Origin of the sequence: Micromonospora sp. NPDC049151, from assembly GCF_040648395.1 — a bacterium.
In the GTDB taxonomy this organism is placed as follows: domain Bacteria; phylum Actinomycetota; class Actinomycetes; order Mycobacteriales; family Micromonosporaceae; genus Micromonospora.
This window is the reverse complement of the sequence record NZ_JBEZDP010000005.1, coordinates 1-114,113: the sequence shown is the minus strand read 5'-3', so window position 1 is coordinate 114,113 and position 114,113 is coordinate 1. Positions and strand designations below refer to the sequence as shown.

Annotated in this window: 108 protein-coding genes, 3 pseudogenes and 1 riboswitch (1 of these 112 running past the window's edge); of the genes and pseudogenes, 85 read left to right on the top strand and 26 right to left on the bottom strand. The window is 73.2% G+C overall.

Annotated elements, in window-relative coordinates; genetic code table 11:
* Both AB0B20_RS08365 and AB0B20_RS08360 read right to left on the bottom strand, forming a co-directional pair.
* Window positions 1–451, bottom strand: the 5' end (the start) of a protein-coding gene (locus AB0B20_RS08365; RefSeq protein WP_357469193.1) for a helix-turn-helix domain-containing protein. It extends 1,469 nt beyond the left edge of the window; 451 of the gene's 1,920 nt are visible here — the first part of the coding sequence; its start codon is at window positions 449–451; its stop codon lies off the left edge, out of view.
* 14 nt (window positions 452–465) lie between these two features.
* A complete protein-coding gene (locus tag AB0B20_RS08360; RefSeq protein ID WP_357469190.1) occupies window positions 466–1,248 on the bottom strand; it encodes a 3-hydroxybutyrate dehydrogenase in 783 nt (260 codons plus the stop codon).
* 184 nt (window positions 1,249–1,432) lie between these two features.
* On the opposite strand from AB0B20_RS08360, the gene ruvC reads away from it, so the two are divergent.
* From ruvC to AB0B20_RS08310, 10 genes and pseudogenes are all read left to right on the top strand, one after another.
* Window positions 1,433–1,960: a crossover junction endodeoxyribonuclease RuvC gene (gene ruvC, locus AB0B20_RS08355; RefSeq protein WP_357386543.1), complete on the top strand. Its 528-nt coding sequence runs from the start codon at window positions 1,433–1,435 to the stop codon at window positions 1,958–1,960.
* Complete coding sequence (ruvA, locus tag AB0B20_RS08350; protein ID WP_030271013.1) at window positions 1,957–2,559, top strand: Holliday junction branch migration protein RuvA; 603 nt, start codon at window positions 1,957–1,959, stop codon at window positions 2,557–2,559. The genes ruvC and ruvA overlap by 4 nt, the downstream gene beginning before the upstream one ends.
* 13 nt (window positions 2,560–2,572) lie before the next feature.
* Window positions 2,573–2,773: pseudogene (locus AB0B20_RS08345) on the top strand (Holliday junction branch migration DNA helicase RuvB); the annotation flags it as partial.
* Between the two features lie 462 nt (window positions 2,774–3,235).
* Window positions 3,236–3,589: pseudogene (locus AB0B20_RS08340) on the top strand (LAGLIDADG family homing endonuclease); the annotation flags it as partial.
* Window positions 3,590–3,640: 51 nt separating this feature from the next.
* Entirely contained in the window at window positions 3,641–4,645 is a 1,005-nt protein-coding gene (ruvB, locus tag AB0B20_RS08335) for a Holliday junction branch migration DNA helicase RuvB (RefSeq protein ID WP_357386596.1), read from the top strand.
* A gap of 139 nt (window positions 4,646–4,784) precedes the next feature.
* Entirely contained in the window at window positions 4,785–5,129 is a 345-nt protein-coding gene (gene yajC / locus AB0B20_RS08330; protein ID WP_357386541.1) for a preprotein translocase subunit YajC, read from the top strand.
* A gap of 224 nt (window positions 5,130–5,353) precedes the next feature.
* Window positions 5,354–7,267, top strand: a complete 1,914-nt coding sequence (gene secD / locus AB0B20_RS08325; protein ID WP_357386539.1) for a protein translocase subunit SecD — start codon at window positions 5,354–5,356, stop codon at window positions 7,265–7,267.
* 1 nt (window position 7,268) lies between these two features.
* Entirely contained in the window at window positions 7,269–8,456 is a 1,188-nt protein-coding gene (gene secF / locus AB0B20_RS08320) for a protein translocase subunit SecF (protein ID WP_357469186.1), read from the top strand.
* Window positions 8,457–8,553: 97 nt separating this feature from the next.
* Entirely contained in the window at window positions 8,554–9,120 is a 567-nt protein-coding gene (locus AB0B20_RS08315; RefSeq protein WP_357469183.1) for an adenine phosphoribosyltransferase, read from the top strand.
* 251 nt (window positions 9,121–9,371) lie between these two features.
* Entirely contained in the window at window positions 9,372–11,816 is a 2,445-nt protein-coding gene (locus AB0B20_RS08310; RefSeq protein ID WP_357386594.1) for a bifunctional (p)ppGpp synthetase/guanosine-3',5'-bis(diphosphate) 3'-pyrophosphohydrolase, read from the top strand.
* 75 nt (window positions 11,817–11,891) lie between these two features.
* Here AB0B20_RS08310 and AB0B20_RS08305 read toward each other — a convergent pair whose 3' ends face one another.
* Both AB0B20_RS08305 and AB0B20_RS08300 read right to left on the bottom strand, forming a co-directional pair.
* Window positions 11,892–12,737: a peptidylprolyl isomerase gene (locus AB0B20_RS08305; RefSeq protein WP_357386533.1), complete on the bottom strand. Its 846-nt coding sequence runs from the start codon at window positions 12,735–12,737 to the stop codon at window positions 11,892–11,894.
* A gap of 87 nt (window positions 12,738–12,824) precedes the next feature.
* Window positions 12,825–13,694, bottom strand: a complete 870-nt coding sequence (locus AB0B20_RS08300) for a peptidylprolyl isomerase (RefSeq protein WP_357469180.1) — start codon at window positions 13,692–13,694, stop codon at window positions 12,825–12,827.
* A gap of 235 nt (window positions 13,695–13,929) precedes the next feature.
* Here AB0B20_RS08300 and AB0B20_RS08295 point away from each other — a divergent pair, with 235 nt between their 5' ends.
* The 5 genes from AB0B20_RS08295 (at window position 13,930) to AB0B20_RS08275 (ending at window position 19,285) form a co-directional block, all read left to right on the top strand.
* Window positions 13,930–14,649 (top strand): MBL fold metallo-hydrolase, encoded by a 720-nt coding sequence (locus tag AB0B20_RS08295; RefSeq protein ID WP_357386529.1) that lies wholly within the window; start codon window positions 13,930–13,932, stop codon window positions 14,647–14,649.
* A gap of 40 nt (window positions 14,650–14,689) precedes the next feature.
* The gene (gene hisS / locus AB0B20_RS08290) at window positions 14,690–16,030 is read left to right on the top strand and encodes a histidine--tRNA ligase (protein WP_357386527.1); all 1,341 of its coding nucleotides are present in this window, start codon (window positions 14,690–14,692) and stop codon (window positions 16,028–16,030) included.
* Between the two features lie 51 nt (window positions 16,031–16,081).
* Window positions 16,082–17,014 (top strand): acyl-ACP desaturase, encoded by a 933-nt coding sequence (locus tag AB0B20_RS08285; protein ID WP_357469177.1) that lies wholly within the window; start codon window positions 16,082–16,084, stop codon window positions 17,012–17,014.
* 287 nt (window positions 17,015–17,301) lie between these two features.
* Window positions 17,302–17,628 carry a beta/gamma crystallin domain-containing protein gene (locus tag AB0B20_RS08280; RefSeq protein WP_357469174.1) on the top strand — a complete coding sequence of 109 codons (327 nt, stop codon included), beginning with the start codon at window positions 17,302–17,304 and terminating at the stop codon, window positions 17,626–17,628.
* 610 nt (window positions 17,629–18,238) lie between these two features.
* Window positions 18,239–19,285 (top strand): alpha-lytic protease prodomain-containing protein, encoded by a 1,047-nt coding sequence (locus AB0B20_RS08275; RefSeq protein ID WP_357386523.1) that lies wholly within the window; start codon window positions 18,239–18,241, stop codon window positions 19,283–19,285.
* A 58-nt stretch (window positions 19,286–19,343) separates the two neighbouring features.
* Here the strand turns inward: AB0B20_RS08275 and AB0B20_RS08270 are convergent, their stop codons facing one another.
* Entirely contained in the window at window positions 19,344–20,042 is a 699-nt protein-coding gene (locus AB0B20_RS08270; RefSeq protein ID WP_357386521.1) for a DUF998 domain-containing protein, read from the bottom strand.
* A 148-nt stretch (window positions 20,043–20,190) separates the two neighbouring features.
* Between AB0B20_RS08270 and aspS the strand changes: the two genes are divergently transcribed.
* From aspS to AB0B20_RS08255, 3 genes are all read left to right on the top strand, one after another.
* Window positions 20,191–22,014, top strand: a complete 1,824-nt coding sequence (gene aspS / locus AB0B20_RS08265; protein WP_357386592.1) for an aspartate--tRNA ligase — start codon at window positions 20,191–20,193, stop codon at window positions 22,012–22,014.
* A gap of 237 nt (window positions 22,015–22,251) precedes the next feature.
* Window positions 22,252–22,866 carry a helix-turn-helix domain-containing protein gene (locus AB0B20_RS08260; RefSeq protein WP_357386519.1) on the top strand — a complete coding sequence of 205 codons (615 nt, stop codon included), beginning with the start codon at window positions 22,252–22,254 and terminating at the stop codon, window positions 22,864–22,866.
* Window positions 22,863–24,221: an MFS transporter gene (locus AB0B20_RS08255; protein WP_357469171.1), complete on the top strand. Its 1,359-nt coding sequence runs from the start codon at window positions 22,863–22,865 to the stop codon at window positions 24,219–24,221. The genes AB0B20_RS08260 and AB0B20_RS08255 overlap by 4 nt, the downstream gene beginning before the upstream one ends.
* Before the next feature lie 103 nt (window positions 24,222–24,324).
* On the opposite strand, the gene AB0B20_RS08250 is transcribed toward AB0B20_RS08255, so the two are convergent.
* Window positions 24,325–24,528 carry a GNAT family N-acetyltransferase gene (locus tag AB0B20_RS08250; protein ID WP_357386515.1) on the bottom strand — a complete coding sequence of 68 codons (204 nt, stop codon included), beginning with the start codon at window positions 24,526–24,528 and terminating at the stop codon, window positions 24,325–24,327.
* Between the two features lie 132 nt (window positions 24,529–24,660).
* On the opposite strand from AB0B20_RS08250, the gene AB0B20_RS08245 reads away from it, so the two are divergent.
* The 11 genes from AB0B20_RS08245 to AB0B20_RS08195 all read left to right on the top strand — a co-directional run bounded on the left by AB0B20_RS08245 (window position 24,661) and on the right by AB0B20_RS08195 (window position 37,986).
* Window positions 24,661–24,873, top strand: coding sequence for a hypothetical protein (locus AB0B20_RS08245; RefSeq protein WP_018785054.1), 213 nt, complete (start codon window positions 24,661–24,663; stop codon window positions 24,871–24,873).
* A 74-nt stretch (window positions 24,874–24,947) separates the two neighbouring features.
* Window positions 24,948–26,438, top strand: coding sequence for a replication-associated recombination protein A (locus AB0B20_RS08240; protein WP_357386513.1), 1,491 nt, complete (start codon window positions 24,948–24,950; stop codon window positions 26,436–26,438).
* A gap of 2,765 nt (window positions 26,439–29,203) precedes the next feature.
* Window positions 29,204–29,821, top strand: coding sequence for a hypothetical protein (locus tag AB0B20_RS08235; RefSeq protein WP_357386590.1), 618 nt, complete (start codon window positions 29,204–29,206; stop codon window positions 29,819–29,821).
* A gap of 146 nt (window positions 29,822–29,967) precedes the next feature.
* Window positions 29,968–30,429, top strand: coding sequence for a DUF948 domain-containing protein (locus tag AB0B20_RS08230; protein ID WP_357386511.1), 462 nt, complete (start codon window positions 29,968–29,970; stop codon window positions 30,427–30,429).
* A gap of 32 nt (window positions 30,430–30,461) precedes the next feature.
* Window positions 30,462–30,767 carry a DUF6167 family protein gene (locus AB0B20_RS08225; RefSeq protein ID WP_354866963.1) on the top strand — a complete coding sequence of 102 codons (306 nt, stop codon included), beginning with the start codon at window positions 30,462–30,464 and terminating at the stop codon, window positions 30,765–30,767.
* Window positions 30,764–33,445: an alanine--tRNA ligase gene (gene alaS / locus AB0B20_RS08220; protein ID WP_357386508.1), complete on the top strand. Its 2,682-nt coding sequence runs from the start codon at window positions 30,764–30,766 to the stop codon at window positions 33,443–33,445. The genes AB0B20_RS08225 and alaS overlap by 4 nt, the downstream gene beginning before the upstream one ends.
* A gap of 127 nt (window positions 33,446–33,572) precedes the next feature.
* Window positions 33,573–34,034, top strand: a complete 462-nt coding sequence (gene ruvX / locus AB0B20_RS08215; protein WP_194802882.1) for a Holliday junction resolvase RuvX — start codon at window positions 33,573–33,575, stop codon at window positions 34,032–34,034.
* Window positions 34,031–35,236: an endolytic transglycosylase MltG gene (gene mltG, locus AB0B20_RS08210; protein ID WP_357386505.1), complete on the top strand. Its 1,206-nt coding sequence runs from the start codon at window positions 34,031–34,033 to the stop codon at window positions 35,234–35,236. Before ruvX ends, mltG begins: the two co-directional genes overlap by 4 nt.
* Before the next feature lie 34 nt (window positions 35,237–35,270).
* On the top strand, window positions 35,271–36,083 hold the full coding sequence (locus tag AB0B20_RS08205; protein ID WP_357386588.1) for a shikimate dehydrogenase: 813 nt from the start codon (window positions 35,271–35,273) through the stop codon (window positions 36,081–36,083).
* Between the two features lie 159 nt (window positions 36,084–36,242).
* Window positions 36,243–37,421, top strand: a complete 1,179-nt coding sequence (gene aroC / locus AB0B20_RS08200; RefSeq protein ID WP_357386503.1) for a chorismate synthase — start codon at window positions 36,243–36,245, stop codon at window positions 37,419–37,421.
* 55 nt (window positions 37,422–37,476) lie between these two features.
* On the top strand, window positions 37,477–37,986 hold the full coding sequence (locus AB0B20_RS08195) for a shikimate kinase (protein ID WP_091424298.1): 510 nt from the start codon (window positions 37,477–37,479) through the stop codon (window positions 37,984–37,986).
* Here AB0B20_RS08195 and AB0B20_RS08190 read toward each other — a convergent pair.
* Together AB0B20_RS08190 and AB0B20_RS08185 are read right to left on the bottom strand one after the other, a co-directional pair.
* Window positions 37,976–38,779, bottom strand: coding sequence for a cytochrome c oxidase assembly protein (locus AB0B20_RS08190; protein ID WP_357386501.1), 804 nt, complete (start codon window positions 38,777–38,779; stop codon window positions 37,976–37,978). The genes AB0B20_RS08195 and AB0B20_RS08190 overlap by 11 nt on opposite strands.
* Window positions 38,776–39,318 carry a DUF2243 domain-containing protein gene (locus AB0B20_RS08185; protein WP_357386499.1) on the bottom strand — a complete coding sequence of 181 codons (543 nt, stop codon included), beginning with the start codon at window positions 39,316–39,318 and terminating at the stop codon, window positions 38,776–38,778. The genes AB0B20_RS08190 and AB0B20_RS08185 overlap by 4 nt, the downstream gene beginning before the upstream one ends.
* 92 nt (window positions 39,319–39,410) lie before the next feature.
* Between AB0B20_RS08185 and aroB the strand changes: the two genes are divergently transcribed.
* The 4 genes from aroB (at window position 39,411) to nusB (ending at window position 42,002) form a co-directional block, all read left to right on the top strand.
* The gene (gene aroB / locus AB0B20_RS08180; protein ID WP_357386498.1) at window positions 39,411–40,487 is read left to right on the top strand and encodes a 3-dehydroquinate synthase; all 1,077 of its coding nucleotides are present in this window, start codon (window positions 39,411–39,413) and stop codon (window positions 40,485–40,487) included.
* Window positions 40,484–40,924 carry a type II 3-dehydroquinate dehydratase gene (gene aroQ / locus AB0B20_RS08175; protein ID WP_013285502.1) on the top strand — a complete coding sequence of 147 codons (441 nt, stop codon included), beginning with the start codon at window positions 40,484–40,486 and terminating at the stop codon, window positions 40,922–40,924. Before aroB ends, aroQ begins: the two co-directional genes overlap by 4 nt.
* Window positions 40,925–41,010: 86 nt before the next feature.
* On the top strand, window positions 41,011–41,568 hold the full coding sequence (efp, locus tag AB0B20_RS08170; RefSeq protein WP_357386495.1) for an elongation factor P: 558 nt from the start codon (window positions 41,011–41,013) through the stop codon (window positions 41,566–41,568).
* A 23-nt stretch (window positions 41,569–41,591) separates the two neighbouring features.
* Window positions 41,592–42,002 carry a transcription antitermination factor NusB gene (gene nusB / locus AB0B20_RS08165; protein ID WP_357386586.1) on the top strand — a complete coding sequence of 137 codons (411 nt, stop codon included), beginning with the start codon at window positions 41,592–41,594 and terminating at the stop codon, window positions 42,000–42,002.
* Between the two features lie 64 nt (window positions 42,003–42,066).
* Here the strand turns inward: nusB and AB0B20_RS08160 are convergent, their stop codons facing one another.
* Window positions 42,067–42,555 (bottom strand): helix-turn-helix domain-containing protein, encoded by a 489-nt coding sequence (locus tag AB0B20_RS08160; RefSeq protein WP_013285505.1) that lies wholly within the window; start codon window positions 42,553–42,555, stop codon window positions 42,067–42,069.
* 285 nt (window positions 42,556–42,840) lie between these two features.
* Between AB0B20_RS08160 and pyrR the strand changes: the two genes are divergently transcribed.
* The 20 genes and pseudogenes from pyrR (at window position 42,841) to AB0B20_RS08060 (ending at window position 67,255) form a co-directional block, all read left to right on the top strand.
* Entirely contained in the window at window positions 42,841–43,422 is a 582-nt protein-coding gene (gene pyrR, locus AB0B20_RS08155) for a bifunctional pyr operon transcriptional regulator/uracil phosphoribosyltransferase PyrR (RefSeq protein WP_357386493.1), read from the top strand.
* Between the two features lie 58 nt (window positions 43,423–43,480).
* Window positions 43,481–44,407 carry an aspartate carbamoyltransferase catalytic subunit gene (locus tag AB0B20_RS08150; RefSeq protein ID WP_091424316.1) on the top strand — a complete coding sequence of 309 codons (927 nt, stop codon included), beginning with the start codon at window positions 43,481–43,483 and terminating at the stop codon, window positions 44,405–44,407.
* Window positions 44,404–45,681, top strand: coding sequence for a dihydroorotase (locus AB0B20_RS08145; RefSeq protein WP_357386491.1), 1,278 nt, complete (start codon window positions 44,404–44,406; stop codon window positions 45,679–45,681). The genes AB0B20_RS08150 and AB0B20_RS08145 overlap by 4 nt, the downstream gene beginning before the upstream one ends.
* Window positions 45,678–46,850, top strand: a complete 1,173-nt coding sequence (gene carA, locus AB0B20_RS08140; protein WP_357469167.1) for a glutamine-hydrolyzing carbamoyl-phosphate synthase small subunit — start codon at window positions 45,678–45,680, stop codon at window positions 46,848–46,850. Before AB0B20_RS08145 ends, carA begins: the two co-directional genes overlap by 4 nt.
* Window positions 46,843–50,190, top strand: coding sequence for a carbamoyl-phosphate synthase large subunit (carB, locus tag AB0B20_RS08135; RefSeq protein ID WP_357386487.1), 3,348 nt, complete (start codon window positions 46,843–46,845; stop codon window positions 50,188–50,190). The genes carA and carB overlap by 8 nt, the downstream gene beginning before the upstream one ends.
* Window positions 50,191–50,293: 103 nt before the next feature.
* The gene (locus AB0B20_RS08130) at window positions 50,294–51,304 is read left to right on the top strand and encodes a quinone-dependent dihydroorotate dehydrogenase (RefSeq protein ID WP_357386485.1); all 1,011 of its coding nucleotides are present in this window, start codon (window positions 50,294–50,296) and stop codon (window positions 51,302–51,304) included.
* A gap of 144 nt (window positions 51,305–51,448) precedes the next feature.
* Window positions 51,449–52,723, top strand: a complete 1,275-nt coding sequence (locus AB0B20_RS08125; protein WP_357386483.1) for an adenosylmethionine--8-amino-7-oxononanoate transaminase — start codon at window positions 51,449–51,451, stop codon at window positions 52,721–52,723.
* Between the two features lie 87 nt (window positions 52,724–52,810).
* Window positions 52,811–53,650 (top strand): orotidine-5'-phosphate decarboxylase, encoded by an 840-nt coding sequence (gene pyrF / locus AB0B20_RS08120; RefSeq protein WP_357386481.1) that lies wholly within the window; start codon window positions 52,811–52,813, stop codon window positions 53,648–53,650.
* Between the two features lie 175 nt (window positions 53,651–53,825).
* A complete protein-coding gene (gene mihF, locus AB0B20_RS08115) occupies window positions 53,826–54,143 on the top strand; it encodes an integration host factor, actinobacterial type (RefSeq protein WP_013285515.1) in 318 nt (105 codons plus the stop codon).
* Between the two features lie 25 nt (window positions 54,144–54,168).
* Window positions 54,169–54,720, top strand: a complete 552-nt coding sequence (locus AB0B20_RS08110) for a guanylate kinase (RefSeq protein ID WP_357386479.1) — start codon at window positions 54,169–54,171, stop codon at window positions 54,718–54,720.
* 3 nt (window positions 54,721–54,723) lie between these two features.
* Complete coding sequence (rpoZ, locus tag AB0B20_RS08105) at window positions 54,724–54,990, top strand: DNA-directed RNA polymerase subunit omega (protein ID WP_013285517.1); 267 nt, start codon at window positions 54,724–54,726, stop codon at window positions 54,988–54,990.
* A 14-nt stretch (window positions 54,991–55,004) separates the two neighbouring features.
* Window positions 55,005–56,207 carry a bifunctional phosphopantothenoylcysteine decarboxylase/phosphopantothenate--cysteine ligase CoaBC gene (coaBC, locus tag AB0B20_RS08100; protein WP_357386477.1) on the top strand — a complete coding sequence of 401 codons (1,203 nt, stop codon included), beginning with the start codon at window positions 55,005–55,007 and terminating at the stop codon, window positions 56,205–56,207.
* Window positions 56,208–56,304: 97 nt separating this feature from the next.
* Complete coding sequence (metK, locus tag AB0B20_RS08095) at window positions 56,305–57,495, top strand: methionine adenosyltransferase (protein WP_357386475.1); 1,191 nt, start codon at window positions 56,305–56,307, stop codon at window positions 57,493–57,495.
* Between the two features lie 59 nt (window positions 57,496–57,554).
* Complete coding sequence (locus AB0B20_RS08090; RefSeq protein WP_357386473.1) at window positions 57,555–59,513, top strand: primosomal protein N'; 1,959 nt, start codon at window positions 57,555–57,557, stop codon at window positions 59,511–59,513.
* Window positions 59,514–59,738: 225 nt separating this feature from the next.
* A complete protein-coding gene (locus tag AB0B20_RS08085) occupies window positions 59,739–60,707 on the top strand; it encodes an AAA family ATPase (protein WP_357469164.1) in 969 nt (322 codons plus the stop codon).
* A 95-nt stretch (window positions 60,708–60,802) separates the two neighbouring features.
* A complete protein-coding gene (locus AB0B20_RS08080) occupies window positions 60,803–62,065 on the top strand; it encodes a cytochrome P450 (protein WP_357469161.1) in 1,263 nt (420 codons plus the stop codon).
* Between the two features lie 42 nt (window positions 62,066–62,107).
* On the top strand, window positions 62,108–62,668 hold the full coding sequence (def, locus tag AB0B20_RS08075; RefSeq protein WP_043324943.1) for a peptide deformylase: 561 nt from the start codon (window positions 62,108–62,110) through the stop codon (window positions 62,666–62,668).
* 5 nt (window positions 62,669–62,673) lie between these two features.
* Window positions 62,674–63,600, top strand: coding sequence for a methionyl-tRNA formyltransferase (gene fmt, locus AB0B20_RS08070; protein WP_357469158.1), 927 nt, complete (start codon window positions 62,674–62,676; stop codon window positions 63,598–63,600).
* Window positions 63,601–63,905: 305 nt separating this feature from the next.
* A pseudogene (locus AB0B20_RS08065) lies at window positions 63,906–65,279 on the top strand (transcription antitermination factor NusB); the annotation flags it as partial.
* 230 nt (window positions 65,280–65,509) lie between these two features.
* Window positions 65,510–67,255, top strand: a complete 1,746-nt coding sequence (locus AB0B20_RS08060; protein WP_357386463.1) for a M28 family peptidase — start codon at window positions 65,510–65,512, stop codon at window positions 67,253–67,255.
* A gap of 45 nt (window positions 67,256–67,300) precedes the next feature.
* Here AB0B20_RS08060 and AB0B20_RS08055 read toward each other — a convergent pair whose 3' ends face one another.
* Both AB0B20_RS08055 and AB0B20_RS08050 read right to left on the bottom strand, forming a co-directional pair.
* Window positions 67,301–68,191, bottom strand: a complete 891-nt coding sequence (locus tag AB0B20_RS08055; protein WP_357386461.1) for a septum formation family protein — start codon at window positions 68,189–68,191, stop codon at window positions 67,301–67,303.
* Between the two features lie 76 nt (window positions 68,192–68,267).
* The gene (locus AB0B20_RS08050; protein ID WP_357469154.1) at window positions 68,268–69,155 is read right to left on the bottom strand and encodes a septum formation family protein; all 888 of its coding nucleotides are present in this window, start codon (window positions 69,153–69,155) and stop codon (window positions 68,268–68,270) included.
* Between the two features lie 261 nt (window positions 69,156–69,416).
* On the opposite strand from AB0B20_RS08050, the gene rpe reads away from it, so the two are divergent.
* The 24 genes from rpe to argH all read left to right on the top strand — a co-directional run bounded on the left by rpe (window position 69,417) and on the right by argH (window position 92,315).
* On the top strand, window positions 69,417–70,097 hold the full coding sequence (gene rpe, locus AB0B20_RS08045) for a ribulose-phosphate 3-epimerase (protein ID WP_357386457.1): 681 nt from the start codon (window positions 69,417–69,419) through the stop codon (window positions 70,095–70,097).
* Window position 70,098: 1 nt separating this feature from the next.
* A complete protein-coding gene (locus AB0B20_RS08040; protein ID WP_357469151.1) occupies window positions 70,099–71,055 on the top strand; it encodes a response regulator in 957 nt (318 codons plus the stop codon).
* Between the two features lie 80 nt (window positions 71,056–71,135).
* A riboswitch (FMN riboswitch) is annotated at window positions 71,136–71,308 on the top strand.
* Between the two features lie 170 nt (window positions 71,309–71,478).
* Window positions 71,479–72,540, top strand: coding sequence for a bifunctional diaminohydroxyphosphoribosylaminopyrimidine deaminase/5-amino-6-(5-phosphoribosylamino)uracil reductase RibD (gene ribD, locus AB0B20_RS08035; RefSeq protein ID WP_357469147.1), 1,062 nt, complete (start codon window positions 71,479–71,481; stop codon window positions 72,538–72,540).
* A 1-nt stretch (window position 72,541) separates the two neighbouring features.
* Window positions 72,542–73,153 carry a riboflavin synthase gene (locus AB0B20_RS08030; RefSeq protein WP_073827704.1) on the top strand — a complete coding sequence of 204 codons (612 nt, stop codon included), beginning with the start codon at window positions 72,542–72,544 and terminating at the stop codon, window positions 73,151–73,153.
* On the top strand, window positions 73,153–73,848 hold the full coding sequence (pnuC, locus tag AB0B20_RS08025; protein WP_357469408.1) for a nicotinamide riboside transporter PnuC: 696 nt from the start codon (window positions 73,153–73,155) through the stop codon (window positions 73,846–73,848). The genes AB0B20_RS08030 and pnuC overlap by 1 nt, the downstream gene beginning before the upstream one ends.
* A complete protein-coding gene (locus AB0B20_RS08020) occupies window positions 73,845–75,110 on the top strand; it encodes a bifunctional 3,4-dihydroxy-2-butanone-4-phosphate synthase/GTP cyclohydrolase II (protein WP_357469142.1) in 1,266 nt (421 codons plus the stop codon). Before pnuC ends, AB0B20_RS08020 begins: the two co-directional genes overlap by 4 nt.
* 4 nt (window positions 75,111–75,114) lie before the next feature.
* The gene (gene ribH, locus AB0B20_RS08015) at window positions 75,115–75,612 is read left to right on the top strand and encodes a 6,7-dimethyl-8-ribityllumazine synthase (protein ID WP_091424378.1); all 498 of its coding nucleotides are present in this window, start codon (window positions 75,115–75,117) and stop codon (window positions 75,610–75,612) included.
* Window positions 75,613–75,638: 26 nt separating this feature from the next.
* Complete coding sequence (locus tag AB0B20_RS08010; RefSeq protein ID WP_198039659.1) at window positions 75,639–75,920, top strand: phosphoribosyl-ATP diphosphatase; 282 nt, start codon at window positions 75,639–75,641, stop codon at window positions 75,918–75,920.
* Between the two features lie 43 nt (window positions 75,921–75,963).
* Window positions 75,964–76,809 carry an ATP phosphoribosyltransferase gene (gene hisG, locus AB0B20_RS08005; protein WP_357386449.1) on the top strand — a complete coding sequence of 282 codons (846 nt, stop codon included), beginning with the start codon at window positions 75,964–75,966 and terminating at the stop codon, window positions 76,807–76,809.
* 61 nt (window positions 76,810–76,870) lie between these two features.
* Window positions 76,871–77,344, top strand: coding sequence for a PH domain-containing protein (locus AB0B20_RS08000; protein WP_357386447.1), 474 nt, complete (start codon window positions 76,871–76,873; stop codon window positions 77,342–77,344).
* A 325-nt stretch (window positions 77,345–77,669) separates the two neighbouring features.
* The gene (gene infC / locus AB0B20_RS07995) at window positions 77,670–78,317 is read left to right on the top strand and encodes a translation initiation factor IF-3 (protein WP_043324929.1); all 648 of its coding nucleotides are present in this window, start codon (window positions 77,670–77,672) and stop codon (window positions 78,315–78,317) included.
* Between the two features lie 19 nt (window positions 78,318–78,336).
* Window positions 78,337–78,531, top strand: coding sequence for a 50S ribosomal protein L35 (rpmI, locus tag AB0B20_RS07990; protein WP_007075851.1), 195 nt, complete (start codon window positions 78,337–78,339; stop codon window positions 78,529–78,531).
* 32 nt (window positions 78,532–78,563) lie between these two features.
* Entirely contained in the window at window positions 78,564–78,956 is a 393-nt protein-coding gene (rplT, locus tag AB0B20_RS07985; protein ID WP_043324928.1) for a 50S ribosomal protein L20, read from the top strand.
* Window positions 78,957–78,988: 32 nt separating this feature from the next.
* Window positions 78,989–79,873: an RNA methyltransferase gene (locus AB0B20_RS07980; RefSeq protein ID WP_357469137.1), complete on the top strand. Its 885-nt coding sequence runs from the start codon at window positions 78,989–78,991 to the stop codon at window positions 79,871–79,873.
* A gap of 167 nt (window positions 79,874–80,040) precedes the next feature.
* Window positions 80,041–81,102, top strand: a complete 1,062-nt coding sequence (gene pheS / locus AB0B20_RS07975) for a phenylalanine--tRNA ligase subunit alpha (RefSeq protein WP_357386442.1) — start codon at window positions 80,041–80,043, stop codon at window positions 81,100–81,102.
* 26 nt (window positions 81,103–81,128) lie between these two features.
* On the top strand, window positions 81,129–83,726 hold the full coding sequence (locus AB0B20_RS07970; RefSeq protein WP_357469134.1) for a phenylalanine--tRNA ligase subunit beta: 2,598 nt from the start codon (window positions 81,129–81,131) through the stop codon (window positions 83,724–83,726).
* Between the two features lie 172 nt (window positions 83,727–83,898).
* Window positions 83,899–84,900, top strand: a complete 1,002-nt coding sequence (argC, locus tag AB0B20_RS07965) for an N-acetyl-gamma-glutamyl-phosphate reductase (RefSeq protein WP_357469131.1) — start codon at window positions 83,899–83,901, stop codon at window positions 84,898–84,900.
* A complete protein-coding gene (gene argJ / locus AB0B20_RS07960) occupies window positions 84,897–86,069 on the top strand; it encodes a bifunctional glutamate N-acetyltransferase/amino-acid acetyltransferase ArgJ (protein ID WP_357469128.1) in 1,173 nt (390 codons plus the stop codon). Before argC ends, argJ begins: the two co-directional genes overlap by 4 nt.
* Window positions 86,066–86,953: an acetylglutamate kinase gene (gene argB, locus AB0B20_RS07955; RefSeq protein ID WP_357469125.1), complete on the top strand. Its 888-nt coding sequence runs from the start codon at window positions 86,066–86,068 to the stop codon at window positions 86,951–86,953. Before argJ ends, argB begins: the two co-directional genes overlap by 4 nt.
* Window positions 86,950–88,203, top strand: a complete 1,254-nt coding sequence (locus AB0B20_RS07950) for an acetylornithine transaminase (RefSeq protein ID WP_357469122.1) — start codon at window positions 86,950–86,952, stop codon at window positions 88,201–88,203. Before argB ends, AB0B20_RS07950 begins: the two co-directional genes overlap by 4 nt.
* Window positions 88,200–89,126, top strand: coding sequence for an ornithine carbamoyltransferase (gene argF / locus AB0B20_RS07945; protein ID WP_357469119.1), 927 nt, complete (start codon window positions 88,200–88,202; stop codon window positions 89,124–89,126). The genes AB0B20_RS07950 and argF overlap by 4 nt, the downstream gene beginning before the upstream one ends.
* Window positions 89,123–89,635 (top strand): arginine repressor, encoded by a 513-nt coding sequence (locus tag AB0B20_RS07940; protein WP_357386428.1) that lies wholly within the window; start codon window positions 89,123–89,125, stop codon window positions 89,633–89,635. Before argF ends, AB0B20_RS07940 begins: the two co-directional genes overlap by 4 nt.
* Window positions 89,632–90,837 (top strand): argininosuccinate synthase, encoded by a 1,206-nt coding sequence (locus AB0B20_RS07935; RefSeq protein WP_357386426.1) that lies wholly within the window; start codon window positions 89,632–89,634, stop codon window positions 90,835–90,837. The genes AB0B20_RS07940 and AB0B20_RS07935 overlap by 4 nt, the downstream gene beginning before the upstream one ends.
* A gap of 14 nt (window positions 90,838–90,851) precedes the next feature.
* Complete coding sequence (gene argH / locus AB0B20_RS07930) at window positions 90,852–92,315, top strand: argininosuccinate lyase (protein WP_030271078.1); 1,464 nt, start codon at window positions 90,852–90,854, stop codon at window positions 92,313–92,315.
* 323 nt (window positions 92,316–92,638) lie between these two features.
* Here argH and AB0B20_RS07925 read toward each other — a convergent pair whose 3' ends face one another.
* The 3 genes from AB0B20_RS07925 to AB0B20_RS07915 form a co-directional block, all read right to left on the bottom strand.
* Window positions 92,639–92,992 (bottom strand): MmcQ/YjbR family DNA-binding protein, encoded by a 354-nt coding sequence (locus tag AB0B20_RS07925; protein ID WP_357386424.1) that lies wholly within the window; start codon window positions 92,990–92,992, stop codon window positions 92,639–92,641.
* An 81-nt stretch (window positions 92,993–93,073) separates the two neighbouring features.
* On the bottom strand, window positions 93,074–93,508 hold the full coding sequence (locus AB0B20_RS07920) for a DNA-binding protein (protein WP_357386422.1): 435 nt from the start codon (window positions 93,506–93,508) through the stop codon (window positions 93,074–93,076).
* Window positions 93,509–93,654: 146 nt separating this feature from the next.
* Window positions 93,655–94,293, bottom strand: coding sequence for a DNA-3-methyladenine glycosylase (locus AB0B20_RS07915; RefSeq protein WP_357386420.1), 639 nt, complete (start codon window positions 94,291–94,293; stop codon window positions 93,655–93,657).
* 139 nt (window positions 94,294–94,432) lie between these two features.
* Here AB0B20_RS07915 and AB0B20_RS07910 point away from each other — a divergent pair, with 139 nt between their 5' ends.
* Window positions 94,433–95,524 (top strand): LLM class flavin-dependent oxidoreductase, encoded by a 1,092-nt coding sequence (locus tag AB0B20_RS07910; protein ID WP_357386418.1) that lies wholly within the window; start codon window positions 94,433–94,435, stop codon window positions 95,522–95,524.
* Window positions 95,521–96,150, top strand: coding sequence for a CE1759 family FMN reductase (locus tag AB0B20_RS07905; RefSeq protein ID WP_357386416.1), 630 nt, complete (start codon window positions 95,521–95,523; stop codon window positions 96,148–96,150). The genes AB0B20_RS07910 and AB0B20_RS07905 overlap by 4 nt, the downstream gene beginning before the upstream one ends.
* A gap of 72 nt (window positions 96,151–96,222) precedes the next feature.
* On the opposite strand, the gene AB0B20_RS07900 is transcribed toward AB0B20_RS07905, so the two are convergent.
* Complete coding sequence (locus AB0B20_RS07900; RefSeq protein WP_357386414.1) at window positions 96,223–97,107, bottom strand: universal stress protein; 885 nt, start codon at window positions 97,105–97,107, stop codon at window positions 96,223–96,225.
* A 70-nt stretch (window positions 97,108–97,177) separates the two neighbouring features.
* On the bottom strand, window positions 97,178–98,086 hold the full coding sequence (locus AB0B20_RS07895) for a universal stress protein (RefSeq protein ID WP_357386412.1): 909 nt from the start codon (window positions 98,084–98,086) through the stop codon (window positions 97,178–97,180).
* Between the two features lie 158 nt (window positions 98,087–98,244).
* Here AB0B20_RS07895 and AB0B20_RS07890 point away from each other — a divergent pair, with 158 nt between their 5' ends.
* Window positions 98,245–98,715 (top strand): cyclic nucleotide-binding domain-containing protein, encoded by a 471-nt coding sequence (locus tag AB0B20_RS07890; protein ID WP_357386410.1) that lies wholly within the window; start codon window positions 98,245–98,247, stop codon window positions 98,713–98,715.
* 108 nt (window positions 98,716–98,823) lie between these two features.
* On the opposite strand, the gene AB0B20_RS07885 is transcribed toward AB0B20_RS07890, so the two are convergent.
* Window positions 98,824–98,997: a hypothetical protein gene (locus AB0B20_RS07885; RefSeq protein ID WP_357469116.1), complete on the bottom strand. Its 174-nt coding sequence runs from the start codon at window positions 98,995–98,997 to the stop codon at window positions 98,824–98,826.
* Between AB0B20_RS07885 and AB0B20_RS07880 the strand changes: the two genes are divergently transcribed.
* A complete protein-coding gene (locus AB0B20_RS07880; RefSeq protein WP_357469113.1) occupies window positions 98,996–99,412 on the top strand; it encodes a hypothetical protein in 417 nt (138 codons plus the stop codon). The genes AB0B20_RS07885 and AB0B20_RS07880 overlap by 2 nt on opposite strands.
* A gap of 95 nt (window positions 99,413–99,507) precedes the next feature.
* Here the strand turns inward: AB0B20_RS07880 and pflA are convergent, their stop codons facing one another.
* The 5 genes from pflA to ppdK form a co-directional block, all read right to left on the bottom strand.
* On the bottom strand, window positions 99,508–100,284 hold the full coding sequence (gene pflA, locus AB0B20_RS07875) for a pyruvate formate-lyase-activating protein (RefSeq protein WP_357386582.1): 777 nt from the start codon (window positions 100,282–100,284) through the stop codon (window positions 99,508–99,510).
* 5 nt (window positions 100,285–100,289) lie between these two features.
* The gene (gene pflB / locus AB0B20_RS07870) at window positions 100,290–102,533 is read right to left on the bottom strand and encodes a formate C-acetyltransferase (RefSeq protein ID WP_357469110.1); all 2,244 of its coding nucleotides are present in this window, start codon (window positions 102,531–102,533) and stop codon (window positions 100,290–100,292) included.
* Window positions 102,534–102,598: 65 nt separating this feature from the next.
* Window positions 102,599–103,609: an alcohol dehydrogenase AdhP gene (adhP, locus tag AB0B20_RS07865; protein ID WP_357469105.1), complete on the bottom strand. Its 1,011-nt coding sequence runs from the start codon at window positions 103,607–103,609 to the stop codon at window positions 102,599–102,601.
* 161 nt (window positions 103,610–103,770) lie between these two features.
* Window positions 103,771–104,214, bottom strand: a complete 444-nt coding sequence (locus tag AB0B20_RS07860; protein WP_357386403.1) for a hypothetical protein — start codon at window positions 104,212–104,214, stop codon at window positions 103,771–103,773.
* A 12-nt stretch (window positions 104,215–104,226) separates the two neighbouring features.
* Window positions 104,227–106,887, bottom strand: a complete 2,661-nt coding sequence (gene ppdK, locus AB0B20_RS07855; protein WP_357469103.1) for a pyruvate, phosphate dikinase — start codon at window positions 106,885–106,887, stop codon at window positions 104,227–104,229.
* 133 nt (window positions 106,888–107,020) lie between these two features.
* Between ppdK and AB0B20_RS07850 the strand changes: the two genes are divergently transcribed.
* From AB0B20_RS07850 to AB0B20_RS07840, 3 genes are all read left to right on the top strand, one after another.
* Window positions 107,021–107,524, top strand: coding sequence for a GNAT family N-acetyltransferase (locus tag AB0B20_RS07850; RefSeq protein ID WP_357469100.1), 504 nt, complete (start codon window positions 107,021–107,023; stop codon window positions 107,522–107,524).
* 9 nt (window positions 107,525–107,533) lie between these two features.
* Entirely contained in the window at window positions 107,534–108,169 is a 636-nt protein-coding gene (locus AB0B20_RS07845) for a hypothetical protein (RefSeq protein ID WP_357469098.1), read from the top strand.
* Window positions 108,170–108,315: 146 nt separating this feature from the next.
* Window positions 108,316–109,671 (top strand): hemolysin family protein, encoded by a 1,356-nt coding sequence (locus tag AB0B20_RS07840; protein WP_357386395.1) that lies wholly within the window; start codon window positions 108,316–108,318, stop codon window positions 109,669–109,671.
* Window positions 109,672–109,715: 44 nt separating this feature from the next.
* On the opposite strand, the gene AB0B20_RS07835 is transcribed toward AB0B20_RS07840, so the two are convergent.
* The 4 genes from AB0B20_RS07835 to AB0B20_RS07820 all read right to left on the bottom strand — a co-directional run bounded on the left by AB0B20_RS07835 (window position 109,716) and on the right by AB0B20_RS07820 (window position 112,087).
* On the bottom strand, window positions 109,716–110,033 hold the full coding sequence (locus tag AB0B20_RS07835) for a PRC-barrel domain containing protein (RefSeq protein WP_357386394.1): 318 nt from the start codon (window positions 110,031–110,033) through the stop codon (window positions 109,716–109,718).
* On the bottom strand, window positions 110,020–110,400 hold the full coding sequence (locus AB0B20_RS07830) for a hypothetical protein (protein ID WP_357386392.1): 381 nt from the start codon (window positions 110,398–110,400) through the stop codon (window positions 110,020–110,022). Before AB0B20_RS07830 ends, AB0B20_RS07835 begins: the two co-directional genes overlap by 14 nt.
* Window positions 110,397–111,623, bottom strand: a complete 1,227-nt coding sequence (locus AB0B20_RS07825; protein ID WP_357469093.1) for a divalent metal cation transporter — start codon at window positions 111,621–111,623, stop codon at window positions 110,397–110,399. The genes AB0B20_RS07830 and AB0B20_RS07825 overlap by 4 nt, the downstream gene beginning before the upstream one ends.
* A gap of 80 nt (window positions 111,624–111,703) precedes the next feature.
* Window positions 111,704–112,087 (bottom strand): PaaI family thioesterase, encoded by a 384-nt coding sequence (locus AB0B20_RS07820; RefSeq protein ID WP_175438812.1) that lies wholly within the window; start codon window positions 112,085–112,087, stop codon window positions 111,704–111,706.
* Between the two features lie 107 nt (window positions 112,088–112,194).
* Here AB0B20_RS07820 and tyrS point away from each other — a divergent pair, with 107 nt between their 5' ends.
* Window positions 112,195–113,478 (top strand): tyrosine--tRNA ligase, encoded by a 1,284-nt coding sequence (gene tyrS / locus AB0B20_RS07815; RefSeq protein WP_357386579.1) that lies wholly within the window; start codon window positions 112,195–112,197, stop codon window positions 113,476–113,478.
* Window positions 113,479–114,113 lie beyond the last annotated feature (635 nt).

Here is a 114,113-nt window from a genome sequence, read left to right as displayed (position 1 = left end):
CGTACGGGGTGCCGGTCTGCGCGACCAGCCCGCCGAGCCCGTCGCCCAGCTCCAGCCGCAGCCGCTGGAACCGGGCCGAGATGGAGCCGTCGGTGACCCGCATGTACGTGTCGCCGCGCTCGTCGTCGTTCAGCGTCATGTACGCCACGTCGGTGCCGAGCAGGATCCGCGCCCGGTGCACGATCGCGCGCAGCACGTCGTCCAGATCCCGCAGGCCGGCCAGGTCGCTCGCGGTGTCGTACAGGCCGGACAGCTCGGTCTCCCGGCGGCGCCGGCGCGCCAGCAGCGCCCGTACCCGCAGCGCCACCACCTTCGCCTGCTCCAGCTCGGCCAGCCGTTCGGCGGGCAGGCCGGCGGCGCGCGCGGCCACCAGCGGGCCCTCGAACTCGACAGCGGCGGCCTCGCGCGCCAGCAACTCCAGGAACTCCACCGGCGACGACATGAGCGACATTGTGCGCGAGGCCACTAGTTCGCCGTCCAGCCCCCGTCGAGGGCGATCGAGGTGCCGGTGAGGAACGCCGCCGGCGGGGAGCACAGGTAGGCCACCAGTTCGGCCACCTCGGCCGGCTCGATCAGCCGCTTGATCGCCGCCCGGGCCAGCATGATCTTCTCGACCACCTCGTCCTCGCCGATGCCGTGGGTGGCCGCCTGGTCGGCGATCTGGCTCTCCACCAGCGCGGTGCGCACGTACGCCGGGTTGATGCAGTTGGCGGTGACGCCGTGCGCGGCGCCCTCCAGCGCGACCACCTTGGACAGGCCCTCCAGCGCGTGCTTGGCCGAGACGTACGCGGCCTTGAACGGCGAGGCGCGCAGCCCGTGCACCGAGGAGATGTTCACGATCCGGCCCCAGCCGTTCGCGTACATCCGGGGCAGCGCGCGGCGGATCAGCAGGAACGGCGCCTCGACCATCACCCGCTGGATGTACTCGAAGCGCTCGACCGGGAAGTCCTGCACCGGCGCGACGTGCTGCAGGCCGGCGTTGTTGACCACGATGTCGGCGTCGACGTCGAGCCGGTCCACCGCCGCCGGGTCGGCCAGGTCGATCCCGACCGCCCGGCCGCCCGCCTCGGCGGCCACCGCCTCGGCCGCCGCCACGTCGCGGTCCAGCACCACGACCGTCGCGCCGGCCGCGGCCAGGCGCAGGGCACAGGCCCGGCCGATGCCGCCGCCACCACCTGTGACCAGCGCGATGCGATCGGTCAGGTCGACGTGTACGACGTGGGGGGCCGCCACTGGTTCTGCCGTCATGGCGCATGAACGTACGAGCCGGGTGCCCCCCGGCACATGGGGCGGCGACACATACTCCACCGCCCGCCTGTGTGGTGCGCCGCGTCACCACCCGTGCCCGGCGTGTCCGGCCGACCCGCCGTCGGCGGCCACCAGTAGGGTGTGTCGAACACACGTACTGCTGGCGGCTCGGGGAGGAGGCGGCGTGCGCGTGCTGGGCGTCGACCCGGGGCTGACCCGGTGCGGGGTCGGCGTGGTCGAGGGCGTGCCGGGCCGCCCCTGCACGCTCGTGGCCTACTACGTGGTCTACACCGACCCGGCCGACGACCTCGCGCTGCGCCTGCTGCACCTGGACCGCTCGCTCACCGACCTGGTCGCCGAGCACCGGCCGGACGCGGTAGCCGTGGAGCGGGTGTTCAGCCAGCACAACGTCCGCACCGTGATGGGCACCGCGCAGGCCAGCGGCGTGGCCGTGCTCGCCGGGGCGCGGGCCGGGCTGCCGGTGACGACGTACACGCCGAGCGAGGTCAAGGCCGCGGTGACCGGCTCGGGGCAGGCGGACAAGAAGCAGATGACCGCCATGGTGACCCGGCTGTTGCGGCTGCCCGAGCCGCCGAAGCCGGCCGACGCCGCCGACGCGCTGGCGCTGGCCATCTGTCACGTGTGGCGCGGGGGCACCCGGTCCAAGCTGGCCGCCGCCGCGCAACAGGCTCGACGAGGAGGGACGCGATGATCGCGAGCGTACGCGGCACGGTGACCGCCACCGGCCCGGATCACGCGGTGGTGGAGGTGGGCGGCATCGGCCTGGCCGTGCAGTGCGCCCCGGGCACGCTCGCCGACCTGCGCGTGGGCCAGCCCGCCCGGCTGGCCACCAGTCTTGTGGTCCGGGAGGACTCGCTCACCCTCTACGGCTTCGCCGACGACGACGCCAAGCAGTTGTTCGAGCTGCTCCAGACCGCCAGCGGGGTCGGTCCCCGGCTGGCCCAGGCGGTGCTCGCCGTGCACACGCCGGACGCGGTCCGCAAGGCCATCGCCAACGCCGACACCGCGGCGCTGACCCGGGTGCCGGGCATCGGCAAGAAGGGCGCCGAGCGGCTGGTGCTGGAGCTGCGCGACCGGGTCGGTCCGGTGCCGGTGGGCGCCGACGGCGCGGCCGGGGTGACCGGGGGCGCCTGGCCGGAGCAGGTGCGCCAGGCGCTGGTCGGGCTCGGCTGGACGGCGGGCCAGGCCGAGCAGGCCGTGGCCGCGGTGGCGGAGACGGTCGACGGCGAGACCCCGCCGGTGCCGGTGCTGCTCAAGCAGGCCATCCGCCTTCTGGGCCGGACGCGGTGACGGGCCCGCGCGGATGAGCGACGACAACCTGGTCTCGGCGTACGTGGACGACGCCGAGCGGGACGCCGAGGCGAGCGTCCGCCCGAAGCGGCTCGACGAGTTCATCGCCCAGCACCGCGTCCGCGACCAGCTCGACCTGCTGTTGCAGGGCGCGATGCGGCGCGGCTCCCCGCCCGACCACATCCTCCTGTCGGGCCCGCCGGGTCTCGGGAAGCCGGTGTCCGTGGAGGCTCTGGTCCTGTTGGAGAACGGATCACGGCGCCGGCTCGGTGACATCGAGGTGGGTGACCGGGTCATCACCCGAACCGGGGCGGGCGCCACCGTGCTGGCGGTGCACGAGCAGGGTGAACTGGAGTCGGTCAGGATCCGGACCACGAGCGGGCGGGATGTCGTCGCGGCACCCGACCACCCCTTCTGGACCACCGAGGGCTGGACGAAGGCGGGAGATCTCACCGACCGCGACTTCGTCGCCAATGTCCTGTGCCCGGAACTGGTCGCGGACACCGTTCAGGATGTCGCCGAGTACAAGCTCGCCGGCTATCTCATCGGCGACGGATGCACGACGAATCAGGTCACCTTCACGGGGGGTGACGAGGACGTGCTGGCCGACTTCCGGTCTGTTTGTGACCGGATCGGGCACAGTCACGTGACCAGGCCCAACAGTGCCCGCAGTTCGATGATCCGTATCTCGGGTCTTCAGCCCTGGCTGGCCGAACATGGCCTGCTCGGCAAGAACGCCTGGCAGAAGCGAGTGCCCGACTTCGTCTTCGAAGGTGACGCCTGGCAGGTGTCGGCGTTTCTCGGCGCCTACTTCGCCTGCGACGGTACGGTGAGCCGCCGGGGACGTGACCGGTACGACGTGGTCGTCGAGTTCTACAGCGTCTCACGGGGGCTGCTGGAGGACGTACAACACCTGCTGCTGCGGCTCGGTGTTCAGTCACGGCTCAAGCTCAAGCGCGGGCGTTACCAGGGTCGGCCGCACGAGTCCTGGCGGTTGAGCGTCACCAGCCAGGACGATGTGGCGCGGTTCGCGCAGCGTGTGACGGTGATCGGTGAGCGAGGTCGGCGGCTCGCCGAGTGGATGCCGCGTCGAGATCGATTCGACGAACGGCTCGCCGCCGACCGGGTGGCCTCCGTCGAGGCGGTCGGCCTGCAGGAGTGCCGGTGCCTGACCGTCGACGGCGACCACACCTTCACGGTTAACGACTTCGTGGTGCACAACACAACGTTGGCCAACATCGTCGCCGCCGAGCTGGGCACCGGGATCCGGGTGACCAGCGGCCCGGCCATCGAGCGTTCCGGTGACCTGGCCGCGATCCTGACCGGCCTCGCCGAGGGCGACGTGCTGTTCATCGACGAGATCCACCGGATCGCCAAGCCGGCCGAGGAACTGCTCTACAGCGCCATGGAGGACTTCCGGGTCGACGTGGTGGTGGGCAAGGGTCCGGGTGCGACCGCCATTCCGCTGGACGTGGAGCCGTTCACGCTGGTCGGCGCCACCACCCGCTCCGGCCTGCTGACCGGCCCGATGCGCGACCGGTTCGGCTTCGTCGCGCACCTGGACTTCTACGCGCCGGCCGACCTGGAGACGCTGCTGCACCGGTCGGCCCGGATCCTCGGCGTGCCGATCCGGGCCGAGGGGGCGGCGGAGATCGCCGGCCGGTCCCGGGGCACCCCGCGCATCGCCAACCGGCTGCTGCGCCGGGTGCGGGACTACGCCGAGGTACGCGCCGACGGCGTGGTCACGCTGGAGACGGCGCGGGCCGCGCTGACCGTCTACGACGTGGACGCGCTCGGCCTGGACCGGCTGGACCGGGCAGTGCTGACCGCGCTCGTCGACTCGTTCCGGGGCGGCCCGGTGGGCCTGTCCACGCTCGCCGTGGCGGTGGGCGAGCAGCCGGACACGGTCGAGGAGGTCTGCGAGCCGTTCCTGGTCCGGGCCGGGCTGCTGGCCCGTACCCCGCGCGGGCGGGTGGCGACGGAGGCCGCCTGGCGCCATCTGGGCCGCACGCCCCCGAATGGTACATTTGGGATGGATGCCCCTCCGGGGCCCGATCTGTTCTCGGTGCAGACCGACCAGCCGTGATCCGTTCGTGATCTGTGCCGCATTCGGTCTTCTCAGGAGCAGGGACTAGACTTCGCCGCGTTTGTACAGGACGTGAGAATTCGCTTCCGCTGCGGCGCCCTCCGGCGCCGGGGCGGACGCCAACCGGAAGGTCTACACCGTGCTTTACGCAGCAGCGAGTGGCGGAGGAGCCGGCGGTCTGACGCCGATCCTCATGATCGCTCTGCTCTTCGTCGTCATGTACTTCATGATGATCCGTCCGCAGCAGAAGCGCCGCCGCGAGGCTGAGCAGATGCAGTCCGCCCTCGCCCCGGGCGACGAGGTGGTCACCATCGGCGGCCTGCACGGCACGGTCACCGCGGTCGAGGACGAGACGGTCCTGCTGGAGGTCGCGCCCGGCGTGCAGACCCGGTACGCCCGCCCCGCCGTCGCACGGGTGATCAAGCGCGCCGAGGCTCCGGCTGAGGAGACGATCACCGAGGACGCCGAGCCGGTCAAGGAGTGACCACCCGCCCCGGACGGGGCAGCGGATTCATCCGTACAAGTGGATAGTTGGGGTCGGCGCCCGGCGCCGGCATCCGGCCGGGCCGTGCGGCGCCCCCACGCCGCGCACCAGCCGGCGTGCCGTGCTCCGGTGCCGACCCGCCGGAGCAGTCGGGCGGACACCCCCGGCCCGACAGTTGTCGCCGCCGCGGAAGCGGCGCGACCGTACAGGGAGACAGGACAGCCGTGGCACCACCTCAGGGACAGATGCGGCCCGGACGGCAGCTCGCCGTACTCGGCTTCATCTTCGTCGTCCTCTATCTTTTGGTGTTCTTCTCGGGCGGCGCCAGCGGCGGCTGGAAGGACCGGCTGGAGCCCCGGCTCGGCCTGGACCTCGTCGGCGGCACCCGGCTGACGCTCGAGGCCACGAACACCGTGGACGGCAAGCCCCCGACCGCCGACAACCTCGAGGAGGCCCGGCAGATCATCGAGAGCCGGGTCAACGCCTACGGCGTGGCCGAGGCCGAGGTGGTGACCGAGGGCAACCGCAACATCGTCATCTCCCTGCCCGGCCAGAACCGCGACCTGACCGACGTCGGTGAGGCCGCCGAACTGCGCTTCCGCAAGGTGCTCAAGGCCACCGACGGCAGTGGCGCCGCAGCCGCGCCCGCGCCGGTGCCCAGCGCCACCCCGTCCGGGTCCGCCAGCCCGGCGCCGTCGGGCAGCGCGTCGCCGAAGGCGAGCGCGAGCCCCAAGGTGAGCGGGTCGCCGAGCGCCGGCGGCCAGGGCGGCATGGCCCCGGCCTCCCCGTCGGCGACGCCGAGCGCCGCCGCGCCGAGCGCGAGCCCGAGCGCCGCCAGCCCGAGCCCGAGCGCCAGCGCCGAGCCGGTGCCGCAGAGCATCGAGCAGCAGCGCAAGGCCGTCGAGCAGAAGGTCGGCGCGCCCGCCTGGGCCGCCGCCTCCGGCCTGCAGGCCCCGGCGGACCTGACCACCGACCCGTCGCTGGCCGACAAGCTCAAGCCGTTCGGCACGCTTTCCCCGCAGGAGGTCGCGGTCCTGCCGGTGGAGATGCAGTTCAACGTCCCGACCATCACCTGCGCCCAGCTCGACACGCGGCCCGCCGCCTCGATCAAGGACGAGAAGCAGAAGGCGGTCGCCTGCGAGTCCGGCGCGAAATACCTGCTGGACGTGGCGAAGGTGCTCGGCACCGATGTCAAGGACGCCTCCGCTCAGCTCGACCAGACCAGCTCCTGGGTGGTCAGCCTGAACTTCACCGGCAAGGGCCAGGAGAAGTGGACCGCGCTGACCCGCGAGGCGTTCAACAACGAGGGCCAGGCCTGCGACCAGACCGCGCTCGGCCAGGACGGCAAGTGCCGCGTCGCCGTGGTGCTGGACAACGAGATCGTCTCGTCCCCGGAGATCCAGGGCGTGCTGACCGGTGACTCGCAGATCACCGGCAGCTTCGACAGCAAGGCCGCCAACGCGCTGGCCAGCCAGCTGCGCTACGGCGCGCTGCCGGTCACCTTCGAGCCGCAGGAGCAGCAGAACGTCACCGCCACGCTCGGCGACAGCCACCTCAAGGCGGGTCTGCTGGCCGCCGGCATCGGCATGCTGCTGGTCATCATCTACTCGTTCTTCTACTACCGTCTGCTCGGCTCGGTCATCTTCCTGAGCCTGGTGCTCTCCGCGCTCCTGGTGTTCGGCGCGCTCGTGGTGCTCGGCCGGTCGATCGGCTTCACGCTCACGCTCGCCGGCATCGCCGGCATGATCGTGTCGCTGGGCGTCGCCGCGGACTCGTTCGTCATCTACTTCGAACGACTGAAAGACGAGATCCGGGAGGGCCGCAGTCCACGCAGCGCGGTGCCGCGCGCCTGGATCCGGGCCCGACGGACGATCATCTCGGCCAACGCCATCACGCTGATGTCGGCGGTGGTGCTCTACATCGTGTCGGTCGGCGCGGTGAAGGGCTTCGCCTTCGCGCTCGGCCTGGCGACCGTGCTGGACCTGGTCGTCGTGTTCCTCTTCCGCCACCCGATCATGACGATGTTCGCCCGTACCAAGGCGTTCCTGTCGCCGCGGGTCAGCGGTCTGGGCCGGGCGCTCCCGGCCCGGTCGGCCGAGCCGGGCACCGCCCGCAACCCGCGTGTGAAGGAGGCCTGAGATGGCTAAGAGCGGTCTTGCCGCCCGGCTCTACCGGGGCGAGGCGGATCTCAACATCGTCGGGCGCCGCAACGTGTGGTTCGGCGTGGCGGGCCTGCTCGTGCTCGTCGCCGTGCTCAGCTTCGCGATCAGCGGGTTCAAGCTCGGCATCGAGTTCGCCGGCGGCAACTCGTTCCAGGTGCCGGCCAGCGTCGGGACGCTGGACCGGGCCGAGCAGGTGGTCGACGAGGTGCTGGCCGACGAGGCGCCCGGCGTCGAGGTGGTGAGCGCGCAGAAGGTCGGCGGCACCAGCGGCGAGTTCTACGAGATGCGCACCGGGCAGCTCTCCGCCGAGCAGGCGAACGAGGCCAAGGCCGCGATCGCTCAGGAGTTCGGCATCCAGGCCGACCAGATCAGCGGCAGCCAGGTCTCCGAGGCATGGGGCAGCCAGGTCACCTCGCGTGCCTTCCTCGGTCTGCTGATCTTCATCGCGGTCGTGTCGATCTACCTGGTGCTGCGCTTCGAGTGGCGGATGGCGGTCGCCGCCATCATCTCGCTGCTGACCAACCTGGTCCTCACCGCCGGCATCTACTCGCTCGTCGGCTTCGAGGTCACCCCGTCGACGATCATCGGCTTCCTCACGATCCTGGGCTTCGCGCTCTACGACGTGGTGGTGGTCTTCGACAAGGTGCAGGAGAACACGCGCGGCATCACCGCGAACAACAACGTCACCTACGGCGAGGCGTCCAACCTGGCGCTCAACCAGAGCCTCATGCGGTCGCTGAACACCTCGGTGGTGGCGCTGCTGCCGGTCGGCGGTCTGCTCTTCATCGGCGCCGGCCTGCTCGGGGCGGGCACGCTGAAGGACCTCGGCCTGGTGCTGTTCGTCGGTATGGCGGTGGCGTTCCTGACCTCGATCCTGCTGGCCACGCCGCTGCTGGTGCTGCTGAAGAACATGGACCCCCGGATCAGCGCGCACAACAAGCGGGTGCAGGCCCGCCGGGCCGCGCTCGCCCGCGGCGAGATCACGCCGAAGGGCCGGCCGGCCGCCGCGCCGGTCGCCGACGCGCCGATCGACCCGGAGGCGGCCGCGCTGGCCGGCGCCGCGCCCAAGGTGGGCGCCCGCCCGACCGGCAAGCGCCCCAGCGGAGCCCGCGGCGGTCGTCCCGCCGGTGGTGGCGGCAACCGGCCCGGCGGCAAGCGCCGCTGACCGTAGGACCGGACGGAATTGGTTCGACGGCGTCCGCCATGCTGATGTCACGGCATGACGGACGCCGTCGTCGTTTCGAGAGGACATGGGACATACCGTGACGGAGACCCACACCGCAGGGATACGCGGAGACATCGGCCCGGAGGTCGCCCAGCTCGTCGCCAGTCGGCTGCTGGACGTGCCGGACTTCCCCAAGCCGGGTGTCGTGTTCAAGGACCTGATGCCGCTGTTCGCCGACGGTGAGGCGTTCCGGGCGGTGATCGACGGCATCATCGCCCACCACGGGCCGGACTCGTTCGACACCGTCGCCGGCATCGAGGCGCGCGGGTTCGTGCTGGCCGCGGCGGTCGCGTACGCCACCGGGGTCGGCGTGGTGCCGGTGCGCAAGGCCGGCAAGCTGCCCCGGGCCACCCATTCGGTCTCCTACGCGCTCGAGTACGGCGAGGCGACGCTGGAGGTGCACCAGGACGCCTTCACCGCTGGTCACCGGGTGCTGGTGCTCGACGACGTGCTCGCCACCGGCGGCACCGCCGAGGCGACGCTCGACCTGGTGGAACGCGCCGGCGGGACGGTCTCCGGGTTCACCGTGCTGCTGGAGCTGGGCTTCCTGGCCGGCCGTGAGCGGCTGGCACCGCGCCCGGTCCATGCCCTGTTGACCGTTTGACCAGGCCGGCCCGTCCGGGCGGTCGGCACCGACCGCCCGGGGGAGCGGTGGCGTACCCTGCGTGCGGGTAGCATTGCCCTTTGCCCACCCCGGCCGAGCTGTCCGGGGCGGCGAAGGCGCCGGGGCCCGGCCCCCGGCGACCGCGTGGAACAACACCGGCCCCCGGGCCGGTTGAACCAGACGTCGGCCGGACGGCCGGCGCATTCCGGCGAGCGGTGAGGAGGCCGGTGTCCCACGATGTCGTCCCTCCGGTGGAGGGCACGGTGCACCCGACAGGCGACGCGGACGGCTCGGTGACCGAGCGCAGCGGCAACCCGCCGGCGCGGGCGATCGGTGCCACCGGCGCGTCCGACGCGACCGCCGACGGCGGGGCGGTCGTGGTGCCGTTCCCGACCGAGGGCTCCACCGAATCCCCGGCCGGCGGCGGTTTCGCCCTCTCCAACGCGCCCACCGGCCGACGGGTACGCGCCCGGCTGGCCCGGTTCAACGCGCCCTGGCAGACCTCGCAGGTCAGCGAGGTGCTGGAGCCGCTGATCGCGACGCACCGGGAGAACCACCCCAAGGCCGACGCGCGGCTGCTCCAGCGCGCGTTCGACACGGCCGCGCGGTGGCACTCGGGGCAGTACCGCAAGTCCGGCGACCCCTACATCACGCACCCGCTCGCGGTGGCGACCATCCTGGCGAACCTGGGCATGGACACCACCACGCTGGTGGCGGCGCTGCTGCACGACACCATCGAGGACACGGAATACACGCTCGACCAGATGCGCGCCGACTTCGGTGGTGAGGTCGCGCTGCTCGTCGACGGCGTCACCAAGCTCGACAAGGTCAAGCTCGGCGACGCGGCCAAGGCCGAGACCATCCGCAAGATGGTCGTGGCGATGGCGAAGGACCCCCGCGTCCTGGTGATCAAGCTGGCCGACCGGCTGCACAACATGCGGACGCTCACCTTCCTGCCCCGCCCGAAGCAGGAGCAGAAGGCCAAGGAGACGCTGGAGATCCTGGCCCCGCTGGCGCACCGCCTCGGTATGAACACGATCAAGTGGGAGCTGGAGGATCTCGCCTTCGGCACGCTGTTCCCGAAGCGGTTCGAGGAGATCAACCGGCTGATCGGGGAGCATCAGCCGCAGCGCGAGGCGTTGCTGCGCCAGGTGACCCAGAAGGTGTCCACCGACCTGAAGGCCGCCAAGATCAAGGCGGAGACGACCGGCCGGCCGAAGCACCTCTACTCGATCTACCAGAAGATGATCGTGCGGGGACGCGACTTCAACGACATCTACGACCTGGTGGGTGTGCGGATCCTGGTCGACACGGTGCGGGACTGCTACGCGGCGCTGGGGGTCATCCACGCCAACTGGCAGCCGGTGCCGGGCCGGTTCAAGGACTACATCGCGATGCCCAAGTTCAACATGTACCAGTCGTTGCACACGACTGTCATCGGGCCCACCGGCAAGCCGGTGGAGATGCAGATCCGCACGTACGCGATGCATCGCACGGCCGAGTTCGGCATCGCCGCGCACTGGAAGTACAAGGAGCACAAGGGCACCCCGGTGGTGGGCCCGCCGGCGCACATCGACGAGATGACCTGGCTGCGGCAGCTGCTGGACTGGCAGCGCGAGGCGGCCGACCCGAGCGAGTTCCTGGACGCGCTGCGGTTCGACCTGTCCAGCCAGGAGGTGTACGTCTTCACCCCCAAGGGCGACGTCATCCCGCTGCCGACCGGGTCGACGCCTGTGGACTTCGCGTACGCGGTGCACACCGAGGTCGGGCACAAGTGCATCGGCGCGCGGGTCAACGGCAAGCTGGTGCCGCTGGAGTCGACGCTCTCAAACGGCGACGTGATCGAGATCTTCACGTCGAAGTCCGACACCGCCGGCCCGACGCAGGACTGGCTCGGCTTCGTCAAGAGCCCGCGCGCGCGTACGAAGATCCGCCAGTACTTCAACAAGGAGCGGCGCGAGGAGGCGATCGAGGCCGGCAAGGACGCGATCGTCAAGGCGATGCGCAAGCAGGGCATGCCGTTGCAGCGGATGCTCACGTCGGACGCGCTGATGGCGATCGCCCGGGACCTGCACCTGGCCGACGTGGCCTCGCTCTACGCCGCGGTCGGCGACAGCCAGGTCTCCGCGCAGTCGGTGGTGCAGAAGCTGATGGCCTCCTACGGCGGCGAGGAGGGCGCGGCGGAGGACATCGCCGAGACCGCCGTCGCCACCCGGCCGCCGCGCAGCCGGCAGAGCAGCGCCGACCCGGGCGTGGTGGTCCGCGGCGTCAGCGACGTCTGGATCAAGCTGGCCCGCTGCTGCACGCCGGTGCCGCCGGACTCGGTCTTCGGGTTCGTCACCCGCTCCGGCGGGGTGAGCGTGCACCGGGACGACTGCGCCAACGCCGAGGACCTGCGTGCCCAGCCGGAGCGGGTGGTCGAGGTGAGCTGGAAGCTCACGTCGGCCTCGACGTTCCTGGTCGCCATCCAGGTCGAGGCGCTGGACCGGCACAAGCTGCTCGCCGACGTGACCCGGGTGCTGTCCGAGGAGCGGGTGAACATCCTGTCGGCGACAGTCACCACCACCCGGGACCGGGTGGCGGTGAGCCGGTTCAGCTTCGAGATGGCCGACCCGAAGCACCTGGGGCACCTGCTGGCCGCCGTCCGCAAGGTCGACGGCGTGTTCGACGCGTACCGGGTCACCTCGGGGGCCTGAGCCACCCACGACGCACGCGAAAGCGCCCGCCGGCTGGATCCGCAGCCGGCGGGCGCTTCGTCGTCGTGGGTGCGGTCAGCCGCCCTGGATCGGGCTCATGGTCACCTTGGTCATGGTGATCTCCTTCTTCGGGTGGCCGCCGCCGGCCTGCTTGGCGAACGCGCCGTCGTCACCGGCCGCGGCGACCTGCTTCACCACGTCCATGCCGTCGGTGATGGTACCCAGCACCGTGTAGTTCGGGTCGAGCGGCGAGTCGCCGTACACGATGAAGAACTGGCTGCCGGTGCTGCCCGGCTGGTTGGACTTCGCCATCGCGATGACGCCCTCCGGGTACGGCGGGCGCTTGTCGGTGGGCAGGTTCTCCTCGGCCAGGTTGTACGACGGCCCGCCGATGCCGTCGGTGTCCCGCCAGCCCTTCCCGGTGGCGCTCGGGTCGCCGCACTGGAGCACCTTGATGCCCTCGGTAACCAGCCGGTGGCACTTGGTGTTGTTGTAGAAGCCCTTCTCCGTCAGATGCGTGAAGCTACCGGCGGTGCAGGGCACCTTGGCGCGGTCGATCTTGGCGGTGATCTGGCCCAGGTTGGTGTCGATGGTCAGCGTCTGGGTGCCCTTGCCCGCCTGCTGGGCCGGCGGCAGGCCGACGTCCTTGATCTGCGGCGGCCGGCCCTCCTTGGGCACCTCCGTGTACGCGCACTGCACGGAGCCCGCGCCGGTGGCGCCGCCCGCCTGCTGCTCGTCGTCGTCACCGCCGAGCGAGGTGGCCAGCCAGACCGTGCCGGCCACGACGAGCACAAGCACCGCGGCGGCTCCGACGATCGCCTGGGTCTGCCGGCGCTTACGGGCCCGGCCGGCCCGCTCCGCCATCTCCCGTTCGAGCTTGGCTCGCGCCGCCGCGCGCTGGCGGTCTCTGGTGGACGTCACGGTCACTCCTCACCTGCTGCGTATGGGTCGGCGCGCGCGCCGGATCATGTCTGACACCGCCGGCGGCCGCCGGATCGGCTTGTCGGGTCAGCCCGCGCTGGCGCTGGGCGACGGCGCGGGGCTGCCGGCCGGTGCCGCGCCGGGCTCGCCGACGGTCACGCTCTGGACCAGCACCTGCGTCTTCGGCTTGACCTTGGCGCCATTGCCATTGTCCATCGTCGGCAGGGCGCCGATCTTCTCCACCACGTCGAGGCCGCCGGTGACCTTGCCGACCACGGAGTAGGCCGGCTTGGCCGGGCTGGCGTCCTTGAAGAAGATCAGGAACTGGCTGCCGTTGCTGCCCGGCGGGTTGCCGATCATGGCGACCGTGCCCTTCGGGTACGCCGGGGGCTGCCCGGGCGCCGGGGAGGCCGACGGGTCGGGCTCCGGCGCGGTCGGGACGTTCTCGTCGTAGAACGAGTAGGTCGGGCCGCCGAGCCCGGTGCCCGTGGGGTCGCCGCAGCGCAGCGCGCCCTCGGCGGTGATCTCGTGGCAGGTGGTGTTGTCGAAGAACGACCGGCCGGCCAGGTAGCTCAGGCTCGCCGCGCCGCACGGCGCGTCGGTCTGGTCCAGCTCCACCGTGATCGGCCCACCCTGGTTGGTGGTGATCGTCATCGGGCGGGTGCCCGAGGTGGGCAGGCCAGTGGTGGGCGGCTGGCCGACGTCCTTGAGGTTGGTGTTGACGGCGCCGTCCTCGGCGGTCCAGAGGCAGACGTCCTCGGCGGCCTTCTTCTCCGGCTCGGAGTCGAACGCGCCGAGCGCCCAGGCGGAGCCGGCCACGATCAGCACGAGCACCACCGCGGCACCGACGCCGGCCCGGATCTGCCGGCGGCGCTTCGCGGCCGCCGCCCGCCGGGCGAGCTGCCGATCGAGTTTGGCGCGCGCCAGTTTGCGCTGCCGGTCCCTGCTGGAAGCCACGTGTGCTCCCCTTCCTCTGCCTGATCGCCGCCGGCGCCGGGCGCCGTCCGCCGTTCCGATCGGGGTGCGCCACGCCACACGCCCGCCAGAGTGTACGGGTAGCGACTGTGAATGTGGTGTACGAGGTCCCGCCGTCTCAGCCCGGCCGGGGCAGGCGGGGCCGGTGGCGGGCGAAACCCGCTCGCCGCTGCGACTAGGCTGCAGGGGACGACGACCGGACGGAAAGGGGAGCGACGTGCTCGTGGCCGGCTTTCCCGCAGACGCCTTCGGCACCAACTGCTATGTGGTGGCGACCGGGCCGGGGGAGCAGTGCGTGGTGGTCGACCCCGGCATCGGGGTGCTCGACCAGCTCGACGCCGTGCTCGCCGAGCACCGCCTGCACCCGGCCGCCGTGCTGCTCACCCACGGCCACCTGGACCACACGTTCTCCGTCGCCCCGGTCTGTGGCGCGCGGGGCATCCCCGCCTACGTCCACCCGGACGACCGGGAACTGCTGGCCGACCCGAGCAAGGCGCTGTCGATGGACCTGACCCAGTTGTTCGGCGGCCGGCTGCCGTACGCCGAGCCGGACGACGTGGCCGAGCTGACCGACGGCGCGACGCTGTCGCTCGCCGGGTTGGAGATCACCGTCGACCACGCTCCCGGCCATACCGGCGGGTCGGTGCTGTTCCGGTTGCCCGGCGCCGGCTCGCCCTGGGAGGCGGAGCAGATCTGCCTCTCCGGTGACGTGCTGTTCGCCGGCTCGATCGGCCGTACCGACCTGCCGGGCGGCAGCATGCCCCGGATGCTGTCCAGCCTGCGGGACAAGGTGCTCCCGCTGGCCGACGACACGGTCGTCCTGCCCGGCCACGGCCCCGCGACCACGATCGGCCGCGAGCGCGCGACAAACCCGTTCCTCGTCGAGGTGGCGGGCACCGGCGGCGCGCGCCCGGCCGCGCCCACCCGAGGCCTCTAGACCCTCGCCCGCGCCCGCGCGGGTTCTCAAGGAGTTCGTGATGAGCAAGCCCACGCCCATTTCCGGCTTCCCGGAGTGGACCACCGCCCAGCGGATGATTGAGCAGTTCGTTCTCGATCGCATCCGCGCCACGTTCGAGCTGTACGGCTTCGCGCCGCTGGAGACCCGCTCGGTCGAGCCGCTGGATCAGTTGCTGCGGAAGGGGGATACCGCAAAGGAGGTCTACCTGCTGCGCCGGTTGCAGGCCGACGCCGACGGCCCGGCCGGTGACGACGCGCTCGGCCTGCACTTCGACCTGACCGTGCCGTTCGCGCGGTACGTGCTGGAGAACGCCGGCAAGCTGCAGTTCCCGTTCCGCCGCTACCAGATCCAGAAGGTCTGGCGGGGCGAGCGCCCGCAGGAGGGCCGGTACCGCGAGTTTCTCCAGGCCGACATCGACATCGTCGACCGGGACACGCTGCCGGCGCACTACGAGGCCGAGATGCCGCTGGTCATCGGCGACGCGCTGCGGTCGCTGCCGATCCCGCCGGTGCGCATCCAGGTCAACAACCGCAAGATCTGCGAGGGGTTCTACCGGGGCATCGGGCTGACCGACACGGAGGCGGCGCTACGTGCCGTGGACAAGCTCGACAAGATCGGTCCGGCCGGGGTGACGGAGCTGCTGGCGAGCACCGCCGGGGCGAGCGAGGCACAGGCCAAGGCCGTGCTGTCGCTGGCCGAGATCTCCGCGCCGGACGCCTCCTTCGCCGACGCGGTGCGCGGCCTCGGGGTGAGCGACCCGCTGCTTGACGAGGGCGTCGCTGAGCTGACCGCGGTGGTGGAGACCGCGGCCGCGCACGCGCCCGGCCTCTGCGTGGCCGACCTGCGCATCGCGCGGGGCCTGGACTACTACACGGGTACGGTCTACGAGACGCAGATGATCGGCTACGAGCGGTTCGGCTCGATCTGCTCCGGCGGCCGGTACGACAACCTGGCCAGCTCGGGCAACGTCCGGTTCCCCGGGGTGGGCATCTCGATCGGGGTGACCCGGCTGCTGGGCCTGCTGTTCGGCGCCGAGGCGCTGTCGGTGTCCCGTTCGGTGCCGACCTGCGTGCTGGTGGCGGTCACCGCCGAGGAGGACCGGGCGGCCAGTGACGCGGTCGCGGCGGCGCTGCGCTCGCGCGGTGTGCCCACCGAGGTGTCCCCGTCGGCGGCCAAGTTCGGCAAGCAGATCCGGTACGCCGAGCGGCGCGGCATCCCGTACGTCTGGTTTCCCGGCGCGGACGGTGACGAGGTCAAGGACATCCGTTCCGGCGAGCAGGTGCCGGCCTCGGCGGGGGAGTGGACGCCGCCCCGGGCGGACCTGAAGCCGCTGGTCGGCCCGGCCGGCACTGGCGTCTGAAGACGTTTCGACCTACGGTGGCGTAAGTTACGCCACCGTAGGGAGAACGTCGTGACCGTGCTCAGCCAGACCGCTCTGCTCACCGAACTCGAGCCGGTGGTCGAGAAGAACCTCGACCGCCACCTGTCGCTGGCCAAGGAGTGGTTCCCGCACGAGTACGTGCCGTGGAGCGAGGGCCGCACCTTCGACGGCCCGCTGGGTGGCGAGGCGTGGTCGCCGGAGGACTCGACGCTGCCCGAGGTGGCGCGGACCGCGCTGATCGTCAACCTGCTCACCGAGGACAACCTGCCCTCGTACCACCACGAGATCGCCACGCTGTTCGGGCGCGACGGCGCGTGGGGCACCTGGGTGCACCGGTGGACCGCCGAGGAGGGCCGGCACGGCACCGCGATCCGCGACTACCTCACGGTGACCCGGGCGGTGGACCCGGTGGGGCTGGAGCGGGCCCGCATGGTGCACATGTCGGCGGGCTACCAGAACGCGCACGACCAGGAGATGCTGCACTCGCTGGCGTACGTGTCGTTCCAGGAGCTGGCGACGCGCATCTCGCACCGCAACACCGGCCGGGCCACCGGCGACCCGACGTGCGAGGCGCTGCTGGCCCGGGTGGCCGCGGACGAGAACCTGCACATGGTCTTCTACCGCAACCTGCTCGGTGCCGCGTTCGAGCTGGCCCCGTCGCAGGCCATGCGCGCGGTCGCCGACGTGCTGGCCGACTTCCAGATGCCGGGCGTGGGCATCGACGGCTTCGCCCGCAAGTCGGTGGCGATCGCGCTGGCCGGCATCTACGACCTGCGCCAGCACCGCGACGACGTGGTGATGCCGGTGCTGCGCCAGTGGAACCTGTTCGACGTGACCGGCCTGAACGCCGACGGCGAGGCCGCCCGCGACCAGATCGCCGAGCACCTCGACACCCTGGAGACCCAGGCGTCCCGCTTCGAGGAGAGGCGCGCGGCCAGGGCCACTCGCCTGCTTGCACGCTAACCCCACGCCGCGCCTCCCCGCCCGAAGCGAGCTACCGAGAATCCTCGGTACGGCATGGTGGAGGGCGCCGGACGAGGCGTCGCTCAACGGATCGAAGCCGCAGCTCGGCACGTATTTGCTGCAGCCGGTAAACGCAGTGCGTAAATCGGTTGACATCATGGAGAAGGCGATGGTTTCGATCAAAGGTAGTCATGCATCTACCTTCATGATAGCGTTCTTCTCAACGCGCGGAGTTGTCGAATGGCAACCTCGTGTGCCGGAATCTGCCGACGAGAAAGGTGCTACCTATGCGACGAGGGGTAAAGCGAGCGATCACCGCAGCGGCCGCCACGGGGCTCGCTCTGGCTGCTATTCCCGGCACGCCCGCCTTCGCCATCTCGAAGGTGTCATGCACCAGTTCTACCGTGGACATCATTACGGCTCTCAACTATCACCACTGCTACAGTGGTGCGGGTACGGCGTACACGACCATCAACGGTGTGGTTCGTATCAAGGCCGGGAACAACACGGCTTTCGTGACGCTCTCGAACGGAGACATGATTTACTACAACCCCGGTGAGTCCACGACTTTCCCGGCCCCCGGCAAGACTATTACGGCGGTCAGGATCGTCTAGTCGCGCCTGCGCTGACTCGCGCCCGGCGCGTTGTTTTTTCAGACGCCCAGACCGGAGCTTGTCGCGCATCCTCGAACAAGGCTGGTATGCCTGAAGCAAGCCCTGAACGCCCTAGTGGGCGTCCAGGGCTTGCTTCATTGTCTGGGGAATTGTTCCCTGTCGGATGCGCACCCTGGTCGTACTCCGCCCGATCTTCGGCGGCGTGCGCCGTTGAGGGCATACGGGCCTCCCGCGCTCGGCAATGACCAGGTGCTCGGCTGGGGTGGGCGCCGCCTGGCCGACCTGGAGGGCTCGCTTGCTGAGCGTGCGCACCGCGACTGTGGCGGCGAGGTCCGGTCGGCTCGGGCCGCGCCGAGGGCGCGAGATCGCCGAGCCGCGCGGTGCCGGGTCCCACCGCCGCGACCCTGAACCGGTTCTGACAGATGGTGTCGATGTTGTTGCTTCGGTGTTACATCGCGCGCGGGTGCGAATCCGGGCAAAGCCATGTCTTGCTTATGATCTTAAATGTGTGAATACTTTGGGCATCCGGGAGGTTTCCCCAGGTCACCCGGGTTGTCCTCGGGCGCGCCCCCATGACAGCGCCCGTTCACCCCCATTCGGAGGTTGTTACATGCGACCCACGAGGTCCACGCTCCGCCGCGCCGCCGCAGTCGCCGTCGCCGGCACCCTGGTCACCGGCTCGCTCCTCGGCGCACCCGCGCAGGCCGCCCCCACGGCCCTCTCGCCGGACGCCGCCGCCACCCTCGTCGAGAAGCTCGGTGCCCGCGCGGCCGGCACGTACGCCGACGCCAGCGGGAAGATGATCGTCACGGTGACCGACACCGCGACAGCCCGCCAGGTGCGTGACGCCGGCGCCATCCCGAAGATCGTGGCGCGCGGCGCGGACAAGCTCAACGCCGCCACCGGTGAGCTGGAGCGCTCCGCGAAGATCCCCGGCACCGCCTGGTGGACCGACCCGGCCACGAACCAGGTCGTCGTCTCCATCGACAGCACCGTCACCGGCGCCAAGCTGGAGCGGGTCAAGGCCGCCGCCGCCCGGCACAACGGTGCGATCCGCATCGAGGCCGAGGCCGGCGTGCTGAGCACCCGGATCTCCGGCGGCCAGGCGATCTACGCCGGCGGCGGGCGCTGCTCGCTCGGCTTCAACGTGCGTAGCGGCTCGACGTACTACTTCCTCACCGCCGGGCACTGCACCAACATCGGCTCGACCTGGTACTCGAACTCCAGCCGCACCACGGTGCTCGGCACCCGGACCGGCACCAGCTTCCCGGGCAACGACTACGGCATCGTGCGGCACAGCAACTCGGCCAACGCGGCCGGCAACGTCTCGCTCTACAACGGCAGCACCCAGGACATCACCTCGGCCGGCAACGCGTACGTCGGCCAGTCCGTCCGCCGTTCCGGCAGCACCACCGGCGTGCGCAGCGGCAGCGTCACCGCGCTGAACGCGACCGTCAACTACGCCGAGGGCAGCGTCTCCGGCCTAATCCGCACCACCGTCTGCGCCGAGCCGGGCGACAGTGGCGGCTCGCTGTTCGCCGGCACCACCGCCCTGGGCCTCACCTCCGGCGGCAGCGGCAACTGCTCCTCCGGTGGCACGACCTACTTCCAGCCGGTCACCGAGCCGCTCAGCGTCTACGGCGTGAGCGTCTTCTGATCCACGCACTCCCACGAACGGGCCGCCGGGCGACCGGCGGCCCGTTCCGCGTACCCGATCAGGCGCCCGCGCCCCGGCGGCCGGGACTGACCGGCGGCCCGCCCGGGCGCGGAGGCTCGGCCGGCCGGGCCGCCCAGTGCCGGTGCGCCAGCCGCGCGGACAGCACGGCGGCCAGCGGCCAGAGCGTCACCGCGAGCGCCGCCACCCGTTCGGCCAGCCCGGTCCGGGAGCCGCCCGTCACCTCGACCACCGACCAGCCGAACAGCGCCAGCAGCACCGCCGTCGCGGCCAGCGCCACCGGCCGGCGGAACGCCCACGGCGGCCGGCCCGCCGGGGAGGCGGCCACCTCGCGCGGCACCCGCAGGGGCAGGCGCAGCGCCGTTCCGGCCGGCCAGAGCGCCAGCGCGAGCACCGCCACCGTGGCCACCACGCCGTGCGCCGGGGAGCCGCCCACCTGCGGGCGGGGGAACGCGATGAGCGCGACGGTGGCCACCCCGCCGATCGCCAGCAGGAAACGGCTGGGCAGCCCGGCGGCGTGCAGCGCGGCGGCGGTGGCGCAGTAGCAGCAGCCGAGCAGCACCAACGCGCCGCCCATCAGCCACGGATCGGTAGCGCCCTCGCCGGCCAGCTCGCTGATCGTGTCGCGGACCGGGTCGTATCCCGCCGGCTGGCGGGCGCCGGCCACCGTCCAGCCCGCCACCAGCAGCGCGGGCGCGGCGGCCGCGGTGGCCACGGCCCAGCTCGGTACGGCACGCACCCGGCCACGGTAACCGCCGGCGACGCGCGCCACCGGGCTTTGTCGCCTCCCGGGAGGGGCCGGGCTCGACGGGTGCCCGGGAGCGGGCCCGCCCGCCCTGACAGAATGCGGGGAGCAGTGAGTGGACCAGATTGAGGAGACGCCAGCCGTGATCCGTACCCACAATGCCGGAAGCCTGCGCGCCGCGGACGCCGGCTCGACGGTGACCCTCGCCGGGTGGGTGGCCCGCCGGCGCGACCACGGCGGCGTCATCTTCGTCGACCTGCGCGACGCCTCCGGCGTCGTGCAGGTGGTCTTCCGCGAGGAGGACGCGCACGCGCTGCGCAACGAGTTCTGCGTCAAGGTCACCGGCGAGGTGACCCGCCGTCCGGAGGGCAACGAGAACCCGGACCTGCCCACCGGCGAGGTCGAGGTGACCGCGTCCGCGCTGGAGGTGCTCTCCGAGGCCGCGCCGCTGCCGCTGCCGGTGGACGACCAGATCGAGGCCGGTGACGACATCCGGCTCAAGTACCGCTACCTGGACCTGCGGCGGGGCGGCCCGGCCAAGGCCATGCGGCTGCGCTCGCGGGCCAACCAGATCGCCCGGGGCGTGCTGCACGAGCGCGACTTCCTGGAGATCGAGACGCCGACGCTGACCCGCTCCACCCCGGAGGGCGCCCGCGACTTCCTGGTGCCGGTGCGGCTCCAGCCGGGCAGCTGGTACGCGTTGCCGCAGTCGCCGCAGCTGTTCAAGCAGCTGCTGATGGTCGGCGGCATGGAGCGGTACTACCAGATCGCCCGCTGCTACCGCGACGAGGACTTCCGCGCCGACCGGCAGCCGGAGTTCACCCAGCTCGACATCGAGATGTCGTTCGTCACCGAGGACGACGTGATCGACCTCGGCGAGGCGATCGTCTCGGCGCTGTGGAAGGACCTCGCCGGCTACGAGATCTCGCGGCCGATCCCGCGCATCACCTGGCACGACGCCATGTCCCGGTACGGCTCGGACAAGCCGGACCTGCGCTACGGCGTGGAGCTGACCGAGCTGACCGACTACCTGCGCGGCACCGCGTTCCGGGTGTTCGCGGGCGCGATCGACGCGGGCGGCTACGTCGGCGCGGTGGTCATGCCCGGCGGCGCGGCGCAGACCCGCAAGGAACTGGACGGCTGGCAGGACTGGGCCAAGGCGCGCGGCGCGCGCGGCCTGGCGTACGTGGTGCTGGACGCCGAGACCGGCGAGCCGCGCGGCCCGGTGGCGAAGAACCTGTCCGAGGCGCACCTGGCCGGCCTGGCCGACGCGGTCGGCGCGAAGCCCGGCGACGCCATCTTCTTCGCCGCGAGCACCAACACCCGCGAGGCGCAGGAGCTGCTCGGCGCCGCCCGGATCGAGATCGCCAAGCGGGCGAACCTGGTCGACGAGAGCGCCTGGGCGTTCTGCTGGGTGGTCGACGCGCCCATGTTCGAGCCGACCTCCGACCAGGAGAACGGCGGAGCGGGTGGCTGGACCGCCGTGCACCACCCGTTCACCTCGCCGAACGCCGAGTGGGTGGACCGGTTCGAGTCCGCGCCGGACCGGGCGCTGGCGTACGCGTACGACATCGTCTGCAACGGCAACGAGATCGGCGGCGGCTCGATCCGTATCCACCGCGGCGACGTGCAGCAGCGGGTGTTCGACCTGCTCGGCATCACCGCCGACGAGGCGCAGGACAAGTTCGGCTTCCTGCTGGAGGCGTTCAAGTACGGCGCCCCGCCGCACGGCGGCATCGCGTTCGGCTGGGACCGGGTCTGCATGCTGCTGGCCGGCGCGGACTCGATCCGCGAGGTGATCGCGTTCCCGAAGACCCGGGGCGGCTTCGACCCGCTGACCGGCGCGCCCACCCCGATCACCGGGCAGCAGCGCGCCGAGGCCGGCATCGACGCCAAGCCGAAGGCGCCGGCCGGTCCGCACGCCGGCACCGCCGGCCCGGCCGCCCCGGTGGCCGACCCCACCTGATCGTCACCTGCCGGAGAGGCCCGCGTCATGATGACGCGGGCCTCTTCGATCTTCAGGGGGAGTGATGAGACTGCTCGTGGTGCGTGCCAGCGGCCGGTGAGGTGGTGCTCGACTCCACCCGCGCCACCGGGCTGCTGCGGACCCGCCTGCGGGGGATCTTCGAGCTGTACGTCTAGTTGCACGGATTCTTTGCAAGCATCTTGTGCATGGAAAGTGTGCACAGATATTGTGCATCTCATGGAGGAGAAGAAGGAGCGCACCGTACGCATCGACCACCGCCAGGTCCGTGCCCTGGCGCAGCCGCTGCGCATGCGGCTGGTCGGGGCGCTGCGCGTGGGCGGCCCGGCCACCGCCACCGCCCTCGCCGAGGCGCTCGGCACCAACAGCGGCGCGACCAGCTACCACCTGCGCCAACTCGCCGAGGTCGGACTCGTGGTGGAGGACCCGAGCCTCGGCACCGGCCGCCAGCGCTACTGGCGGGCCGCGCACGACGTCACGAACTGGGAATCAAGCGACTTCGACGACGACCCCGACGCGCGGGCGGCCATCGAGTGGATCGAGGCGGACTACGTCCGCTTCTTCGCCCAGCACGCCGAACGCTGGTTCGCCCAGCGGCACCGGTGGTCGCCGGCCTGGCGCGACGGCTTCGGTATGGGTGACTTCTTCATGCGGATTCCGGCCGACCGCCTCAAGGTGATCCAGGACGAGGTCTTCGCGGTCTTCGAGCGGCACCGCGACGCCACCGACCCCGACGACCCCGACGCCGAGACGGTGCAGTTCTACCTCGCCGCCCTGCCGATGGACGCGGCCTACCCACGGTCCACCCCGCCGCCCGCCGAGGAGAAGCCGTGACCACGCTGTCCGTACGCCAGATCCGGACCCGCTACCTCACGCTGTACGGCCTGCGCTGGCTGCCCAGCGGCCTGCTCATACCGGTGATGATCCTGCTGATGCAGGAGCGCGGGCTCACGCTGTCCCAGATCGGCCTCGTCGCCACCGCGCAGGGCCTCGTCGTGCTGGCGCTGGAGCTGCCCACCGGCGGCTTCGCCGACGCGCTCGGGCGCAAACCGGTGCTTGTCGTCGCCTGGGTGCTCGGCCTGGGCTCGCTGGCGCTGATGGCGGTGGCCGACTCGTTCTGGATGTTCTTCCTGGTCTGGGCATTGCAGGGCGTCTACCGGGCGCTCGACAGCGGCCCGATGGAATCCTGGTACGTCGACGCCACGCTCGCCGTCGACCCGAAGGCCGAGTACGAGCGCGGCCTCGGCTGGGCCGGCACCGTGATCGGTGTCGCCATCGGCGCGGGCGCCCTGCTCAGCGGCGGCCTGGTCGCGCTCGGCCCGGTCGGCCCGGTCAGTGCCCTCGCGCTGCCGGTGATCGTCGCCGCCGTCCTCCAGGCCGTCTCCGTCGTGGCGCTGCTGGCGCTGATGGCCGAGCGGCGGCCCGCGTCCGGCCCGGCCGCGCTGCGCGCCTCCGTGGTCGACGCGCCCCGGATGGTCGGGCAGGCAGTCGGGTTGCTGCGCCGCAACCGGGTGCTCGCGGCCCTGGTCGCCGTCGAACTGTTCTGGGGCTTCGGCATGGTCACCTTCGAGTCGCTGCTGCCGGTGCGCCTCGCCGAGGTGCTCGGCGACCCGGACCGCGCTGCGGCGCTGCTCGGCCCGGCCAGCACGGCGGCCTGGCTCGCCAACGCCGCCGGCGCCGCGCTCACCCCGTTCCTGCTGCGCCGTCTCGGCGCCGCCCCGGCCGCCGCGCTGATGCGGATCCTGCAGGGCGTGACGGTGGTCGGCATGGGCCTGCTGGCCGGCCCGGTCGGCATCCTCATCGCGTACCTGGCCTGCTACACCGTGCACGGCGCGTCGAACCCGCTGCACATGGGACTGCTGCACCGGCAGGTCGACGGGCCGTACCGGACGAGTGTGCTGTCGCTCAACTCGATGGCCGCCCAGCCGGCCGGCGCGCTCGGCGCGGTCACGCTCACCGCGCTGGCCGACGCCACGAGCGTCGGCGTCGCCATGGTCGTCGGCGGTGTGGTGCTGGCAGTAGCCGCGCCGCTCTACCTGCCGGCCTGGCGCGCCGGTCGCCGTACCCCGCCGGACACCACTGTGGAACCGGAGGTGACCGGCGGCGGCCCCGGCCACGCCGGCCTGGTCGCCGAGCCCGGCCCGTCCCACGACGCGACCGCCGCAGCGGCCCCCGCCGGCCGCGCCTGAGCCCGGCCCCCGCACCCGGCCCGGGCCCCCGTTGCGAGCCACTCACGCGGAAGCGGGCCCGGGCGGGCGCTGCGGGTCAGGCGAGCGCGACGGAGGTGCGGCGTTAGGCGGCGGTGAAGCCGAGCCGCCGGTACAGCCGGATCGCGCCCACGTTGTCCGGGTGGACGCCCAGCGCCACGACGTCGTACCTGCCGAACAGGGCACGCGTCATCCCGGCGGTCAGCGCCGCGCCCAGCCCTCGGCTGCGATCCGCGCCGCAGGCGAGCAGCGCGGCCCGCCCGGTCAGCACCTCGTCGACCGTGATCATTCCGTCAGCGTACGAGCATCAGGGCCGGTGCCGGAGGTCGAGCCACCGTCCGTTCCACGGTGGAGATTGACGAACAGACCGATTGGGTACATCCGTCGCCGACCTGCTGGGAACCCCCACCGGAGGAACGACATGCTCGCCATTCTCGCGGCCATCGTGTTCGGCTTCGCGCTGCTGCTCGACTTCATGAACACCGACCTCGGCGCGCCCGATCTGTTCAGCACCTCGACCCTCATGCTCATCGGCTTCCTGCTGCTCTCGCTCTACCTGGCCGGCGTCGGCTCCGGCCCGCGCGGCGGCGGTGGCGGCCGGTGGTACCGGGGCCGGCGGCCGGGTCGCGGCTGACCGGAAAAGACCACCCGGGTCGGGTCGGCGGCGCGATTCCGGCGTCGTCGGCCCGGCCCGGTACTGTTCTCGTGATGGAATCGGACGCCCTCTTCACCCTCGGCGAGCCGGCCGGCGCACCCGCGGGCGCGGGCGGCACCGACGGCTTCACCGACACCCGGGCGGATTCGCCCCTGCCTGTGCGGATGCGGCCGGCGGGCATCGACGAGCTGGTCGGGCAGGAACACCTGCTCGCGCCGGGGGCGCCGCTGCGTCAGCTGGTCGAGGGCGCGGCGCCGTTGTCGGTGATCCTCTGGGGGCCGCCGGGCAGCGGCAAGACCACCATCGCCCACCTCGTGGCCCGGGCCACCGACCGGCGGTTCGTGGCGATGTCCGCGCTGACCGCAGGCGTGAAGGACGTCCGTGCCGTGATCGACACCGCCCGTCGCCAACGCCGGTCCGGCGGCCCGCCCACGGTGCTGTTCATCGACGAGGTGCACCGGTTCAGCAAGACCCAGCAGGACTCGCTTCTCGCCGCCGTCGAGGACCGTACCGTCACGCTGCTCGCGGCGACCACGGAGAACCCGTACTTCTCGGTCATCTCGCCGTTGCTGTCACGCTGCGTGCTGCTCACCCTCCAGGCGCTCGACGACGACGACGTACGCGGGCTGCTGCGCCGTGCGGTGGCCGACGAGCGCGGGCTCGGCGGCGCGCTGGTGCTGGCCGAGGAGGCGGAGGACCACCTGGTCCGGCTCGCCGGGGGCGACGTGCGCAAGGCGCTCACCGCACTGGAGGCGGCGGCGGCCACCGCCACAGCGCTCGACACCGGCCGGATCGACCTGGCCGTGGCCGAACAGGCGGTCGACGTGGCGGCCGTGCGATACGACCGGGACGGCGACGCCCACTACGACGTGACGAGCGCGTTCATCAAGAGCATGCGCGGCTCGGACGTGGACGCGGCACTGCACTGGCTGGCCCGGATGCTGGTGGCCGGGGAGGACGCCCGGTTCATCGCCCGCCGGCTGGTGATCTTCGCGAGTGAGGACGTCGGCATGGCCGATCCCACCGCCCTGACGGTGGCCACCGCCGCCGCCCACGCGGTCGAGTACGTGGGCCTGCCGGAGGCACAGCTCAACCTGGCCCAGGCGGTCATCCACCTGGCCACCGCGCCGAAGTCCAACTCAGCCACCACAGCTATCGGCGCCGCCGTCACCGACGTACGCGCCGGTCGTGGTGGCCCGGTGCCGCGCGGCCTGCGCGACGCCCACTACTCCGGCGCGCGGGGCCTCGGTCACGGCGCCGGCTACCGCTACCCGCACGACGACCACCGGGGGGTGGTCACCCAGCAGTACGCTCCGGACGACCTCGTCGGAACCGACTACTACCAGCCCAGCGGGCACGGCGCGGAGCGGGCGGTGGCCACCCGGCTGCCGCTGCTGCGCCGGATCGTCCGCGGGCTGCCGGCTCCGGCGACCCGCGCGGAGGCCGGCGCCCCGGCCGCCGCGAACGGGGCCCGGGTGGGGGGCGGCGAGCAGTCCAGCGGGGCGAGTGAGGGCGGCAGCGACGCCGCCGAGGGGGGTCAGTAGTGATGGCGCGTGGTCCGGAGCGGCCGGCGGACGGCCCCGACGAGCGGCGCGACCCGCGGGGCAAGGGCCGCCGGTGGGGACGCGGCCGGGCCGAGTCCGAGCTGGACCCGACAGTCGTCGGCGAGGAGCTCGGCTGGATCGACGACCTGCGTACCGCCAAGCAGCAGGGCGGTGAACTCGGGCCGGACGGGGATCTCCCGGCGTCGCATCCCGGCACCGACCCGTCGCGTCCCGGCCCGGCCCGGCCGGCCGCCCCGAGCCCGGGCCCCGGCATGCCGCCGGCCGCCGGCCGCACGGCCCCGCGGCCCCCGGCTCCGGGCGCGCCGCAGCCCTCGACCGGTCAGCCGGTGCCGCCTCCGTCGGCAGCCCCGCCCGGTGCGCCGTCGGCCGCCGTGCCCTCGGGTCCCGGCCGGGCCGTACCGCCCCCGGCCACCGCACCCCATGGTCCCGGCCGGCCCGTACCGCCCCCGGCGGCGCCACCCCAGGCTCCGGGCCGGTCCGTACCGCCGTCGCCCGTCGCGCCACAGACCGCGGGTCGTTCCCGGCCGGGCGGTCCCGTCCCGGGCGACCGAACCGACCCGGCGATGCCCCCCGCGACCGGCCGTTCCGGCCCGGCTGCGCCCCCGGCCGCGGGCCGCCCCGGCGCCGCAGTGCCTCCGACCCCCGGACGGCCGGGCGTGGACCCGCCCGCGTTCCCGGGTCGGGCCGGCATGGACCCGTCACCGCCGGCCGGCCGGCCCGGCATGGACCCGCCCCCGGCCGGGGGCCCGTCGTCGGGGGTCCGCCCACCTGTGGTGGACGCGCCCTCCGGCGGTGGCCGGCCCGGTCCGGAGACGCCCGGCGACGGCCGGCCTGGTCCACGTCCCCCGGTCATGCGCCGCCCCGGCGGGCCTGCTCCGGCCGCGCCGCCGGTGCGACCCACCGGCCCCGAGACCGGCGCCCCGCGCCGGGCCGCCGACGGTCCCTGGCCCGGCGGCCCCGAAACCGCCGCCCCGCGCCGGCCCGCCGACGGTCCCTGGCCCGGCGTGCCCGAGGCGCCCCGGCCGCCCGATGCGCCGTACCGCCGCCGCGCGGACGGACCGACCGGCCAGCAGCCGCCGGTCGCCGGCACCCGCGTCCCACCCGGCCCGCCGCCGCCGTCCGGCCGGGTACCCGCCGACCTGGGCCGGCCGCCCGTCGACGGCGACACCCGCGTACCACCGACCCCTCGCGGTCGGCACGGCGCCGGGCCGGAGGGCCCGCATCCGGCCGGAGGCGACCCGGCGATGCCGCCGGCCCCGGTCGGACGACGAGCCCGGCCGGACGACACCGCCGGCATCCAGCCGGTCTCCGGTGGGGCCCGCCGGGCCCGCGCCGAGGACACCGGAGCCGTCCAGGCGGTCCCCGGTGGAGCGCGCCCGGCGCGGCCCGACGACGTGGCCCCCGGCACCCGGCCGGTCTCGGGGGCGGGCCGCCGGACCCGTTCCGACGATGTTCCACCAGGCACCCGGCCGGTCTCCGGCGCGGGCCGTCGCGCCGCGCCGGAAGGCGGCGTGCCCGGCGGGCCGGCCGGTCGCGCCGTTCCGGACGCCGCTCCCGTCTCTGGTGGCGGGCGACGCGCGCGGCGCGAGGAGCCCACGGCCGGTCACCACGTTCCCGCACCCGCGCCGGGTGCCGGCCGGCGGGCCGCCCAGGACCGAGCCCCGGTCGTGCCGCGCAGCGGAAACGCGCCGGACCTGCCGGGCGCGCCGGTGTCCGGCGGTCCGACGACCGGCCCGACCCCGCCGGCCGCCCGTCGTGGCACGCCCGGCGGCCGGAGCGCCGCACCCGAGGCACCAGGCGGCCGGAGCGCCGCACCCGAGGCACCAGGCGGCCGGAATGCCGCACCCGAGGCACCCACCGGCCGGAATGCCGCACCCGACGTGTCCCGTGGCCGGGATGCCGCACCCGACGTGTCCCGCAGCCGGGGCGCCGTGCCGGAGGCGCCCGGCGGCCGGGCCGGCGTCGCCGTCCCGCCGGTGCGTCCCGAGCCGGGCTCCCGGCGACCCGGGCAGTCCGGTCCCGGTGCGCCGGAGCATGCCGAACCGGCCGGCCCGGCGCGCCGCCCCGACCAGTCCGGTCCGGTCGTGCCGTCGGCCCGCCCCCAGCCGTCCGATCCGGGACCGGCCCGGCCCGCCCCGGCCCGAGGCGCGGCCCGCCCCGGTGTCCCGCCCGTTGCCGGTGGCGGTCCGGCCGGGCCGGGTCCGCGCGGCGACCGTGAGCGCACCGGCGGGATTCCGGTGGGCGGTGGACCTCCCGGTGGCGCTCCGGTCGCCCCCGGCCCGCGCGGCGACGGCGAGCGCACCGGCGGTATCCCGATCGGTGGCGGGCGACCCGGTGGTGCTCCGGCCGGTGGCGACGGGCGTGGGGTGGCCCGCCCCGACGACACCCTCCGGCCCGGTGCCGCGCCTCGTCCGCCGGTGGCCCCCGGCGCGCGGGGACCGTCGGGCGACGGCCCGGTGCCGCCCGGTGCGCCGGTGACCGCCCGCGCGGCGGCGGGTGTGGCCCGTCCGGTGGCGCCGGACGAGCGGACCGCCGCCCGGGCGACACCACCGGGAGCGGACCCGGACCGGCCCGGACCGGGCAACGCGGTGGCGGCCCGGGCGGCTGTGGCCGTACCCCCGGGGGAGCCGGCGGGACCACGGCCCGGCGCGGTCGGCGCACCGCGGCCCGGCGGTCCCGGCGCGGACGACAGCGGTGCGGAGGCCGGGGGCCTGCGCGGCGCCCGGTCCGAGCTGCGCCGGCAGATGCGCGAGCGCAGCCGGCTTCGGCTGGGCATCCTCGCCCTGGTCAGCCTCGTGCTACTGGGGGCGGTGCCGCTCTACTTCGGCATTCGCACGCTCAGCCACGATCCGGTCTTCGACACCCTCGACGAGCTCAAGGTGCCCGGCTGGGCGCAGAGCAACACGGTGGACAACGTCAGCGGCAGCCGCTGGTGCCTGCAGGACTGCCGCCTGCGGGAACGCTCCGTCGAATCGGAACAGGGGTGGAAGGAGACGGTGGCGGTCTACGAAAAGGCGCTGGCCGGCGACGGGTGGCGGCGCTGGAAGGTCGACCGTTGCCCGGACGAGAAGGTCCCGGGTAGCTACACCTGCTGGCGTCGGGACGAGCTCACGCTCGACCTGTGGGTACGCGACCGCACCTGCACGCCCCCGCCGGTCGACGGTGCGCCCGCGCCGTCCGCGCCGGCCGAGCCCGCAGCGGCGGACTGCACCGGCTCGTTGGTGTCGGTGAAGGTGCGTAACGCGATCGACGACGAGCGCACCGGGCCGACGCCGACCACCGACCCGTCACTCACCGGCGAGGATCCGTATCCGACCCTGACCGACGACCCGCTGGGCGAGGCGACCCCCTCACCGTCGTGAGCCGACTTTCATCACGGACGGTAGGGTCTGGGGCTGGCACGCCCGTCCGCGCCCGGTGACCGGGTCGGCGTGGCGCGAAGTGGGTAGGTACGGTCGCGCGTTCCGGGGCGTCGGGTTCCGGGACACTGCTTGAGGAGGACTTACGCGTGAGTGGTGGAGAGATCGCTGCGCTGATCGCGGCCGGCGCGTTCCTGATGCTGGTGCTCGTGCTGGCGGTGCCGATCCTGCGGCTGCGGCACACCGTGGACGCGACGACCCGCATGATCACCGACGTGAACGAGCGCACCACGCCGCTGCTCGGTGACGTGAACACCACGGTGAAGAACGTCAACGTGGCGCTGGAGCAGGTGCAGACCTCGCTGGACGGGGTGAACCTCCAGCTCGCCAAGGTGGACACCATGACCAGCCACGCGCAGAACGTCACCGCGAACGTGGCGAACCTGGCCACGGTGGTCTCCGCCGCCGCCGCGAACCCGCTGGTCAAGGTGGCCGCGTTCGGGTACGGCGTGCGCCGGGCCGCCTCCGCCCGCCGGCACGCCGAGACCGAGCGCGAGGTGCGCGACACGATCAAGCAGCAGCGTCGCGCCGCCAAGCGCGGCAACCGCTGACCCCGACCGGCGTACGCGGGAAGGATGAGAACATGAGGCGGTTGTTCTGGCTGGGCATCGGGCTGGCCGTGGGCGTCCTGGTGGTGCGTAAGGCCACCCGGACGGCGCAGGCGTACACCCCGGCCGGCATCGCCAGCGGGCTGTCCGAGTCCGCCGGCGGTCTGGTCGAGTCGGTCCGGGCGTTCATGGACGACGTCCGGGTCGGCATGGCCGAGCGTGAGCAGGAGATCCACGAGGCCTTCGCCCGCGGCGAGGTGTACGACGACCAGTTCGCCGAGCTGCGGGAGGACCCGCGCATCGGTGATCGAGAGATTTTCCCGGAGGACCACCAGCGATGAAGACGGCGGAGATCAAGCGGCGGTTCCTCGCCCACTTCGAGGCGAACGGGCACACCGTGGTGCCGTCCGCTCCGCTGCCCGCCATCAGCGACCCGAACCTGCTGTTCATCAACGCGGGCATGGTGCAGTTCGTGCCCTACTTCCTGGGCCAGCAGACCCCGCCGTACGCGCGGGCGACGAGCGTGCAGAAGTGCATCCGTACGCCGGACATCGACGAGGTCGGCAAGACCAGCCGGCACGGCACGTTCTTCCAGATGAACGGCAACTTCTCCTTCGGTGACTACTTCAAGTCCGGGGCGATCCCGCTCGCCTGGGACCTGGCCACCAAGCCGGTCGAGGCGGGCGGCTTCGGGCTGGACCCGGAGCGGATCTGGGCGACCGTCTACCTGGACGACGACGAGGCGTACGACATCTGGCGGGCCACCGGCGTGCCGGCCGAGCGGATCGTGCGCCGGGGCAAGGCCGACAACTTCTGGTCGATGGGCATCCCCGGCCCGTGCGGCCCGTGCTCCGAGCTGTACTACGACCGCGGCCCGGCCTACGGCCGCGAGGGCGGGCCGGAGGTCGACGAGGACCGCTACCTGGAGTTCTGGAACCTCGTCTTCATGCAGTTCGAGCGGGGTCCGGGCACCGGCAAGGAGGACTTCCCGATCCTCGGTGACCTGCCGGCGAAGAACATCGACACCGGCATGGGCCTGGAGCGGATGGCCTCGCTGCTGCAGGGCGTGGACAACCTCTACGAGATCGACGAGGTCCGGCCGATCCTGGACAGGGCCGCCGAGCTGACCGGCAAGCGCTACGGCGCGCACTCCGGCCAGGCGGCCAACCAGTCGCACCCGGACGACGTGCGGCTGCGGGTGATCGCCGACCACGTGCGCACCTCGCTGATGCTCATCGGCGACGGGGTGACCCCGTCGAACGAGGGCCGTGGTTACGTGCTGCGGCGGATCATGCGCCGGGCGATCCGGGCGGTGCGGCTGCTGGGCTACGCCGACCGGGCTCTGCCCGAGCTGCTGCCGGTGGCCCGTGACTGCATGGCGCCGTCGTACCCGGAGCTGGCCGAGGACTTCGGCCGGATCTCCCAGTACGCGTACGCCGAGGAGGACGCGTTCCTGGCCACGCTGCGCGCCGGCACCACGATCCTGGACACCGCCATCGCCGAGACCAAGTCGGCCGGCAAGGCGGCGCTCTCCGGTGACAAGGCGTTCCAGCTGCACGACACGTACGGCTTCCCGATCGACCTGACCCTGGAGATCGCGGCCGAGCAGGGCTTGCAGGTCGACGCGGAGGGCTTCCGCCGGCTGATGGCCGACCAGCGCAGCCGGGCCAAGGCCGACGCGCAGGCGCGCAAGACCGGGCACACGGACGTGTCGGCGTACCGGTCGGTGCTCGACGGCGGCGGGCCGGTGGAGTTCACCGGCTACACCGAGCTGAGCCGGGAGTCGCGGGTGCGCGCGCTGCTGTCCGGCGGTGCCACGGTGGCGGCGGCTGCCGAGGGCGACACGATCGAGCTGGTGCTCGACACCACCCCGTTCTACGCCGAGGGCGGCGGGCAGCAGCCCGACCAGGGCCTCATCACCGTCGGCGGCGGCCAGGTCGAGGTCTTCGACGTGCAGCAGCCGGTGCCCGGCCTGATCGTGCACCGGGCGAAGGTGGTGCGCGGCGAGGTGCGGGCCGGGGAGACCGGGTACGCCGAGATCGATGCGTCCCGCCGCCGGGCGATCTCCCGTTCGCACACGGCGACGCACCTGGTGCACCAGACGATGCGTAACTTCCTCGGCGAGTCGGCGACCCAGGCGGGTTCGCTCAACGCGCCGGGCCGGCTGCGGTTCGACTTCAACACCCCGACGGGTGTGGCGCCGAGCGTGCTGCACGACGTCGAGCAGCAGGTCAACGAGGTGCTGCTGGCCGACCTGGAGGTGCACGCGTTCGTCACCAGCCAGGAGGAGGCCCGCCGGATCGGGGCGATGGCCCTGTTCGGTGAGAAGTACGGCGAGCGGGTCCGGGTCGTCGAGGTCGGCGACTACGCCCGTGAGCTGTGCGGCGGCACGCACGTGGCCCGCTCCGCCCAGCTCGGCCTGGTGAAGATCCTCTCCGAGGCGTCTGTGGGTTCCGGGGTCCGCCGGATCGAGGCGCTCGTCGGCATGGACGCGTTCGGCTTCCTGGCCCGTGAGCACCTGCTGGTGTCCCGGCTGGCGGAGCTGTTCCGGGTGCCGGGGGAGCAGGTGGCCGACCGGGTGGAGCAGACGGTCACCCAGTTGCGCGACGCGGAGAAGGAACTGGAGAAGCTGCGCGCCCAGCTCGTGCTCGGCGGCGCCGGCGCGCTCGCGGCGCAGGCGAAGGACGTGCGCGGGGTCGCGTACGTCGGGACCGAGGCGCCGGAGGGCGCGGCCGCGAACGACGTGCGGACCCTCGCCCAGGAGATCCGGGGCCGGATCGACGCGGCCCGCCCGGCGGTGGTCGCGGTGGCGGCCCGGGCCAACGGCAAGGCGTCGCTGGTGGTGGCCGTCAACCAGGCCGCCCGGGGGCGGAACCTGAGCGCGAAGGACCTGGTCAAGGCGGCGTTCTCCGGCCGGGGCGGCGGCAGCGACGACCTGGCCCAGGGCGGCGGCCTGCCCGCGGCGGAGGCGCCGAACCTGCTGGTCACCGTCGAGCGGGCGGTCGCCGACGCGGCATGAGCGAACGCACCGAGCGGAGCGAGGGCCGTGAGGGCATGCCCAGCCGGCACGGCATGAGCGCACGGATGTACGCCAGGGCGGACCACCCGGTCCGCCCTGGCCCGTATCGGCGGGGAGGTGTCCGTCAGTGACCGAGCTGTCCCGAGGTGTCCGGCTGGGTGTCGACGTCGGCCAGGTGCGGGTGGGGGTGGCCCGCTGTGATCCGCACGGCATCCTCGCCACGCCCCTGGTCACGCTGGCCCGTGATCTGACGGCGGAACCGGACGCGGTGCCCGGCGACATGGCCGAGCTGGTCCGGCTCGCCGCCGAGCACGAGGCGGTGGGGATCGTGGTCGGGCTGCCGGTCAATCTCGCCGGGAAGCACGGACCCGCGGCGGCGAACGTATCGGCATATGCCAGCCGTTTGGCTGATGTGATGCGGCCGATTCCGGTGACGCTGACGGACGAGAGGATGTCTACCGTCGTCGCGAGTCGTAGGCTTGCCGAACGGGGCGTCCGGGGAAAGCGCCAACGGGCGGTGGTCGACCAGGCTGCCGCGGTGGAGATTCTGCAGAGCTGGCTGGACGCACAGCGGAGGCGGACGCAATGATCGACGATCTTGATCTGGGGTTCGACGAGCCGGACAGGGGGGAGAAGGGCCGGCACCGGCGCGGCGCGGTGCGCCGGCGTCAGGGCAAGTCCGGCGGCGGCCGGGGCAAGACCCTTCTCGCCCTCGCGCTCGCTCTGGTCCTGCTGGGTGGCATCGGCGGCGGCGCGTTCTACGGCTTCGACCGGGTCCAGAACTACTTCGTCACGCCCGACTACGACGGCTCCGGCACCGGCGAGGTGACGGTCGAGATCAAGCAGGGCGCGCTGATCGCCGACATGGCCGACGCGCTCGTCGCGGCCGACGTGGTGAAGAGCACCAAGGCGTTCATCGAGGCCGCCGAGGAGAACTCGCGCAGCAAGAACATCCAGCCCGGCACCTACAAGCTGCGCAAGCAGATGAGCGGTGACGCGGCGGTCGTGGCGCTGCTGGACCTCAAGAACAAGATCGTCAACGGGATCACCATCCCCGAGGGGCTCACCGCGAAGACGGTCTACAAGCGGCTGTCCGAGAAGACCGACATCCCGGTCAAGGACTTCGAGGCCGCCGCGAAGGACCCGGAGGCGCTCGGCGTACCGGACTGGTGGTTCAAGCGCTCCGACGGCAAGAAGGCCAAGCCGTCGGTCGAGGGCTTCCTGTTCCCCGACACCTACGAGATCCCGCCGAAGGCCACCGCCGAGACGGTGCTCAAGCTGATGGTGGACAACTTCCTCACCGTCACCGGGAACCTGAAGTTCGCCGAGAACGTGCAGGCGAACCGCGGCGGCATCAGCCCGTACGAGGTACTGACCGTGGCGTCGCTCGCCCAAGCCGAGGCGGGCAACAAGGACGACCTCGGCAAGATCGCCCGCGTCGCCTACAACCGGGCCTACAGCGGCAACTTCCCCTGCAACTGTCTGCAGTTCGACGTTTCGGTCAACTACTACTGGGAGCTGACCGGCAAGCCGACGAAGGCGTCGAAGGACATGCGCAGAGAGGAACTGTACGACGAGAAGAACCCGTACAGCACCCACGCCCGCCCGGGTCTGCCCCCGACCCCCATCAACAACCCGGGGAAGCAGGCCCTGGAGGGGGCGCTGAGCCCGCCGGACGGCAAGTGGCTCTTCTTCGTCGCCATCGACAGGCAGGGACACTCGGCCTTCGCGACGACAAACGCCGAGCATGAGCGCAACATCGAGAAGGCCAAGGAGAACGGCGTTCTCTAGGCACGACGTCACCCGGGAGACAGAGGCAGTGCACATTTCGGCTCCCCGTCGTGCCGCTGTGGTCGGCAGGCCGATCGCCCACTCGCTGTCCCCGGTGATCCACACCGCCGGGTACGCGGCGGCCGGGCTGACCGGCTGGTCGTACACCCGGATCGAAGCCGGCGCCGACGAGCTGCCCGGCCTGGTCGCGGGCCTCGGCCCGGAGTGGGCCGGCCTGTCGGTGACCATGCCGGGCAAGGAGGCGGCGCTCGCGCTCGCCGACGAGGTCTCGCCGGTCGCCGCCGCCGTCGGCGCCGCCAACACGCTGGTACGCCGGCCCGACGGCACCTGGTACGCGGACAACACCGACGTCACCGGCATGGTCGAGGTGCTCACCGGCGCCGGCTGCGTGGCCGGGGCGGTCGTCACCGTGCTCGGCGCGGGTGGCACGGCCCGGGCCGCGATCGCGGCGGCGGCCCGGATCGGGGCGGCCGAGGTGACAGTGGTGGCCCGCCGCCCGGAGGCGGTCGACGAGCTGCGCCCGGTCGCGGCGGCGGCCGGTGTGCCGCTGGCGGGCGCGGAGTGGGACGGGGCGCCGGCGCACGCCCGCGCCGACGTGGTGATCTCCACGGTGCCGAAGGGCGTCGCCGACCCCCTGGCCGACAACTTCGACTGGCGGCCGGAGTCCGTCTTCTTCGACGTGGTCTACGACCCGTGGCCGACGCCGCTCGCCGCGGCGGCGCTCGCCGCCGGCTGCCGGGTGGTCTCCGGGCTGGACCTGCTGCTGGCCCAGGCGTTCGGTCAGTTCGAGCAGTTCACCGGCGTCCCCGCTCCACGGGCCGCGATGCGCGCCGCGCTTGCGGTGTAAGGAAGGGCCCCTTCTTAACGCCTCCGGTAGAGGAAGGGTCCCCTGTTAACACCTCACGCCGCCCGGTGGGAGACCAGCGCGCGGAGGTGGCCTGTCCGCAGGGCGGGACGCGGCGGGCGGCGTACGCCGGCGACCACCGGACGTGACACACTGACCGTCGTGTTGCGCTGGCTGACTGCAGGTGAATCGCACGGACCCGCCCTCGTCGCGATGCTGGAGGGCGTACCCGCCGGCATCGAGGTGACCACCGGGGAGATCTCCGGCGAGCTGGCCCGGCGCCGGCTCGGGTACGGCCGGGGCGCCCGGATGTCGTTCGAGCAGGACGAGGTCGAGATCATCGGCGGGCTCCGGCACGGCGTCACGCTGGGCAGCCCGGTGGCGATCCGGGTCGGCAACTCCGAGTGGCCGAAGTGGCGCACCGTGATGGCCGCCGACCCGGTCGACCCGGAGGAGCTGGCGAGCCAGGCCCGCAACGCGCCGCTGACCCGCCCTCGCCCCGGTCACGCCGACCTGGCCGGCATGCAGAAGTACGGGCACACCGACGCCCGGCCGATCCTGGAGCGCGCCAGCGCCCGGGAGACGGCCGCCCGGGTCGCGGTGGGCACCGTCGCCAAGGCGCTGGTGCGGCAGGCGCTCGGCGTGGAGATCGTCTCGCACGTGGTCGAGCTGGGCCCGGTGGCGGTCAAGCCAGGGCTGCGCCCCACGCCGGAGGACGCCGCGCGCATCGACGCCGACCCGCTGCGCTGCCTCGACGCCGAGGCCAGCGCCCGGATGGTCGCCGAGGTCGACGCCGCGAAGAAGGCCGCCGACACACTCGGCGGCGTGGTCGAGGTGCTCGCGTACGGGGTGCCGCCGGGTCTGGGCAGCCACGTGCAGTGGGACCGCAAGCTCGACGCCCGCCTGGCCACCGCGCTCATGTCTATCCAGGCGATCAAGGGTGTGGAGATCGGTGACGGGTGGCAGCAGGCGCGCTCGCGCGGCTCCGAGGCGCACGACGAGATCGTGCCCACCGCCACCGGGGTACGGCGGATCACCGACCGGGCCGGCGGCCTGGAGGGCGGCATCACCACCGGTGAGCCGCTGCGGGTGAAGGCGGCCATGAAGCCGATCTCGTCGCTGAACCGGGCCCTCGCCACGATCGACGTGACCACCGGCGAGCCGGCCACCGCGATCAACCAGCGTTCCGACGTGTGCGCGGTGCCGGCCGCCGCGGTGGTGGCCGAGGCGATGGTCGCGCTGGTGCTGGCCGAGGCGGCGGTGGAGAAGTTCGGCGGCGACTCGGTCGCCGAGATGCGCCGCAACCTGGCCGGTTACCTCGACAGCCTGGTGATTCGGTGAGCGCGAGGAACGCAGCGCAGCGGAGTCCCGCAGTCGCGAACGAAAGGTGGCAACGGTGAGCACCCGGCCGGTCTGCGTGCTGGTCGGTGCGCCCGGCTCCGGCAAGACCACAGTCGGCACGGCGCTCGCCGAGGCGCTCGGCGTCGGCTTCCGGGACACCGACGCCGACATCGAGAACCTCGCCGGCAAGCCCATCCCGGAGATCTTCGTGGACGAGGGGGAGGAGCACTTCCGTACCCTCGAACGGGCCGCCGTGGCGGCGGCGCTCGCGTCGCACGCGGGCGTGCTCGCGCTCGGCGGCGGCGCGGTCCTGGCCGAGGAGAACCGGGCCGCGCTGATCGGCCACACGGTGGTGCACCTGTCGGTGGAGCTGCCGGACGCGCTCAAGCGGGTCGGTCTGGGCGCCGGCCGGCCGCTGCTCGCGCTGAACCCGCGCGCCACGCTCAAGCACCTGATGGACCAGCGCCGCCCGCTCTACGCCGAGGTGGCGACCGCGACTGTGGTCACCGACGGGCGTACCCCGCAGGAGCTGGCGGCGGAGATCGCCGCGCTGCTCAAGCCCTGACCCGCACGGCCGCGACCGGCGCGGACCGCGCGGCGCGGCGGCGCCGGGCCGGTTCGGGCCGCCAGGTGGCGAGCAGCGCCAGCGCCAGCGCGATCTCGGCCAGGTCGCCGAGGTAGTACATGAGCGTGGCCCCGGCCCGCAGCTCGGCGGCGGTGGCGGGCACGTCCACGAACAGCCCGGCGTAGAGCAACTGGGCGATGGTGGCGTGCGCCGCGACCCCGAACCCGATCACCACAAGCCGCACCGGTACGCGGGGACGGTGCGGTCCCGGGTCCGGCCCGGCGATCGACCAGGCGAACAGGCAGCCGCTGAGCAGGAAGTGCAGGTTCACCAGCGTGTGCAGGGCCGGGTTGTCCAGCGTGGCCCGGTACAGCGGGGTGAGGTAGAGCAGCCAGAGCCCGCCCGCGGTGAGCAGGAGCCAGGTCACCGGGTGGCCGAGCACCCGCGCGACCGGGTGCCGCAGCAGGTGGACCAGGGCCCGGCCGGTACGCCGGTCCAGCGTGCGCAGCAGCAGCGTGACGGGGGCGGCGAGCACCAGCGCCAGCGGCGCGAGCATGCCGATCAGCAGGTGCTGCCACATGTGCCCGACGAAGTCACCGGCCGGCCAGAGCAGCCCCGCCACCAGCAGCAACGTGCCCAGCCCGAAGCTCGCCGTGCGGGCGTGCGGCCAGCCCGGTCCGCCCGGGGCGCGCAGGCGCAACGCGGCGGCCAGGTACGCCCAGAACAGCACCAGCGGCAGCAGCGCGACGGCCGGGAAGCCGCCGTCGGCGTGCCCGGCGTGGGCCGGGATCACCGCCGCTCCGGCGCGCAGAGGTCCACGTCGCGGGCCCGGCGCTGGATCGCCCAGCCCGCCGCGATCAGCACCACGCCGAGGGCGAGGAACCCGAGGTCCCACCAGAGCTGGTTCGGACCGCCGCGGACGTGGTGGATGCCGAGCAGGTGGTGGTCGACGACGCCCTCGACCAGGTTGAACAGGCCCCAGCCGATCAGCGCCCAGCCCCACAGCATGGGCGAGCGCCACAGCCGGCCCCGCGAGGTGGTGACCCGGGCGTAGAGCAGGGCCAGGCCGGTCAGCACCGCGACCCAGGTGACCACGTGGAACAGCCCGTCCCAGAGCGTGTTCATCTGCAACCCGGCCACGGTGTCGACCGGGTACTCGCGGATGCCGGCCCGGTCGCTGCCGGTGCTGCTGAGCATGTGGTGCCACTGGAGGACCTGGTGCAGGACGATGCCGTCGACGAAGCCGCCCAGCCCGACGCCGAGGATGGTGGCGGGCAGCCGGATGCTCGTCGCGGACTCCGGTCGGGTCGCGGGTGCCGTCGTCTCGCTCATTCCGGCCGCCCTACCCGGCGTGCGGCCGGGCAAACACCCAGCCAGTGGACAGTCGCCCCGCGAGGGCGGCGCGCTGGACTAGGCTGCCCGCGATGGACGAGGTGACCCGGATCCCGGTCGGCGGCGAGCGGCCGTACGACGTGCTCGTGGGACGTGACCTGCTGGACCCGCCGCCGGCGCTGCTACCCGGCGCCGAGCGGGTGGCCTTCCTGCACTCGCCGCCGCTCAAGGCGCTGGCCGACCGGCTCGCCGCCGGCGTCCGCGAGGCCGGCGTGACTCCGCTGCTCATCGAGGTGCCGGACGCGGAGGCGGGCAAGCACGTCGACGTGGCGGCGGCCTGCTGGGATCGGCTCGGCGAGGCCGGGTTCACCCGTACCGACGCGGTGGTCGGGGTGGGCGGCGGCGCGGTCACCGACCTGGCCGGTTTCGTCGCGGCCACCTGGCTGCGCGGGGTGCGCTGGGTGCCGGTCGCCACGTCGCTGCTCGGCATGGTCGACGCCGCCGTGGGCGGCAAGACCGGCATCAACACCGCCGCCGGCAAGAACCTGGTCGGCGCGTTCCACCCGCCGGCCGGCGTGCTGGCCGACCTGGCGACGCTGGACAGCCTGCCCCCGGCCGACCTGGCGGCCGGGATGGCCGAGGTGGTCAAGTGCGGCTTCATCGCCGACCCGGTCATCCTCGACCTGGTCGAGCGGGATCCGGCCGCCGCGCTGGACCCGGCCGGGCCGGTGCTGCGGGAACTGGTCGAGCGCGCGGTCCGCGTGAAGGCCGGCGTGGTCGGCGGGGACCTGCGCGAATCCGGGGTACGCGAGGTGCTCAACTACGGGCACACGCTGGCGCACGCGATCGAGAAGGTGGAGGGGTACCGCTGGCGGCACGGTCACGCCGTGGCGGTCGGCCTGGTGTACGCCGCCACGCTGGCCCGGCTCGCAGGCCGCCTCGACGCGGCCGACGCCGAGCGGCACCGCCGGGTGCTGACCGCGCTCGGCCTGCCCACCGGCTACCGGGCCGACGCCTGGCCGGAGCTGCTGGCGGCGATGCGGGTGGACAAGAAGGCCCGGGGGAGCCGGCTGCGGTTCGTGGTGCTCGACGGGCTCGCCCGCCCGGCGATCCTGGAGGCACCGCCGGACGACCTGCTCGCCGCCGCGTACGCGGAGATCAGCTCGTGAGGGTGTACGTGCTCAACGGGCCGAACCTGGGCCGGCTCGGCACCCGCCAGGTCGACGTGTACGGGGTGACCAGCTACGCCCAGCTCGTGGCCGACTGCGAGCGGCATGGCCGGGAGCTGGGCCTGGACGTGGTGGTCCGGCAGACCGACGCCGAGCACGAGATGCTGGCCTGGCTGCACGAGGCGGCCGACGAGGCGGCGGCGGTGGTGCTCAACCCGGCCGCCTGGTCGCACTACTCGATCGCGGTGCGGGACGCCTGCGCCATGCTGCGCGGCCCGCTGGTCGAGGTGCACATCTCCAACATCCACGCCCGGGAGGAGTTCCGGCACCACTCGGTGGTCTCCGCCGTGGCCACCGGCGTGATCTGCGGCCTGGGCGTGGACGGCTACCGGCTGGCACTGCACCACCTGGCCGCCCGGCTCGCCGCGGGTGCCTGAGCCCCTCAGTTCCGTGGCGCGAGTCCGATTCGACAGAGCGAGTAGACTTGGACGGTCTGTCCGCCAATTGATGATCAAGGCAGGAAATGGCCACCACCAACGACCTGAAGAACGGCCTGGTACTCAACCTGGACGGCGAGCTGTGGGCCGTCGTCGAGTTCCAGCACGTCAAGCCCGGTAAGGGTGGTGCCTTCGTGCGCACCACGCTGAAGAACGTGCTGTCCGGCAAGGTGGTCGACAAGACCTTCAACGCGGGCACCAAGGTCGAGACCGCGACCGTGGACAAGCGCACCATGCAGTACCTGTACGCCGACGGCGAGGACTACGTCTTCATGGATCTGGAGACGTTCGACCAGATCACCGTCATGGGCGGCGTCGTCGGCGAGGCCGCCAACTACCTCCTCCCCGAGGCCGAGGCGACGGTCGCCACCCACGAGGGTGTGCCGCTGTACATCGAGCTGCCGACCTCGGTCGTGCTGGAGGTCACCTACACCGAGCCGGGCCTGCAGGGCGACCGGTCGACCGGCGGCAACAAGCCGGCCACCGTCGAGACCGGCGCGACGGTGCAGGTGCCGCTGTTCATCACCACCGGTGAGAAGATCAAGGTCGACACCCGCGACGGCCGTTACCTCGGCCGATCCTGATGGCCGAGGGTCCCAAGCAGCAGATGCCGGCGCGCCGTAAGGCGCGCAAGCGGGCGCTGGACGTGCTCTTCGAGGCCGACCTGCGGGACCGCCCGCCGGTCGAGGTGCTCGCCGGTTACCTGCAACGGATCGAGCAGCCGCGCCCTGACCACCTCGGCTACGCGATCGGGCTGGTCGAGGGCGTGGCGGCGCACCTCGACCGGATCGACGAGACGATCGCCAGCTACGCCGAGGGGTGGACGCTGGAGCGCATGCCGGTGGTCGACCGCAACCTGGCCCGGATCGCCGTGTACGAGCTGCTCTACGTCGACGAGATCGACGACGCGGTGGCGATCAGCGAGGCCGTGGAGCTGGCCCGGCAGATGTCGACAGACGACTCGCCCCGCTTTCTCAACGGCATCCTCGGCCGGATCGCCGAGTACGCCACGCGCTGACGCGTGCCGGATCGACGAAGGGCCCGTGCCAGGCGGCACGGGCCCTTCTCGTCGTACGGGGGTGTCAGGAGGCGAAGAACGCCCGCGGGTCGGCGACCAGCACGCCGTGCTCGGTCAGCCGCTCGATCAGGCCCGACGGCGAGGCGTCGTAGACGATCGCGAGGGCGCGCAGGTCGTCGGCGCGGATCGAGAGCACGCGGCCGTTGTAGTCACCGCGCTGCTGCTGGATGGCACGCGCGTACCGGGCCACGTACGCGAGGTCCTCGGAGGCCTCGTCGTAGAGCCGCTCCAGGTCCAGCACGATCTTGCTGGTGGGCTCGTGACGCACCCCGCTGCCGTCGGGCAGCAGCTCCGAGACGGGAACGCGGTAGAAGTCGGCCAGCTCCGCCAGGCGGGACACGGTGACGGCGCGGTCGCCGCGCTCGTACGAGCCGACCACCACGGCCTTCCACCGCCCGTTCGACTTCTCCTCCACCCCCTGCAGGGACAGACCCTGCTGCTGGCGGATGGAGCGCAGGCGGGCGCCCAGCGACTTGGCGTATTCAGAGGGCATTCGGACACTCCCAGTGCTGTTCGGGTTCTCCGAGCTATCGCTACGGAGCGTGACGGTACGGGGATTGCGACAAGTGGTCAAGTGTTGCCGTCCACCGGGTCCCGCACCCCTGTGTGGCTTGTCCCCATTTCTCCGGGCTGACCAGCAGGTCAGTACCGGCGGCGGGCAGCCCGGTGACCGCTGGTAACGTGGCGTGAAGCCCCGGTCCGGGCCCGCGCGGGCCGGCCGGAGCCGACCAGACGTCCTTTAACGACCCGTCCCGTGAGGCGGGGAAGGAGGTCCGCCGTGGCCTACCCACCGGCTGCCCACTCGTCGCCGCCGCGACAACCCTCGGTGAAGGTGATCCTCGCCGCAGCGGACGTTTCGCGGGTGGTCGACCGCATCGCCCACCAGATCCTGGAGAAGACCCAGGGCGCCGCCGACACCGTGCTGCTCGGCATCCCCACCCGGGGCGTGCCGCTGGCCCACCGCCTCGCGGCCCGGATCAGCACCTTCGAGGACGTCACAGTCCCGGTCGGCGTGCTCGACATCACGCTCTACCGCGACGACCTGCGCCGGCACGCCACCCGCGCGGTCGGCCCGACCGACCTGCCGCCCGGCGGGATCGACGGCAAGCGGGTGATCCTCGTCGACGACGTGCTGTTCTCCGGCCGCACCGTGCGGGCCGCGCTGGACGCGCTCAGCGACGTGGGCCGCCCGGCGTCAGTGCAGCTCGCGGTCCTGGTCGACCGCGGCCACCGCCAGCTGCCGATCCGCGCCGACTACGTCGGCAAGAACATCCCCACCGCGCTGGCCGAGAACGTCAAGGTCACCCTCGCCGAGACCGACGGCACGGACGAGGTCAAGTTGTACGGGGGGTCACTGTGAGCGCGAGGAGTGCAGCGAAGCGGAGCCCCGCAGTCGCGAACGAAAGGCGGCTCTGCGCATGATCCGGCACCTGCTCTCCGGCGCCGACCTGGACGCCGGCACCGCCACTCTGGTCCTGGACACCGCCGCGGAGATGGCGACGGTGGCCGGGCGTGAGGTCAAGAAGCTGCCCGCGCTGCGCGGGCGCACCGTGGTCAACCTCTTCTACGAGGACTCCACCCGGACCCGGATCTCGTTCGAGGCGGCGGCCAAGCGGCTCAGCGCCGACGTGATCAACTTCTCCGCCAAGGGCTCCAGCGTGGCCAAGGGGGAGAGCCTGAAGGACACCGCGCTCACGCTCCAGGCGATGGGCGCGGACGCGGTGGTCGTCCGGCACCCCGCCTCCGGCGCCCCGCACCGGCTCGCCGAGTGGGTCGACGGCTCGGTGGTAAACGCCGGTGACGGCACCCACGAGCACCCCACGCAGGCGCTGCTCGACGCGTACACGATGCGGTCCCGGCTGGGCCGGCTCGACGGCCTGCACGTGGCGATCGTCGGCGACGTGCTGCACTCCCGGGTGGCCCGCTCCAACGTGCTGCTGCTGTCCACGCTCGGCGCGAAGGTCACCCTGGTCGGCCCGCCCACGCTCATCCCGGTCGACATCGCCGCCGCCCTGGCCCCCGGTACCGACGTCTGTTACGACCTCGACGCCGTTCTCCCAGATGTGGACGTGGTGATGATGCTGCGGGTGCAGCGTGAGCGGATGGGTGACTCCTACTTCCCGTCGGCCCGCGAGTACGCCCGCCGCTACGGGCTCGACGGGCCGCGCATGCGCCGGCTGCCCGGGCACGCGATCGTCATGCACCCCGGCCCGATGAACCGGGGCATGGAGATCACGCCCGAGGTGGCCGACTCGCCCCGCTCCACCATCGTCGAACAGGTCGCCAACGGGGTCTCCGTGCGGATGGCCGTGCTCTACCTGCTGCTCGGAGGGAACAACCGGTGACCGCGTACCTCATCACAGGCGTCAGCATCGTCGGCGGCGAGCCGACCGACCTGCTCATCCGCGACGGCGTGGTGGCCGCCGTCGGCGACGCACCCACCACCGACGACGCCACGGTCATCGACGCGACCGGCCTGGTCGCGCTGCCCGGCCTGGTCGACCTGCACACCCACCTGCGCGAGCCCGGCCGGGAGGACGCCGAGACTGTCGAGTCCGGCTCCCGGGCGGCGGCGCTCGGCGGCTACACGGCGGTGTGCGCGATGGCGAACACCTCGCCGGTCGCCGACACCGCGGGCGTGGTGGAGCAGGTCTGGCGGCTCGGCCGCGAGGCCGGCCTGGTCGACGTGCAGCCGATCGGCGCGGTCACCGTCGGGCTGGCCGGCGAGCGCCTGGCCGAGCTGGGCGCGATGGCCGACTCGGCCGCCGGGGTGCGGATCTTCTCCGACGACGGGCACTGCGTGTCCGACCCGCGGCTGATGCGCCGCGCGTTGGAGTACGTCAAGGCGTTCGACGGCGTGATCGCCCAGCACGCCGAGGAGCCCCGGCTGACCGAGGGCGCGCAGATGCACGAGGGCGAGGTGTCCACCCGCCTCGGCCTGACCGGCTGGCCGGCCGTCGCCGAGGAGGCGATCATCGCCCGGGACGTGCTGCTGGCCGAGCACGTCGGCAGCCGCCTGCACGTCTGCCACGTCTCCACCGCCGGCAGCGTCGAGGTGCTGCGCCAGGCCAAGGCGCGCGGGGTACGCGTCACCGCCGAGGTGACGCCGCACCACCTGCTGCTCACGGACGCCAAGGCGGAGAGCTACGACCCGGTCTTCAAGGTCAACCCGCCGCTGCGTACCGCCGCCGACATCGCCGCGCTGCGCGACGCGCTGGCCGAGGGCGTGATCGACATCATCGCCACCGACCACGCGCCGCACGCCGTGGAGGACAAGGAGTGCGAGTGGGCGTACGCCCGGCCGGGCATGGTCGGCCTGGAGACGGCGCTGTCCATCGCGCTCGACGTGTTCGGTCCCCGCTGGGACCTGATCGCCGAGCGGATGTCCCGCACACCGGCCCGGATCGCCGGGCTGACCGGGCACGGCCTCGACCCGGCGCCCGGCGTACCGGCCAACCTGACCCTCGTCGACCCGGCCGCCCGGCGCGTCATCGAACCGGCGGAGCTGGCCAGTCGCAGTCGCAACACCCCGTACGCCCGCATGACGCTGCCGGGTCGCATCGTGGCGACCTTCCTGCGCGGCGAGGCGACGGTCCTGGACGGAAAGGCTGTTAAGTGAAGAGACGTCCTGCGATCCTCGTCTTGGAGGACGGGCGCACGTTCCACGGCGAGGCGTACGGCAGCGTCGGGGAGACCTTCGGCGAGGCGGTCTTCAACACCGGCATGACCGGCTACCAGGAGACGCTCACCGACCCCTCCTACCACCGGCAGGTGGTGGTGCAGACCGCGCCGCACATCGGCAACACCGGCGTCAACGGCTCCGACGACGAGTCCGACCGGATCTGGGTGGCCGGGTACGTGGTGCGCGACCCGGCCCGGATCAGCTCGAACTGGCGGGCCACCGGCGGCCTGGAGGACCGGCTCGCCGCCGAGGGCGTGGTCGGCATCAGCGGGGTGGACACCCGGGCGCTGACCCGGCACCTGCGTGAGCGCGGCGCGATGCGGGTCGGCATCTCCAGCGTCGAGGACGACCCGGCCGCCCTGCTGGAGCGGGTACGCCGTTCGCCGCAGATGGTCGGCGCGAACCTGTCCGACGAGGTGACCACCGCCAAGCCGTACGTGGTGCAGGCGCAGGGCGAGCACCGGTTCACGGTGGCCGCCGTGGACCTGGGCATCAAGCGCAACGTGCCGCGCCGGCTCGCCGCCCGCGGCGTCACCACCCACGTGCTGCCCGCCGGGTCGACGATCGAGGACCTGCTCGCCACCGGCGCGGACGCGGTCTTCTTCTCGCCCGGCCCGGGCGACCCGGCGACCGCCGACGGCCCGGTGGCGCTGGCCCGGGAGGTGCTGGCCCGGCGGATCCCGCTGTTCGGCATCTGCTTCGGCAGCCAGATCCTCGGCCGGGCGCTCGGCTTCGGCACCTACAAGCTGGGGTACGGCCACCGTGGCATCAACCAGCCGGTGCTCGACCGGGCCACCGGCAAGGTCGAGGTGACGAGCCACAACCACGGCTTCGCGGTGCAGGTGCCCGGTGCCGGGGACGGCGCCGTGGTGCCGGATCAGGTGATCCAGACCGAGTTCGGCGGTGTCCAGGTGTCACACGTCTGCCTCAATGACAACGTGGTCGAGGGGCTGCGGGCCGTGGACGTGCCCGCCTTCACCGTCCAGTACCACCCGGAGGCGGCGGCCGGCCCGCACGACGCGGACTACCTCTTCGACCGTTTCGCCGAGTTGATCGAAGGCCGTGGCTTCGACCGGCAGCAGAGTGAAGGCGGCAAGAATGCCTAAGCGGACCGACCTCAAGCACGTCCTGGTGATCGGCTCCGGGCCGATCGTGATCGGACAGGCCTGCGAGTTCGACTACTCCGGCACTCAGGCCTGCCGGGTGCTGCGCAGCGAGGGGATCCGGGTCAGCCTGGTCAACTCGAACCCGGCGACGATCATGACGGACCCGGAGTTCGCCGACGCCACGTACGTCGAGCCGATCACGCGTGAGTTCGTCGAGCTGGTCATCGCCAAGGAGCGCCCGGACGCGCTGCTGCCGACGCTCGGCGGGCAGACCGCGCTGAACACCGCCGTCGCCCTGCACGAGGCGGGCGTGCTGGAGAAGTACGGCGTCGAGCTGATCGGCGCGAACATCGAGGCGATCAACCGGGGCGAGGACCGGCAGCTGTTCAAGGAGATCGTCGCGAAGGCCGGCGTACGGCTGGGCCTGGAGGACCCGTCGGCGCTGGTGCCGCGTTCGCGGGTCTGCCACTCGATGGACGAGGTCCGCGAGACGGTCGCCGACCTGGGCCTGCCGGTGGTCATCCGGCCGTCGTTCACCATGGGCGGCCTCGGTTCCGGCATGGCGCACACCGACGAGGACCTGGAGCGCATCGCCGGTTCCGGCCTGGCGGCCAGCCCGGTGCACGAGGTGCTCATCGAGGAGAGCGTGCTCGGCTGGAAGGAGTACGAGCTCGAACTGATGCGCGACCGCCACGACAACGTGGTGGTGGTCTGCTCGATCGAGAACGTCGACCCGATGGGTGTGCACACCGGTGACAGCGTCACCGTCGCGCCGTCGATGACGCTCACCGACCGGGAGTACCAGCGGCTGCGTGACCTCGGCATCGCGGTGCTGCGCGAGGTCGGTGTGGACACCGGCGGCTGCAACATCCAGTTCGCGGTGAACCCGGCCGACGGCCGGATCGTCGTGATCGAGATGAACCCGCGCGTGTCGCGCTCCTCGGCGCTGGCGTCGAAGGCCACCGGCTTCCCGATCGCGAAGATCGCCGCGAAGCTCGCCATCGGCTACACGCTGGACGAGATCCCCAACGACATCACGCTCAAGACGCCCGCCGCGTTCGAGCCGACGCTCGACTACGTGGTGGTGAAGATCCCCCGGTTCGCGTTCGAGAAGTTCCCCGGCGCGGACCCGGAGCTGACCACCACGATGAAGTCGGTGGGCGAGGCGATGAGCCTGGGCCGCAACTTCACCGAGGCGCTGAACAAGGCGATGCGCTCGATGGAAACCAAGGCGTCCGGTTTCTGGACCACTCCGGATCCGGAGGGCGCGACGAAGGAGAACACCCTCGCCGCGCTGCGCGTGCCGCACGACGGCCGGCTCTACACGGTCGAGCGGGCGCTGCGTCTCGGCGCGTCGATCGCCGAGGTGTCCGAGGCGTCCGGCGGCATGGACCCGTGGTTCCTGGACCAGATCGCCTCGCTGGTCGAGCTGCGCGCCGAGATCGTGGACGCGCCGGTGCTCGACGCCGCGCTGCTGCGCCGGGCCAAGCGGGCCGGGTTGTCCGACCGGCAGCTCGCCGCGCTGCGTCCGGAGCTGGCCGCCGAGGACGGCGTCCGCACGCTGCGGCACCGGCTCGGCGTCCGGCCGGTCTACAAGACGGTGGACACCTGCGCGGCCGAGTTCGAGGCGACCACGCCGTACCACTACTCGACGTACGACTCGGAGACCGAGGTGGCGCCCTCGGCCCGGCCCAAGGTGCTCATCCTGGGCTCCGGGCCGAACCGGATCGGGCAGGGCATCGAGTTCGACTACTCGTGCGTGCACGCGGTACAAGCGCTCCGGGACGTGGACTACGAGACCGTCATGGTCAACTGCAACCCGGAGACCGTCTCCACCGACTACGACACCGCCGACCGACTCTACTTCGAGCCGCTGACGTTCGAGGACGTGCTGGAGGTCTGGCACGCCGAGGACTCCTCCGGCAAGGAGGCGGGCGGGCCCGGCGTCATCGGGGTGATCGTGCAGCTCGGCGGTCAGACCCCGCTCGGCCTGGCCCAGCGGCTCAAGAACGCCGGGGTGCCGATCGTCGGCACCTCGCCGGAGTCGATCCACCTGGCCGAGGAGCGCGGCGCGTTCGGCGCGGTGCTGGCCCGGGCCGGCCTGCGCGCGCCCGCGCACGGCATGGCCACCTCGTACGACGAGGCGAAGGCGATCGCCGACGAGATCGGGTACCCGGTGCTGGTCCGCCCCTCGTACGTGCTCGGCGGGCGCGGCATGGAGATCGTGTACGACGACGCCACGCTGCGTGACTACATCGGCCGGGCCACAGCGATCTCGCCGGACCGCCCGGTGCTGGTGGACCGGTTCCTGGACGACGCCATCGAGATCGACGTGGACGCGCTCGTGGACGCCGACGGCGACGTCTACCTGGGCGGCGTGATGGAGCACATCGAGGAGGCCGGCATCCACTCCGGCGACTCGTCCTGCGCGCTGCCGCCGATCACCCTGGCCGGTTCGCACCTGGCCCAGGTGCGGCACTACACCGAGCAGATCGCCCGCGGCGTCGGGGTGCGCGGCCTGCTCAACGTCCAGTACGCGTTGCAGGGCGACATGCTCTACGTGCTGGAGGCCAACCCGCGCGCCTCCCGGACCGTACCGTTCGTCTCGAAGGCCACCGCGGTGCCGCTGGCGAAGGCGGCGGCCCGGATCGCGCTCGGCGCCACCATCGCGCAGCTGCGCGCCGAGGGGATGCTGCCGCCGGCCGGCGACGGCGGCACCATGCCGGCCGACGCGCCGATCGCGGTCAAGGAGGCGGTGCTGCCGTTCAAGCGGTTCCGCACCCCGTCCGGCAAGGGCATCGACGTGCTGCTCGGCCCGGAGATGAAGTCCACCGGCGAGGTGATGGGCATCGACACCGGCTTCGGGCAGGCGTTCGCCAAGTCGCAGGCCGCCGCGTACGGGTCGCTGCCGACCGCCGGGAAGATCTTCGTCTCGGTCGCCAACCGGGACAAGCGCGGCATGATCTTCCCGATCAAGCGCCTGGCCGACCTGGGCTTCGAGATCGTGGCCACCACCGGCACGGCCGAGGTGCTGCGCCGGCACGGCATCGCCTGCGAGCAGATCCGCAAGCACTACGAGTCGGGTGAGGGCGCGGACGCGGTCTCGCTGATCCTCGGCGGCGACGTGGCGCTGGTGGTGAACACGCCGCAGGGCTCCGGCGCGAGCGCCCGTTCCGACGGGTACGAGATCCGCAGCGCGGCGGTGAGCGTGGACATCCCGTGCGTCACCACGGTGCCCGGCGCCGCCGCCGCCGTCATGGGCATCGAGGCCCGCATCCGGGGTGACCTGAAGGTCCGCCCGCTGCAGGACCTGCACGCCGCCCTGCGGGCGGGCGAGTGACAGCGCGCCTTCACGCGCCGATCATGAGGTTGGCGGCGATGTGGATCTCCAAATCCGCCGCCAACCTCATGATCGACGGGGAGACCGGGCGGGGGGCCGAGGCGTGATCTTCGAGAAGGTGGTGCGGCCCCGGCTGTTCTCGCTCGCGGGCGGGGACGCCGAAGGCGCGCACGAGTGGACGCTGGAGCGGCTGGCTGCGGTGTCGCGGCGGCCGGCCGTTCTCGCGGCGCTGCGCGCGGCGTACTTCCGGCCGGCGCCGCGCACCGTGTTCGGGGTGCGCTTCCCCAACCCGGTCGGGCTGGCCGCCGGCATGGACAAGAACGGACTCGCGTTGCCGGCGTGGCCGGCGCTCGGCTTCGGCTTCGTCGAGGTCGGCACCGTGACCGCGCACGCCCAGCCGGGCAACCCCCGGCCCCGGCTGTTCCGGCTGCGCGACAGCGAAGCCGTGATCAACCGGATGGGCTTCAACAACGCCGGCGCCGCGGCGCTCGCGGACCGGCTGGCCGCGTTGCCGCGCCCGCTCGGCGTGCCGCTGGGCATCTCGCTGGGCAAGTCCAAGGTGACCCCGCTGGACGAGGCGGTCGAGGACTACCTCGCGTCCTACCGGGCGCTCAAGGACCACGGCGACTACTTCGCCGTAAACGTGTCCTCACCGAACACTCCCGGCCTGCGGTCGCTTCAGGACCGATCACATCTGGACGCGTTGCTCGCCGCGCTGGTGGGGGAGAAGCCGGTGCTGGTGAAGATCGCCCCGGACCTCACCGAGCCGGCCGTGGCTGAGCTGCTGGAGGTGTGCCTCGACCGGGGCGCGGCCGGGGTCATCGCCACGAACACCACGCTCGCCCGCGACGGGCTCGCCCCGGCCGACCGGGAGCGCGCCGCCGAGGCCGGCGGGCTGTCCGGCCGGCCGCTCACCGCCCGGGCCCGCGACATGGTCGCGTTCGTGCACCGGGAGACCGGCGGCCGGCTGCCGGTGATCGGCGTCGGCGGCATCCTGCATCCCGACGACGCCACCCGCATGTTCGACGCCGGCGCCGCCCTGCTCCAGCTCTACACCGGCTTCATCTACCGCGGCCCCGCCCTCACCCGAGCCATAACCCGAGCCACCCCCTGACCCCCCCCGCCCCGCCCCCCGACCCTCGCGATCTTGCACTTCCGGCCCCGGCACACCGCCTCATTCCGGGCGCGGCCGGGGCAGCAACCGCAAGATCGCGGGGGAGGGAGAGGGCGGGGGCGGGAGGGGGAACGAGGAGGAGTCATGACGCCTGAGGAGATCCTGGAGGCGGACCGGCGGCACGTGTGGCACCCGTACGCGGCGATGCCCGGCGTTAACGCGCCGTACGTGGTGGACAGCGCCGAAGGGGTGCGGCTGCGGCTCGCCGACGGGCGGGAGCTGGTCGACGGGATGTCGTCGTGGTGGGCGGCGATCCACGGCTACCGGCACCCGGTGCTGGATGCCGCGGTGACCGACCAGCTCGGGCGGATGAGCCACGTCATGTTCGGCGGGCTCACCCACGAGCCCGCCGTACGCCTGGCGCGCACGCTCGTCGAGCTGACCCCGGACGGCCTGGAACACGTCTTCCTGGCCGACTCCGGCTCGGTGAGCGTCGAGGTCGCGGTGAAGATGTGCCTGCAGTACCAGCGGGCGCTGGGCCGCCCGCAACGCCGCCGGCTGGGCACCTGGCGCGGCGGCTACCACGGTGACACGTTCCACCCGATGAGCGTGTGCGACCCGGAGGGCGGCATGCACCACCTCTGGGGCGACGTGCTGCCCCGGCAGGTGTTCGCGCCGGTGCCCCCGCCCGGCTTCGACGCGCCACCGGATCCGGCGTACGAGGCGGCGCTGGTGGAGGCGGTCGAGCGGCACGCCGACGAGCTGGCCGCGGTGATCGTCGAGCCGGTGGTCCAGGGCGCCGGGGGCATGCGGTTCCACCATCCGCACTACCTGCGCGTGCTGCGCGAGGTGACCCGCGGGCACGGCATCCTGCTGGTCTTCGACGAGATCGCCACCGGCTTCGGCCGGACCGGCCGGATGTTCGCCGCCGAGCACGCCGGAGTCGCCCCGGACGTGCTCTGTGTCGGCAAGGCGCTCACCGGCGGGTACCTGACGCTGGCCGCGGCGCTGTGCACGCCGGAGGTGGCGCGGGCGATCTCCGCCGACGGGGTGCTGGCGCACGGGCCGACGTTCATGGGCAATCCGCTCGCCTGCGCGGTCGCGAACGCCTCCCTGGACCTGCTGCGGGGCGGGGACTGGGCGGGACGGGTGGCGGGCGTCGAAGCCGGCCTGCGGGCCGGCCTGGAACCGTTGCGGGACGCGCCCGGCGTGGCCGACGTACGCGTGCTCGGCGCGATCGGCGTGGTGCAGCTCGACCACGAGGTGGACCTGCCCCGGGCGACCGCCGCGGCGGTCGCCGAGGGGGTGTGGCTGCGCCCGTTCCGGGATCTCGTCTACACGATGCCGCCGTACGTCTGCGACGACGCGGACGTGGCGCGGATCGCGGCCGGAGTGGCCGCCGCGGTCAAGGCCGGCTGAGTCCGGCCGATTTCGACAGGGCGCGACGGGAGGCCGTCGCCGGACACGCCAGGCGGCCCCGGGGCCGTCGGGAGAGGGAGAGACACGATGGAGACGTTCGGCGCCCGCCTGCACCGGGCCGTGGCGGAACGAGGGCCGCTCTGCGTGGGGATCGACCCGCACCCGGGGTTGCTGACCGCCTGGGGCCTGTCCGACGACGTGACGGGCCTGGAGCGGTTCTGCCGCACCGTGGTGGAGGCGATCGGTGACCGGGTCGCCGTGGTGAAGCCGCAGTCGGCGTTCTTCGAGCGTTTCGGCGCGCGTGGCGTCGGTGTGCTTGAGTCAACTATCCGACAGTTGCGAGATTTGGGAACGTTAACTCTGCTTGACGTCAAGCGCGGCGACATCGGCTCGACAGTCGCCGCGTACGCCTCGGCGTACCTAGATCCATCCAGCCCTCTGTATGTCGACGCGGTCACCGCTAGCCCCTACCTGGGAGTAGGTTCGCTCGCCCCGATGTTCTCCACCGCCACCGCGCACGGTGGTGGGGTCTTCGTGCTGGCGCTCACCTCCAACCCGGAGGGGGCCTCCGTGCAGCGCGCCGTGGGTGCCGACGGGCGCACCGTGGCGCAGACCGTGATCGACGAGATTTCCCAGCTCAACCGGGATGCGGAGCCGCTCGGCAGCTTCGGTCTGGTGGTCGGCGCGACGGTCGGTGAGACAGGTCACGATCTGGAATCGTTCAACGGTCCGCTGCTCGCCCCGGGGATGGGCGCGCAGGGCGGGACGCCGGCCGGGCTGCGTACCGTGTTCGGCGCCGCGCTGCCGTCGGTGCTTCCCTCGTACTCCCGGGAGGTGCTCGGCGCGGGCCCCGACCCGGAGCGCCTACGGGCCGCGACGGAGCGGGTGCTTGCCGACTGCCGGGCCGCCCTGGGCGTCGCCGACTGACTGACGGCTCGGTCACTTTGTGTTGATCATCGCGCGTCCACGTTGCCGAAATCTCCGTTGACCGCTAGTTTTCCCCGCGCTGGGAACCACGGACCCCTTTGGTTTCCAGCGACACCACGTTTCACAGATGCGGTGGGGCGCTCAGCCCGCCGTACTAGGGACCTGAGGAGAACTGGTGCCGCTCCCGTCACTGACCCCCGAGCAGCGCGCTGCCGCGCTGGAGAAGGCCGCGGAGATCCGCAAGGCCCGCGCTGAGCTGAAGGAGCAGCTCAAGCAGGGCAAGACCACCCTCGCCACCGTCCTCGAGCGGGCCGAGTCCGACGACGTCGTGGGCAAGCTGAAGGTTTCGGCCGTGCTCCAGGCGATGCCGGGCATCGGCAAGATCCGGGCCACCCAGATCATGGAGAAGCTCAAGATCGCGGACAGCCGTCGCCTGCGCGGCCTCGGCGAGCAGCAGCGCAAGGCTCTGCTCGGAGAGTTCGCCGCGAACTGAACGGCCCGCCGTGTAGAAACAAGCGGTGAGCACGGATGACGAGGCGCGCTCGGTGGCTCGGCTCACTGTCCTGACCGGTCCCTCCGGGTCCGGCCGGAGCAGTGTCGTCGAGGCCGTCCGGGCGCGCCTTGCGTCTGTCTGGGTCCCGGTGGTCGCCACCACCCGGCCACCGCGCCCGGACGAGCGCGACGGCGTGGACCGCGTCTTCCTCGACGCGCCCGGCTTCGACCGCCTGATCGCCGCCGGGGAGCTGCTGGAGTGGTGCCGGATCGGGCCGTACCGCCGGGGGGTGCCCCGGGCCCAGGTGCGCGCGCGGCTGGCCGAGGGGCGGCCGGTGCTGCTGCCGCTCGACCCGGCCGGCGCGCTGGCGGTACGGGCGGCGGCGCCCGGCGCCCGGTTGGTGCTGCTCGCGCCGCCGGCGTACCGGGCCGCCCCGGACGTCGCGGCCCTCCTCGCCCACGAGGTCTCACACGACCACACCGAGCGCGCCGCGGCGGAGCTGGTAGGATTGCTCGGTTCGTCCTTCCTGGCTCCGGCCCGACCGCCCGCGGGCGGCGCACGAGACGCAGAGGTTTAATTCGTGGGATCCATCGCCACCAACCCCGAGGGCATCACCAACCCGCCGATCGACGAGCTGCTCGAGAAGACCACCTCGAAGTACGCGCTCGTCATCTTCGCCGCCAAGCGTGCCCGTCAGGTGAACGCCTACTACAGCCAGCTCGGTGAGGGCCTGCTGGAGTACGTCGGCCCGCTGGTGGAGACCACCCCGCAGGAGAAGCCGCTCTCCATCGCCATGCGCGAGATCAACGCGGGCCTGCTCACCGCCGAGCCGACCGACCAGCCGTAACCACGCCCGCGCCGATGCCCGCCGAGATCGTCCTCGGGGTCGGCGGCGGCATCGCCGCCTACAAGGCGTGTGAGCTGCTCCGGCTCTTCACCGAGTCGGGTCACCGGGTCCGGGTGGTGCCGACCGCCTCGGCGCTCCGCTTCGTCGGGGCGCCGACCTGGGCGGCCCTGTCCGGCCGGCCGGTCGCCGACGACGTCTGGTCCGACGTGCACGAGGTGCCGCACGTGCGGCTCGGGCAGCACGCCGACCTGGTCGTGGTCGCCCCTGCCACCGCCGACCTGATCGCCAAGGCCGCTCACGGCCTCGCCGACGACCTGCTCACCAACACGCTGCTGACCGCGCGCTGCCCGGTGCTGCTGGCCCCGGCCATGCACACCGAGATGTGGGAGCACCCGGCCACCGTGGCGAACGTGGCCACGCTGCGCTCGCGCGGCGTCCGCGTGATCGAGCCCGCGGTGGGCCGGCTCACCGGGCGGGACACCGGCAAGGGCCGGCTGCCCGACCCGGCGGAGATCTTCGCGGTGGCCCGCCGGGCGCTGGCCCGCGGCGCCGAGGCCGACCTGGCCGGCCGGCACGTCGTGGTCACCGCCGGAGGCACCCGCGAGCCGCTGGACCCGGTCCGGTTCCTGGGCAACCGGTCGTCCGGCAAGCAGGGGTACGCGTTCGCCCGCGCGGCCGTGGCCCGGGGCGCCCGGGTCACGCTCGTCGCGGCCAACGTGGCGCTGCCCGACCCGGCCGGGGCGGACGTGGTGCGGGTGGGCACCACCGAGGAGCTGCGCGCCGCCACGATCGCGGCGGCCGCCGACGCGGACGCCGTGGTGATGGCCGCCGCGCCGGCGGACTTCCGGCCCGCCACCTATGCCAGCGGGAAGATCAAGAAGTCAGACGACGGCGTCGCGCCGACCATCGAGCTGGTCACCAATCCCGACATCGCCGCCGAGCTGGGGCGCGTCCGCCGGCCCGGGCAGGTGCTTGTGATCTTCGCCGCCGAGACCGACGACGCGGAGGCCAACGGCCGGGCCAAGCTGGCCCGCAAGAGGGCCGACCTGATCGTCGTCAACGAGGTCGGCGTGGACAAGGTCTTCGGCGCCGACACCAACGCGGTTACCGTGATCGGCGCCGACGGCGCCGTGCACCGGCTGGCCGAGCAGCCCAAGGAGGCCGTCGCCGACGCGGTCTGGGACCTCGTCCGCCAGCGATTGCCGTTGCCTTCCTGACGGTTGGTCAGCACGTTTTAAGAGGGTCACGGCGTAACGAGGACGGTTAAACTGCCGCCGAGCGACCTTTAGAAGTCTTCACATGCTTAGGAGTGCCGTGACACGTCTCTTCACGTCCGAATCGGTCACGGAGGGCCACCCGGACAAGATCGCCGACCAGATCAGTGACGGCATTCTCGACGCCCTGCTCGCCCAGGACCCGCACAGCCGGGTCGCGGTGGAGACGTTGATCACCACCGGCCAGGTGCACGTGGCGGGCGAGGTGACCACGAAGGCGTACGCCGACATCCCGACCATCGTCCGCGAGACCATCCTCGGCATCGGCTACGACTCGTCGAAGAAGGGCTTCGACGGCGCGTCCTGCGGCGTCAGCGTGTCCATCGGCGCCCAGTCGCCGGACATCGCCCAGGGCGTCGACAACGCCTTCGAGCTGCGTACCGGCGGGTCGGAGAGCGCGCTGGACGCGCAGGGCGCCGGCGACCAGGGCATGATGTTCGGCTTCGCCTGCTCGGAGACGCCCGAGCTGATGCCGCTGCCGATCGCGCTGGCGCACCGGCTGTCCCGCCGGCTCGCCGCGGTGCGCAAGGACGGCACGGTTCCCTACCTGCGGCCGGACGGCAAGACCCAGGTGACGATCGAGTACGACGGGCTGCGCCCGGTCCGGCTCGACACCGTGGTCGTGTCCAGCCAGCACGCGGCGGACATCTCGCTGGAGTCGCTGCTCACCCCGGACATCCGGGACCACGTCATCGCCCCCGAGCTGGAGGGCCTCGGCCTGGACACCGAGGGCTACCGGCTGCTGGTGAACCCGACCGGGCGGTTCGAGATCGGCGGCCCGATGGGCGACGCCGGCCTGACCGGCCGGAAGATCATCGTGGACACGTACGGCGGATACGCCCGGCACGGCGGCGGCGCGTTCTCCGGCAAGGACCCGTCGAAGGTCGACCGGTCGGCCGCGTACGCGATGCGCTGGGTGGCCAAGAACGTGGTCGCCGCCGGGCTGGCCGAGCGGTGCGAGGCGCAGGTCGCGTACGCGATCGGCAAGGCGCACCCGGTGAGCCTGTTCATCGAGACGTTCGGCACCGAGACCGTGCCGGTCGCCTCGATCGAGAAGGCCGTGGCCGAGGTGTTCGACCTGCGTCCGGCCGCCATCATCCGGGACCTGCACCTGCTGCGCCCGATCTACCAGCAGACCGCCGCGTACGGCCACTTCGGCCGGGAGCTGCCGGAGCTGACCTGGGAGGGCACCGACCGGGCCGCCGACCTCAAGTCGGCCGCGGGAGCCTGACCGCCACCACGCGCCGCGACCGGCGACCCGCACCGGGGTCGCCGGTCGCGCGCGTCTGCGTGGACGTCCCGCTGCCGCACCTCGACCGCCCGTTCGACTACCTGGTGCCCGAGGCGCTCGACGCCGACGCCCGGGCCGGGGTGCGGGTGAAGGTGCGGTTCGCCGGGCAACTCGTCGACGGCTGGCTGCTGGAGCGCGCCGAGTCGTCCGAGCACCCGAAGCTCGCGTACCTGGAGAAGGTCGTCTCCCCGGTGCCGGTGCTCTCCCCGGAGGTGGCCCGGCTGGCCCGCGCGGTCGCCGACAGGTACGCCGGCAGCCTGGCCGACGTGCTCCGGCTCGCGGTGCCGCCCCGGCACGCCCGCGCCGAGAAGGCAGTCACGGACGCCGCCGCGCCGTCCACCGACGGGCCCGCACCCGACGGCGGTCAAGCGCCCGCCGAGAGCACCGCGTCCGCCCGGGCGGAGGTGGACCCGCGCGGCTGGCGGGACTACCCGGCCGGGACGGCGCTGCTGCGCGCGCTCACCGACGGCCGGCCCGCCCGCGCGGTCTGGTCCGCGTTGCCGGGGGAGGACTGGGCCGACCGGTACGCCGACGCGGTCGCGGCCACTGTGGCCGGCGGCCGGGGCGCGGTGGTCGTGGTGGCCGACGCCCGCGACCTGGACCGCCTCGACGCCGCCCTGACCGCCGTGCTCGGCGCGGGACGGCACGTACGCCTCACCGCCGCCGACGGCCCGGCCCGCCGCTACCGGGCCTTCCTCGCCGCCCGCGCGGGCGAGGCCGACGTGGTGATCGGCACCCGGGCGGCGATGTTCGCCCCGGTGCGGCGGCTCGGCCTGGTGGCGATCTGGGACGACGGCGACGACCTGCACGCCGAGCCCCGCGCGCCCTACCCGCACGCCCGGGACGTGCTGCTCACCCGGGCGCGGCTCGGTGAGGCCGCCGCGCTGGTCGGCGGTTACGCGCGTACCGCGGAGGCGCAGTTGCTGGTGGAGACCGGCTGGGCGCGCGAGGTGACGGCCGACCGGGCGGTGGTGCGCGCGCGTACCCCGGCCATGGCGCCCACCGGCGACGACCCGCAACTGGCCCGCGATCCCGGCGCGGCCTCGGCGCGGCTGCCGAGCCTGGCCTGGACCACCGCCCGGGACGCGCTGCGCGCGGACCTGCCGGTGCTGGTGCAGGTGCCCCGCCGGGGCTACGTGCCGTCGGTGGCCTGCGCCGAGTGCCGCGCCCCGGCCCGCTGCCCGCACTGCGCCGGGCCGCTCGCCCTGCCCTCGGCGCAGGGCACGCCCGCCTGCCGCTGGTGCGGCCGGGTGGCCGCCGCGTACGCCTGCCCGGAGTGCGGCGGGCGGCGGCTGCGCGCCTCGGTGACCGGCGCCCGGCGGACCGCCGAGGAGCTGGGCCGCGCGTTCCCCGGCGTGCCGGTGCGCACCTCGGGGCGCGAGGAGGTGCTGGCGAGCGTGCCGGGCGGTGCCGGGCTGGTCATCGCCACCCCGGGCGCCGAGCCGGTCGCCGAGGGCGGCTACGGCGCGGTGCTGCTGCTCGACTCGTGGGCGCTGCTGACCCGGGCCGACCTGCGGGCCGGCGAGGAGGCGTTGCGGCGGTGGATGGCCGCCGCCGCGCTGGCCCGGCCCGGTACGGCGGGCGGCCGGGTGGTGGTGGTCGCCGACGGCGCGCTGGCCCCGGTGCAGGCGCTGCTGCGCTGGGACTCCGCGTGGTTCGCCGCCCGGGAACTGGCCGAGCGGCGGGAGCTGGGCTTCCCGCCCGCCGTGCGGATGGCGAGCGTCACCGGCGCGGCCGAGGCGGTGGCCGACCTGCTCGCCGGCGCCCGGCTGCCGGGCGACGCCGAGGTGCTCGGCCCGGTGCCGGCCGACGAGGGCAGGGAGCGGATGCTGGTACGGGTGCCCCGGTCCCGGGCAGTCGCGCTGGCCGAGGCGCTGCACGCCGCCGCCGGGCAGCGCAGCGCCCGCAAGGCGCCTGACCCGGTGCGGCTCCAGGTCGATCCGCTCACCCTGTTCTGACAGACGCGAGCGGCGTGACGGTGCGCACGCGCACCCTCGCGCACGGTCGTGAGCTGGGGTTTGCCGCACACCTGGTCCGGCAATCGAGTGGCGGGCGGTGATAGCATCGCCCGTCATGCCCAGCCGCGCGGTTTCCCCGCGCGGGACGCGGCGCGGCGGGTGCCAGAGCACGTCGGGCCGACACTCGATGTCGTCAGTCAGCCGGTGAGCAGGGGTGGACCAGTCGTGACCGTTCGTCAGTCGATCGTCTTCAACGGTGACCTCGGCAGTGGCAAGAGCACCGTCTCGGTCGAGATCGCCAAGCGGCTCGGGCTGCGCCGCGTCAGCGTCGGCGACCTCTACCGCCAGATGGCCCAGGAGCGGCAGATGACCGCCCTCCAGCTCAACCTGCACGCCGAGCTGGACCAGGCTGTCGACGGCTACGTCGACCAGCTCCAGCGCGACATCGCCGCCTCGGGCGAGTCCCTGGTCATGGACTCCCGCCTGGCCTGGCACTTCTTCACCGACGCGCTCAAGGTGCACATGATCACCGAGCCGAGCGAGGCGGCCCGGCGGGTGCTGGCCCGCCCGTCCGGCCCGGCCGAGAGCTACACCTCGCTGGAGGAGGCGCGGACCAAGCTGCGCGAGCGCAGCGAGAGCGAGCGCGGCCGGTTCATCGTCCGGTACGGCGTCGACAAGGCCCGCCTGCGCAACTACGACCTGGTCTGCGACACCACCCGGGCCAGCCCGGAGCAGGTCATCTCGCACGTCATCGACGTCTACGAGGGCCGCCTCGGCGCGGACGTGCTGCGTGCCGGCCGGCCGCTGCTGCTGCTCGACCCGAACCGGGTGTACCCCACCGAGGACGTGTCGACGCTGCGCGGCCTCTGGGACGCCGAGGCGGCCGACAGCGGCGACGAGCCGGAGCCGCTGAGCATCGGCTACACCGGCGAGTACTTCTTCGTCGTCGACGGGCACCGGCGGCTCAGCGCGGCCGTGCGCGCCGGCCTGCCGATGGTCGCGGCCCGGCTGGTCGCCGAGGTGGACGAGCCGGTGGTCGGCGGGATCAGCGCCGTCGACTACTTCACCGCGCAGGCCCGGCCGGGGCTGATCCACGACTGGGAGGACGCCCACGGCATCACCCTGCCGCTGCCGGAGCACGCGCTGCTCGGCGGCGGCCCGGTGCTCGCCGGGGAGCCGGGCGCCGGCGCCTGACCGCGCGGGGACACCGCCACCTCGCCGGCACGGGTTCACCCGGCCCGGCGGGCCGGAGCATGATGAAGGCCTCCGATGCCTGGGGAGGCGGAATCGTGGATCCGACCGACGCGCTCGCGCTGCTGATGTCCCCCGAGGGTCGCGTCGACCCCTATCCGACGTACGAGCGGCTGCGCGCGCACGGCCCGGTGGTCCAGGCCGGGCCGGTCTTCTACGTGGTCACCGGCTACGCCGAGGCCGACGCGATCCTGCGCGACCCCCGGTTCGGGGTGATGGACGACGCGCTGCGCGACCAGTTCATGCCGGGCTGGCGGGAGAGTCCAGCGGTGATGTCGATCTCCCGGTCGATGCTGCGCACCAACCCGCCCGACCACAGCCGGATGCGGCGGCTGGCCGCGGGCGCGTTCACCCCGCGCCGGATCGCCGCCATGCGCGACGTGGTGCGGGCACAGGCCGACGAACTGGTCGACGCGATGCTCGCCGCCGACGAGCCGGTCGACTTCATGGCCGCGTTCGCGTACCCGCTGCCGGTCGGGGTGATCTGCGCGCTGCTCGGCGTGCCGGCGGCGGACCGGCCGCTGTTCCGGCGCTGGGCCACCGACCTGACCGGCGTGCTCGAGCCGGAGATCACCGCCGACGAGCTGGCGGTGGCCGACCGGGGCGCGGCGGAGCTGCGCGCCTACTTCACCGAGCTGGTGGCGGCCCGCCGCCGCGCGCCGGCCGACGACCTCACCACCGCGCTGGTCCAGGCACACGACGGCGGTGACCGGCTCTCCGGCGACGAGCTGCTGGCCAACCTGATCGTGCTGCTGGTGGCGGGCTTCGAGACCACCACCAACCTGCTCGGCAACGGCCTGGTGGCGCTGCTGGAGCATCCGCGCGCCGCGGCGGCCCTGCGCGAGCGGTCCGACCTCGCGCCCGCCTACGTCGACGAGCTGCTGCGCTACGACTCGCCGGTGCAGCTCACCTCGCGGATGAGCACCGCGCCGTCCCGGTACGGCGACGTCGACCTGCCGCCGGAGAGCTGGGTCATCGTGCTGCTCGGCGCGGCCAACCGCGATCCCCGCCGCTATCCCGATCCGGCCCGCTTCGACCCGTGGCGGGCGCAGAGCGCGCCGCTGTCCTTCGGCGCCGGGCCGCACTACTGCCTCGGCGCGGCGCTGGCCCGGCTGGAGGCGCAGGTGGCGTTCCCGCTGCTGCTGCGCCGGCTGCCGGAGCTGGCCCTCGCGGGCCGGCCCGAACGGCGGGTCCGGCTCACCCTGCGTGGCCACGCCACGATGCCGGTGCGCGTGGGCCGGGAGGCGTCCCCGGTCACCGTTGCCGGTACGCCACCCGGGGCGGCCGGGCCGACTCCGTAGACTGGACGCGCATCGTTCGACCCAGACAAGGAGCCACGCCGAGTGACCGTCCAGCCCATCCGTCTGTTCGGCGATCCGGTGCTGCGCACGCCGGCCGACCCGGTCGTCGACTTCGACGCCGAGCTGCGCAAGCTGATCGCCGACCTGACCGACACGATGCGCGAGCAGAGCGGTGCCGGCCTGGCCGCGCCGCAGCTCGGGGTGGGCCTGCGGGTGTTCACCTTCGACGTCGACGACGTCCTCGGCCACCTGGTCAACCCGGTGCTGGAGTTCCCCGACGAAGAGGAGCAGGACGGCCCGGAGGGCTGCCTGTCCATCCCCGGGCTCTACTTCGACACCAAGCGCCGGCAGAACGTGATCGCCAAGGGCTTCAACGGCTACGGCGATCCGTTGCAGATCGTCGGCACCGGCCTGATGGCCCGCTGCGTGCAGCACGAGACCGACCACCTCGACGGCGTCCTCTTCGTCGACCGGCTCGACCCGGCCGGCCGCAAGGAGGCCATGAAGGCGATCCGCCAGGCCGAGTGGTACGACCAGGCCGCCCCGCCGACGGTCAAGCTCAGCCCGCACGCCGCCGGCAACCCGTTCGGCCTGGGGCGGTGACCCGGATGCGCCTTGTCTTCGCCGGCACGCCGGCTGTCGCCGTACCGGCCCTGGACGCGATCGCCGCCTCCGGGCACGAGCTGCTCGCCGTGGTCACCCGCCCCGACGCCCCGGCCGGTCGTGGCCGTGGGCTGGTCCGCTCGCCCGTGGGCGCGTGGGCCGACGCGCACGGCGTCGAGGTGCTCACCCCGGCCCGTCCGCGCGAGCCGGAGTTCCTCGACCGGCTGCGCGAGCTGGCGCCGGACTGCGTACCGGTGGTCGCCTACGGCGCGCTGGTGCCGCCGGTGGCGCTGGAGATCCCCCGGCACGGCTGGATCAACCTGCACTTCTCGCTGCTGCCCGCCTGGCGCGGCGCCGCGCCCGTGCAGCACGCCGTGCTGCACGGTGACGAGCTGACCGGGGCCAGCGTCTTCGAGCTGGAGGAGGGGCTGGACACCGGCCCGGTCTACGGCACCGTCACCGACGAGATCCGCCCCGCCGACACCTCCGGCGACCTGCTGGAACGGCTCGCGCACTCCGGTGCCGGGCTGCTGGTCGCCGTGCTGGACGCGATCGGCGCCGGCACCGCCCGGGCCGTGCCGCAGCCCGCCGACGGCGTCTCGCTCGCCCCGAAGCTGACGGTGGAGGACGCCCGGGTCCGCTGGGGCGACCCCGCGTTCGCTGTCGACCGGCGCATCCGCGCTTGCACGCCCGCGCCCGGCCCGTGGACCACGTTCCGCGACGACCGGGTCAAGCTCGGCCCGGTCACCCCGCTGCCCGAGGGCCCGGAGCTGAAGCCGGGGGAGTTGCGCGTGGAGAAGTCCGGCGTGCTCGTCGGCACCGCCACCACGCCGGTGCGCCTCGGCGAGGTGCGCGCCGCCGGCAAGAAGGCGATGCCCGCCGGCGACTGGGCGCGGGGCGCCCGGGTCACCGCGGGCGAGGTGTTCGCGTGACGGGGCCGTCGCGTCCGGACCGGCCCGCCGGGGGCGAGCGCTCCCGGGGGTACGCCGACCGGCCCGGCTCCGACCGGCCTGGCTCCGAGCGACCCGGCTCCGAGCGACCTGGCGGCGACCGGTTCGGCGACCGTGAGCGCGGCGCCCGGCAGCCTTCCGACCGGCCCGCCGCGGATCGGCGTGCCGGCGACCGGTTCGGCGGTGACCGTGAGCGCGGTGACCGGCGGGGCGGGGACCGGCCCGGCGTCGACCGGCCCGGCGTCGACCGGCGCGGCGTCGACCGGTTCGGTGGGGACCGGCGGGGCGGGCGCCCGGTCCGTCCGGCCGTCGACCTGCCCCGGCAGATCGCCTACGAGGCGATCGCCGCGGTGCACCGCGACGACGCGTACGCCAACCTGGTGCTCCCGGCGATGCTGCGCGAGGCCGGCCTGTCCGGCCGGGACGCCGCGTTCGCCACCGAGCTGACCTACGGCACGCTGCGGCACACCGGCACCCTCGACGCGATCGTCACCGACGCGGCCGGGCGGGACGTGCAGCGCATCGACCCGCCGGTGCGCGACGCGCTGCGGCTCGGGGCGTACCAGATCCTGCACACCCGGGTGCCCCCGCACGCGGCGGTGTCGTCGACTGTGGACCTGGTCCGGTCCGTGGGGCCGGGTGCCACCGGGTTCGCCAACGCGGTGCTCCGCGAGATCACCACCCGGGACGCCGACGCCTGGGTGACCAAGCTCGCCCCGGCGCCGGAGACCGACCCGATCGGGCACCTCGCGCTGGCGTACAGCCATCCGCAGTGGATCGTGCGGTCGTTCGCCGAGGCGCTCGGCGGCGACATGGGTGAGACGACCCGGCTGCTCATCGAGGACAACGAGCGCCCGCCGGTGCACCTGTGCGCCCGGCCGGGCCTGGCCGATCCGGTGGCGCTCGCCGACGAGGTGGGCGGCGCCCCCGGCGCGTTCTCGCCGTACGCGGTCTATCTGCCCGGCGGCGCGCCGGGTGACCTGGCGGCGGTGGCCGACGGCCGCGCGCACGTCCAGGACGAGGGTTCCCAGTTGGTGGCGGACGCGCTGGCGGCGGCCCCGCTGGACGGTCCGGACGGCCGCTGGCTGGACCTGTGTGCCGGTCCGGGCGGCAAGTCGGGCCTGCTCGGCGCGCTCGCCGCGATCCGTGGCGCACGGCTCACCGCGGTCGAGGTGGCCGAGCACCGGGCCCGACTGGTGGAGCAGGCGACCCGTGGGCTGCCGGTGACGGTGCTGCACACCGACGGACGCACGGTGGGCGGCGACCCGAAGCTGCCGGAGGCCCACTTCGACAGGGTGCTCGTGGACGCGCCGTGCACCGGGCTGGGCGCGCTGCGCCGCCGCCCGGAGTCGCGGTGGCGCCGCCAGCCGTCGGACCTGCCGCCGCTGACCCGGTTGCAGCGCGAACTGCTCACCGCCGCGCTGCGGGCGGTCCGGCCGGGCGGCGTGGTGGCGTACGTGACGTGTTCGCCGCACGTGGTGGAGACGCACGTGACGGTGACCGAGGCGGCCCGGCGGTGCGGTTTCGCCGTCGACTTCGTCGACGCGCGTCCGCTGCTGCCGGCCGGCATGCCGGGCCTGGGTGACGGCCCCACGGTGCAGCTGTGGCCGCACCGCCACGGCACCGACGCCATGTTCCTGGCGGTCCTGCGCCGGGCCTGACCCACACCTCTCGCAGTCGATCAAGGAGTTCGTGTCCCCGGGCCGTGCCCGGACACGAACTCCTTGATCACCATGCGGAGAAATGGGGAGGGATGGAGCGTGTGCGGCATCCCGGTGGGCAGAGGGGGTCGGTGGGATGTGACAGCCCGTTGACTGCGTGATCGATGCATGTAACTGTTTCGACCACCGGTCCCGGCACCCCGCCCGCCGAACCCCCACGAGGAGTCTCCATGAGACGCAGAACGCCGACCACGAGCCTCGCGCTCGCCCTCGTCGCCACCCTGACGACGGCGAGCCTGGCCGGCACCGCCTCCGCCGCGCCCGCCCCGGCCGCCCCCGCCCCGGCCGTCGCCGCGCTCGCCGCGCCGGACGTCTCGCTGAGCAACGTCCAGGCCCACCTCACCCAGTTCAACTCCATCGCCACCAGCAACGGCGGCAACCGGCGGGCCGGCTCGGCCGGCTACACGGCGTCGGTCAACTACGTCAAGAGCAAGCTCCAGGCCGCCGGCTACACGGTCACCGAGCAGAACTGCTCCACCTGCACCTACCCGGGCAACAACCTGATCGCCGAGTGGCCGCAGGGCCCGTCCGACCAGGTCGTCATGTTCGGCGCCCACCTGGACGGCGTCGCCGCCGGACCCGGCATCAACGACAACGGCTCCGGCTCGGCCACGCTGCTGGAGAACGCCCTGGTGCTCGCCGCGCAGAACCCGACCATGACCAAGCGGGTCCGGTTCGCCTGGTGGAACGGCGAGGAGCAGGGCCTGCAGGGCTCCAAGCACTACGTCAACCAGCTCAGCTCCACCCAGCGCGGCTACATCAAGGGCTACTACAACTTCGACATGGTGGGCTCGCCGAACGGCGGCTACTTCATCAACCGGATCACCTCGGCCACCGCCGCCCCGCTGAAGGCGTACTGGGACTCGTTCGGCATCTCGCCGGAGGAGAACACCGAGGGGCAGGGCCGCTCGGACGACTACTCGTTCGCCAACGCCGGCATCCAGACCTCCGGCTACGCGGCCGGCGCCAGCTACACCAAGACCTCGGCGCAGGCCAGCAAGTGGGGCGGCACCGCGGGCGCGGCGTACGACGGGTGCTACCACCGCTCCTGCGACAACACCAGCAACATCAACACGACCATCCTCAACCGGGCCGCGGACGGCGTGGCGTACACGATCTGGGCGCTCGCGGTCGGCGGCGGCACGCCGACCAACGACTTCTCCGTCTCGGTGAGCCCCACCTCCGGCAGCGTCGCCCGGGGCGGCTCCACCACCGCCACCGTCAGCACCGCCACCACCGCCGGCAGCGCGCAGACCGTGGCGCTGTCCGCCAGCGGCGCCCCGAGCGGCGTCTCGGTGAGCTTCAGCCCGTCCTCGGTCACCTCGGGCGGCTCGGCCACCATGACCGTCACCGCCTCGTCGTCGGCCACCACCGGCACGTTCACCCTCACCGTGACCGGCACCGGCTCGGCCACCCGCACCGCCAGCTACACGATCACCGTGACCGGCGGCAGCGGCGGCTGCACCGGCGGCCAGCTCATCGGCAACAGCAGCTTCGAGTCCGGCACCGCGCCGTGGACGGCCAGCTCCGGCGTGATCACCAACAGCTCCAGCCAGGCGGCCCGCACCGGGTCGTACAAGGCGTGGATGAACGGGTACGGCTCCTCGCGTACCGAGTCGCTGTCCCAGTCGGTCACGCTGCCGGCCGGGTGCAGCAGCTACACGTTCTCGTTCTGGCTGCACATCGACACGGCCGAGACGACCACCTCGACCGCGTACGACAAGCTGACCGTGCAGGTCGGTTCGACCACGCTGGCCACGTACTCGAACCTGAACAAGGCCACCGGCTACACCCAGCGCACCTTCAACCTGGCCGCGTACGCCGGTCAGACGGTCACGCTGAAGTGGACCGGGGTCGAGGACGCCTCGTTGCAGACCAGCTTCGTCGTTGACGACGTGACGCTGCAGGTCGGCTGAACGGTACCGGGCGGGGTGGGCGAGCGTGCCCGCCCCGCCCGGGCCTCAGTTGATCGGCAGCGCCTTGGCGCCAGCGCCCTTGACCGAGCGGGTCAGCGCCCGCCCGGAGACCCACAGGAAGCACTGCACCCCCCGGTCGCCGTCGCGCCACTGCTCCTCGTACGGGTGGTAGATGATGGTGCCGGCCCGGTACTGCATGTTGCCGTCGTTCGGCAGCCCGGCGTACTTGGCGATCAGGCCGCGGCAGGCCTTGTGCGTCCGCAGCGACGTGCGGTCGAACTCCGCGTAGCTGATGTCCGGCGCCTGGTAGACGCCGACGAACTCGGCGTGGTGCTTGCTGGTGCAGGCCACCGGCCGCATCGACTGCACCTCGTTCTTGCTCAGCTTCGGGTTGAAACAGCCGAGCGCGAGCTTGGAGCCGGGCTTCAGCGCGCCCCGCAGGCTGCCGGTGCGCTGCGACACGGCGCCCTCGTCCAGATCGGTGATCTCCGCGACGTCGCAGCGGTACCAGCGGGCGCCGCCGGACCACGCGAGCGCCGAGGGGAGGACCACGGCCAGGCGCAGCCGCCCGCCGCGCCAGTCCCCGCCGACGGCCCGGGTGACCTGGCGGGCGCAGTCGGCGTGCGCGGCACGCATTCCCGCCGAACCGGTACGCGGGGGCGCGGAACGCTCCGCCTCCGCGCCGGTCATCGTGCCGACGTGCAGCGTCTCGGTGCGGTGCGGGGTGGCGCAGTCGACCGGCTGGTAGCCGCTGAGGTAGCCGACGTCGGCGACCGTGGGATGGCAGGCCCCGGACTTCGGCACGAAACCGACCGGCGCGGCGAACGCGGGCCAGTCGTCGACCAGGTCGCGGTCCACTCCGGCCGGCGCCGCGCAGCCGCCGAGCGCCAGCGTCAGCGCCGCGCCCACAGTGACCGCCACCCACCATCGCCGCATCCCGACCGACCTCCCCGCGCGTCCGGCGCCGTCCGGTCACCCGGTACGCCTCGGCGGTGCAGCATACGGCAGCCGTTCAGGTGACAGGGAGTCCCTCGGGTCCGGCGCCGCGCACCGAGCGGTTCAGCTTGCGGTCGTCGCTCCACAGGAAACAGCGCACGCCCCGGTCGCCCTCCTCCCACTCCCGCTGCGACGGCGGGTAGAAGATGGACCCGGCCCGGTAGGGCAGTTCGGCGTTGTCCGGCACCTCGGCGAACGCGGCGATGAGCGTCATGCAGCGCCGGTGCGTGGCGGGCGCGCCCCGGGTGAACTCCGCCCAGCTCATGTCGCGTTCCTCGTACACGCCGACGAACTCCGCCCGGTGCGGTTCGGTGCACAGCACCGGGGCCATGTAGTTGAGGTTCTGGCCGATCAGTTTCGGGTCGAAACACCTGTGCAGCAGCGGGTTGTCGCCGACGAGCGCGCCGCGCAGGCTGCCGACCCGGTTGACCGGGCGGGTGTTGTCGATGCTGTCGGTCTCGGCCAGGTCGCAGCGGAACCAGCGGGCGCCGGACGTCCAGGCGGTGACTGTCGGCAGCGCGATGTTCAGGGTCAGCCGGGCGGCCCGCCAGTCCCCGCCGATCATCTCCCGGGCCCGCTGGTCGCACTCGCCGCGCGCGGTGCGCAGCGCCGGGGAGCCGGGTTCCGGGCGTACGCCCCGCGCCGCCGCGCCGGAGAAGCGGCCGACGTGCACGGTCTCGGCCAGGTGGCTGCCCGCGCAGTTCACCGTCTCGTACGTGGCGGCGGCCACCACTGTGCTCAGCCGCGGCAGGCACGCCTCGGTCGCCGGGACGAACAGTTGCGGCGCCGGCAGCGCCGCCCAGTCGTCGATCAGGTCGCCGTCGGCCCGGTGTGTCTGAGCGCAGCCCGCGAGCACCGCGGTCGCGGCGCCGGCCAGCGCGAGCACGAGGACCCACCGTCGCATCGTCCGCCCCTTCCGGGAGAGATGGCAGCCGGTCGACACAGGCCCGACCGGCGTCCCCCGCGCCCGGGCGTGCAGCATACGTGACCGTCCCTGTAGGAGTTTCGTCATCTTTCAATCGATCGGCCAGTCGCCGGCGACTATTCGTGCCGACTTTCTCTCCGGACGGCCGGATTGTGCACCGCGGGTGACGGTGGGGTGACCGATGGTCGTTCCGGGAGGCGTGCCGCGACCTCCGGATCATCGCGTTCGTACACTGGCCCGGTGACCGTACCGCCGCCGATCGTCGCGCCCAGCATCCTGGCCGCCGATTTCGCCCGCCTCGCCGACGAGGTCCGTGCCGTGGAGTCCGCCGCCGACTGGCTGCACGTGGACGTCATGGACAACCACTTCGTGCCGAACCTGACCATCGGGCTGCCGGTGGTGCAGAGCCTGCGCGCCGTCACCGGGATCCCGTTCGACGTGCACCTGATGATCACCGACCCGCGCCGCTGGGCGCCCGGGTACGCCGACGCCGGGGCGTACAACGTCACGTTCCACGCCGAGGCGTGCGACGACCCGGTGGCGCTGGCCAAGGACCTGCGTTCGGCCGGGGCGAAGGCGGGGCTGGCGATCGACCGGGACACCCCGATCGAGCCGTACCTGGAGCTGCTGCCGAGCTTCGACACGCTGCTGATCATGACGATCAAGGCCGGCTTCGGCGGCCAGCGTTTCCTGCCGCACCTGCTGGACAAGGTGCGCGCGGCCCGCCGGCACGTCGACAGCGGGCACCTGGAGCTGCGCATCGAGGTCGACGGCGGCATCGCCGCGGACACCATCGAGCAGGCCGCCGAGGCCGGCGCCGACGCGTTCGTCGCGGGCACCGCCGTCTACGGCGCCGACGACCCCGCGGAGGCCGTACGCCGCCTGCGGGGCCTGGCGGAACGTGCGATGACCGGGGCCTGAGATGGACCCGGCCGGCGAGCGACCCGACGTGATCCTCGTCGTCGACGACGACGAGGACATCGCCCGCTTCGTCGAGTTCAATCTGCGCCTGCACGGCTTCGAGGTGCTGCACGCCGCCGACGGCCAGGAGGCGCTGGAGATCATCGAGCGGCAGCGGCCCGACCTCGCAGTGGTCGACCTGATGATGCCGCGCGTCGACGGGCTGGAGCTGACCCGGCGGCTGCGCGCCGACCCGATGACCTCGGCCCTGCCGGTGATCATGCTCACCGCCAAGGGGATGACCCAGGACAAGGTCAACGGGCTCAGCGTCGGCGCCGACGACTACCTGGTCAAGCCGTTCGACACGCTGGAGCTGGTGGCCCGGGTCAACTCCACGCTGCGGCGCAACAAGGAGTTCCGGGAGGTCTCGCCGCTGACCGGCCTGCCCGGCAACAGCCGGATCCGGCGGGAGATCAGCGACCGGGTACGCACCGGCGCCGACTACGCCGTCGGCTACATCGACATCGACCGGTTCAAGAGCGTCAACGACCGGTACGGCTTCGTGCGCGGCGACGAGTTCATCTCGGCGCTGGCCCGCAGCCTGCACCGGGCGGTGGTGTCGATCGGGGTGCCGCCGGCGTTCCTCGGCCACGTCGGCGGCGACGACTTCGTCATCGTCTGCACCCCCAGCCAGGTCCGGCCGCTGACCAGCCGCGCCGTCGTCGACTTCGAGAAGGCGGCGGACGCGCTCTACGACCCCACCGACCGGGAACGCGGCTTCGTGGAGCTGAAGGACCGGCGGGGCAACATCCGCCGCGCCGCGCTCGTCACGCTCTCCATCGGCGTGTCGCTCTCCGATTCCGGCAAGCGGTTCACCGACCCGCTGGAGGCGATCGCGGTGGCTTCGGAGATGAAGACGGTGGCCAAGAGCCAGCCCGGCTCGTACGTGGCGGTGGACCGCCGCCGCGGCGTTACGTGATCGTGCGGTCCTGCTGTGAGGTAGCTCGCCTCTGTGGCGCGCGCCGCGGTGGAACGTGTAAGACTTCCCGTATACCCACCACGCGCTGGCGGGGCTCGGTGAAATTCCGAACCGGCGGTGATCCACGGTCCGACCGTGGTAAGCCCGCGACCCGGACGGCTTCGGCCGGACGGTGGACCTGGTGAGAATCCGGGGCCGACGGTTGGGGTGCGGCTCGTCCGCCCCCAGACAGTCCGGATGGGAGACAGCGCGCGGAACGGGGGAGGCCCCTGCCGGCCGCTGAGCACCCTCAGCCGCCGCCCGGGCTCCCCGGGGTCGGCGTAGCCGTCCCCGGGTCTCTCCGCCGCCGCGTGTCCGCGGCTCTCGTGGCCGTCGTCTCCCGACCCGCCCGCGCGTGACCGGCGAGCGGGAGGACAGGCGGCCATGGCGAGCGTCTCCGTCGACGAGGCGATGCGTCGTGCCATCGACCTGGCCGCGCGCGGTCTCGGCACCACGAGCCCCAACCCGGTGGTCGGCTGCGTGCTGCTCGACGCCGACGGCGAGGTCGTCGGCGAGGGCTTCCACGCGTACGCCGGCGGCCCGCACGCGGAGATCGTCGCGCTGGCCCAGGCCGGCACCCGGGCCCGTGGCGGCACCGCCGTGGTCACGCTGGAACCCTGCGACCACACCGGCCGCACCGGCCCGTGCAGCCACGCGCTCATCGCCGCCGGGGTGTCCCGCGTGGTGATCGCGGTGCCCGACCCCAACCCGGTCGCCTCCGGCGGGGCGGCCACGCTGCGCGCCGCCGGGGTCCAGGTCGCGCTGGGGGTACGCGCGCAGGAGGCCGAGGTCGGCAACGTCGCGTGGCTCACCTCGATGCGCCGCGGCTGGCCGTACCTGATCTGGAAGTACGCGGCCACGCTCGACGGGCGCTCCGCCGCCGCCGACGGCACCAGCATGTGGATCACCTCCGAGGCGGCCCGGATCGACGTGCACGCGCTGCGCGGCACCGTCGACGCGGTGCTCGCCGGGGTGGGCACCGTGCTCGCCGACGATCCCCGTCTGACCGCCCGCAACCTGCGTGACGGCACCATGGCCATCCGGCAGCCACTGCGGGTGGTGGTGGACAGCTCGGGGCGTACCCCGGCCGACGCCCGCGTGCGCGACGGCGCCGCCCGCACCTGGGTGGCCACCGCCGCGGAGGTCGGCGCCGGGCCGGACGGCCGGGTCGACCTGGCGGCACTGCTCGCGGAGCTGCACCACCGGGGCGTGCGGGCCGCGCTGCTGGAGGGCGGTCCCACGCTGGCCGGCGCGTTCCTCGCCGCCGGCCTGGTCGACAAGATCGTCGGGTACGTCGCGCCGAAGCTGCTCGGCGCCGGTCCGACCGCGCTGCTCGACGCCGGCGTGACGACAATCGCCGACGCCATCGACCTGGAGATCACCGACGTTACGCGGGTCGGTCCCGACCTGCGGATCACCGCGCTGCCCCGGAAGAGGGAGGCCTGACATGTTCACCGGCATCGTCGAGGAGCTGGGCGAGATCGTCCGGAGCACCGAGACCGGCGACGACTCCGCGCTGGTCGCGATCCGCGGCCCGCTCGTCACCTCGGACGCCCGGCACGGCGACTCCATCGCCGTGAACGGCGTCTGCCTCACCGTGGTCGACGTCGACGGCGGCGTGTTCACCGCCGACGTGATGGGCGAGACGCTGCGCCGCACCGCGCTCGGGGCACTGCGCCCCGGCGACCCGGTCAACCTGGAACGCGCCGCCGCGCTCAACAGCCGGCTCGGCGGGCACCTGGTGCAGGGCCACGTCGACGGCGTCGGCGAGGTCGTCGCCCGGGAGCCGGCCGCGCAGTGGGAGACGGTGCGGTTCCGGCTGCCCGCCGGCCTGGCCCGGTACGTGGTGGAGAAGGGCTCGATCACCGTCGACGGCGTGTCGCTGACCGTGGCGGAGGCCGGCGACGACTGGTTCTCCGTCGGGCTGATCCCCACCACGCTCAAGCTCACAGTGCTCGGCACGAAGCAGGTCGGCGACCCGGTCAACCTGGAGGTGGACGTGCTGGCCAAGTACGTCGAGCGGCTGCTCGGCGACCGCGGCGCGGGGAGCGTGCGGTGATGGGCCCGCTCGGCTGGCTGCTCGACGCCCAGGTGCACGTGGCCGGTTCGCCGGTGCTGGTCCGGGAGATCGTCGGCAACGGCTTCGGGCTCGCCTCGGCGCTGCTCGGGCTGCGCCGGGTGGTCTGGGCCTGGCCGGTCGGCATGATCGGCAACGCGCTGCTGCTCACCGTGTTCCTCGGCGGCGTCTTCGTCACCCCGCAGGCGCACGACCTCTACGGCCAGGCCGGCCGGCAGGTCTTCTTCTTCGCCGTCAGCGTGTACGGCTGGTGGCGCTGGTCGCGCAACCGGCGCGCCGGCGGCGGGCACGAGCCGGCCGTGGTGCCGCGCTGGGCCACCTGGCCGGAACGGCTCGGCCTGCTCGTGGCCGCCGCCGCCGGCACCGCCGCCGCGTACCCGGTGCTGGCCGCGCTGGGCTCGTGGGGGCCGCTGCCGGACGCCTGGATCCTGGTCGGCAGCCTGCTCGCCACCTACGGCATGGCCCGCGGCTGGGTCGAGTTCTGGCTGATCTGGATCGCCGTCGACGCGGTCGGCGTGCCGCTGCTGCTGCGCGGCGGCTTCTACCCGTCGGCCGCCATGTACCTGGTCTACGGCGCGTTCTGCGCCGCCGGCCTGTACAGCTGGTGGCGCACCTCCCGGGCCGTCGCGACCGCGCCCGCCCCGATCCCGGCGACGTACTCGGAGGCCGTGGCATGACCACTTTCGGTTCGATCGAGCAGGCGGTGGCGGACATCGCCGCCGGGCGTCCGGTGGTCGTGGTCGACGACGAGGACCGCGAGAACGAGGGCGACCTGATCTTCGCGGCCGAGCTGGCCACGCCGGAGCTGGTCGCGTTCATGGTCCGCTACACCTCCGGCTACATCTGCGTGCCGCTGACCGAGGACGAGTGCGACCGGCTGGACCTGCCGCCGATGCACCACACCAACCAGGACCGGCGCGGCACCGCGTACACGGTGACTGTGGACGCCCGGGAGGGCGTCAGCACCGGCATCTCCGCCGCCGACCGGTCGCACACCATCCGGCTGCTCGCCGACGCCGCCACCGGCCCGGCCGACCTGGCCCGGCCCGGTCACGTGGTGCCGCTGCGCGCCCGCGCCGGCGGGGTGCTGCGCCGCCCCGGGCACACCGAGGCGGCGGTGGACCTGACCCGGCTCGCCGGGCTGCGTCCGGCCGGGGTGCTCTGCGAGCTGGTCAACGACGACGGCACCATGATGCGCCTGCCGGACCTGGAGAAGTTCTGCGCCGAGCACGGCCTGACGCTGGTCACCATCGCGGACCTGATCGCCTACCGGCGGCGTACCGAGAAGCAGGTCGAGCTGGCCGCCGACGCGCGCATGCCCACCCCGTACGGCGTGTTCCGGGCGCTCGGCTACCGCGCCGAGCACGACCCGGCCGAGCACGTCGCGCTGGTCATGGGCGATCTCGGCGACGGTCGGGACGTGCTGGTGCGGGTGCACTCCGAGTGCCTCACCGGCGACGTGTTCGGCTCGCTGCGCTGCGACTGCGGGCCGCAGTTGCGGGCCGCGCTGGCCCGGGTCGCGCAGGAGGGCCGCGGCGTGGTCCTCTACGTGCGCGGCCACGAGGGGCGCGGCATCGGCCTGCTGCACAAGCTCCAGGCGTACCAGCTCCAGGACCAGGGCCGCGACACCGTGGACGCGAACCTCGACCTGGGCCTGCCGGCCGACGCCCGGGACTACGGCACCGGCGCGCAGATCCTCTACGACCTGGGCGTCCGGTCGATGCGGCTGCTCACGAACAACCCGGCCAAGCGGGCCGGGCTGGAGGGGTACGGCCTCACCGTGACCGGCCGGGAGGGGCTGCCCGTGCGGTCCAACCCGGAGAACGTGCGCTACCTGCGCACGAAGCGGGACCGGATGGGTCACCTGCTGGACGGACTGGACGAGGTGACCGAGGCGCCGATGGGCCGCCCGGTCGCCGGTGACGAGATCGGAGCGTAGGGCGATGGCGGGTTTCGGCGAGCCGGGCGTGACCGCGGTGGACGCCGCCGGGATGACCGTCGGCGTGGTGGCCGCCCGGTGGCACGGCGACCTGACCGACCACATGACCGAGCGGGCCGTGGCCGCGGCGCAGGCGTGCGGCGCGCGGGCCGTGGTGGCCCGGGTGGCCGGTTCGGTGGAGCTGCCGGTGGTGGCCCAGGCGATGGCGCGCCGCTTCGACGTGGTCGTCGCGCTCGGCGTGGTGGTACGCGGCGCGACGGCGCACTTCGACTACGTCTGCCAGTCGGTCACCGAGGGGCTGACCCGGGTGGCGCTGGACGAGGGCAAGCCGGTGGCGCACGGGGTGCTCACCGTGGACACCATCGAGCAGGCCCGGGACCGGGCCGGGCTGCCCGGCTCGGCCGAGGACAAGGGCTGGTCGGCGACCGTCGCCGCGCTGGACGCCGCCCTGGCCGTCCGCGCGCTGGACGCGCAGTCCGCCCACCGGGTCGGCTTCGCCTGACCCACCCGGCCCGTCACCCGGGGCGGCTGGAAGAATCGCCTTCCGTGAAGACGTTCGAGGAGTTGTTCGCCGAGCTGCAGGCCAAGGCCGCCGCCGGCACCCCGGGCTCGGGCACCGTGGAGGCGCTCGCCAAGGGCGTGCACTTCATCGGCAAGAAGGTCGTCGAGGAGGCGGCCGAGTCGTGGATGGCCGCCGAGCACGAGGGCCCGGAGCGGGCCGCCGAGGAGATCTCCCAGCTCCTCTACCAGGCGCAGGTGCTGATGCTCGCCACGGGTCTGGAACTGAAGGACGTCTACCGACATCTCTGAGTGCCCGTCCGCTGATCACCCGATCGAACGAAGGAGCACTCCCATGCTGCGTGTCGCGGTACCCAACAAGGGCGCCCTGGCCGAGAAGGCCGCCCAGATGCTGCGCGAGGCGGGCTACCGCCAGCGCACCGACCCGAAGGACCTGGTCTGCCGGGACGAGGCCAACGACATCGAGTTCTTCTACCTGCGCCCCAAGGACATCGCGACCTACGTCGGCTCCGGTGACCTGGACGTCGGCATCACCGGGCGGGACCTGCTGGTCGACTCCGGCGCGCCGGCCGAGGAGATCGTCGACCTCGCCTTCGCCCGGGCCACGTTCCGGTTCGCCGCCCGCCCGCAGGACGTCGACGACGTACGGGAGCTGGGCGGGCACCGCATCGCCACCGCGTACCCCGGTCTGGTCGAGCGGCACCTGGCCGAGCTGGGCGTCAAGGCCGACGTGATCCGCCTGGACGGCGCGGTGGAGAACGCCATCCGCCTCGGCGTGGCCGACGTGGTCGCCGACGTGGTGGAGACCGGCGCGACGCTGCGCCAGGCCGGCCTGGTGGTCTTCGGCGAGCCGCTGCTGCGCTCCTCGGCGGTGCTGGTCCGCCGCGCCGGCGCGCCCGGCGGCGCCCAGCAGGAGCAGTTGCTGCGCCGGCTGCACGGTGTGCTGGTCGCCCGCCGGTACGTGATGCTCGCCTACGACGTCCCGGCCGGCCTGCTCGACCGGGCCAGCTCGCTGACCCCCGGCATCGAGTCGCCGACGGTCTCGCCGCTGCACCGGGAGGGCTGGGTCGCGGTGCAGGCGATGGTGCTCCGCGACGACGTGCACCGGATCATGGACGAGTTGTACGAGCTGGGTGCCCGCGCGATCCTGGTCACCAACATCCACGCCTGCCGGCTGTGAGGCCGCTGCCGCTCCGTGTGGCGGCCGGAGGCGCGCGTGAGCCGGATGGCAGACTGGTCGGGTGAGCGATTCCGTGGTGACCGTGCGACCCCGCCGCGTCCGGGTCGTCTGCTGGGTGTCGGCCGTCACGCTGCTCGTGGTGTTCAGCCTCGTCGCGACGTCGCTGACCGGCGCCACCGGCAACGGCTACGGCACGTTCCAGCGCGGCGACCAGTTCGCCATGATCGGCCTGGGCGTCTTCGGCGCGCTCGGCTTCCTGCTGTTCACCCGCCCCCGCGTGATCGCCGACGCCAGGGGCGTACGGGTGCGCAACGTGTTCAGCTCGTACGAGCTGCCCTGGGAGGTCGTCCGCGGGGTCCGGTTCGACAGGGGCGCCCCGTGGGCCAGCCTGGAGCTGCACGACGACGACCTGCTGCCGGTGGTCGCGTTGCAGGCCGCCGACAAGGAGAGCGCGGTCGAGGCCGTCCGCGCGCTGCGCCGCCTGCACCAGGCGCACCTGGCGGCGCTGTCCGCCAACCAGTCGGCACCCCGCTGACCAGCGAGCCCGGTTTGGGCGGGCCTGGGCCGAGGGTGTAGTGTTGCGGAGTCGACCAGACTGCCCCCGTCCCTGACGAGCGGGCGGTCGAGAAGCGGAGCGCCCGCTCCCACCCGAGTCGCCGCCACGGTGGCCGGGTCCGGTCCCCGGTTTCGGGCACGTCCCGACGCCGGATGCGCGATCCTGTGATCGTGCCGACCGGTCGAGTGGGCCCTGGCATACGCCGGGGCCTTCTGCTTTCCGGGTCGGCTCCCACCCGGGAGCCTGCGGAGTCGGCACCGTAGGACACTCGACTCGAGGAGGCCCCATCAGCGTCGAACCACGCGTGAACGAGCAGATCCGGGCACGTGAGGTCCGACTGGTCGGTCCTGAGGGTGAGCAGGTGGGCATCGTCCCGCTGGAGCGCGCCCTGCAGCTGGCCGCGGACGTCGACCTGGACCTGGTCGAGGTTGCGCCGATGGCGCGCCCGCCGGTGTGCAAGCTCATGGACTTCGGCAAGTTCAAGTACGAGAGCGCACTGAAGGCGCGCGAAGCGCGGCGTAACCAGCAGCAGACCGTCATCAAGGAGATGAAGCTCCGGCCGAAGATCGACCCGCACGACTACGAGACCAAGAAGGGTCACGTGGTGCGGTTCCTCAAGGCCGGCGACAAGGTCAAGGTGACGATCATGTTCCGCGGTCGGGAGCAGAGCCGCCCGGAGCTGGGCTACCGGCTCCTGCGCCGGCTCGAGTCCGAGATCACGGACCTTGGATACGTCGAGGCCGCGCCGAAGCAGGACGGCCGAAACATGATCATGGTTCTCGCTCCGCACCGGGCCGTCAAGGCCTCCGCGGTCGCCGCCACGGCGTCCCGCGGTGGACCGCGCGACCGGGCCGCGGAGGAACCGGCCGCTCCGGCCGGCGAGACCCCGGCGGCCGGCGACACCGCAGCAGCCGGCGAGACCGGCACGACCGCTGAGACCAGCGGCCAGTAACAGGGGAGAAGACGTTCCAATGCCGAAGATGAAGAGCCACACGGGTATGGGCAAGCGGGTCAAGGTCACCGGCAAGGGCAAGATCGTTGCCCAGCAGGCCGGCCTTCGCCACAACCTGGAGAAGAAGCCCAGCACCCAGACCCGTCGGCTGACCGGCACCGTCGAGCTGGCCAAGGCCGACACCAAGCGCATCAAGAAGCTGCTCGGCCGCTGACGCGAGCCACCTGAACCGAAGAAGGAGTTGAGATGGCACGCGTCAAGCGGGCTGTGAACGCCCAGAAGAAGCGTCGTACCCTGCTGGAGACCGCGAGCGGCTACCGCGGTCAGCGCTCCCGGCTGTACCGCAAGGCCAAGGAGCAGGTGCTGCACTCGATGCAGTACTCCTACCGGGACCGTCGCGACCGCAAGGGCGACTTCCGGCAGCTCTGGATCCAGCGGATCAACGCCGGCGCCCGGGCCAACGGCCTGACCTACAACCGGCTGATCCAGGGCCTGCGCCTGGCCGGCATCGAGGTCGACCGGAAGATCCTGGCCGACATGGCCGTCAACGACGCCGCCTCGTTCGCGGCGATCGTCGAGCTGGCCCGCGCCGCCGTGGCGGCCGAGGGCACCGGTGGCGCCGCGGCCCAGGCCGCCTGACCCACCCCGTACGGCAGATCGAGGCGTCTCCCATGCAGTCACCGTCGCAGGGGAGGCGCCTCGACGCCGTTCCCGGCCCGTTCACCCCGCGTACCCCCAGGGTCGTCGCGGCCCGCCGGCTACAGCGCCGGCGCGACCGCGACCAGGCCGGCCGGTTCCTGGCCGAAGGGCCGCAGGCGGTCCGGGAGGCGCTCGCCCGCACCGGCACCGTGGTCGAGCTGTTCGGCACCCCGGCCGCGCTGGACCGGTACGCCGACCTCGCCGCCAGCGCCGCCCGGGCCGACGTGCCGGTCTCCGAGGTGACCGACGACGCCCTGGCCGCGCTGGCCGAGACTGTCGCCCCGCAGGGCCTGGTGGCGGTGTGCCGCCACCTCGACGTACCCCTGGAGCACGCGGTGGCGCGCGGGCCGCGACTGGTAGCGGTGCTCGCCGGGATCCGTGACCCGGGCAACGCCGGCACCGTGCTGCGCACCGCCGACGCGGCGGGCGCGGGCGCGGTGATCTTCGCGGGCGAGGCGGTCGACCCCTACAACGGCAAGTGCGTGCGGGCCTCCGCCGGCAGCCTCTTCCACGTCGACGTGGTGCGCGCCGCCGACCCGCTCGCCGCCGTCGAGGCGCTGCGGGCCGCCGGGCTCACGATCCTCGCCACCACCGGGTACGGCGACAGCGACCTGGACGACCTCGCCGACTCCGGACGGCTGGCCGGCCCCACCGCGTGGCTGTTCGGCTCGGAGGCGCACGGCCTGCCCGAGGAGCTGACCGGCGCCGCCGACGCCCGCGTCCGGGTGCCGCTGCACGGGCGCGCGGAGAGCCTGAACCTGGCTGCGGCGGCGGCCGTCTGCCTGTATTCTTCCGCCAGAGCACTGCGTGTCCCCCGGGGCACGCGAGAGACAGCAGGGGAGTCCGCCTCGTCATGAACGCGCCACGGCGTTCGTTTAGCCAGCCCGCCGGTGTCGGCGGGCGGCGGGCCTGACCCTTCCCCCTGCACGACTCCCACCGGCGGGCTGCGGCGAAGCCGCGCGTCCGTAGACTCGCCTAGCCACCCGCGAGGGTCGGCGCCGCCGTGAGGGAGTGCCCGTTCACCATGAGCTACCGCAACGATCCGTACGACCCGAAGCAGGTCGCCCTGCTCGACCCGGACGCCCTGGCCGGGGCCGTGGCCGACGCCGAGAAGGCGTTCGCCGACGCCGCCGGCCCGGACGCGCTCACCGCGCTGCGCCCCGCGCACCTCGGTGACCGGTCCCCGGTGTCGCTGGCGCGCCGGGAGATCGGCGCGCTGCCGCCGGCCGCGAAGGCCGACGCCGGCAAGCGGGTCAACGAGGCACGCCGGGCCATCGAGTCCGCGTACGCCGCCCGGCAGGAGATCCTGGACCGCGAGCAGGCGGAGCGGGTGCTGGTCGAGGAGCGGGTCGACGTGACCCTGCCGTACGACCGCCGGCCGCGTGGCGCCCGCCACCCGCTGAGCGTGTTGATGGAGCAGATCAGCGACCTGTTCGTCGGCATGGGCTACGAGGTGGCCGAGGGCCCCGAGGTCGAGCTGGAGTGGACCAACTTCGACGCGCTGAACATCCCGGCCGACCACCCGGCGCGCGGTCTGATGGACACGTTCCACATCGCACCCGAGGGCAGTGGCCTCGTGCTGCGCACGCACACGTCGCCGGTGCAGGCGCGCACCATGCTCAGCCGCAAGCCGCCCATCTACGTGGTGGTGCCCGGCCGGGTCTACCGCACCGACGAGCTGGACGCCACCCACGCCCCGGTCTTCCACCAGGTCGAGGGCCTGGTGGTGGACAAGGGCATCACGATGGCGCACCTGCGCGGCACGCTCGACCACTTCGCCCGGGCCATGTTCGGTGAGGGGGCGAAGACGCGATGGCGTCCGCACTACTTCCCGTTCACCGAGCCGTCGGCGGAGTTCGACGTCTGGTTCCCGGAGCACCGGGACGGTCCGCAGTGGGTCGAGTGGGGCGGCTGCGGCATGGTCAACCCGCGGGTGCTGCGCGCCTGCGGCATCGACCCGGAGGTCTACTCCGGATTCGCGTTCGGCATGGGCATCGACCGGACCGTGATGGTCCGGCACGGCGTCAGTGACATGCGGGACATGGCCGAGGGCGACGTGCGGTTCACCCGCGCGTTCGGCGCCTGAGCTACGGGAACGGTGGTTTAACAGTCATGCGAGTCTCTGTCAGTTGGCTGCGGGAGTACGTGGACCTGCCGGCCGACCTGCCCACCGGCGACCTGGAGCAGGCGCTGGTCGACCTCGGCATCGAGGTCGAGTCCGTGGTGGACCTGCGCGAGTCGGTGAGCGGCCCGCTGGTCGTCGGCGAGGTCCTGGAGATCGAGGAGCTGACCGGCTTCAAGAAGCCGATCCGCTTCTGCCGGGTGGACGTCGGTGCCGCCAACGGCACCGGCGAGCCGCAGGAGATCGTCTGCGGGGCGCGTAACTTCGCCGTGGGCGACAAGGTCGTGGTGATCCTCCCCGGCGGCGTGCTGCCCGGCGGGTTCGCCATCGGCGCGCGCAAGACGTACGGGCGCAACTCCCACGGGATGATCTGCTCGGCGCAGGAGCTGGGGCTCGGCGACGACCACTCCGGCATCGTCGTGCTGCCCGAGGACGTCAAGGCCCAGCCCGGCGACGACGCCCGGCCCGTCGTCGGCCTGGACGACGTCGTGGTCGAGATGGAGATCACCCCGGACCGCGGGTACGCGCTGAGCGTGCGCGGCATCGCCCGGGAGCTGTCGCACGCGCTCGGCGTGCCGTTCCGCGACCCGGCCGACGCGCCCGCGCCCGGCGCGACCGCCGAGCCGGCGTACCCGGTGGAGGTCCGCGACCCGGTCGGCTGTGACAGGTTCGCGGCGCGGATGGTGCGCGGCGTCGACCCGACCGTGCAGACGCCCGGCTGGATGCGGCAGCGGCTCACCGCCGCCGGGGTGCGCAGCATCTCGCTGCCGGTCGACATCACCAACTACCTGATGCTCGAACTCGGCCAGCCGATGCACGCCTTCGACGCGGACCGGATCGCCGGGACGCTCGTGGTGCGCCGCGCCGAGGTGGGGGAGAAGCTGACCACGCTGGACGGGGTGAGCCGCACGCTGTCCGCCGAGGATCTGGTCATCTGCGACGCCGGGCTGCCCGGGGGCCTCGCGGGCGAGGACGGCGGGGTTCCGATCTCGCTCGCGGCGGTGATGGGCGGCGAGACCAGCGAGGTGCTCGCCTCCACCACGAACGTGCTGTTCGAGGCGGCGCACTGGGATCCGGCGACGGTCGGTCGTACCGCGCGGCGGCACAAGCTGTTCAGCGAGGCCGCGAAGCGGTGGGAGCGGGGCGTCGACCCGGCGCTGCCGCTCGTCGCGCTGGAGAAGGCGGTCCGGCTGCTCACCGGCCTGGCCGGCGGCACCGCCGGCGCCGAGGTGCTCGACATCGACCACGTCGCGCCGCGTACGCCGGTGACGCTGCCGGTGGACCTGCCGTCGCGGCGCGTCGGCGTGGCCTACTCGCCGGATCGCGTGGTGGAGCTGCTGGAGCAGGTCGGCTGCACCGTCGCGCGCGGCGCCGACCGGCTCGCCGAGGACCCGGGCACGGTGGGCGTGACCGCCGGCGGCGGCTCGGGCGCCGGTGCCGACGACGTGCTGACCGTGACGCCGCCGAGCTGGCGGCCCGACCTGACCGACCCGGCCGACCTGGTGGAGGAGGTGGTACGCCTCGACGGCTACGACCGTGTGCCGTCGGTGCTGCCCACCGCGCCGCCCGGGCGGGGCCTGACCTGGCAGCAGCAGCGCCGCCGGGCCGTCGCCCGCTCCCTCGCCGAGCGTGGCTACGTCGAGGTGCTGGCGCAGCCGTTCGTCGCGCCGGAGCTGGCCGACCAGCTCGGCCTGCCCGCCGACGACCCGCGCCGCCCGGCGGTACGCCTGGCGAACCCGCTGTCCGAGGAGGAGCCCCTGCTGCGTACCACGCTGCTCGGCCCGCTGCTCGGCATCGTCAAGCGCAACGTCGGCCGGGGCCAGCGGGACGTGGCGATCTACGAGATCGGCACGGTCTTCCACCCGCGTCCCGGCGCCGGTGCCCCGCCCGCGATGGGCGTGGACCGGCGGCCCACCGACGAGGAGTTCGCCGCAGCCGACGCGGTGGTGCCGGTCCAGCCGCGGCACGTCGCGGTGGCGCTGACCGGCGAGATCGAACCGGCCGGCTGGTGGGGCGCGGGCCGGACGGCCGGCTGGGCGGACGCGATCGAGGCGGGCCGGGCGGTGCTCGACGCCGCGGGCATCCCCGCCGGCCGGGTGACGGTACGGGCCGGGGAGCGGGCGCCGTGGCACCCGGGCCGCTGCGCCGAGCTGGTGGTGGACGACGTGGTCGTCGGTCACGCCGGTGAGCTGCACCCGGCCGTGCTGGCCGCGCTGGAGCTGCCCCGGCGCACCTGCGCCATGGAACTGGACCTGGACGCGCTGCCCGCTGCCCCGCTGGCGTCCGGCCCGGCCATCTCCACGTTCCCGCCGGCCCTGATCGACGTGGCGCTGGTGGTGGACGACTCGGTCCCGGCGGCCGAGGTGCGGGCGGCTCTGGTCGAGGGCGCGGGCGCGCTGCTGGAGGACGTCCGGCTGTTCGACGTCTACACCTCCGAGCAGCTCGGCGCGGGGCGCAGGTCGCTTGCGTACAAGCTGACGTTCCGGGCCCCGGACCGGACCCTCGCGGGCGAGGAGGCGGTGGCCGCCCGGGACGCCGCGGTAGCGGTGGCCGCCGAGCGCTTCGGTGCCACCCTGCGCGGCGCATGAAAGGAGGGGCCCCCTCTTAACGCCTCCGGTAGAGGAGGGGGCCCTTTTTAACACGCCGGCTCACGCGAGCCGCTGGTGAACGTCATCTCATGGCTATGCAACGCGCCGTATGACCTTGCGGCAGCGCTGCCCCGACCGGTACTCTTCTCTGCATAGTCATGCGGAGGTGGGTATGGGCATTCGGGTTGCCGTGGCCGGGGCGAGTGGATACGCCGGGGGCGAACTGCTGCGCCTGCTCGCCGGTCACCCCGAGTTCGAGCTGATCACCGCCACCGCGCACAGCCAGGCCGGTCAACCGGTCACCGCCGTACACCCGCACCTCGCCGGCCTCGACCTGGTGTTCGCCGCGACCGAACCGGCGACCCTCGCCGACGCGGACCTGGTCTTCCTGGCCCTGCCGCACGGCCAGTCCGCGGCGCTTGCCGCGGCGCTGCCCGGCACGGCCAAGGTGGTCGACCTCGGCGCGGACCACCGGCTGCGCGACGCCGCCGCCTGGGCTCGCTACTACGGCGGGGAGCACGCGGGCGCCTGGACCTACGGGCTGCCCGAGCTGCCCGGGCAGCGGGCCGAGATCGCCGCCGCGTCGCGCGTGGCCAGCACCGGCTGCTACGCGGTGGCGACCACGCTGGCGCTGGCGCCGCTGATCGCCGCCGGTGCGGTACGCCCCGACGACGTGGTGGTGGTCGCGGCCTCCGGCACCTCCGGCGCGGGCCGGGCCGCCAAGGCCCACCTGCTCGGCAGCGAGGTGATGGGCGACCTGACCCCCTACAAGGTGGGCGCGCACCAGCACGTGCCGGAGATCAAGCAGGCCACCGGCGCGACCGGTCTCTCCTTCACCCCGGTGCTCGCGCCGATGCCCCGGGGCATCCTGGCCACCGTCACCGCCGTGCCCACCGGCGACGCCGACCCGCGCGCGGTGCTGGCCGCCGCCTACGCCGACGCGCCGTTCGTGCACCTGCTGCCGGAAGGATCCTGGCCGCACACCGCCGCCACCGCCGGCTCCAACTCCTGCCACCTCCAGGCGACGGTGGACGTCGACTCGGGGCGGGTGATCGTGGTCAGCGCGATCGACAACCTCGGCAAGGGCGCGGCCGGCCAGGCCGTGCAGAACGCCAACCTGATGGTGGGTCTCCCCGAGACCACCGGTCTGTCCGTGTTTGGAGTGGCCCCATGAGCGTCACCGTCCCCCGGGGGTTCCGCGCCGCGGGTGTCGCCGCCGGACTGAAGTCCTCCGGCGCCGCCGACGTCGCCCTCGTGATCAACGACGGCCCGGACGCCGGTGTGGCGGGTGTCTTCACCGCCAACCGCGTCAAGGCCGCCCCGGTGCTGTGGAGCCAGCAGGTCGTGCACGGCGGCGTCGTGCGCGCCGTGGTGCTCAACTCCGGCGGCGCGAACGCCTGCACCGGTCCGGCCGGCTTCCAGGACACCCACGCCACCGCCGAGCACACGGCCGCCGCGATCACCGCCGCGAACGCCCGGCTGATCGTCGGCGCGGGCGAGGTCGCCGTCTGCTCGACCGGCCTGATCGGTGAGCGCCTGCCGATGGACAAACTGCTTCCCGGCGTACGCGAAGCCGTGCGCGGCCTGTCCCGCGACGGTGGCCCGGCGGCCGCCGAGGCCATCATGACCACCGACACCCGGCCCAAGACGACAGTGGCCCACGGTACGGGCTGGACCGTCGGCGGCATGGCCAAGGGCGCGGGCATGCTGGCACCGGCCATGGCCACCATGCTCTGCGTGCTCACCACCGACGCGGTGGCCGGGCCGGACGCCCTGGACGCCGCGCTGCGCGCCGCCACCCGGATCACGTTCGACCGGATCGACTCCGACGGCTGCATGTCCACCAACGACACGGTGCTGCTGCTGGCGAGCGGGGCCTCCGGCATCGAGCCGACCGGGGCCGAGCTGGCCGCCGCCGTCACCGCCGCCTGCCACGACCTGGCCCAGCAGCTCCTGGCCGACGCCGAGGGCGCGACCAAGGAGGTCGCGATCGAGGTGGTCGGCGCGGCGAGCGAGGACGACGCGGTCGAGGTGGGCCGCACGGTGGCCCGCAACAACCTGGTGAAGACCGCGCTGTTCGGCAACGACCCGAACTGGGGCCGGATCCTCGCCGCCGTCGGCACCACCGCCGCCGTGTTCGAGCCGGACGGCGTGGACGTCGCGGTGAACGGCGTCTGGGTGTGCCGGGGCGGCGCCGCCGCCGAGGACCGCGCCAAGGTGGACCTCACCGGCCGTGCCGTGACCGTCCGGATCGACCTGCACGCCGGCGCGGACGCCGCCACCATCTGGACCAACGACCTGTCCCACGCGTACGTACACGAGAACTCGGCTTATTCCACATGAATCTGAGTGCTGACCTCACCCGGGCCCAGGCCAAGGCCGCCACGCTGATCGAGGCGCTGCCCTGGCTGGCCCGTTTCTCCGGCGCCACGGTCGTGGTCAAGTACGGCGGCAACGCGATGGTCGACCCCGAACTCCAGCGGGCCTTCGCCGCCGACATGGTGTTCCTGCGGTACGCCGGACTCAAGCCGGTCGTGGTGCACGGCGGCGGCCCGCAGATCTCCGCGATGCTGCGCCGGCTCGGCATCGCCAGCGAGTTCCGGGGCGGCCTGCGGGTCACCACCCCGGAGGCGATGGACGTGGTCCGGATGGTGCTCGTCGGCCAGGTCGGCCGGGAACTGGTCGGGCTGATCAACGCGCACGGCCCGTACGCGGTCGGCCTCTCCGGCGAGGACGCCGGGCTGTTCACCGCGGTGCGCCGCCAGGCGTACGTGGACGGGGAAGCGGTCGACGTGGGGCAGGTCGGCGACGTGGAGTCGGTGAACGCCTCGGCGGTCACCGACCTGATCGAGGCCGGCCGGATCCCGGTCATCTCGACGGTCGCGCCGGACGCCGACGGGGTGCTGCACAACCTCAACGCGGACACCGCCGCCGCCGCGCTCGCGGTCGCGCTGGACGCCCGCAAGCTGGTCGTGCTGACCGACGTGCCCGGCCTGTACGCCGACTGGCCGGACACGTCCAGCCTGGTCAGCGAGATCAGCGCGGACGACCTGGCGAAGCTGCTGCCGTCCCTGGAGTCGGGCATGGTCCCGAAGATGGAGGCCTGCCTGCGGGCGGTGCGCGGGGGAGTGCCCGCCGCGCACGTCGTCGACGGCCGGGTCGCCCACTCCACGCTGCTGGAAGTGTTCACGTCGGAGGGCTTCGGAACGATGGTGATCGACTCATGAGCACGCTCGTGCAGCGGTGGAACGCCACCATGATGGACAACTACGGCACGCCGCCGCTGGCGCTCGTCTCCGGCTCCGGCGCCGTCGTGGTCGACGAGACCGGCCGGGAGTACGTCGACCTGCTCGGCGGCATCGCCGTCAACGCGCTCGGCCACGCCCACCCGGCGGTGGTGGCCGCCGTCAGCAGGCAGGTCGCCACGCTCGGGCACGTGTCCAACCTGTTCGTCGCCGAGCCGCCGGTGGCGCTGGCCGAGCTGCTGCTCGCGCTGGCCGGCCGGCCGGGCCGGGTGTTCTTCGCCAACTCCGGCGCGGAGGCGAACGAGGCCGCGTTCAAGCTGTCCCGGCTCACCGGCCGCCGGCACGTGGTCGCCGCCCACGGCGGGTTCCACGGCCGGACCATGGGCGCGCTGGCGCTGACCGGGCAGCCCGCGAAGGCCGACCCGTTCCGCCCGCTGCCCGGCGACGTGACACACGTGCCGTTCGGCGACGCCGACGCGCTGGCAGAGGCCGTCACCGGCGACACCGCCATGCTGATCATCGAGCCGATCCAGGGCGAGAACGGCGTGGTCGTCCCGCCTCCCGGCTACCTCGCCGCGGCCCGGCGGATCACCGCCGCGCACGGCGCGCTGCTGGTGCTGGACGAGGTGCAGACCGGCGTCGGCCGCACCGGCCACTGGTTCGCCCACCAGGCCGAGGGCGTCGAGCCGGACGTCGTCACGCTCGCCAAGGGCCTCGGCGGCGGCCTTCCGCTGGGTGCCTGCCTGGCCTTCGGCCGGGCCGCCGACCTGCTCACCCCCGGCTCGCACGGCACCACGTTCGGCGGCAACCCGATCAGCTGCGCCGCCGCGCTCGCCGTCGTCTCCACGATCGCCCACGAGGGCCTGCTCGACCACGTCAAGCGCGTCGGCGAACGGCTACGGCGCGGCGTCGAGGCGCTCGGGCACCCGCTGGTCCGCGAGGTGCGCGGCGCCGGCCTGCTGCTCGGCATCGTGCTCGACCAGCCGGTCTCGGGTGCGGCAGCGGCCGCGCTGCGCGAGGCGGGTTTCCTGGTCAACCCGGTGCAGCCGGACGTGGTGCGGCTCGCCCCGCCGCTGATCCTCACCACGGCGCAGGCCGACGCGTTCCTGGCCGCCCTGCCGGCCGCGCTGTCCGCCGCCGCGCCGGCCACTTCCGCCGCCGCCGCCGCGCCGCCCTCTTCCGCCGACGCCGCCGCGTCCGACGCCACGACCCCGACGGAGGCTCCCGCATGATTCGCCACTTCCTGCGCGACGACGACCTCACGCCCGCCGAGCAGGCCGCCGTGCTCGACCTCGCCGCCCGGATGAAGACCGACAGGTACGGCCACCAGCCGCTGGCCGGGCCGAAGTCGGTGGCGGTGCTGTTCGACAAGCAGAGCCTGCGCACCCGGATCTCGTTCGACGTGGGCATCGCCGAGCTGGGCGGGCACCCGCTCGTCGTGGACACCCAGGTCACCCACTTCGGCCGGGGCGAGACGCTGGCCGACGCCGGCCGGGTGCTGTCCCGCTACGTCGCCGCGATCGTGCTGCGCACCCACGGCGACGACCGGATCGCCGAGGTCGCCGCGCACGCCACGGTGCCGGTGGTGAACGCGCTCACCGACACGTACCACCCGTGCCAGCTGCTGGCCGACCTGCTCACCGTGCGGGAGCGTTTCGGCGGCACCGCCGGGCGGATCCTCACGTACGTGGGCGACGCGGCGAACAACATGGCCCACTCGTACCTGCTGGCCGGCGCGACCGCCGGGATGCACGTACGGATCGCCGGCCCGGCCGGATTCCAGCCCGACCCGGAGATCGTGGCCCGCGCCGAGAAGATCGCCGCCGTCACCGGCGGTTCGGCGCGGGTGCTCACCGACCCGGCCGAGGCGGTACGCGGCGCGCACGTCGTCGCCACCGACACCTGGACGTCGATGGGGCAGGAGTCCGACGGGCTGGACCGGATCACCCCGTTCCTGCCGTACCAGGTGAACGCCGCGCTGCTCGGCCACGCCGACGCCGACGTGATCGTGCTGCACTGCCTGCCCGCCCACCGGGGCGAGGAGATCACCGACGAGGCGCTGGACGGCCCGCACAGCGCGGTGTTCGACCAGGCGGAGAATCGGCTGCACGCCCAGAAGGCGCTGCTGACGTTTCTCCTGGAGGAATCCGCATGACCGCTCCGCTGACCCGCGCCGCGCGGCACGCCCGCATCGTCGAGCTGATCCGCGACACCCCCATCCACTCGCAGACCGAGCTGGCCGACCTGCTCGCCGGGGACGGCATCCAGGTCACCCAGGCCACCCTGTCGCGGGACCTGAAGGAACTGGGAGCGGTGACCGCGCGCGGCGGCGACGGGCGGGGCGTCTACCTGATCCCGGAGGACGGGCACCGGCCGCTGCGCGACGCCGAGGGTGCGCCGGCCCGGCTGGTCCGGCTGCTGCGTGAGCTGCTCAACGGCGTCGACTCCAGCGGCAACATCGCGGTGCTGCGTACCCCGCCGGGTGCCGCCCAGTACCTCGCCAGCGCGCTCGACCGGGCCGGCCTGACCGAGATCGTCGGCACCATCGCCGGCGACGACACCATCCTCGTCGTGTCCCGCGACACCGACGGCGGCGCCGCGCTGGGTGAGCGGCTCGCCGCCTGGGCCCGCCGGGACGACACAGCCGAAGGGGGCACCCCGTGACCGAGCGGGTGGTGCTGGCGTACTCCGGGGGCCTGGACACCTCGGTCGCCATCCCGTACCTGGCCGAGCGGACCGGCGCCGAGGTGATCGCGGTAGCCGTCGACGTCGGCCAGGGCGGCGAGGACATGAACGTGATCCGGCAGCGCGCGCTGGACTGCGGCGCCGTCGAGTCCGAGGTGGTCGACGCCCGCGACGAGTTCGCCGCCGACTACTGCCTGCCGGCGATCCGGGCCAACGCCCTCTACATGGACCGCTACCCGCTGGTGTCCGCGCTGTCCCGGCCGCTGATCGTCAAGCATCTGGTCGCGGCGGCGCGCGCCCACGGCGGCACGATCGTGTCACACGGCTGCACCGGCAAGGGCAACGACCAGGTCCGGTTCGAGGTGGGCCTGGGCGCGCTCGCGCCCGACCTGAAGGTCGTCGCACCGGCCCGGGACTTCGCCTGGACCCGGGACAAGGCGATCGCGTACGCCGAGGAGAAGGGACTGCCGATCGACGTGTCGGCGAAGTCGCCGTACTCGATCGACCAGAACCTGTGGGGCCGGGCCGTGGAGACCGGCTTCCTGGAGGACATCTGGAACGCCCCGGTCGAGGACCTCTACGCGTACACCGGGGATCCGGCGTCGGAACGCGACCCGGACGACGTGGTGATCACCTTCGACGGCGGTGTGCCGGTCGCCATCGACGGCGAGACGGTCACGCCCTACGAGGCGATCCGGGAGCTGAACCGGCGGGCCGGGGCGCACGGCGTGGGCCGGCTGGACATGGTCGAGGACCGGCTGGTCGGCATCAAGAGCCGCGAGGTGTACGAGGCACCCGGCGCGGTCGCCCTGATCACCGCCCACCAGGAGCTGGAGGCGGTCACCGTCGAGCGGGACCTGGCCCGGTTCAAGCGCGGCGTCGACCAGCGCTGGGGTGAGCTGGTCTACGACGGGCTCTGGTTCTCGCCGCTGAAGCGGTCGCTGGACGCGTTCATCGACGACGCCCAGCGGCACGTCAGCGGCGAGGTACGGCTGCGCCTGCACGGCGGCCGGGCGGTGGTCACCGGCCGGCGGTCCGAGGCGAGCCTCTACGACTTCGGCCTTGCCACCTACGACACCGGCGACACGTTCGACCAGTCGCTGGCGAAGGGATTCGTACGACTGTGGGGACTGCCCAGCACGATGGCCGCGCAACGGGACGCCCGGATGGGAGGGGCCTGATGGGGGGCACCACAATGGGTGGGGTGGACGACAAGAGCCTGACCGAGAACAGCGCCCCCGCCAACCGGACGAGCCTCTGGGGCGGCCGGTTCGCCGGCGGTCCCGCCGAGGCGCTCGCGCGGCTGTCGGTGAGCGTCCAGTTCGACTGGCGTCTCGCCCCGTACGACATCGCCGGTTCCCGCGCGCACGCCCGGGTCCTCGCCGGCGCCGGCCTGCTCGACCCGGACGAACTGGGCCGGATGCTTGCCGCGCTGGACGACCTGGAGGCGGCCTGCGCCTCCGGGGCGTTCCGCCCGACGGTGGACGACGAGGACGTGCACACCGCGCTGGAACGCGGCCTGCTGGAACGCCTCGGCAGCCTCGGCGGCAAGCTGCGCGCCGGCCGGTCCCGCAACGACCAGGTCGCCACCGACCTGCGGCTCTACCTGCGCGATCACGCGCGCGGCGTGGCGGCCCGGCTGGTCGAGCTGGCCGAGGCCCTCGTCGAGCAGGCGGAGCGGCACGTGGACACCGCCGCGCCGGGCATGACGCACCTCCAGCACGCCCAGCCGGTGACGTTCGGGCACTGGCTGCTGGCCCACGTGCAGCCGCTGCTGCGCGACCTGGAACGGATGCGCGACTGGGACGAGCGGACCGCGATCAGCCCGCTCGGCGCGGGTGCGCTGGCCGGCTCGGGGCTGCCGCTGGACCCGGTGGCCGTCGCCAAGGAGCTGGGTTTCCGCACCTCGTTCGCCAACTCGATGGACGCGGTGGCGGACCGCGACTTCGTGGCCGAGTTCCTGTTCGTCACCGCGATGATCGGCGTGCACCTGTCCCGCCTCGGCGAGGAGGTGGTGCTCTGGACGTCGCAGGAGTTCGGCTGGGTCGAGCTGGACGACGCCTTCGCCACCGGCTCGTCGATCATGCCGCAGAAGAAGAACGCGGACATCGCCGAGCTGGCCCGGGGCAAGTCCGGCCGCCTGGTCGGCGGCCTGATGAGCGTGCTCACCATGCTCAAGGGCCTGCCCATGACGTACGACCGGGACATGCAGGAGGACAAGGAGCCGGCGTTCGACGCGGTCGACACGCTGGAACTGCTGCTGCCCGCGCTGGCCGGGATGATCTCCACGATGACGGTCCGGGTGGACCGGCTGGTGGCCAGCGCGCCGTCCGGTTTCTCGCTGGCCACCGAGGTCGCCGACTGGCTGGTGCGGCGCAACGTGCCGTTCCGCGACGCGCACGAGATCACCGGCAAGCTGGTGGCGCTCTGCGCGGCCCGCGACTGCGCGCTGGACGAGGTGTCCGACGCCGACCTGGCCGCCGTCAGCGAGCACCTGGACCCGTCGGTGCGCGACGTGCTCTCGGTGCGTTCGGCGCTGGCCGCCCGCATCACGCCCGGTTCCACCGGCCCCGGTCCGGTCGCCGACCAGCTCGCCGCCGCGGCGGACAAGCTGACCGGCTGGCGGGAGTGGGCCGCCGAGCGGGTCGTCCCCCGCTGAGCCACAGCTGGTCCGGGGCAGGCACCCGCCTGCCCCGGACCAGCCCGGCACCCATCCGCTGCCCTCCCGCGCCGCGCGCCGCGCGCCGAGATCTTGGAAGGAAATGGCCCCCATAGGGGCCGTAAGCTTCCAAGATCTACAGAAGTCCCGCTTTATGGAACGCGGATCCCGCTTGCTGGACGGTCTGCAGGGCCCGGACCTCGGACTTTGCCGCACGGGGCGGTTTCCGCTGGTGCCCGGATCTGCCGCACCATCAGCGGCGCCAGTCGGTCTGCGCGAGTTCGGCCGGCCCGGGCGGTCGGTGCTCCGTCCGCGTTCTCCGGTCAGCCTGTGGGGCGCTCGCGTTTGGGTAGCTTCGCCACCACCGCGTCGTACGAGCCGTCGACGGCCTCGGTCAGCTCGTCGTCCGGGATGTCACCGGCCAGCCGCAGCGTGTTCCAGCCGGAGCGGCCGATGTAGGGGGAGGGGCGCGCGTCGGCCGGGAACCGGTGCAGCCACTCGTCGGCCACCTCCCGGGACGCCCCGCACTTCACCCCGACCCGGCCCTCGCCGTCGGGGGAGCCGAGGAACGCGAAGATGCGGCTGCCCACCTTCACCACCTCGTCGCCCTCCCACGGCCGATCGAGCCAGGCTCCCGGCTTGGCCAGGCAGTAGGCCAGCATCTCCTCGCGCGTCATCGCGTCCTCCCGTGCCGTCGTCCGGCACAGTCTCGCCCGCCGCTGTGACAATCCGCGGGCCCGGCGCCGGCGGCGTGCCGGTCAGTCGCCGGTGCCGGTGCGGACGGTGAGCCGCTCGTAGCGCTGCCGGGCCGCCTGGGCGCTGCCCAGCCCCAGCCCGAAGGCGATCGCCTGCCAGGTCATGCCCCGCCCACGGGCCACCTGCAACAGGCCGGCCTCCAGCGCGTCCACCTCGGCCCGCACGTGCGGGATCAGCGTCAGCGCGGCCATCAGGTCGGCCTGGTCGACGGGCTCCTCACCCTCGTCCAGCTCGGCGCCGCCGGCCAGCGCCATCACCAGCGTGGCCGCCTCGTACGCGTCGGGCACGTCGGGGTGGGCGTAACGGCGACGACGAGAGTTCGAACCCGCGTGCCGCTCGGCGATCCGCAGCAGCGCCGCGTAGTTGCGGTGCGCGCGGGCCTGAGCAGCATCCGGAGCGGTGAACGGGTCGTTGTCCACGGTGACCATGACGTTCATCCCACACCTAAGAATGGCCCGTTGTCAACACCCCGTTGAAAGCCCTTCGTGTAAGACGCCGTGCCCTCGGGATGTGGGTGAGAAGTCGGCGCGTCATGTCCACCAGACGCGCCGACGGGTGTTCCGGGTTGCGCGGAACGGCCGATTCAGGCCGGTGAGTTCCGCACCGGGGCGGCTGGCGCGGGGCGGCGGCGCGGGGTGTGCCGCCGGTAGACGCTCACGCTCGGCTCGTCCGCCAGCCAGAACCGCCACGGCAGGTCGTGCGCGGCGGCGACCCCGACGCGCGGCCCGGCCACGATCCGCGCCGGTTCGACCGGCTCGGCCGGCGGTGTCAGGAGCAGCGGTCCGCTGCCGTCGACAGCCGAGGTGCCGTTGGCGTCCCGCCCGATCCCGAGCGCGGTGACCAGCCGGGCCGGGCCCCGGGCCAGATCCCGGTCGGCGGCGCGCGGCCGGCGCTCGCGGGCGATCTCGACGCCGTCGACCACCTCGCCCGCGCGCAGCAGCACCGCCGCCGCCTCGCCGTCCCGGCCGCAGACGATGTTCGCGCACCAGTGCATGCCGAACACGAAGTACACGTAGACGTGCCCGGCGGGCCCGAACATGACCTTGTTGCGCGGCGTCGGCCCGCGGTGGGCGTGCGACGCCGGATCCTCGCCGGTGCCCGCGTACGCCTCGACCTCGGTGAGCCGGACGGCGACGCCCCCGGCCGACACGGTCCAGCCGAGCAGCGTCCGCGCGGTGCCGGCGACCTGCGCGGCGGGCGCGTCGAGCCAGGGGTACGTCATCGCGGCAAGGGTAGTCGGTGGGTGGCGCGTGATCCGGGCCACGCCGGCGCCCGCAGCAGGCGGAATAGTTGACTCGTCAAATATGTTGTGAGGAGCGATCCCGGGCCGACCGGTCCGGACCCCACGCGAGGAGCTGGTCATGCAGTTCGGAGTCTTCACCGTCGGTGACGTCACAGTCGACCCGACGAACGGGCGGCTGCCGTCCGAGCGTGAGCGGATCAAGGCCATGACCGCCATCGCGCTCAAGGCCGAGGAGGTCGGCCTGGACGTGTTCGCCACCGGCGAGCACCACAACCCGCCGTTCGTGCCGTCGTCGCCGACCACCATGCTCGGCTGGATCGCCGCGCGCACCGAGCGGCTGGTGCTGTCCACCGCGACCACGCTCATCACCACGAACGACCCGGTGAAGATCGCCGAGGACTACGCGATGCTCCAGCACCTGGCCGACGGCCGGGTGGACCTGATGCTGGGCCGCGGCAACACCGGCCCGGTCTACCCGTGGTTCGGGCAGGACATCCGCAACGGCATCCCGCTGGCCATCGAGAACTACGACCTGCTGCACCGGCTGTGGCGCGAGAACGTGGTCGACTGGAAGGGCCGGTTCCGTACGCCGCTGCAGTCGTTCACCTCGACGCCGCGCCCGCTCGACGGCGTGCCGCCGTTCGTCTGGCACGGCTCGATCCGCAGCCCGGAGATCGCCGAGCAGGCCGCCTACTACGGTGACGGCTTCTTCGCCAACCACATCTTCTGGCCCAAGGAGCACACCCAGCGGATGGTCGGCCTCTACCGGGAGCGGTACGCGCACTACGGCCACGGCTCGCCGGACCAGGCCATCGTCGGCCTCGGCGGGCAGGTCTTCATGCGCCGCAACTCCCAGGACGCGGTACGCGAGTTCCGCCCCTACTTCGACAACGCCCCGGTCTACGGCCACGGCCCGTCGCTGGAGGAGTTCACCAGGGAGACGCCGCTGACAGTGGGCAGCCCGCAGCAGGTCATCGACCGCACGCTGGGTTTCCGCGAGTACGTCGGCGACTACCAGCGGCAGCTGTTCCTGATGGATCACGCCGGGCTGCCGCTGAAGACGGTGCTGGAGCAGCTCGACCTGCTGGGCGAGGAGGTGGTGCCGGTGCTGCGCAAGGAGTTCGACTCGCTGCGTCCCGCGCACGTGCCCGAGGCGCCCACCCACGCGAGCCTGCTCGCCGCCGCGCCGGTGGGCGGGGAGCAGCGATGACCAGCCGTACCCTCGCGGTCGTCTCGGCCGGGCTCGGCCGGCCGTCGTCGACCCGCCTGCTCGCCGACCAGCTCGCCGCGGCCGCCCGCGACGAGCTGGCCGGCCGCGGCGCCACCACCGTGGAGCTGCGGACGGTGGAGCTGCGCGAGCACGCCCACGACGTGGTGAACCACCTGCTCACCGGCTTCCCGCCGGCCGCGCTGCGGCAGACGCTCGACGACGTGGCCGCCGCCGACGGGCTGATCGCGGTGACGCCGATCTTCAACGCCTCCTACAACGGGCTGTTCAAGTCGTTCTTCGACGTGGTCGACCGGGACGCGCTCGCCGGCAAGCCGGTGCTGATCGGGGCGACCGGCGGCACCGCCCGGCACTCGCTGGCGCTGGAGCACGCGGTCCGGCCGATGTTCGCGTACCTGCGGGCGGCGACGCTGCCCACCGCGGTGTTCGCCGCGCCCGAGGACTGGGCCGGCGACGACGGCGACAGCGCGCTGCGGTCCCGGATCCGCCGGGCCGCCGCCGAGCTGGCCGAGCAGGTGGACCGCCGTCCGCCCGCGACCGGCCCGGCCGACCCGTTCGCGCTCACCACCGACTTCGCCGACCTGCTCGCCGGCCGCGACCCGGCCTGACACCGGGGGGAGGCGGGCGCAACCCGGGCCGCCCCGGGCAGGCCGCACGCAGCGCGCGCGAGGCCGCGCGGGTCAGTCGTCGGCCGGCTCGGGCCGGTGGGCGACCAGCACCGGGCAGTGGGAGTGCTGCACCAGGGCCTGGCTGACCGAGCCGAGCAGCAGCCCGACGAAGCCGCCCCGGCCCCGGGAGCCGACCACCACGAGCGCCGCCTCGCCGCTCGCCTCCCGCAGGGCGGTCTCCGGCGAGGCCGCGGTCACGGAGCGCTCGGTCACCCGCAGGCCCGGGTGCGCCGCCCGGACCCGGGCCGCCGCGTCGGCGAGCAGCCCCTCCGCCTCGGCCCGCTCGGCGGTGGACGCCTCTGCCGCCACCTCCGGCGTGACCGCGCCGCGTTCCGGCGACCGGACGTGCATCAGGACCAGCTCCGCGTCGCGTCGCTCGGCCTCGTCGGCGGCCAGCTCGATCGCGTACGCGGACGGGTCGGAGCCGTCCACGCCGACCAGCACCGGGCCGTCCACCGGGATCGGCTGCTCCTCGGGACGGACGATCAGCACCGGGCAGTGCCCGTGCTGCGCGAGCTGACCGCTGACCGAGCCGAGCAGCAGGCCGGCGAAGCCGCCGACGCCCCGGCTGCCCACCACCACCAGCTCGGCGCGGCGGGACTCCTCGACCATCGTCGCGCCCGGACCGCCCGCCACCTGGCGTACCTGCACCCGCAGGCCCGGGTGCCGCTCGGCCAGGTCGGCGGCGACCGACTCCAGCATCTTCTCCGACTCCGCGGTGGGCGCCGGCACCCCCAGGTCGTACGGGTTGAGCGGCACCCCGTAGCCGAGCGGGTGCAGGTAGCCGTGCACCAGCAGCAACGGCCGGGAACGGGCGACGGCGGTCGCGGCGGCCAGGTCGGCGGCGGCAAGGCTGGACGGCGATCCGTCCACTCCCACCACGACAGGTCGGTTCATCTGGTGCTTTCCCTCCGGTCGGCTCAGGCCATTGTGGCGGTGCCGGCCCGGCCCGGGCCGGGGAACCGGCTCAGTGGGCCCGGTTCCCCCGGTGCCGGACGACGGCGAGCGGGCTGTGGCAGTGGTGCAGCACGGCGTGGCTGACCGAGCCGAGCAGCAGCGCACCGAGGCTACCGCGCCCGTGTGCGCCGACCACCGTCAGCTGGGCGCCGACGGACTCCTCGACCAGCACCCGGGACGGGGTGGCGGCGGCGACCAGCTTCGGCCGTACCGTCACCTCCGGGTAGCGCTCGGCCCAGCCGGCGACCGCCTCGGCCAGCACCCGCTGCTCGTCGGCGCGCAGCTCCTGCGGGTCGTACGCCAGCGGCACGACGTCGCCGAACGCCTCCCGGTAGGTGACCGGCTGCGGGTACAGCCAGGTGTGCACCACCACCAGTTCGGCGCCGCGCGCCGCGGCCTCGGCGAACGCGAAGCCGACCGCCTCGTCGGAGAGCGCCGAGCCGTCCACGCCGACCACCACCGGGCCGTCGGCGCGGGCCTCGCCCCGGGCCACGAGCACCGGGCAGTCCGCGCGGGCGGAGAGCTGCACCGCGGCGGAGCCGACCAGCAGTTCCGCGAAGCCGCCGAGTCCCCGGTGACCGAGCACGAGCAGCGCGGCGTCGCGGCTCTCCCGCAGCAGCACCGCGACCGGTCCGCCGTCGACCACCGCGCCGGTCACAGCCAGCTCGGCGTCGACCTTGCGGGCCTCGTCCACCGCCTCCTCGACCAGCTTCTCGGCCTCCTGACGCAGCTCGATGTCGGGCAGCACCGGGGCGACCATGCCCAGCGGCGTGCCGACGAGCGGCCAGAGGAAGGCGTTCACCACCCGCAGCGGCCGGTGCCGCAGCACCGCCTCGCGTGCGGCCAGCCGTACCGCGTCCAGCGCGGACGGGGAGCCGTCCACGCCCACCACGACGGGGGCACCGGTCCTGTCGGTCATCACGTCCTCCTTCGGTTCACCCTCAGCCTGCGCCGACGGCTCCCACCTGGGCAGAGTCGATCCGCCCGACCCGGCCGGGACCATCGGCCCCTACCGCCCGGGGCGGTGGCGGGGTGAAATGGAACCACTGCTCCCCTCCTGTCGATCCTGGAGGCGCGATGACCCCGCTGGAGATGCTCCGCGTCCATCCGTTCCTGGCCGGGCTGCCCGACGAGTGGCTGCCCCGGCTCACCGGCTACGCCCGCCCGGTGGTCTGGCACCCCGGGCACCGGCTGTTCCGCGCCGGCCAGCCGGCCGACCGGTTCTGGCTGGTCCGCGGCGGTCAGGTGGCGCTCGACTTCCCGGTGCCGGGTCGCGGTGACGTGGGCATCGAGACGATCGGGCCGGGCGGGGTGCTCGGCTGGTCGTGGCTGTTCCCGCCGTACCGCTGGCAGTTCGGCGCGGTCGCCACCCAGCGCAGCAACGCCGTCGAGCTCGACGCCGACGGGGTGCGCCGGCTGATGGAGTCCGACGACACGCTCGGCCGTCAGCTCACCAGCCGGTTCATGAGCGTGGTGGTGGACCGCCTCCAGGCGTCCCGGGTCCGGCTGCTCGACCTGTACGGCTATCCGACGTCCATGGCGGGCTGAGACCTCGCCCGCGCGGGTGTGGCCTTGACGGTTCACTCAATTCCCGGAATGCTGTCCGTCAATGCTCCACATCTTGGGGTCACGGGGGAACCACGGCCGCGAGGGTGTTCATTCGATGTCGCTGTCCGCCGCGGCGCGCACATACGCGTCCGGCGAATGGCCGACGAATCGTGGTGAGCTGTCCCTCTGTCGGCACGCTTCTTCGTGCTCCGGTGCGCGCAAGTCGCGCTCGAAGACGAAAGGAAGCACCTTGATCAGACGAGTCATCCGGGTCGCTGTCATGTCGGCGTTGCTGTTCGCGCTGCCGCACCTCGCCTCACCGGCCGCCGCCGAGCCGGCCGGCACCTCGGCGCAACTCCTCTCCGCCTGTTACGACGGTGCGGTGACCGGCTACGTGACGGCCGGTTCGGGCAAGGCCTACCTGCCGTCCTCCACGGGCTACTACACGACTTCGAGTCGCTGTGGCGACATCAACTTCAGCAACCGGTCGTACGACAACCAGAACATCAACGCGCAGATCCGCGTCTGCTTCGTCAGCGCCGGATACTGCCAGAGCACGTGGAAGCACTACACGTCGACCACCGGCGCCTGGATGGTCATCGCCTCCAATGTCGCCGACGGCACCCGATTCCGGCTCGAATTCACTTTCGCGTCGAACACGTGGGGCTCGCACTACGGCAACCTCATCGCCTACTGACATTGGACACGGTGAATTGCCGGGAGCGCGGTGCCGGCAATTCACCGCACGGCCGACCGGGCTCCCCGGTCGGCCGTGCGGCCCGTGCGGGCCGGTCAGGTGACAGTCAGGCCACGCTCGGCGAACTGCCCGCGTACCCGCTCCAGCAGCTCCGGGGTGGGCGGCGCGGTGTCCGCCAGCGGGAAGGTGAGGCCGAGCTCGGCGTACTTGTGCGCGCCGAGGCGGTGGAACGGCAGCACCTCGACCCGCTCGACGGTGGCCAGCTCGGCGGCGAAGTCCGCCACCCCGGCCACGTTGGCCTCGCCGTCGGTGAGGCCGGGCACCAGCACGAACCGGATCCAGACCGGTACGCCCCGCTCTGCCAGCCGGCGACCGAAGCGCAACGTCGGCCCGATCCGCCCGGTGCGGGTCACCTCCCGGTAGGTGGCCGGGTCGCGGGACTTCACGTCCAGCAGCACCAGGTCGGTGGCGTCGAGCAGGGCGTCATCGGCGCGGGCGCCGAGGAAACCCGAGGTGTCCAGCGCGGTGTGCAGCCCGAGCTCCTTGCAGCGGCGCAGCACCTCGCCGGTGAACCGGGGCTGTAGCAGCGGCTCCCCGCCGCTGATGGTGACCCCGCCGCCGGCCACCGTGACGAAGCGGCGGTAGCGCCCCACCTCGGCCATCAGCTCGTCGACGGTACGGCTGCGGCCGCTGCGCCGGTACCAGGTGTCCGGGCTGTGGCAGTACCGGCAGCGCAGCGGGCAGCCGGCGAGGAACGCCACGAACCGGGTGCCGGGCCCGTCCACCCCGATCGACAGGTCCCACGAGTGCACGCTGCCGGTGAGCGCCCCGCCGGGCCCGGGCCGGACCGGCCCGGGCTGCGGCGTCGACAGCGTGTTCACAGCGACCCGTGGAAGGTCCGCGAGACGACGTCCTGCTGCTGCTCACGGGTGAGCCGGACGAAGTTCACCGCGTACCCGGAGACCCGGACGGTGAGCTGCGGGTACCGCTCCGGGTGCGCCATCGCGTCCAGCAGCGTGGCCCGGTCCAGCACGTTGACGTTGAGGTGGAACCCGCCGGCGTCGGTGTAACCGTCGAGCACCCCGGCCAGGTTGGCGATCCGCTCGTCGCGGGTGTGGCCCAGCCCGTCCGGCGTCACCGTGCCGGTCAGCGAGATGCCGTCGCGGGCGGCGTCGTACGGCAGCTTCGCCACCGACAGCGCGGCGGCGACCAGGCCGTGGCTGTCCCGGCCGTTCATCGGGTTCGCCCCCGGCGCGAACGGCTCACCGGCGCGCCGGCCGTCCGGCGTGTTGCCGGTGTGCTTGCCGTACACCACGTTCGAGGTGATGGTGAGCACCGACATGGTCAGCTCCGCGTCGCGGTACGTGCGCTGCCGGCGCAGCTTCTCCGCGAACGTCTCGACCAGCCACACCGCGATCTCGTCCGCCCGGTCGTCGTCGTTGCCGTACGTCGGGAACTCGCCCTCGACCGCGAAGTCGACGGCCACGCCGGACTCGTCGCGCAGCACCTTGACCCGGCCGTACCGGATGGCCGACAGGCTGTCCACCGCGACCGACAGCCCTGCGATGCCGGTGGCCATGAACCGGCGCACCGGGTGGTCGTGCAGCGCCATCTCCAGCCGCTCGTACGCGTACCTGTCGTGCTGGTGGTGGATCACGTTCAGCGCGTCCACGTACGTCTCGGCCAGCCAGTCCAGCGTCCGGTCGTACGCGGCAAGCACCTCGTCGTAGTCGAGCGTCTCGCCGCCGACCGGCGCGGCCGGCGGGGCGACCTGCGCGCCGGACAACTCGTCCCGGCCGCCGTTGATCGCGTACAGCAGCGCCTTGGCCAGGTTCGCCCGCGCGCCGAAGAACTGCATGTCCCGCCCGACCCGCATGGCCGACACGCAGCAGGCGATCGCGGTGTCGTCGTCGTACGCGGGGCGGATCAGCTCGTCGTTCTCGTACTGGATGGCGCTGGTGTCCAGCGACACCTGGGCGCAGAACCGCTTGAACCCCTCCGGCAGGCGCGGCGACCAGAGCACCGTCAGGTTCGGCTCCGGCGCCGGGCCCAGGTTGTACAGCGTCTGGAGGTAGCGGAACGTGGTGCGGGTGACCAGCGGCCGTCCGTCCGTGCCCATGCCGCCGAGCGACTCGGTGACCCAGGTCGGGTCGCCGGAGAAGAGCTGGTCGTACTCCGGCGTGCGCAGGAAGCGGATGATCCGCAGCTTGATCACGAAGTCGTCGATCAGCTCCTGGGCGCCGCTCTCGTCCAGCCGCCCCTCGGCGATGTCCCGCCGCAGGTACGCGTCGAGGAACCCGGCGGTGCGGCCGAGCGACATCGCGGCGCCGTTCTGCTCCTTCGTGGCGGCCAGGTAGGCGAAGTAGAGCCACTGGATCGCCTGCGCGCCGGTGGCGGCCGGGCGGGAGATGTCGAAGCCGTACGCGGCGGCCATCTCCTTCAGCTCACCGAGCGCGCGGATCTGCTCCGCCAGTTCCTCCCGGTCGCGGATCACGTCGTCGGTGCTGCGCCGCCCGTCCAGCGCCGCCTTGAGCGCGCGGCGCTCCTCGACCAGCCGGTCCACGCCGTACAGCGCCACCCGGCGGTAGTCGCCGATGATCCGTCCGCGCCCGTACGCGTCGGGCAGGCCGGTGATGACGTGCGAGCGCCGGGCCGCGAGCACGCTCTCCGGGTACGCGTCGAAGACCGCGTCGTTGTGGGTGCGGCGGTACCTGGTGAAGATCTCGTGCACGCGCGGGTCCGGTTCGCGCCCGTACGCGCGCAGCGCCGTCTCCACCATCCGCAGCCCGCCGGCCGGCATGATCGCCCGCCGCAGCGGCGCGTCGGTCTGCAACCCGACGATCAGCTCCCGCTCCCGGTCGATGTAGCCGGGCGCGTGCGAGGTGATCGTCGACGGGGTGGCCGCGTCGACGTCGTACACGCCGCGCCGCCGCTCCTCGCCGAACATCTCCTTCAGCCGGTCCCACACCGCGAGGGTGCGCGGCGTCGGCCCGGTCAGGAACGACGCGTCCCCGGTGTACGGCTCGTGGTTGTGGCGGACGAAGTCGGCCACGTCTACTGTCTCCTGCCACGCTCCGGCGTGGAATCCACGCCAGGGGGCCAGGGGTTCGGTGGCGGTCATGTCGGTCCTTCCCGGGGCGTCGACTGTGGGCCCGGTCCCCGCCGGCGCGGGGACCGGGGCGGGGTTCAGGGCTGGAGCACGAGCCGGGCGGCGACCCGGCCGGCGAGGACGTCGTCCACCGCGTCGTTGATCTCGTCCAGCTTGCGGATCTCGTAGACGACCCGGGTGCGGCCGGCGGCGTGCAGCGCGAAGACCTCGGCCAGGTCGGCGCGGGTGCCGACGATCGAGCCGAGCACCGTGATGCCCTTGAGCACCGTCTCGAAGACGGGCAGGGTGATCGCGTTGTCGGCGGGCAGCGACACCAGCACCAGCCGGCCGCCGCGACGCAGCGAGCGGTGCGCCTGCTCGATCACCCGGGGGCTCGCGGCGAGCACGATCGCCACGTCCACGCCGCCCAGGGCGGTGATCCGCTCGACCGGGTCGGTGGTGGCGGCGTCGACAGTGTGGGCCGCGCCGAGCGAGGTGGCCAGTGCCAGCTTCTCGGCGGTCACGTCGACCGCCACCGTCTCGGCGCCGAAGATCTGCGCGTACTGCTGGGCGAGGTGACCCAGGCCGCCGATGCCGAAGATCGCGACCCGTTCGCCCGGCCGTACCCCGGCGACTTTGACGGCCTTGTACGTGGTGACGCCCGCGCAGGTCAGCGGCGCGGCCTCGAACGGGTCCACGCCGTCGGGCACGCGCACCGCGTACCGGGCCGAGGCGACCGCGTACTCGGCGTGCGCGCCGTCGATGCTGTAACCGGTGTTGCGCTGCGACTCGCACAGCGTCTCCCAGCCGGTCACGCAGTACGCGCAGGTCCCGCAGGCCCAGCCGAGCCAGGGCAGCGCGACCCGGTCGCCGACGGCGTGCTCGGTGACGCCGGGGCCGACCTTCTCGACCAGGCCGACGCCCTCGTGCCCGGGCACGAACGGCGGGGTGGGCTTCACCGGCCATTCGCCGCGGGCGGCGTGGATGTCGGTGTGGCAGAGTCCGCTGGCTTCGATGCGGACCAGGATCTCGCCAGGGCCGACCTCCGGCACGGGACGCTCGGTGATCTCCATCGGACGGTCGAACGCGGTGACGACACTGGCGCGCATCGGGGGCCTCCCTCTGTCTCGTTCTCCCCTCAAGCGTCGTCCGGCCGGGCGCGGCCGGGCAGGGGCGCAGGACCACGGAGACCCGGGACCAACGGCCCCTCCGGGGCCGCAACGGCGGTACGGCCGCCGGTGACGTACCGGCGGCCGTACCCCTGGGGTGCTCAGCGGTCGACGACCAGGCGGCGGGCCCGCAGCAGGCGCGCCCACCGGGGCCGGTGGTCCGGGCGCAGCCGCGGCGCCGGCACGCCGCGCAGGCTGACCCATCCGCCCGGTCCCATGGTGACGGTGCCGACCGACGGCGGGCGGCGCCGCGACCACAGCGCCACGGCGGCGGTGAGCGCGGCCACCGCGAACGCGCCGGTGGCGGCGGCGACGAGCCGGTCGGGTTCGACCACGCGCCGGTAGCGGACCCGGCCGCCGGCCGCGACGAACACGCCCACCGGGTGGCCGTCGCGGTTCACCGGCACCAGCGCGGCGTCGCCGGGCAGTTCCAGCACCGGGCCCACCGGCCCGGCCGGGGCGGGGGCGGGCGCCGCGGCCGGCGGTGGCGCGGGCCGGGGGACCGGCGTCACAGCCGGGCCGGTCGGGTTGAAGATGGCGGTCATGGCACTGCCCTCCTAGCGGGAGTCGGACTTCTCGGTACGGGCCTCGACAGCGGCCCGCCCGGCGGCCAGCCGCGCCACCGGCACCCGGTACGGCGAGCAGGACACGTAGTCGAGCCCGGCCTCGGCGAAGAACCCGATCGAGTCCGGGTCGCCGCCGTGCTCACCGCAGACGCCGACGGTCAGCTCCGGCCGGGCCGCCCGCCCCTCGGCGACGGCGAGGCGGACCAGCCGGCCGACCCCGGCGGCGTCGATGCTCTCGAACGGCGACACCGGGAAGATCCCCCGGGCCAGGTACGCGGGGAAGAACGCGCCCTCCACGTCGTCCCGGGAGAACGCCCAGGTCATCTGCGTCAGGTCGTTGGTGCCGAAGGAGAAGAAGTGCGCCTCGGCGGCGATCTCCCCGGCGGTCAGCGCCGCCCGGGGCGTCTCGACCATGGTGCCGATCGGGATCTCCGGCGCGCCCGGCACCTCGGCCAGCACCCGCCGCGCCTCGTCCGCCACCGCGGCGAGCTCCCGCACGTCACCGACCAGCGGCACCATGATCTCCGGGCGCGGGTCACCGCCGGCCCGGACCCGCTGCGCGGCCGCCTCGGCCAGCGCCCGCACCTGCATCGCGAACAGCCCCGGCACCACCAGTCCGAGCCGCACGCCGCGCAGCCCCAGCATCGGGTTCGTCTCGTGCATCCGCCGCACCGCCGCCAGCAGCACGCCGTCGTGGCCCGGCTCCTCGCCGCGCGCCTGCGCGCCCGCCACCCGGGCGGTCAGCTCGGCCAACGGAGGCAGGAACTCGTGCAGCGGCGGGTCGAGCAGCCGGACCGTGACCGGCAGCCCGTCCATCGCGGTGAGCAGCCCGAGAAAGTCGGCGCGCTGCAACGGCAGCAGTTCGTCCAGCGCCGCGCCGACCTCGGCCGGGCCCTCGGCCAGGATGAGCCGCTCGACCAGTTCCCGGCGCTCGCCGAGGAACATGTGCTCGGTGCGGCACAGCCCGATCCCGGCGGCGCCCAGCTCGCGGGCGCGGCGGGCGTCGTCCGGGGTGTCCGCGTTGGCGCGGACGCCGAGCGTGCGCACCGCGTCGGCGTGCCCGAGCAGCCGGTGCACGGCGGCGACCAGCGGGTCGGCCTCCTGCCGCAGCTCACCGGTCAGGTAGCGGGCCACCGGGGACGGCTGCACCGGCACCTCGCCGAGCCAGATCCGCCCGCTGGTGCCGTCGATCGAGATCACGTCGCCGGCCCGCACCACCCGCTCGCCGACAGTGAACTCGCCGCGCTCGACGTCGATGCCCAGGGCCTCGGCCCCGCAGACGCAGGTGCGGCCCATGCCCCGCGCCACCACGGCGGCGTGCGAGGTCTTGCCGCCGCGCGAGGTGAGCACCCCGGTCGCGGCGATCATGCCGGGCAGGTCGTCCGGGTTCGTCTCCGGCCGGACGAGGATCACCGGTCCGTCGGCCGCAGCCGCGGCGGCGGAGTCGAACACCACCCGCCCGACGGCCGCGCCGGGCGAGGCGCCGACGCCGACCGCGATCGGCTCGGGCGCGCCGGCCGTGTCGAAGGCCGGGAACATCAGCTGGGCGAGCTGCGCCCCGGTGACCCGGGTCAGCGCCTCGTCGGCGGTGATCAGCCCCTCCTCGGCCAGTTGCGCGGCGATCACGAACGCGGCCGCCGCGGTGCGCTTGCCGACCCGGGTCTGCAGCATCCACAGCCGGCCGCGCTCGATGGTGAACTCGACGTCGCACAGGTCGCGGTAGTGCCGCTCCAGAGTCGTCATGATCTCCCGCAGCCGGTGGAAGCTCGCCGGGTCCAGCCGCTCCAGCTCGGTCAGCGGCACCGTGTTGCGGATGCCCGCCACCACGTCCTCGCCCTGCGCGTCGGTCAGGTAGTCGCCGTACACGCCGGGGGCGCCGGTGGCCGGGTCACGGGTGAACGCGACACCGGTGCCGGAGTCGGAGCCGAGGTTGCCGAACACCATCGCCATCACGTTGACGGCGGTGCCCAGGTCGTCCGGGATGCGCTCCTGCCGCCGGTAGATCCGGGCCCGCTCCGAGTGCCAGGACTCGAACACCGCGCGCACGGCCAGGAACAGCTGCTCGTGCGGGGCCTGCGGGAAGTCGTGCCCGACGTGCCGGAGGAAGATCTTCTTGTACGTCTCGACCAGGTCGTGCAACTGCCCCGCGCTCGGCCCGTCCGGCCCGGCGGTGGCCCGCAGCGCGGCCAGCTCGTGCTCGAACTCCTCGACCGGGATGCCGTGCACGGTGCGGCCGAACATCTGGATCAGCCGCCGGTACGAGTCCCAGGCGAACCGCTCGTCGCCGGTGCGCTCGGCCAGCCCGACGACTGTGGTGTCGTTGAGCCCGATGTCGAGGATCGTCTCCATCATCCCCGGCATCGAGTACCGGCCGCCGGAGCGCACCGCCAGCAGCAGCGGGTCACGCGGGTCGCCCAGCCACCGGTCCAGCCGCGCCTCCACCTCCCGCAGATGCGCGTTCATCTCCTCGTACAGGCCCGCCGGCGGCGCCCCGGTGGCCAGGTACGCCCGGCAGGCGTCGGTGGTGACGGTGAACCCGGGCGGCACCGGCAACCCGAGCCGGGTCATCTCGGCGAGGTTGGCGCCCTTGCCGCCGAGCAGGTCGGCCCGGCTGCGGTCACCTTCGATGAAGTCGTAGACGTACTTCGACATGATCCGGCCTCCTCGACTGCGTCGTTACACCTCCTTGGTAACCGGGCCGCCCGGCCGGACGTCAGGGCCGGACGGGACACACACCGGGCCGGAGGTCCCGACCGTGTCGGTGGGTCCACGTATCGTTCCGGCCGTGACCGACCACCTGCTGCTCCGCCCGGTGCGCGACGACGACCTGCCCGCCTTCTTCGCCCACGAGCAGGACCCGCAGGCGAACTGGATGGCCGCGTTCGGCCCGCAGGACCCGTCCGACCGGGCCGCGTTCGAGGCGCACTGGGCGCGCATCCGCGCCGACGAGCGCATCGTGAACCGGGCCGTCACCGTCGACGGAGAGCTGGTCGGGCGGGTGGCGGCGTTCCCAGTCGGCGAGCAGACCGAGGTCAGCTACTGGATCGACGCGGCGTACTGGGGGCGCGGCCACGCCACCGCCGCGCTGCGCGCGCTGCTGACCGAGGTGCCGCACCGGCCGCTGCGGGCCCGCGCCGCGAAGGACAACGCCGCCTCGCTGGCGGTGCTGCGCAAGTGCGGCTTCGTCGTGGTCGGCGAGGACTCGGGGTACGCCCCGGCGCGCGGCGCCGAGGTCGAGGAGTACGTGCTGGAACTGCCCGCCGAGGGGTCTGACCAGGCAGGCGGCTAGTCTCCCCGGGTGAACTGGCTGGAACTCGTCGGCTGGGCCGGCTCCGCGCTGCTGGTCTGGTCCCTGCTGCAGACCCGGATCCTGCGGCTGCGCGCGCTCAACCTGGTCGGCTGCCTCATCCTGATCGGCTACAACGCCGCCGTGCAGGTCTGGCCGATGGTGGGGCTGAACGTCGTGCTCACCGTGATCAACGTCTGGTACCTGCGCAAGCTGCTGGCCACCCGGCACGACGAGCAGACCTACCAGGTGGTCGAGGTGGGCACCGCTGACGCGTTCCTGGCGCACACGCTGCGGGTGCACGCCGCCGACATCGCGCGGTTCAACCCGGGCTTCCGCTGGGACCCGGCGGCCGACGACCGCTCGGCGTTCCTGGTGGTACGCGCCGACGAGGTGGTCGGCGTGATGCTCTCGCACGCCGAACCGGGCGGGGTGGCCCAGATCGACCTGGACTACGTGACCCCGCCGTTCCGGGACTTCACCCCGGGGGAGTTCGTCTACCGGCGCAGCCGGCTGTTCACCGACCGGGGCTTCCGCCGGGTGGTCAGCCCGCCCGGCATGATCGCCCCGTACTACCACCGGCTCGGGTTCCGCCCGGAGGGCGGCGCGTACGTGCTCGACCTGCCGGTCCCCACTACGCGGGGGTGAATCGCGGCGCTCCCGCCCGGCGCTCAGTGATCGCACAGGATTCAGGCGCGGGCCCGCGGGGCAACAGAGGGCCACGCCGACCGGATCTGCCGGCCGGCGGGTCGGCCGTCGGCCGACCCGGATCGGGCCGAGGGAGATAACCGGTCGTGCAGAGCTACTGGAGCCAGCTTGCCCTGGTCGGTGTGCTGGTGATCCTCAACGCGGTGTTCGCCGGCAGCGAGATGGCGCTGGTGTCCCTGCGCGACAGCCAGGTGCAGCGGCTGGAGCGCAGCAGCCGCGGCGGACGGACCCTCGCCCGTCTCGCGAAGGACCCGAACCGGTTCCTGGCCACCATCCAGATCGGCATCACACTCGCCGGGTTCCTGGCCTCCGCCGCCGCCGCGGTGTCGCTGGCCCGGCCGCTCGTCCCGCTGCTGGGCGTCTTCGGCAACGCCGCCGAGACCGTCGCCATCGTCGCTGTCACGCTGGTGCTCACGTTCGTCACGCTCGTCTTCGGCGAGCTGGCCCCGAAGCGGATCGCCATGCAGTCGGCCGAGCGGTGGGCGCTGCTGGTGGCCCGCCCGCTGGACGTGCTCTCCAGCGTCACCCGGCCCGCCGTCTGGCTGCTGGGCGCGACCACCGACCTGGTGGTACGCCTGTTCGGCCTGGACCCGAAGGCCGAGCCGGACGAGATCGGCCCGGACGAGCTGCGCGACATCGTGGCCGGCAACCACGGCTTCACCAAGGAACAACGCATGATCATCGCCGGTGCGGTGGAGATCGCCGACCGGCAGCTGCGGGCGGTGCTCGTACCCCGGTTGCAGGTCTTCACGCTCGACAGCGGCACCACCGCGGAGGCCGCCCGGCTCGTCCTGGCGGCGACCGGCCACTCCCGGGCGCCGGTGGTCCGCCACGGCGGCCTGGACGAGGCGGTGGGCGTCATCCACCTGCGGGACCTGGTCGGCGTCTCCGACGACCGGCCGGTCGACGAGATCGCCCGCCCGCCGATGCTGCTGCCCGACTCGCTGCCGGTGGTCGACGCGCTGCGCCAGTTCAAGGCCGAGCGGCAGCACATCGCGCTGGTGGTCGACGAGCGCGGCGCGGTCGACGGGATCGTGACGCTGGAGGACATCCTGGAGGAGATCGTCGGCGAGATCTACGACGAGACCGACCGGGACCTGCGCGCCGTGCGCACCGAGGCCGACGGCACGCTCGTGCTGCCCGGCACGTTCCCGGTGCACGACCTGACCGACCTCGGGGTGGAGCTGCCGAACCGGCCCGCGGGCGACTACACCACTGTCGCCGGGCTGGTGCTGATCTGCCTCGGGCACATCCCGACGGTGGCGGGGGAGCAGGTCACCGTGGACGGCTGGGAGTTGTCGGTGGCCGGCGTCGACCAGCGGGCGATCACCGAGGTGCACGTCCGCCGCCGCAGCCGCGGCGAGGACTCGGCGGACGACGACACCACGGGCGACGCGGCCGACCCGGCCGACGCCCCCGAACTCGACGACGCCCGTCGCTGACCGGCGCCGGGCGCGGGCTGCCCGGCGCACCGCCGCCCGGGGCCTCAGCGGCCTCCGGCGGGCGGGCCGAACGGGAAACCGGGCACCGGCGGCAGCAGTTGCACCGCGTCGGCGGGCAGTTGACGGGTGCTCCGCCCGACCAGCCGGGCCGTCACCCGCAGCAGCCACGGCCCGGACGGATGCAGCTCGGGGCCGATCAGCCGGCTGATCACCCGGGTCCACCAGTGCCCGGCGACTATCACGTCGGTGATCCGCAGCCGGTCCGGCGGCCACCCGCCGCGCACCACCACGTCCACCACCCGGCCCAGCCGCCGCCCGTGCAGGTCGTACGCGGTGCGGCCGAGCAGCTCACCCGCTCGCACGGCCGGACCCCGGGATCCGCTCGATCAGGTGCCGGCGCAGCCACGCCTCCACCGGCGACGGCGGCAGGTCCGCCGCCGGGCAGCGCAGCCGCACCGCGCTGTCCACGCGGGCGACCTGCGACAGCGGTACGCGCAACGGCGGTACCGGCGGGTCGTCGGTGAACCGGTCCGCCACCGCCACCAGCAGCCGCCCGATCCGGCCGCCGATCCGCTCCCCGAGCGCGCCCTGTCCGGTGAGCAGGCAGTCCACGTACGGGACGCCGTCGTCGTCGATCGCGAACGCGATGTCGTCGACCCGTCCGACCAGCAGCCCGTCCACGTCGACGATCTGCCGGTCGAGCAGCCGCTTGGCGAGCTGAACCCTCATGGCCCCATCCCCGTCATGATCGCCAGTGGGATCGCGGCCACCGAGGCCGCGACGATGAGCAGCAGGAACACCGCGCCGAGCAGGTTCGTCCACCGCCCGTTGACCCGGTCGCCGAGATACCCGCGGTCGTTGGCGACCACGAGGATCGGCAGGTACGTCAGCGGCAGCACCACCGCGCTGAGCACCAGCATGTACTCGGTCAGCCGCACCGGGTCCACCGTCGTCATCAGCATCACCACGCCGAGCAGCAGCCCGACCAGCAGCACGCTGTGGAACCGGGCCGCCTCCCGGGGTCGGACCCGCTTGCCCCACTGCCACCCGAAGTACTGCGCCGCCGCGTACGCCGCCGACAGCCCGGTCTCCAGCGCCGCGCCGAACGTCACCGCGAAGAACGCCAGCACCGCGGCGGCCAGGCCGGCCCCACCGAGCGCCGTCGCCACCGGCCGCGCCACCTCGTCGAGCGTGCTCAGCGACGCCCCGGACGGGTGATAGGCCACCGTCGCCACGGCGACCAGCGACAACGCCAGGAACCCGCCCACCGGGAAGCCGATCAGCACGTTCGAACGGGCCCGCGCCAGGTCCGCCGCGCCCCACCGCTCCTCGACGCCGCCGGAGGAGAAGAAGAACACCTCGTACGGGCTGACCGTGGAGGCGAACAGCGCCACCGCCACGAACCAGTACAGCGGCCAGCCGTGCCCGGACGCGCTGACCTGCCACGCGCCCCGGCCGAGTTCCGGCCAGTCGGTCGGCAGCGCCACCAGCGCGACAGCGAACACCAGCAGCGCCAGCCCGGCCAGGCCGAAGATCCGTTCCATCAGCTCGAACCGCAGCCGCCACAGCACCAGCCAGACCGCCAGCGCGGCGAGCGGCACCCAGAACAGGTGGCTGAGCCGGGTCGCCAGTTGCAGCGCCAGCGCCACACCGCCCAGCTCCGCGGCGAGCGTGACCACGGTGACCAGCCACGACGCGACCAGGTTGAGCAGCGCCACGCGCGGACCGAGCCGCTCCCGGACCAGATCGAACACCGCCCGCCCGCTCACCGCCGCGATGCGTCCGGCCATCTCCGCGTACGCGCAGATGCCGACCACCCCGGCCAGCAGCACCCAGGTGTGGGCCATGCCGAACAGCGCGCCGGCCTGACTGGCCGCCACCAGGTCGCCGATGTCGACGAAGCCGCCGACGGCGGACAGGACGCCGAGCGTGGCGGCGAACAGCTTCCTCACGTCGGGCCGGGAGCGGACGTCCTCACCGAGGCGACGATATCGGCGTTACTGCGCCTTTTGGGCCGAAACGGCCAGCCGGGTCAGGCGGCGGTGAGGTTCTGCAGCCGTACCTGGCCGCGCGCCACCAGCCGCCCGTCGGCGTCGGTGATCTCCACCAGCCAGAGTTGCTGGCTGCGGCCCCGGTGCACGGGCGTGCCGACAGCCGTCAGTTCGCCGTCGCGCACCGCGCGCAGGAAGTCCGTCTGGTTCGACACCCCGACCACGTTGCCCTTGTCGCCCAGCCAGAGCGCGCCGCCGATGCTGGCCGCCGTCTCCACCACCGAGCAGTAGACGCCGCCGTGCTGGATCCCGTACGGCTGGTGCAGCTCCGGGCGCACCTTCCAGCGGATCACCACCCGGTCCCCGCTGACCTCGTCGAACGTCAGGCCCAGCAGGGCCACGAAGCCACCGGTCAGGTTCGGCATGTCCACCGCTGTTCCTCCTCGCGTTCGACGGCGCCGCCAGCCTAGTCGGCCGCACCTCGGCAAACCCGGTACGGGCCGGGCCCGGTGATGGGGGAGAATCGGTGACCGTGACCGACAGCAACCTCCCGCCGGGGCGGGACTCCCTGACCGACGACCTGCTGTGGCGGGGCCTGATCCAGGACTCGACCGGCCTCGACGAACTGCGCGAGCTGCTCGACGGCGGGAGCACCACCTTCTACGTGGGCTTCGACCCCACCGCGCCGAGCCTGCACATCGGCAACCTGATGCAGGTCGTGATGGCCCGCCGGCTCCAGCAGGCCGGGCACCGTCCGCTGCTGCTCGTCGGTGGCGCCACCGGGCAGATCGGCGACCCGAAGGAGAGCGCCGAGCGGACGCTGAACCCGCCCGAGGTGATCGCCGGCTGGGTGGAGCGCATCCGCGAGCAGCTCTCGCCGTTCGTCACGTACACCGGGGAGAACGCGGCGCAACTCGTCAACAACCTGGACTGGACCGGCGAGATGTCGGTGGTGGAGTTCCTCCGGGACGTCGGCAAGCACTTCCCGGTCAACAAGATGCTCGCCCGCGAGGTGGTGAAGGCGCGGCTGGAGACCGGCATCAGCTACACCGAGTTCAGCTACCAGCTCCTGCAGGCCAACGACTACTTCGAGCTGCACCGCCGGCACGGCTGCCGGCTGCAGTACGGCGGCTCCGACCAGTGGGGCAACATCACCGCCGGGGTGGACTACGTCCGGCGGCGCGGCGCCGGTCCGGTGGAGGCGTTCACCACGCCGCTGGTGACGAAGGCCGACGGCACCAAGTTCGGCAAGAGCGAGACCGGCACGGTCTGGCTCGACCCGCAGATGACCAGCCCGTACGCGTTCTACCAGTTCTGGGTCAACGCCGACGACCGGGACGTCAGCCGCTACCTGCGGTACTTCAGCTTCCGCTCCCGCGAGGAGCTGGAGGAGCTGGAGAAGGCCACTGCGGAACGGCCGCAGGCGCGCCTGGCCCAGCGGGCGCTCGCCGAGGAACTGACCACGCTCGTGCACGGCGAGCGGGAGATGGCCCAGGCGGTGGCCGCGAGCCAGGCGCTGTTCGGGCGCGGCTCGCTCGACGAACTGGCGCCGGAGACGCTGCGCGCCGCGCTGACCGAGGCCGGCCTGGTGCACCTCGACGAGCTGCCGGACGTGGCCGGCCTGCTCAAGGAGTCGGGCCTGGTGCCGAGCATGAAGGAGGCACGGCGGGTGATCGCCGAGGGCGGCGCGTACGTCAACAACACCCGGATCGCCGAGGTGGACGCCACCGTCTCCGCGGACGACCTGCTGCACGGCCGGTACCTCGTGCTGCGCCGGGGCAAGCGCTCCTTCGCGGGTGTTGAGCTGCGCAAATAGTCGCCCCTCCATGGTGTGACGCGGGACGCGCCCAGCGGATTTGACGATCACTCCGCTGGGCGCGTAACTTTCTCTCTGCCAGCGCGGAACGGACGAAACAGGGCGAAAGACCTGATAGGCCGGAGCGCAGGACCTGAGAACCGGGTGGTGCCCCGGATTCGCCGGGAGGCGGATTTGGCGAGGCGGAACCGACCGGGTAAGGTTGTCGGCCGGTAGGGAAACGGACGAGCCAGCGGGAAACCGCGGGCGGCCGGCCTACCGAATTCCTCGGAACGACCGGCGGAAGCCGGTTGATCGGGGTGCCCGGTAAAAGGGTGTGACGCACGACAAACCGGTTGACACCGGTTTGACACGGCAGAAACCACCGGGTAACGTAGTAAAAGTGCCCGGCGCGAGAGCGGCGGGTGTTTGAACGAGATGCCCCGGCTGGGGGCCCTGCTGATGTGGGGCCTGGTGGTTGGTGTGTGGTTGTTCTTTGAGAACTCAACAGGGTGCTTGTAAAGCCAGTGCCAATTGTTTTATACCCCGGACTGGTCAGGCTGTTGTCTGGCTGGTTGGGATTCCTTTGGCAACACTTTTGTTGTCAGGATGCTGTTCGACAAGTTTTTGTTGGAGAGTTTGATCCTGGCTCAGGA

Bases quoted from the DNA above. Each gene is read 5' to 3' on its own strand.
- AB0B20_RS08360 (WP_357469190.1), bottom strand. From the start codon at position 1,248: ATGACGGCAGAACCAGTGGCGGCCCCCCACGTCGTACACGTCGACCTG.
- ruvA (WP_030271013.1), top strand. From the start codon at position 1,957: ATGATCGCGAGCGTACGCGGCACGGTGACCGCCACCGGCCCGGATCAC.
- ruvB (WP_357386596.1), top strand. From the start codon at position 3,641: ATGCCGCGTCGAGATCGATTCGACGAACGGCTCGCCGCCGACCGGGTG.
- secF (WP_357469186.1), top strand. From the start codon at position 7,269: ATGGCTAAGAGCGGTCTTGCCGCCCGGCTCTACCGGGGCGAGGCGGAT.
- hisS (WP_357386527.1), top strand. From the start codon at position 14,690: ATGAGCAAGCCCACGCCCATTTCCGGCTTCCCGGAGTGGACCACCGCC.
- AB0B20_RS08280 (WP_357469174.1), top strand. From the start codon at position 17,302: ATGCGACGAGGGGTAAAGCGAGCGATCACCGCAGCGGCCGCCACGGGG.
- AB0B20_RS08275 (WP_357386523.1), top strand. From the start codon at position 18,239: ATGCGACCCACGAGGTCCACGCTCCGCCGCGCCGCCGCAGTCGCCGTC.
- AB0B20_RS08260 (WP_357386519.1), top strand. From the start codon at position 22,252: ATGGAGGAGAAGAAGGAGCGCACCGTACGCATCGACCACCGCCAGGTC.
- AB0B20_RS08250 (WP_357386515.1), bottom strand. From the start codon at position 24,528: ATGATCACGGTCGACGAGGTGCTGACCGGGCGGGCCGCGCTGCTCGCC.
- AB0B20_RS08245 (WP_018785054.1), top strand. From the start codon at position 24,661: ATGCTCGCCATTCTCGCGGCCATCGTGTTCGGCTTCGCGCTGCTGCTC.
- AB0B20_RS08240 (WP_357386513.1), top strand. From the start codon at position 24,948: ATGGAATCGGACGCCCTCTTCACCCTCGGCGAGCCGGCCGGCGCACCC.
- AB0B20_RS08235 (WP_357386590.1), top strand. From the start codon at position 29,204: ATGCGCGAGCGCAGCCGGCTTCGGCTGGGCATCCTCGCCCTGGTCAGC.
- AB0B20_RS08225 (WP_354866963.1), top strand. From the start codon at position 30,462: ATGAGGCGGTTGTTCTGGCTGGGCATCGGGCTGGCCGTGGGCGTCCTG.
- alaS (WP_357386508.1), top strand. From the start codon at position 30,764: ATGAAGACGGCGGAGATCAAGCGGCGGTTCCTCGCCCACTTCGAGGCG.
- mltG (WP_357386505.1), top strand. From the start codon at position 34,031: ATGATCGACGATCTTGATCTGGGGTTCGACGAGCCGGACAGGGGGGAG.
- AB0B20_RS08185 (WP_357386499.1), bottom strand. From the start codon at position 39,318: ATGAGCGAGACGACGGCACCCGCGACCCGACCGGAGTCCGCGACGAGC.
- aroB (WP_357386498.1), top strand. From the start codon at position 39,411: ATGGACGAGGTGACCCGGATCCCGGTCGGCGGCGAGCGGCCGTACGAC.
- efp (WP_357386495.1), top strand. From the start codon at position 41,011: ATGGCCACCACCAACGACCTGAAGAACGGCCTGGTACTCAACCTGGAC.
- nusB (WP_357386586.1), top strand. From the start codon at position 41,592: ATGCCGGCGCGCCGTAAGGCGCGCAAGCGGGCGCTGGACGTGCTCTTC.
- AB0B20_RS08160 (WP_013285505.1), bottom strand. From the start codon at position 42,555: ATGCCCTCTGAATACGCCAAGTCGCTGGGCGCCCGCCTGCGCTCCATC.
- AB0B20_RS08150 (WP_091424316.1), top strand. From the start codon at position 43,481: ATGATCCGGCACCTGCTCTCCGGCGCCGACCTGGACGCCGGCACCGCC.
- carB (WP_357386487.1), top strand. From the start codon at position 46,843: ATGCCTAAGCGGACCGACCTCAAGCACGTCCTGGTGATCGGCTCCGGG.
- AB0B20_RS08125 (WP_357386483.1), top strand. From the start codon at position 51,449: ATGACGCCTGAGGAGATCCTGGAGGCGGACCGGCGGCACGTGTGGCAC.
- pyrF (WP_357386481.1), top strand. From the start codon at position 52,811: ATGGAGACGTTCGGCGCCCGCCTGCACCGGGCCGTGGCGGAACGAGGG.
- coaBC (WP_357386477.1), top strand. From the start codon at position 55,005: ATGCCCGCCGAGATCGTCCTCGGGGTCGGCGGCGGCATCGCCGCCTAC.
- fmt (WP_357469158.1), top strand. From the start codon at position 62,674: ATGCGCCTTGTCTTCGCCGGCACGCCGGCTGTCGCCGTACCGGCCCTG.
- AB0B20_RS08060 (WP_357386463.1), top strand. From the start codon at position 65,510: ATGAGACGCAGAACGCCGACCACGAGCCTCGCGCTCGCCCTCGTCGCC.
- AB0B20_RS08055 (WP_357386461.1), bottom strand. From the start codon at position 68,191: ATGCGGCGATGGTGGGTGGCGGTCACTGTGGGCGCGGCGCTGACGCTG.
- AB0B20_RS08050 (WP_357469154.1), bottom strand. From the start codon at position 69,155: ATGCGACGGTGGGTCCTCGTGCTCGCGCTGGCCGGCGCCGCGACCGCG.
- AB0B20_RS08040 (WP_357469151.1), top strand. From the start codon at position 70,099: ATGGACCCGGCCGGCGAGCGACCCGACGTGATCCTCGTCGTCGACGAC.
- ribD (WP_357469147.1), top strand. From the start codon at position 71,479: ATGGCGAGCGTCTCCGTCGACGAGGCGATGCGTCGTGCCATCGACCTG.
- AB0B20_RS08030 (WP_073827704.1), top strand. From the start codon at position 72,542: ATGTTCACCGGCATCGTCGAGGAGCTGGGCGAGATCGTCCGGAGCACC.
- pnuC (WP_357469408.1), top strand. From the start codon at position 73,153: ATGGGCCCGCTCGGCTGGCTGCTCGACGCCCAGGTGCACGTGGCCGGT.
- AB0B20_RS08020 (WP_357469142.1), top strand. From the start codon at position 73,845: ATGACCACTTTCGGTTCGATCGAGCAGGCGGTGGCGGACATCGCCGCC.
- ribH (WP_091424378.1), top strand. From the start codon at position 75,115: ATGGCGGGTTTCGGCGAGCCGGGCGTGACCGCGGTGGACGCCGCCGGG.
- hisG (WP_357386449.1), top strand. From the start codon at position 75,964: ATGCTGCGTGTCGCGGTACCCAACAAGGGCGCCCTGGCCGAGAAGGCC.
- rpmI (WP_007075851.1), top strand. From the start codon at position 78,337: ATGCCGAAGATGAAGAGCCACACGGGTATGGGCAAGCGGGTCAAGGTC.
- rplT (WP_043324928.1), top strand. From the start codon at position 78,564: ATGGCACGCGTCAAGCGGGCTGTGAACGCCCAGAAGAAGCGTCGTACC.
- AB0B20_RS07980 (WP_357469137.1), top strand. From the start codon at position 78,989: ATGCAGTCACCGTCGCAGGGGAGGCGCCTCGACGCCGTTCCCGGCCCG.
- pheS (WP_357386442.1), top strand. From the start codon at position 80,041: ATGAGCTACCGCAACGATCCGTACGACCCGAAGCAGGTCGCCCTGCTC.
- AB0B20_RS07970 (WP_357469134.1), top strand. From the start codon at position 81,129: ATGCGAGTCTCTGTCAGTTGGCTGCGGGAGTACGTGGACCTGCCGGCC.
- argC (WP_357469131.1), top strand. From the start codon at position 83,899: ATGGGCATTCGGGTTGCCGTGGCCGGGGCGAGTGGATACGCCGGGGGC.
- argJ (WP_357469128.1), top strand. From the start codon at position 84,897: ATGAGCGTCACCGTCCCCCGGGGGTTCCGCGCCGCGGGTGTCGCCGCC.
- argB (WP_357469125.1), top strand. From the start codon at position 86,066: ATGAATCTGAGTGCTGACCTCACCCGGGCCCAGGCCAAGGCCGCCACG.
- AB0B20_RS07950 (WP_357469122.1), top strand. From the start codon at position 86,950: ATGAGCACGCTCGTGCAGCGGTGGAACGCCACCATGATGGACAACTAC.
- argF (WP_357469119.1), top strand. From the start codon at position 88,200: ATGATTCGCCACTTCCTGCGCGACGACGACCTCACGCCCGCCGAGCAG.
- AB0B20_RS07940 (WP_357386428.1), top strand. From the start codon at position 89,123: ATGACCGCTCCGCTGACCCGCGCCGCGCGGCACGCCCGCATCGTCGAG.
- argH (WP_030271078.1), top strand. From the start codon at position 90,852: ATGGGTGGGGTGGACGACAAGAGCCTGACCGAGAACAGCGCCCCCGCC.
- AB0B20_RS07925 (WP_357386424.1), bottom strand. From the start codon at position 92,992: ATGACGCGCGAGGAGATGCTGGCCTACTGCCTGGCCAAGCCGGGAGCC.
- AB0B20_RS07920 (WP_357386422.1), bottom strand. From the start codon at position 93,508: ATGAACGTCATGGTCACCGTGGACAACGACCCGTTCACCGCTCCGGAT.
- AB0B20_RS07915 (WP_357386420.1), bottom strand. From the start codon at position 94,293: ATGACGTACCCCTGGCTCGACGCGCCCGCCGCGCAGGTCGCCGGCACC.
- AB0B20_RS07910 (WP_357386418.1), top strand. From the start codon at position 94,433: ATGCAGTTCGGAGTCTTCACCGTCGGTGACGTCACAGTCGACCCGACG.
- AB0B20_RS07905 (WP_357386416.1), top strand. From the start codon at position 95,521: ATGACCAGCCGTACCCTCGCGGTCGTCTCGGCCGGGCTCGGCCGGCCG.
- AB0B20_RS07900 (WP_357386414.1), bottom strand. From the start codon at position 97,107: ATGAACCGACCTGTCGTGGTGGGAGTGGACGGATCGCCGTCCAGCCTT.
- AB0B20_RS07895 (WP_357386412.1), bottom strand. From the start codon at position 98,086: ATGACCGACAGGACCGGTGCCCCCGTCGTGGTGGGCGTGGACGGCTCC.
- AB0B20_RS07890 (WP_357386410.1), top strand. From the start codon at position 98,245: ATGACCCCGCTGGAGATGCTCCGCGTCCATCCGTTCCTGGCCGGGCTG.
- AB0B20_RS07880 (WP_357469113.1), top strand. From the start codon at position 98,996: ATGTCGGCGTTGCTGTTCGCGCTGCCGCACCTCGCCTCACCGGCCGCC.
- AB0B20_RS07885 (WP_357469116.1), bottom strand. From the start codon at position 98,997: ATGACAGCGACCCGGATGACTCGTCTGATCAAGGTGCTTCCTTTCGTC.
- pflB (WP_357469110.1), bottom strand. From the start codon at position 102,533: ATGACCGCCACCGAACCCCTGGCCCCCTGGCGTGGATTCCACGCCGGA.
- adhP (WP_357469105.1), bottom strand. From the start codon at position 103,609: ATGCGCGCCAGTGTCGTCACCGCGTTCGACCGTCCGATGGAGATCACC.
- AB0B20_RS07860 (WP_357386403.1), bottom strand. From the start codon at position 104,214: ATGACCGCCATCTTCAACCCGACCGGCCCGGCTGTGACGCCGGTCCCC.
- ppdK (WP_357469103.1), bottom strand. From the start codon at position 106,887: ATGTCGAAGTACGTCTACGACTTCATCGAAGGTGACCGCAGCCGGGCC.
- AB0B20_RS07830 (WP_357386392.1), bottom strand. From the start codon at position 110,400: ATGAGGGTTCAGCTCGCCAAGCGGCTGCTCGACCGGCAGATCGTCGAC.
- AB0B20_RS07820 (WP_175438812.1), bottom strand. From the start codon at position 112,087: ATGCCGAACCTGACCGGTGGCTTCGTGGCCCTGCTGGGCCTGACGTTC.